Genomic DNA, 115,343 nt, shown 5'->3' with positions numbered 1-115,343 from the left:
TGATGACTAAATCTACTTCTACATCAGCACCAACTGTAACATTTGCAGACGATGTAAAACCTCCATCTTCTGTTGTTGCCGTAATAGAGGCATTACCATTACTTACTGCAGTGACCAAACCAGTGCTACTATTTACTGTTGCCACAGCTGTGTTACTACTCGACCATGTGACAGTTTTATAAGTAGCGTTACTTGGTAATATGTTCGCAGTTAATTGTACTGTTTCTCCTACCTCAATTGCACCACCTGCAGCTGTAACAGAAACACCCGTAGTTCTGATTGCATCTTTATGAATTTGGCTATTGAAGTTGTTATCTGCTCCAATGTTTGGAATTAAATTCTTAACATCCACTACATTCCCGTAAATATCAGTGGCTGTGTGTAGGCTAAAGTTTTTGAAAATTCCTTTACCTGCCATTGGGAAAGAAGGTTCTGGGAAAGCTGTTCCGTTATCTACGGCTGGACTTCCTTCTTGTAATTGGAAACCATAAATATCGCTAGCTGACTCATCTACAAAAAGTGGGTTTTGACCCGTAGTTTTGTTTTTATCAAGGTTGGTGAAACTACTTGCAATGTTACCATAAAAAAGGTTATTGCTCACCACTAAATCACTACCATTTTGGATATCAATCTTTACCTCATCAGCACCAATTGCTGCCCCATCAACTACTTTGAAGATGTTGTTATAGATAAATGTATTCTTGGCATAGATAGAAATATCTGGCTTACAAGCACTGTTATTTAATAATACCGTATTGTTATACACAAAGTTACTATCCGAACGAATAGGCGTTTTATCAGAACCAACATATCCTGATACCCAAATAGAATACCCATGGTGATCTCTGAAACCATCGTTCTTACTTACATTATAACGGAATGTACTGTTTACACAATCACCAAGAATTTCTACAAATCCACCCTCTGTATCTTCGCTATAATTATATTGATAAATGGCATTCTTACAGTAAAAATCAATATGTCCTGCAGAACCATAAGTATCTCCAAAACCTCTTGCTCTTAATTGTTTGTTGTATTGTACAATTACGTTTCTAGAATCCCAAATCCAGCAGCCTTCACCTCTACCAAAATATCTATCTGTAGAAGATTGGTGATTACCCCATCCTAAATCTATAAAAGTGTTTTTTTCTACAATAGAATTACAAACAGATGCCAAAACAACACCATCACCACCTAGCTTTTCAAAGTGGTTATTTCTTACTACAAAGTTGAGGTTTCTTTCCTCTTCATCAATAGGATTATTGTATGATGGTAAGTTAGATAAGTGACGAATACTGATAGCTGTAGACCCTAAATTATAGAAATAACAGTTTTCAATTAATACATCATCAATACCCACTTCTTTTACCGGTGATACCGTTTGATCATCTCTATCAGAATCAAAAAAGATACCTTTTGCAGAGTAATAATCTAAAGTAAAAAGACCTTGGTAATCAATCATGTTGATACCAAAAACGTCTGTAATTTTTAAGTTACGGAAAGTAAGTCCTTTACTAATACCACCCCACTTATTGGCAATTACTTTAATACCATAAGAAGTGTTGGTTCCCCAAGTGATATTCCCCATATTCTGACGATCATTCTTCACCCAAATACCATCTAATGTGATATAACTTGTGTTCGTCATTTTAATTGCTTCGATAAAATCACCAGTGGCAATGTTACCCGAACCAGAAAGAATTGGTAATTCTCCTGTACCATAGCTACCAATCTCAATTGGCTTACTTTCCGTACCTGAGCAAAGAATTACAAACTGTCCTTCAAAAGTGTCTCCTTTTCTAAAAAGAAGTTTATCTCCGGGGTTTAAAAGTCCTCCTTTACTCACTTGCTTAGCTGCTGCTGTAGCTTTCGTTAGTGTTTTCCATGGTGCATCAATACTACCAGAATTAGAATCATTACCGTCAGCACTTACATAATAAATAGTGTAATTTCCATTCAATACTACATGATCAATCAATAAATCAGAAGATGAATTTGCAGAAAGTGTAATTGTATTGGTTCCTGCTTCCAAATCGACATTCATTAAAGTAGCTTTCGCTCCACCTTCATATGCCCAGTTTGACGCCGCTAATGTAATAGTAGATACAGCATCATTATTTACTTGTAAATCGGCAGATGTAGGCGTTCCTCCATTGAAGGAAAACACCTCTAGTTTGTAAGTACCTGCTGAGGGTACGTTATCGATCGTCATTTCCATACTACCATATGGAAGTGTTTTTTTGAGTTTTACAAAAGCTCCTCCAGAGGCATTTTCATGTGATGAAGTGTTGTATTCTCCTGTCAGTGTTGCCGTTTCTCCTTCTTGCGCTTCACCTAACTCTGTAGCATAAAGTAGCTGCCCAAAATTTAATAATACGACAAGAAAAAATAAGTACGTTTTTTTCATAGCTTTTTATTAGATATAAGTAATAATTTGCGGTATTCAGTCAGTATTTCATTTCATTCGATAAGTTTAATTTATTGGAGATAACCATTAAAAAAACTTGGAATACCGTTGTTTAAAAAAGTTTATAATGAACTCATTTGATCATTATTTCTTCAATAGAACATTCTCAATTAAGGATAAAAACAATAGTTATTTGGACACAAAATTGATTTTGAAATAGCACAATTCTAGATTTTATAACACTTCGAGTATTTTTAACGTATATAATACACTATTTAAAAAGTGAGTGTTAAAAAAAACATCCAAAATCTATCTAAACAGATAGGTTTTGGATGTTTTTGTAAACGATATTTGGTCTCTTTAATCTTACTGTGCTTTGAAAGAAACCCTCATTAGTTATTGGATAAACAACTTTTTCGTTTGTTTATCTCCTTTAGCATCAGTAAGTACAACAATATATATTCCTGATTTTACACCTTGAAGACTTAATTGAACATCTTTAGAAATTGTTTTTTCTACAATGGGTTGTCCCATCAAGTTGATGATTTGTAATTTTGAAGGTGCGTCTAAAACACCCGTAGAAATGTTTACAAAAGATCTTGTAGGGTTAGGATAAACTAAAAATGACAGTTCCTCTTCTAAATCATTTTGACCTATACGAGTTCTAGCATTACTGACCTCTCTAATTTGAATATTATCCAGATAAGCACTTCCAGATGAATCTTTAGGTCTCCAAAAACCAATACGAGTATCTTCGCTGTCGGCTGAAGTTGTAAAAGTAAGAGAGTAGTCTGTTAATGAAGTATCATAAATATCTTGTGATAAATAGTTATTTCCACCCGATTTAGCGACTAAGAAATTCACTTTAACAGAAGGGTTATCTACTCTAGCAGAGAAAGAAATTTCATAGGTAGTATTGGCTTTGGTTTTGATGTATTGATTTGCTCCTCCATAACCAAGAATTTTCAACCTTGAAGAAGAATTACTGACTGTGCCAGTTCCCCAAGGGCTCCAACCAATTAATCCTTTATCAAAAGTATTATTAATGGCATAGGCTGTTTCTTTAATAATTATTTCATCAGCATATGCACTTTGTACCCCTCCATTAGGTCTCCAGAACATTACTTTGACAGAATCTGTAGTTGCTTTAGTAGTAAACATAAAATGATGAAGTGTGTATTCCGTATCATAAATAAAAACCTTGTTTAATGATTTGTTCTTTTCGTCATTTACACCAAGTATTACTTTATCATTTTCAGGATCTTCTACCATAGCAAAAGTAGAAAGAGTATATGTTGTATTTGGTTTTACTTTTAACCATTGATTCACTGCAGATGGTCCCGTTAGTTTAACGGCACTATTTTGATAATATGAAGAAGAAGAGTTACTATTCGAAGCATCCCCCCAGAAATTCCAATTCTTCAAACCATCTTCAAAGTTTCCATTTACCACCTCAACGGTCCAATCATCTCCAATTTGGATAGTAGTTTGAGCGGTAAATCCACCGTTCTCTGTAGTAACCATAATCGTAGCTGTTCCTTCTGAAAGAGCCGTAACTAGACCATTTTCATCAACGGATGCGATCGAGGGTTGAAGACTATTCCAAGAGACATTTTGATTCTGAGCATTACTAGGAGTGATCACTGATTGTAATGCAATACTTTCTGCCACTTCTAATTGAATATTTTGAGGAGTGATACTCACACTTTCTACTTGAATGATAGAAGGATCAATTTTATTATTATAATTGTTATCTGCTCCAACGTTTGGTAAGTAAGTTGTAATATCAACTTCATTTCCGTAAATGTCATGAGACGCAACTAAAGAAATATCTTTAAAGATACCTTGTCCTGCCATTGGGAAAGTAGGTTCTGGGAATATTTTACCAGCATCTACAACTACACTACCTTCGTAAATCTGATATCCTTCAATATTTTTAGCACCTGCGTTTACAAAACTGGGATTGCCACTTAGAGCAGATTGGTCTAAACTAGTAAAAGCAGTATTAATATTTCCTTTAAAAAAGTTATTGTCTACAATTAGCTCACCATTATTCTGAATATCAATCTCTACTTTTTCTCCCATAACTCCGTTACCTGTTTGTACGAAAATATTGTTATAGATATAAGTATCCTCACTAAATAAAGAAAAGTCGGGAGCATTATTAGCATCAAGATATATAGTGTTATTGTATACATAAACTTCGTCAGAAGGTATAGGAGGATTGTCTGTTCCTACATATCCGGAAGTCCAAATTGTGCTTCCGTGAGTACTACGGAAACCATCATTTACACTCACATTGTAACGGTAAGCCACATTATGATTATCGCCTAAAACTTCTACAAACCCACCTTCACTATCTTCACTGTAGTTGTATTGGTAGATAATGTTTTTATTACCAAAATCAATATGCATTCCATAAGAATCTCCAGAACCTCTTACACTGTAAGAACGGTTGTACTGACCAATTACATTTATACATTTAAATACCCACATACCACTACCTCTAGCAGCTAAACGTGGTTCAGAAGCTGTACTATATCCTGTACGATCAAAATCATTATTATCTACCAACGCATTGAACATTTTAGATAAAATCACACCGGATCCTCCCATTTTTGTAAATGTGTTATTACGGATAATAAAATCCATATTTCTATTGTAGGTATCATTTCCTATTATATCAGCACCTCTATGTACTGCCCAAACGCCTGCTTTTCCGATGTGTGTAAAATAGCAATCTTCAATAAGTACATTTTTGATAGATACTTCTATATCTGCCTCATTTTCATCAGATTCAAAACGAAGACCTGTTACGCTTAAATCATTGAATTCTTCTGGAACACCTACACCAAATATATCGGAGAATTTTAAATCTCTAAATTCTAGATTAGACGATACGCCTCCCCATTTATTGGCATAAACTCGAATACCATAACTGTTCGATTCACCGTATGAATAACGATTATTATTTTGTCTGTCATTTTTAATCCAAAGGTTAGAAACAATCATATGAGAAACATTTATCAGTTTCATTGCTTCAAAATAATCTCCTCCAGCAATAGCTCCAGAACCAGAAATAATGGGTAATTCTCCAACACCATAGCTACTAATATGAATCGGTGATGTTGCAGTACCTGAACATTTTACAAATAAGCTACCCTCAAATGTATCACCAGCTCTAAAAAGTAATTTTGAACCAGGAGATAAAAGGCCTCCGTTTGATTCTTTATCTGCAATTGCATTCGCCTTCTCAATGGTTTTCCAAGGGGAACTAATACTACCATCATTGGCGTCATCGTCTCCATCAGCACTAAAGTAGAAGATATTATAATGTTCTGTTACCGTAAATTTATCAATAGATAAATCAGAACCATCGGTAGTGATGGCAATTGTATTTGTGCCTTCAACTAAATTGACATCTATCAGACTTACTTTAGCGTAATCTTCATAAGCAAAGTTAGACGGTTGGATGGTTTCTTGTGAAGCAGCACCTCCATTTACAATTACATTTACGCTTTGCGTAATGCCATTATTAAAAGCATAGATATGTAACTTGTATAAACCTGCTTCTATTACATCTGTTACAGTAAACTCTATGGTACCTTCATTATCAGCGGTATTTTTAATCTTCACAAATGAACCGCCAGAGGCAAATTCTTTTTCAACAATGTTAGTATTACCTGTTAAGGTTTCATTTTCCGCTTCGATATCCTCACCATTAAACGTCCCACCAAAAAGGGCGGTCGTAAAGAATAGTAAGAAAGTAATCATGTTCAAGTAAATTCTTTTCATAGCATTTCTTTTTTTACAGTTAAAATACACTCTTGATAAGTAGTTTAATCGTAGCCTACTGAAAGGATCAAGAGAAGTAAAAAATATTCTTCGTTATAAAATAACCTCAGAATTGTTAGTTAACTGCTCACAATGTATAGGGTTAATCAAAAAATTATAGACACAAACGCTGAAATTAAATAACACGTTCTAATCGAATAGTAGCGTATATTTCACACTAATAGTTGTGCAAGACATTAGAAGCCAAAGGTTTTTCATGGCAATACGTATATCTAAATGTCTTTGGATAAGATTGATGCTGTATACCTTGAATGAATCTCAGAAAGAAATGCTTTTATTTAATTCAATCTCATGATGTATAAAAATATATCATCGTATTACTTAGGGTCTTTTCTCAGGAAGTTGTAATAGAGACCAAGCAAAATGCATAGGGTGTGGTTGAAGATTTGAATTTCTTACCATTTGGTAATTTATAGTATCTATTGGTTCTATATCTTTATTTCATCAACCTTATTTAAATCGATACTATGCTTAGAAAACTCTTAGGATTAGCCCCAAAATTAGAACAAGACGGATCGTATTCTCCATCTAAAATTGCTCTTAAATTTTCTGTTTCCGAAAAGACAAATTATGAGGAAATCAATTATCAAAAATATGAGGGTAGTAAAACCAAAATCCTAGTGATCTTCACTGAACAAAAAAACATGGTGATGAAAAATGGGAAATTATTTTCTACGGGAAATCATCCAGTAGAGGCGTTACTTCCTATGTTACATTTACAAAAAGCTGGGTTTGAGTTTGAAGTGGCAACACCAAAAGGTCTTCCTGTTGTTTTTGAAATGTGGGCTTATCCTGAAAAGGATCAACATGTAAATGCGATCTACAATGAGCTAAAATCGAGCTTTGAAAACCCTATCAAATTAAAAGATTTTATTGATACTTCTTTTGATGATACCGACCATTATGCAGGTGTATTCATTCCTGGCGGACACGGTGCAATGTTAGGTATTCCTGATGATGAAAACGTAGGAAAAATTCTTAGATGGGCCAATAAAAGTGATTTATTTACCATAACTCTATGCAATGGTCCTGGTTCTTTATTGGCAACTACTATTGGTGATAGAGAATTTCTTTATAAAGGATATAAAATGTGTGTATTCCCAGATTCTGTAGATAGACAAACACCTATGATAGGGTATCTACCAGGACATATGCCTCGTGGTTTAAGCGAAACACTTTCAAATTTGGGAGCAACTTTGATGAATACCAAATTTGATGATTCAGTTTGTGTCGATAGAAAATTAATTACAGGCGCAAGTCCTCTTTCTTCAAATAATTTAGGAAAATTAGCGGCAGAAACTTTATTGAAAGAGTTGAAGTAATTTCTTGATATATAGTAATGATAAAATAAAAGACACCCGAGAGAGTGTCTTTTATTTTGTCTTAGTTAAAATCTCATCAGTATCATCAAAGAGATTAGGTGCGCTGTTAGGTAAAATACTGATCCTATCGATGTTATGTTTTATATTTTTATTAGAATCAATTTAGAACTATACTTTATTTTCTTTCCCGGTTACTCAAGAAACAACACCCTTTTGTCCAAACCATTGAATGTACACCTATTAATTAATAGTATACATCCCGAGCATGAACACCATTTTTTGAGAATGAATATCATTTATTTACTCCTCAATTTGTTGTTCTTTTATTTTTGAAAAGATATACCTGATGATAACCTACTCAATTATACCTTATTAAAATTAGGATAGGAGTGAAATGATTCATCGGATGGATTTAATTAAGTAACCTAAGTTTGTGATGCCACGTCCAACAACAAAAATAGAATTAGTACAAGTAGCCTCTGAAAAATTTGATAAAATGTGGGAAGTAATTAACTCTATTCCTGCAGAGATATTAGAGCAACCCTTTGATTTTTCTTACGACGATAAAAAGAAAGAAGCCCACTGGTCACGAGATAAAAACCTAAGAGATATTATTATTCATTTATTTGAATGGCATGAATTACTTTTGAATTGGGTGAACTCTAATTCAGAAGGCGAACCAACACCTTTTCTTCCTCACCCATATAATTGGAAAACATATGGTGATCTAAATATGGAATTTTGGCGTATTCACCAGAAGACTCCTTTAGAAAATGCCAGAGAAATGCTTAAATTAAGTCATAATGCTGTGATTGAGTTATTAGAACCTTTGACAGATAAACAGTTGTTTACCAAAAAACATTTTGATTGGACGGGTAGTACCACCTTGGGTAGCTACTTTATTTCTGCCACCTCAAGTCATTATGACTGGGCTATTAAGAAACTAAAAGCACATAAAAAAAGCGTACTTATCTGTCTGAAAGAAGCATAAAATAGTCAATTGAAAAAGCTCCTTGAAGAAATTAAACAATGTCAACTTTGTGTTCCACATTTAGAATTGGGACCAAGACCTGTAGTGTCTGTAAGTGAAAATTCAAAAATTTTAATTATTGGTCAGGCACCAGGAACTAAGGTGCATAGAAGTGGGATTCCATGGGACGACCAAAGTGGTGAGAACCTCAGAAATTGGATGGGAATAGACAGTACTACATTTTATGACAACGAATTAATTGGTATTGTTCCCATGGGTTTTTGTTATCCTGGTAAAGGAAAATCTGGAGACTTACCTCCAAGAAAAGAATGTGCCCCTCAATGGCATCAATTACTATTAGATAATATGAAGCAAGTGGAGCTCACCTTGCTTATTGGACAGTATGCTCAAGAGTATTACTTAGGTAAAAAGAAGCAAAAAACTTTAACAGCTACCGTAAAGAATTTTAAGGAGTATCTACCTCAATTTATGGTATTGCCTCATCCTTCTCCAAGAAACAATATTTGGCAAGCAAAGAACCCCTGGTTTAAACAAGAGGTATTGCCTGAATTAAAGGCACTAGTACACAGCTTATTGAAAAGTTAGTATTTATAGGTATCAAATAATTATAAGAAAAGGCCATCTCATAACGAGACAGCCTTTATAAACAGTAGTTGGACAGTCAGTATTACTTTACAAATTTTTCTTCTTCTACATGAGGTAATTCGATAAATCAAATGAGTAGCTCTGATTCAAAAGGTATAATAAGTACCCAATAGTATTCTTGTCAATTGACTTCCTCAATTAACATCTATTATTAGTTTTTAAAGAACACAGAATCAAGTATAGGTAACACAATTAGAAATTTTTTAACACACAAGTAATTATTAGCTTAAATTTTACACCATAAATAAGATTTCGTGTTATTGAAAAAAGAAGCTACCCCAAATAAATGGAATAGCTTCTAAGACAGATAAACTTGAATGAATATTTTACTTGATTACTAATTTTTCTGTATGATGTTTCCCTTCATTATCTACAAGCATTAATAAATAGGTTCCTTTTTGAAGGTGTGAAATATTTATTTTTGTTTGTTGATGTATCACGAAGGTATCAATTAACCCACCAACAACAGAGAAGATCTTAACGATATATTCTCCTCCTTGTTGAGTAGTTTTAATAGTGACCTCATTCGAGGTAGGATTAGGGTAAAAATCAAATAACTTGATAGGATTTGACGAAATACTTAGTACATGATTTTCTTTTTTAGAATTATATTGATTGTCTGCACCAATATTGGGTAGAAATTGATTGATATCTACTTCATTACCATATATATCGGTGGTAGTATATAGATCTATATTTTTAAAAATTCCTTTTCCAGCCATAGGGAAAGAAGGTTCAGGAAATTTCTTCCCATTATCTATGGCAGGGCTTCCTTCTTTTAATTGGAAACCATCAATATCATCATCAGACACATCCATAAATAAAGGGTCTTTATCTATTATTGCATGATCATCAAGAACACTTAAATATCTAGATATACTTCCTGAGAAAAGATTATTACTTACATAAAGTTGACTTCCTTCTTCAATGTCAATCTCTACTGATTTAGAACCAATAGAAGCTCCATTTGTAGCTTTAAAGATATTATTATAGATAAAAGTGTTTTTAGCATAGATAGAGATGTTGGGGTTATACCCAGCTTTGTCTAATAAAATGGTATTGTTATAAACATAATTACTATCCGATCTAACAGGATCTTCATCTCCTCCAACAAACCCAGAAACCCAAATGGTATAACCATGAAAATCTCTAAATCCATCATTTTTACTCACATTATATCTAAAAGTACTATTGACGCAATCTCCTAAAATTTCACAGAAACCTCCTTCTGTATCTTCACTATAGTTATATTGAAAAATGGCATTCTTACAGAAGAAGTCAATATGTCCGCCAGCACCATAGGTATCACCAAAACCTCTAGCTCTATATTGTCTATTGTATTGTACAATAATATTTCTAGTATTCCAGATCCAACAACCTTCGCCACGCCCAAAGTAACGATCGGTAGAAGATTTATGGTCTCCCCAACCTAGATCAATAAAATCATTTTTTTCTACAATAGCATTACAAGCAGAAGCAAACACGATCCCATCTCCTCCTAATTTTTCGAATGTGTTATTGCGGATAATATAATTTCTATTACGGTCTTCTTCGTCAATAGGGTTGTTTCTGATGTTGGTAAGGTGTCTAACATTAATCCCTCTTGAACCAATATTATAGAAATAACAATTTTCTATCAATACATCATCAATACCTATTTGTTTGATAGGATTAGCTTGTAAGTTATCAGGTTCAGAATCAAAAAAGATACCATGTGCTGTATAATAATCGAGAGTGAATTTCCCTTCCCAATCAATCATATCAATCCCAAATATATCTGTGATTTTTAAGTTGATAAATTTTAATCCTTTTTGAAGTCCACTCCATTTATTAGCATATACCTTAATGCCAATTGAAGTGTTGGTATTCCAAAGAAATTCACCTTTGTTTTTTCTATCATTTTTAACCCATATGCCATCTAATGTAACATAGCTTGTATTGGTCATTTTGATGGTTTCAATGTAATCTCCACCAGGTAAATTTCCTGACCCAGAAAGGATAGGTAATTCTCCTTCGTCATAATGACTAATAATGATAGGAGCTTCTTCCGTACCAGAGCAAGCAATCAAAAATTGACCTTCAAAAGTATCTCCACTTTTAAAAAGAACTTGATCACCGGGTTGTAGTAAACCTCCATTATTACTTAGTTTAGCTATGGATGTAGCTTTTTCTAAAGACTTCCATGGAGCATCTTTTGTTCCTTCATTTTGATCATCTCCATTATTACTAAAATAGTAAATGTTTGATGCTAGTATAATATTTGAATTACAAATAATAAATATTAAAAAGATATTGAAAAATCTCTTCATTATTATAAAATTAATGCAGGTGATTCATTGAAAAAATAAAATGGTTATTTGTCGTCTAATCAAAGTAGACTTAAAAGAGTATAACCATTGCTATCTGATAAAATTTTAAGAATAAGTAGCTTCAAAAGCTATTAATTATACAAAGAGGTATACTCTTAAATGTCCTTTGTATTTATATCACTCTTAATCTTTTTACCCCATCCACTTCCATCCAAAGGAAGCACATTATTAGATCGAGCCCATTCATTCCATTTTTGAATTAATTCCTCAGAAACTTCAGGATATTGATCAAATAAATCATACTCTTCTGCTCTATCTATAGATAAATCATATAGTTTCCATTTTCCTTTGTACAAAGGTTTCTTTCCTTTTAAGGCTACTAATTTCCATTTCCCATCGATAACAGCTCTATCAGCTTCATGTTCAAAAAATAGAGGTCCTCTTTCAAAATGATTACCTTCAAAAGTAGACGCAAAGCTTACTCCTTGGAAAGGTTTTATTTCATTATTATTCACTGTATTTGGGTAACTAGCACCACTCACTTCCATTAAAGTAGGTAAAATATCTAGTACATGCCCCTGCTGATTACTTATGGTTCCTTTTTTAATTTTGGCAGGCCAGTGTACAATCAAAGGGGTAGAAATACCACCTTCGTGGTTTGAGCTTTTGTATAATCTAAAAGGTGTATTACTCACATTAGCCCATTGTCTTCTGTAGCTTTGGTTAAATGTTTTTCCGCCAATATCTGTCATTAAAGAAGCTTTTGTTAGCTGTCCTTCAGGTTCTTTATTGCCACCATTATCAGATAAAAATAGAATGATAGTATTGTCTAATTCATCTTTTTCGTCCAGGAAATCAATAATTTGACCAATGCCTTGATCCATTCTATCAATTTGTGCAGCATAAACTTCCATATACACTTCCCACATTTCTTTATCTTCTTCTGTTAGCGTGTCCCAAGCAGGTATATCAGCAGGTCTTTTACTTAAAGTCCAGTTATCTAGTAAGCCTTGTTCTTTCATTTTATCAAAACGCTGCTGACGGAAATGATCCCATCCTTTATGGAATTTTCCTTTGTATTTTTTGATATCGTCTTTTAATGCATGTAACGGTCGATGAGGAGCATAATGAGCTACATAAAAGAAATAGGGTTGATCACTTTTTTCTTTATAATGATTTTCCAACATTTCGATTGTAGAAGTATTAATGGCCTCAGTTAAATAAAAATCATCTGATGGAGCTATGATCGTATTATTCTTTGTTAGCGTATTTGGATCATAGTATCCGCCACCTCCAGCAAGAATTCCATAATATTCATCAAAACCTCTTTGTATAGGCCAATTACTATTATCTCCTTCAGGAACCATTGTTCTATCGTAAGTCAAGTGCCATTTACCTGTCATGTAATTGTTATATCCCGCAGATTTTAAAACCTGTGCTATAGTTACACTATTCTGGCTGATGGCTCCACGATAACCCGGTCTACCAAAGTCAGAAGCAGTCATCCAACCTAGATCGGCATTATGTGCATAAAGACCGGTCATTAAAGTAGCTCTTGTAGGACAACACCTACCAGCATTATAAAATTGATTGAAGGTTAAACCTCCTTTAGCCAAACGATCAATGTTAGGAGTATTGATTCCTGAGCCCATAAAGCCAAGGTCAGAGAACCCCATGTCGTCTGCCATGATTAAAATGATGTTTGGTTTTTTAGCTGTATCGTTGTTTACAGATTCTTTTTGAGTTGATTTACACGACCAAAAACTCAAAAGGAGTAGGTTAAAAAATAGTATTCTTTTCATTTCGTTGGTATGCTTTGATGTTTGATACTACAATACTATCAAAGTAATAGAAAAGATGTAGATATAAATTTGACTAAAATGAACACAAAAATGAAAATTGAAAATTTAGATAAGAATAAGTCATGACTCAATATGAATTGACGAGGAAAGTTGGTGACTCTTATTGCTTTTGGGAAGAATAAAACAGACATGTACTCAATTTCCACAATTTGTAGCGTAAATTATACATAATTATAATATTCAAAAGTTGTATTCATTACTTTAATATTTGATTGTTTTATTTGTGTAAGTAAATAGAATTTGTTCTATTGATAGGAAGCTCAAAACTTCCAATATAATGCTCAAGGATTCTATATAGTTGTATGTGGTATAACTTTTATCTGACATCAATTTGAAAAGCTTAATAGAAAAAATCAAGAGTTTAATAGTGCTTAGTGAAGAAGCAGAAGCACAAGTATATAAAATTGCTAAAACCAGAAACTTGGCTAAAGGAGATATCTTGATAAGAGAGGGGGAAAAAGTAAATAAATCCTTTTTTGTTTTAGATGGTTGTATACGCTCATTTAGTAATAATAATACAGGCAGAGAGCACACCTTACAATTTGCTATTAAAGATTGGTGGGTAAGTGATTTTACTGCTTTATATAATAACAGTATTGCCTCTCTTACAGTGGAATGTATAAAAGAAGCAAAAGTAATAGAATTCAATACTGATGACTTAAACGAGATATATCATCTATTTCCAGAATTTGAACGCTATCAAAGAAAGAATTTAGAGAGATACGCTATGAACCTCAATCATAGAATTCTTAATCAATTGCAACTGTCAGCTTCTGATAGATATGATTTGTTTTTAAAACAATATGCTGATATTGAACAATACATCTCGAATTATCATATTGCTTCTTATTTGGGTATCACTCAACAAAGTTTAAGTAGAATTCGATTAGAAAAAACTAAAAAAAAAGAGTCTGATTCATAACTTAGTTATGAGACAGACTCTTATTTAAGTCATTAAAAGCTCTTATAACCACTGAAATAATCAATGGTTATAAGAGAGTTATAAGCGTTAATTCACCAATAATTTGGCTTGTTTACGATTATCCGCTTCATCGCTTACCACGATAATATAAGTACCTTTTTTAAGTCCTGAAACAGACAATTGATGTGTGTCTTCAAATGTACCTGATACTACTTGTTGCCCCATTAAAGTATATAGAGTATAGGCCTTAATCCCTTTCATATTATTACTTTCAATAGTGACAAAATCAGTGGCAGGGTTGGGGTAAACAGCAAGGTCTAACGTTTCCATTATTTCTGCCGTATTTTTTCTTGCACCACTTGATGTTATGGTTAAGTTTACATTAGCATCATCTCCCATATTTCCCCAGCTAGCATTTCTAAATTGATAGTGGAATTTTGTATTTCCCGTGATAGTAGGAGTATGACTGAATGTGAAATTTGGTGCAGTTAAGTAGGCAACTTCCGTCCAGTTGGCATCATATACATAAATATATTGTGTTGCGGCAGATGTAGTAAAAATAAATTCCAATGGACTAGTACTACTATATGTTCCACCTTCCACTGGAGTAATTAATGCATTCACTTGATTATATACAGTGATTGTTGTAGAAGCTGAATGTCCTCCGTCTACTGAAGTTACTGTAATATTTGCAGTACCCACTCCTACAGCCGAAACCAATCCACTTGCATTGACAGTAGCTACAGCATTATTATTACTACTCCAACTTACATTTTGATTTGTGGCATTAGAAGGAGAAACACTTCCATTTAATTGTAATGTATTTCCTGCATATAATACCTCATTCTGATTGGAGATTGCAACAGAAGTAACGGCAACATTACTTGAGCCTGAACCTACTTCTTCAAAAGAAATATAAGTATTCGAACCCGTAGAAGTAGCAGGATGCATTTCTACAATTCCACTTGGACCTACTCTTAAACGAGGATTATCTCCACCTCTAGTGGTTAATCTATAATAAGAAGTACCTGCAACAGCTTCCAAAGACCATTTTGTCCAATCACCTTTAGAATTTGTGGATTGCATATCAGCAAGTGAAGATCGATCTGTACGAATACGTGGCACTGCACCACCACCAATACAATCTATATGATAAAAACCTGCCGTAGATGATGCTGTTAACTGCCATTGTACCGTTTGATCCGTAGCTGAAAGAGATGTCGTAAACGCATCTTCTCCACCATTTGCTCCAATTTTTAGATTATGCGTTGGGCTAATCATGTAATAGGTTTTAGAAGTATCAATGGTTTCATTGTTTCCACTTCCTTCAGTAATAGTAATAGAAACATTTCCTTGACCTATTTTTCCCCAATTAGCATTATTATATTCATAATGGAACGTAGCATTTCCTGTACTTGTAGGAACATAATTGAAAGAGAAATTAGGAGCAGAAAGAGAAGCAATTTCATTCCAGTTTTGATCATATACAAAGATGTATTCTGTCGCTGAATTGGTATCAAAATTGAATTGGATGCCTGTGTCTTCGTAAGTTTCACCTTCAACAGGAGTAATTAGAGCATTCTGACCTTCGTCTTTTGTCATTGAAAATACAGTGATAGAAGTAGAAGGTAAAGAATAACTAATTGTATTGCTTGTTAAACTTGAATTACTAAGCTGTGAAACAGAAGGGTTAGTATCTGATTCATTATTCCCTTTAAATTGCCAAACTTGCGCTGAACTATAACTATTAGAAGAACTGATATTTAAGTTGATGTTATTAGAAGATGTTTCTTTATTGATTAAGAAGACGTTTAAATCTCCATTGCTATTATCATAAGCAGCATACGCAACAATATCAGAATTGCCACTAGAAATTTGCACCAAATCATCTTTGATGAATTTTTCCCATAAGACAAGAGGTTTCGCAACAGCAGTAAGGTTATTTTGATTATCCATAGCATCCCATTTCAAACCTTCATAAACACCATTTTCATCAGGGTACCATCTTGTATTCCATAGACATCCATAAGCCGTTTTTGAGCTTTCTAGAATTTGCCCTATCAAATCAAAATTGATTAAACCTTTACCTGTATTATTGGCTAAATCCCATGCACTATCTGTCCAATCTGCTTGGTTAAATTCTGAAATGACAGTCGGTAACGTTAAACCTTCATCTACTTTTAAAAGATCTACATTATTCCCGTTTTTATAATTCGCATACGAAGTTCCACCACCATTAGTATAATTACTAATAGCAATGAAGTCGAGTGCATCCCCACAAAGGTTAATTAATTGTTGTGCTTCATTTGCCTTCCAACTAACACCCACTTGAATAGTAGGGTCAACCGCTTTCATGGCATTGGAATATTCAATTACTTTTGCGGCTAAAGTATTGACATTGATAGGGAACATAGCCCATTGATTTTGTTTTGAGTTATGCCACATTTCATTGCCAATTTCCCAGTATTTCACATTATATCCTTTCGTGATATTAGAATACCTTACCCATTCAGCAGCCATTGTTTTATTTAAGGTCACTGTATCCCAAATACTCAAAGCTACATTTACATGCGCTTCTGCACCCGTTTCTTGACACAGACTCATAAACTCATCAAAGTTTAAAGTAGTACGTGCACCATCCGCATAACTACCCGTCCAATAGTTTGTCGTTGGATCTGGGTTCATAGGATCTGCCGTCCAAAAAAAGTAGTTGGTTTTTTCTCCACCAGGGTAGCGAATTCGCTTACTTCCTGTTTCAGAAATTGCAGTAGCAAGTGTACGGCTTCCTGCTGCTCTATCTACGTCATGATCAACTCCAGCATTGAGGTTAATACCGTATTTGTCACTTACGTTAGTAGCAATTGTATTAGAAGTATTGACGTTGATGTTAATCTGTGCTTGAGATAAAGTAGTAAACCCAATAATTGCCAGAAGCAATAGAAGGCTTTTAAGTTTAGTAGTGGTTTTCATTTCTCTTTGTGTTAAGTAAAAAGTTAATTGTACTTAAGTACTCTATCGTAATTAGAGATAAACTTATTTTAATAGAGACTTACAAATACATAGCAATGAAGCTATAGACTGGTTGATGGCTCTATAGCTTATTTGTCATTTTGTAAAGCAACATCACAAAGGGTAAATTAATAAGCGTAAAAAAGGCATTTAATAGCATTTTTTAGGAATCTCTATCACAAAACATTCAATGGACCTATTCACAGGATGATTTTTATGTAACTACTACGCCAAAAATAAATCCTAATTTATAGGAATTAGTGTTCCGTAATTTCGTTTTGATCCTTATTACTATCTATGAATCACTTATTTAAGAGACGGGTACTTCTTTCTTTTTCATTAGCATGTATTCTTTTGGAGTAACGCCATAGAGTCCTTTAAAACTTCTTGTAAAATAAGAGTTGTGCGTAAAACCCGATAAGTACATTACATCTTTCACTCTATAAACATTAGTATCCAATAATTGAGCAGCTCTTTTTAAACGAACAGTACGAATTAAATCTGTTGCTGTTTGTCCTGTTAATCCTTTCACTTTTCTATAAAAATTACTGTGACTCATATTTAAGTCATTACTTAACATTTTTACATTAAAATCAGAATTTTCAATATTTTTTTCAATAATTTTCATAACCTGTACCAAGAATTTATCATCTTCTGATTGCACAAGAACTTCTGAAGGTTCTAAAAGAACTTCATGAACATACGATTTTTTTAATTTGTGACGCTGATTGAGTAATTGTTGAGATTTTGTAAGAAGATAATTTAGTTGAAACGGTTTTTCTATGTAATCGTCCGCACCGTATTCTGTTCCTATTAGTTTACTCTCAGAACTATTTTTTGCGGTAAGTAGCATAAATGGTATATGCGCCGTATTTACATTGTCTTTTATCTTTTTACAGAGATCAAACCCATTCATTTTAGGCATCATTACGTCAGAAATAATGATATCTGGAATTTCTTTTAAGGCTATATTGAACCCTTCTTCTCCATCTTCAGCCAATAATACACGGAATTTTGATTTAAAAGATTGAGAAAGAAATTCTCTCATGTCTATATCATCATCTATTATTAAAATAATAGGTTGACCATTGTCTTCTACTTTGTTGATTTGATCTGATTTAGAAGTGCTCTCGTCATCAGTTTTGATGACTATTTCAGACTCAACATAATTTTGTAAAGCGTCTTTACTTAGTGGTAAATAAATAGAAAATGTAGTCCCTTTTTGTATGTCCGATGCTACCTCTATAGTACCTGAATGAAGCGATAAATATTGTTTTACAATAGAAAGACCAATTCCAGACCCTTGCTGATTTGTAAAATTTTTATTTTCAACAGAATTAAATCGATCAAAAATGAGTTCTAGTTTGTCATTTGGTATTCCAACACCCGTATCTGTAAAAATCACTTTAATGAAATTATTATCTGTAGGTTGAATTTCTAGTGCTATTTTTCCATTATCAGGAGTGAATTTGAAAGCATTTGAAAGCAGGTTGTAAAATACCTTTTCTAGTTTCTCCATGTCAAACCACATTTTTTGAGATGGAATAGACGAATTGAATGTAATCTCTATTGCTCGATGAAGGGTTTCTTCTTTAAATTGCTCTACGATTCGCTTGCTGAATTTTACAATGTCATATTGTTGAATGCGTAGTTTTTCAACCCCTTTTTCAATTTTTCTAAGGTCTAGAATTTTGTTGACTTGAGATTGAAGTTTATTTGTATTTCTTTTAATAATTTTTAGTGTGTTAATTTTCAACGGGTCCTTTTCGTTGGCTAATAATTGTTCAGTAGGACCTAATATTAGCGATAGTGGTGTTTTTAAATCGTGAGTGATGTTATTATAAAACTTTGTTTTAATTTCTATAAGTTCTTCACTTTTTTCTCTTTTTAATTTTTCTAACTTAATATCATTTGTGTAATGGATTTTTTGAGTTAAAACCTTTTTAATGATAATTAAGAAAATGATAACGAGTATAAAGTAACACCCATAAGCCCAATTTGTAGCCCAAAAAGGCGGAAATACATTAATGGTTATACTTTTGCCATCTTCTGAGAATACACCATTTTCATTGGCAGCTTTCAATTTTAAAACATACTTCTTTGGTCTTAGATTTTTGTATCCAATTGTATTATCATTGTTCAGTGTCAACCATTTTTGATCATATCCCTCTAATTTATATTTATATATCGTAGGGTCTGAAACAGATAAATGCATGGTTGAAAATGAGATTTTAAAATTATTTTCTTCATACGTTAAATCTAGGGTTGTAATATCATTTAGAGGAGTTGGAATACTCTTTTCATTTACTTGTAAATCTGTTATTATGATAGGTTTTGATTGCTTATTAAAGCTTACATTTTTGGGGTTAAATTTAATAAACCCTTCTTTCCCAAAGAAAAATAGTTCATTGTTTTTATTGATATACGCATACTCTTTAAAGTTACTTATTAAGGTTTTTGTAATTGGGATTTTAAAAAGGTCTTTTGTTTTAATGTCATAATAATGTAGATTTTTACTATCGCAATACCATACCTTTTGATCTAAAACAATAAGAGAATTTATTCCCTTTGTTAATGAATCAATTAAAGTGATTTTTTCGGAATTGATATGTTTCATGTATAGTTTATCCTGAAAAACAAAATACAATCCTTCTTTATTAGTGAGTAATGCATTGACAATGTCGAATTTTGGAGTTTTACTACTTTTAGAAAACTCATTGATAGTTATAAATCGACCTTTTACAGGATCAAAAGTGGCTAAGGTAGAATAGGTTGACACCCAAAGCTTATTATTTTCATCAAATTTCAGGTCGAAAACACCATTATTTGGTAACGAATCAGGGTTTTTCGTCTCATGATTAAAGTTCATAAAAACCAATTGATCCTTTTTTCTAATCACTTTATAAAGACCTTTATCGAAAGTTCCCAACCAAATATTACCGTTACTGTCGCCAATTATTTTTGATAAATAATTTGTTTGTAAAGCGTCTTTATTTGAGGGGTTGGCAATATATTTATTAAACGTTTTTTTGTAAATGTCATAAGTATTAAGTCCTCCAGATGTAGTAATCCAGATAGTTCCTTTTTTATCAGCATAAACGTCTAGAACTTTTCTATGTAGAATGTGAGGAGGGGAGAAGAATGTATATTTTCTTTTTTGTATATCATATTTAATTAACCCCATATTACTACCAATCCAATAATCTCCTTTTATATCTTCAGTAATTGCATTAATACTTATTCCTCCAGGGAGGGGTTCAGCATTGTTTTCTAATTTATTGAAAGTAATATCATTTGAATTATTATAAATTACATTTATTCCATTCTGAGAACCTATCCATACGTTATCTTGATTATCATAACATAATGCTTGAATAGTGTTACCATTGATTGTGTTTATTTTGCCAAACTCATGAAATATGGAAGAAAATGTATTTTTATTGATATCAAATAAATTAAGTCCATAGTCAGTGCCAAGCCAAATGTGATTGTTCTTAGTAATAATAATTTTTTTAACAACGTCATTCGATAAAGATCCCTTGGAACTAACACTTGTATGCGTTGTCCAAGTTTCATTTTCTTTATTAAAAATACACAACCCTGTTTCAGTACCAATAAGTAGTAACTTTTTATGATTATGAATAACTTCTTTAATGGCTAATATTAAATTGTTTTTAGGTGTCGGAATATCATTAGGTCTTAAATCAAAATGAATAAAAGTATTGTTTTTACGATCAAATTTATTCAATTTATCTGCTGTTCCAATCCATAAATTATTATCATCATCTTCATAAATAGATCTTATTGTATTTGAACTTATTCCTTCGTCTATATTTTGATGATGAATATATTTACTAAAATCACGTGTTTGAAGATTATAAATGACAAGGCCTTTTTCAGTACCAATGAGTAGTTCTCCAAATTTAGAAAGATATAAACTCCTAATACTTTCTACGCCTGTTTTCTCAAAAAATGATGTTTTTTTTGTCTGATGATCTAAAAAAAATAACCCATCAATAGTACCAATCCATAAATTACCTTTTTTATCTTCTATGAGTTGTCTGACATTAATATCTGTATGAAGAAAAGTAACATCATGTCCATTGTATTTCAATAATCCATTATTAGTACCAATTAGTAAATACCCTTTTTTTGATTGAACAATACAATTGATATTACTACTACCATTTGTAGAATTTAATTCAAGTTGATCGATATTGATATGGTTATTTTGAGCAAATGAATATTGAAAAATAAATAATGCTATTAATAAAGTATGTATAAATTTTCTTGTTGCTCGTAAAGTTAATGATGTCATATTCGAAGTAAAAAATGTGCATTCCATTTCATGTTTTCTTATGCTGTAAATTCAGAAAAGTATAGTTAATCAAATAGCTTAAAATGAATAAAAAATAACACAAAACCGCCGCACTTCTAATGGTACTTTTAATGGAATCAGAATGCTATGGAATGGCAGTATTTAAGTACTTATTGTTACTATGTTTTAGTTCTTAATATATAGATATGAATATTCTTAAACGTATTAAAAAAAAGGTCTTGAGTATATATGAGGTGGTACTTTTTATGTTCGTTGCTTTTGTTATTGTACTGTTGATATGGATTAAAAACTATATCTAGCCCTTAGAGAGTTATAGAATACAACAATCAAAATTTAGGTTTTTATTAGTTCAGAATACAAATAGCATTAAAACAAATAAAAGGTAGCACTATATAAGAATTGCTCATATAATGCAATACTTTGTTTTGTTTGTGTAATTGTAACACTTAAACCTTAGATATCTTTGAAGCATCGATAAAAGAGATAAACATTTTTTTAAATATTTATTCTTTACACTATTTATCTGAATAAGCTATTCACTCTTTTTTACAGATTTTTTAATTATTAAAATATGAATAAAATAAGACATTACTTACTTTTTTTATTTTTACAGCTAACATTGGCTTTAGGAGCTTTTGCCCAAAGTACAATTAGTGGAGTAGTAAAAGATAATGCAGGTACACCACTTCCAGGTGTTACTGTGGCTATTGTAGGAACTACCTATGGAACAACTACAGACTTTAATGGAAAATATACATTAACGGAAGTAACTGCCGATGCAAAATTAAGAATTTCATTTATTGGAATGGTCACACAAGAAATTCTTGTAGGTAACCAAAGTACTATTGATATTCAACTTGAAACGGATTATGAAGAGTTAGAAGAAGTGGTGGTCGTTGGTTATGGTACAGTAAAAAAATCTGATGTAACGGGATCGGTTGGTTCTATTAAAAATGAAGATTTGAATACATTGCCAGTAGCACGTGCAGATCAAGCTTTACAAGGTCGTATTGCAGGGGTTGAAGTACAAAACAACGATTCTGCACCGAACGGTCATACTTCTATTCGTATTCGTGGTGCCAACTCTGTTGTGGGTGGTAATGCACCATTGATTGTTTTAGACGGTTTCCAATCAGGGATGTCATTAAATCAAATTAACCCAAATGATATTGCATCTATTGAAGTATTGAAAGATGCATCAGCAACGGCAATTTATGGATCTAAAGGGGCAAACGGTGTCATTTTAATTACAACAAAAAATGGTGCTAAAGAACAAAAGCCAACAATTAGTTATAACGGTTTTGTTCAGATTCAACAAGTGGCTAAAAAAATAGATTTAATGAATGCGGCTGATTATGCTGAAACAGTGAATGCTAATAGAACAGAATTAGGAGGAAATGAAGTATTTACTCCAGAAGAAATTCAAGGTTTTAAAACGAATGGAGGTACTGATTGGCAAGATGAAATCTATAGAAATGGTTTCACTCAAAATCATCATTTAGGAATTAGTGGTGCAAGTGAAATGCTAAATTATAATATCTCTGCTGAATTTTTAGACACAAAAGGTGTTATTGAAGGTAGTTCTTATAATCGTTATTCATTAAGGCCAAACTTAAGTTTTAAGTTAAGTGAGAAACTGAAATTAAACTTAAATTCTTATATCGCAAGAGAAGTCGATCATCCTACTACCCAAAATAGTTTTACGGATAGCCCTATTTTTGCATCTCAAGTATGGGCACCTACTAAACCTGTTTATGACGAAGAAGGGAACTATTCTTTACCAGGTGGAGGCTACGGTCCTGTTGCAACAGGTAACCCAAAAGCGTTAGCAGTTGAGCCAGTAAGAGATAATTTCACAAACAGATTATCGATTAATGGTGATCTGAATTATAAAATTATTGATGGTCTTACGCTAAATATTATGGGAGGGTATAATCAATTTGATTATGAAAATAATTACTTCAATAATTCTAAAATTTTACAAAATCCGGGGCAAGAAACAGCAGGTATTGCAGTAGGTAGAACTACTACTTTACAAAATACAAACATGTTGAATTATACAAAAAGTATAGAAAAGCATAATTTCAATGTTACTGCCGTTTTAGAGCAACAATATGAAGAACGCAATTGGTCAGAGTCAGGAGCAAGAGGTGAATTATTAAATGCTGGTGGTTACAATGGTCTTCAAATGGGGTCTGAATATTTATTGCCTACTTCAAGCAGATCTAAAAGAACTTTATTATCATATATGGGTCGTGTAAACTATAACTATGATAGTAGATATTTATTGACTGTTACAGCTAGATCTGATGGATCTTCAGTGTTTGGAGCAAACAATAAAAGAGCATTTTTCCCTTCTGTAGCTTTGGGTTGGAATGTAACCAATGAAGAATTCTTAAAAACAAGTGAGACACTTACGAATTTAAAAATTAGAGGTAGCTGGGGACAGGTAGGTAATCAAGCTATTGCACCCTATACTACATTGCCAAGGTTAAGAACAGGTGCTTCAGCTCAGTTCCCAATTAATGGTATGAACTTAAGTTCAGGTGTGGCTATATCGCCTACAGCGGCTAACCCAGATTTGAAATGGGAAACAACTACTCAAGCCAATATTGGTTTTGATGCAGAGTTTTTTGGAGGTAAAATCCAAGCTACTTTTGATTACTATAATAAGTTAACAGAAGATTTATTACAAAATGCACCACTACCTAAAACGTCTGGTAGTTCTAATGTGTTGAGAAACATTGGTAAAGTAGAAAATAAAGGTATTGAGCTTTATATTGGTGCAACGCCAGTGATGTCGGGAGGCTTTGAATGGAATACAGGTATCACTTTCAGTAGAAATAGAAATGAAGTGGTAGACTTAGGTGATGTAGAAGAAATGCCAATTGGAAACGGTGGAGGACTTCCTGGTTTCAATAACGTGATTTGGTTAGAAACAGGTCAGCCAATGGGTGTTTTCAGAGGATATGAATATTCAGGTGTTTGGACTTCAGCAGAAGCAGATGAAGCCGCTAAGGTAACATCAGGAGGTGTTGCTTTCTTCCCTGGAGCACCAAAATATGTAGATCAAAATGGAGATGGAGTAATTGATGATGAAGATATTGTAAACATCGGAAATGCACACCCTAATTTCTCTTTCGGATGGAATAACACTTTCAAGTACAAAGGATTCGACTTGACAGTTTTCATTCAAGGAGTACAAGGAAAAGATACTTGGAATTTAAGTCGTGTAAGAGCTGAAATCACAAATAATGACGGTGATGCCACAAGTACTAAAATTTTAAATAGATGGTCTGAAGATAATCAAAATACAGATGTTCCTTCTTTCCAAGGTTATAATGCTTTTTCAATGACTAATTCAAGTCGTTGGTTAGAAGACGCTTCTTACATCAGAATCAAAGCCATTAATTTAGGATATACTTTCTCAGATGAAATGGTATCTAAGTTAGGAATCGGTTCTGCAAGAGTATACTTGAACGGTACAAACCTATTCACATTTACAAACTACTCAGGATATGAGCCTGAAGCAAGTACTGGTACAGATACTTGGGGAGGTATTGACATGGCTTCTTACCCTTCTCAAAAATCTTATACTTTAGGTTTAAACGTAACATTCTAAGAAAAAACGATGAGAAATTTATATAGATATTTAAAAAATACAGCCCTAACAGCATTATCTGTTGTAGCACTCAATGCATGTGTAAGTTTAGAAGAAGAACCGATTGGTATTTTAGCACCAGATAGTTTTTATAAAACAGAAAGTGATTTCCAAGCTGGGTTAAATGGTATGTTGTCACCTATGTGGGTTTCATGGGGTGGTTATTCCTTTAACTGGGGAGTATTTCAAATTCCCGGAGCAATGGCGGATGATATTGCCACTGCACCTCATGATGCTTTTCTTCAATTTGATAGATTTAATTATGATCCTAATAATGGTCAAATTTCTAACTTATGGGGTATTCATTATGCAGTAATTAATAATGCAAATATCTTGATTTCTAATTTAGAAACTACTTCTGTTATTTCTGAAGAGAAAAAAGCACATTTACTTGGTCAGGCTAAATTTTGGAGAGCAAACTCATATTTTATTTTAACGCAGTGGTTTGGTGAGGTACCAATCATTACAACTGAAAACAGATCGAATGCTGATAAAGTAGGACAATCTCCTGTGGCAGATGTTTATGATGCTATTGTATTAGACTTACAAGATGCAGAATCAACGTTACCACCTTCTTTCCCTGAAAGAATTAGACCTACAAGTTGGGCAGCAAAATCGTTACTTTCTAAAGTCTATTTAACCATGGCAGGGTGGCCTTTAAAAGAGGCATCAGCGTATAAATTAGCAAGAGACAAAGCGAAGGAAGTAATGGATGGAAGTTCATATGCTTTAGAAGCTGACTTCAAAGACCTTTGGATTGCAGACAATGGTTTAACAAATTCTGAGTTTATCTTTTTCTTTAAAGGTGTGAACAGTGGCGGATGGCCTAACCCAGGAGCTTCATTCTATCACCATGCATCTAGACATCCAAAAGAAGCAGGTTGGGGTGATTTCTTTAGTGAAGCAACGTTTTATAATAATTTCCCTGACGGTTACAGAAAAGACGTTTCATTCACAACAAGCTGGCCTGATGGTACATCATTCCCTGCGGACGTAGCTGAACCATTTGTGGCAAAGTACAGAGATGCAGGTTCTGAAATAATTTCTTACGAAGGAACAGATTTAACGGGTGTAAATTCAGAAGGTTATGCATCATATGTTCATATGAGATTTGCTGACGTACTATTAATATTTGCGGAAGCAGATAATCAAGTGAATGGACCAACAGGTGAAGCTTATGAAGCAATCAATCAAGTGAGAAGAAGAGCTTTAAATCAAGATATTTATACGCCAGATCCAGCTGTAGATTTATCTGGACTTTCAAAAGAAGCTTTTGATAAAGCAGTCATTGACGAAAGAGCATGGGAGCTAGCCTTCGAAGAAAAAAGATGGTTTGACCTTGTTCGTAAAGAATTGATTGTTGAAGTGAAAGGTGTTGAATACCCTCACATTAATCAAAATTTTGGTCACCTTCCAAAACCTGCTTTAGAAGTAGAGCAGATTGAAGGATTAGAGCAGAATACGTATTAGTAGTATTCTTTAGAAAATATTAAAGCCACCCTTTATTTATTATAAATGATAAATAAGTGGTGGCTTTTTTTTACTCACCTCAAAACATCAACACTAGCACTCTCTTTTCTAAAAAATAACTCAAAATAATTGACACCTCCAATAATTAATTTTCTGTAAAATTACTGCTATTAATTCTATTCCCAATCATCTCAAATAACACAGATTTTGAGTAAATAGTATCATCATAATGAAGAGATGAAATAAGTGATTCTCCAATTTTTTTTACCTCTATCAAAGAAGCATTAAAATTGATTGCAATGAATAAACTTTTTAATTTTTTATTATTATTTGGTGTGTTACTAATTCCTGAGGAAACACACGCTCAAAATAAACCTTTAAGCAAGCAAATTCCCATTTTAAAAAAATACGATCAGAATCATTTATATAGAATAGGTTTACCTATTGGTGGCATCGGTACGGGTACGGTTTCTTTGGGAGGAAATGGAGCATTGAAAGACTGGGAGATCATGAATGTTCCAGCCAAAGGATACAGTACGGTAACTACTGGAAATGACGCTCCCTTTTTTGCAATTTATACAAAAGGCAAAGAGGATAAAACATCAAAAACAAAAGCGTTGTTAGGACCTATACATTTTGCAGATTATGAACATTATGAGGGACGTTCGGTAGATCATCACGGATTTCCTAGATTTAGAGAGGCTGATTTTGAAACAACTTATCCTTTTGGAATCGTCAATTTAAAAGACAAGACCATGCCGGTACAGGTGAAAATGGTGGGTTACAATCCTTTTATTCCTGCAAATGCGGATGCATCAGGTATACCAATAGCGATCTTAAAATATGAGGTGACAAATACTACCAACAAAGAATTGGAAGTGGCTGTGGCGGGTAACATCAGAAATTTTATTGGAAAGGACGGGAGTAAATTTAAGTCGGATTGGAAAGGCGATTTTATCCCGATAGGAACCGATGAAAATAAAAATGAATATAGAAAATCGGAGGTAGTACAAGGTATTTATATGTACGCTGATTCTGTGGATAAAAACGATGCCGCTTGGGGAACTTTTGCCATTACGACACCCAATGAAAACGCTGCACAAATTTCGTATAGAACGAGTTCTGTAAAGAATGATTGGTACAATAGTACGTTGAACTTCTGGGATGAATTTAGTGAAAATGGTGAACTAGTAGAGAAAGAAAAATCAGCAGATCCTGATCCAATGGCTTCTCTATCGGTCAAAAAAATGATAAAAGCAGGAGAGACAAAAACATTCACTTTTTATCTGACATGGCATTTCCCAAACCGTTATGCTTGGTCGTCTGAAAAACTGAAAAATTACTATGCGACAAAATATGCTGATGCTTGGGATGTGATCACTAAAGAGGTGAATAACTTACCAAAGTTGACCGCACAAACATTGGATTTTGTGAATACTTATACAAATAGTACGTATTCTGACCAGTTAAAAGAAGCCGCCTTGTTTAATTTAAGTACGCTACGTTCTCAAACGGTTTTTAGAATTGAAGATGGTAAAATGTTTGGTTGGGAAGGAGTGATGGACCGTAAAGGTTCTTGTTTCGGGTCATGTACCCACGTTTGGAACTATGAACAAGCAACGCCCTTTTTATTCAGTGATTTGGCTAGAGGAATGCGTGAAGTCGAGTTCAAGTATGCCATGAATGAGGAAGGACATATGGGTTTCAGAACGAAGCTACCATTAAAAGAGGGAGCGTCAGGCATTGATTTAGCTGCTGCAGATGGACAAATGGGTACAATTATGAAGTTTTATCGTGATTGGCAATTGTCTGGTGATGATGCATTTTTAGAAGAAATGTGGCCTAAAGTAAAACTTGCTTTGTCTTATGCATGGATTGAAAATGGATGGGACGGTGATCAAGATGGTGTGATGGAAGGCGTACAGCACAATACTATGGATGTGGAATATTACGGACCAAATCCACAGATGCAGATTTGGTATTTGGGAGCATTAAAAGCGGCTGAAAAGATGGCTCTTGAAGTAAAAGATAAAGCGTTTGCAAAGAAGTGTAACCAACTGTTTACTTACGGTTCTGAATGGACAGATGCTCACCTTTTCAATGGAGAATATTATGAACACAAATTGCAAGTGCCTGCTTCTAAAGATGCTATTCCTAACGGTCTTATTGGTCATAACAGAAAAAAACAATTGGACTTAGAAGATCCTTTTTACCAACTCGAATCAGGTTGTTTGGTAGATCAATTAGTAGGACAATACATGGCTCATGTAGTTGGTTTAGGGTATTTAGTAAAAGAGGAAAATGTGAAGACGTCTTTAAAAAGTATTTTGAAATACAACCAAAGAGATGGAATGTATGAACATTTTAATAATATGCGTTCTTATGCCATGGGCGATGAAAAAGCCTTGTTAATGGCAAGTTGGCCAAACGGTGGTAGACCAAGAGTACCTTTCCCATATTGGGCAGAAGTGATGACGGGTTTTGAATACACTGCAGCTGTAGGAATGCTGTACGAAGGGATGGACACAGAGGGACAGGAAGTGATTAAAAATATTCGTGATCGCTACGATGGTAAAAAAAGAAGTCCTTTTGATGAAGCCGAATGTGGACATCATTATGCTAGGGCAATGGCTTCATGGGCTGGGATTTTAGCAGAAAGTGATTTCCAATACTCAGGCGTTGAAAAATCAATTCAATTTGTAGGTAAAGAAGGGAATTATTTCTGGGCTAATGGTGAAGCTTGGGGTAATTGCATTATTGATAAAGAAGGTGAGGAATATGTTGTGAAGTTAAATGTGAAATACGGAAAACTTAATGTGAAAACTATAGAAATAGGAGATCAGAAAAAATCGTATAAATCAACTAAAGAAGTTTCCCCTTCTGAGCCTTTAGAATTCAGATTGAAGAACGTTTTATAAAATATATCCCCATTTCATCATCAGCCCACGACTTAAGTCGTGGGCTGATGATGAAACACTATTTTTTAAACAAAAACAATGATGATTGAATGAAATACTTATACTTCTTACTACCAATTTTTTTCACAATAATAGGATGTACGAAAAATACATTAGTAAAAGAAGAGCTACCTCAAAAGCCTAATATCGTATTGATTTTTACAGACGATTTAGGCTATAATGATATTGAGCCTTACGGTGCTCCCCGCATAAAAACGCCTCATTTAAATCAGATGGCAAAAGAAGGCATTAAGTTTACCAATTTTTATGCTCAACCCCTATGTGGACCTTCAAGGGCTGCACTACTTACGGGAAGTTATCCGATTAGAATTGCAGAACCGAACAATAGAAAAAACTTTCATACAAAACTACATCCAAAGGAAATTACCATTGCAGAAATACTAAATTCAGAAGGATATGTTTCGGCTTGTATTGGAAAATGGCATGCTGGAGAAGAGGAAGGACAGATGCCTTTAGAGCAGGGATTCGATTTGTTTTTTGGAACACCCAAGTATAATGGGAATACAAAATTCATTGAAGATAACCCCAAGTTTAGGGCAACACTTCTTGATAATTCAGATACAGTCATGACCATTAATACCGTGCAGGAAATGGGTTTGCTAACGGGAATGTACACCAAAGAGGCGACTAATTTTATAAAAGAGAATAAAGCAAAACCTTTCTTTTTGTATTTAGCACACAACATGCCTCATGTACCACTTGGTGCTTCCGAAAAATTTAGAGGAAAATCGGAAGATGGTTTTTATGGTGATGTGATTGAAGAGTTGGATTGGAGTGTGGGTGAGGTATTAAAAACATTACAAGAAGAGGGGCTAGAAGAAAATACATTAGTGATTTTCACTTCAGATAATGGCCCTTGGGTAGAAGCTAAAATTGGTGATCATGGTGGAAGTGCTTACCCTCTAAGAGGAAATAAAACCCAAACTTGGGAAGGCGGTGTGAGAGTGCCTTGCATTATGCAATGGAAAGGAAAGCTACAAGAAGGACAAACCAATGACGAAATGTTGACTACCCTCGATTTCTTCCCAACTTTTTCAAATTTCGCACAGGCAAAAATTCCAGATGATTTAACGATAGATGGTAAAGATTTTTCAAAAGTGATTTTTGATGGAGCAGAAAGCGATCATGAATATTACTACTACTATTCTTACACACATTTACATGGCATCAGAGATAAGGAATGGAAGTTAGTACTGCCTCGTCAGGCTAAGCCGAAATTCATGAAATGGGCCAAAAGAAAGATTGATGGAGTAGATGAAGTTCAACTTTTTCACCTCACAAAAGATAAGGAAGAAAAGAACAATGTAGCCGGGCAATACCCTGAAAAGGTGAAGGAATTAATGATAGCTATGGAAGAAGCTAGAATAGAATTGGGTGATAAAGATCGAATTGGAAAAGGGGTGAGGTTTTTTGATGATGCCCCTAAAACAGAGCGAATTGTTGACTACAATAGGTTAATGAAAAAAGTGAAAATATCAGACGTGGAATTATAATTTTTTGAATTTAAAATGATAAAAAGAACTTTAATTTTTACTCTTGCTTTTATGAGTTTATGGTCTTGTAAAACAACAAAAGAGGCAGAAGTAACTACCGATTGTTGGAAAAATGAAGTGACACAAACTTTGGCACTTTATGGCCATCGTAATTGGATTGTAGTTGCAGACGCAGCCTATCCTCAACAAAGTAATCCTGCCATTAAAACAATGACTATTAATGCTACCCAATTGGAGGCTGTTGAATTTATTAGGGATAAAATAAAAGAAGCAAAGCATGTAGATGCTACCATTTTCTTAGATAAAGAAATGAAGTTTGTAATGGCTTCAGCAGCTCCAGGGATAGATGAATATAGAAATAAACTGAAAGATTTAATATCTACTGAAAATGTCCAAAGCAAACTTCATGAAGAAATCATTTGTGAGTTGGATACTTCTGCAGAATTGTTTCATGTTTTAATTATTAAAACAGATTTAACAATACCTTATTCCTCTGTATTTTTTCAATTGGAGTGTGGTTATTGGAATGCAGCATCAGAAAAAAAATTACGTATTGATCTAAATAAAAATTAATAATGAGACACTTTTATTCGTGTGTATTTATGCTCTTATTTTGTAGTTTAAATGCACTAGCTCAACTTAAAGTAGCCCCCATTTTTGCCAACAATATGGTACTTCAACAAAAAGAAGAAAACTATATTTGGGGAGAGGCGAAGGCAAAAGAATCCATCACTTTATCGACTTCTTGGTTAGAAGAAGAAATAAAGGTAAAAGCAGATAAAAACGGACGTTGGAAAGTAGCTTTTTCAGTCCCTCAAGCAGATTTAAAATCGCATACAATAACAATTAAAGGAAAAGAAACGATCACTTTACAAAATGTACTTTTTGGAGAAGTGTGGCTGTGTTCTGGACAATCAAATATGCAAATGTCTTTAGGTGGAAATTATAACCAACCTATTAAAGGAGGAAATGAAGCTATTGCAAACAGTACCAATAAATACATCCGTCATTGTACTATAAAAAGAGAAAAATCTACTGTTGAGCAGTCTAATTGTAAAGCCAAATGGGAAGAGTCAAACCCTAATACATCACCTAATTTTACTGCGGCAGGATACTTTTTTGCACAGCAGATGTATCAAACTTTAGGTGTACCCATCGGTTTAGTAAATGCAACATGGGGAGGAACAAGAATTGAAGCCTGGATGGATAAAGAAATTTTATCAACGCAGTATCCTTCTGTGGAATTACCTGAAACGGAAGCCAAAGATTTGAGCCACAATACACCAACAATATTGTATAATACAATGATCCACCCGATTGTGGGATTGAAAATAAAAGGAGTATTATGGTATCAAGGAGAATCGAATATCAAATTAAATCCAATAGAATATTATGACATCTTTCCATCCATGATTACCCGTTGGAGAGAATTATGGCAACAAGGAGATTTCCCTTTTTACTATGTGCAAATTGCTTCATTTAATTACCCTAAAGAATTGCCTGCTTATTTAATTAGAGATGCTCAATTACAAACGTTAAAGAAAGTAGAGAATGTTGGGATGGCAACCATTACAGATGTTGGTGAAAAGTGGAATATCCACCCAATGTATAAAAAAGAAGTGGGGGAAAGGTTAGCGTATTTAGCGTTAAACAAAACGTATGGTTTTCATAATATACAATGCACTGGGCCTATCTATAAATCATATGAAGTGGTAGATAATAAGATTGTGATTGAATTTGATAATGTGCCCAGAGGACTCACCTCGTTTGGGGTTCCCATACAAGAAATGTACATCGCAGGACAGGATAGTGTTTTCGTTCCTGCACAGACTAGATTTACTAGAAACAGACAATTAGAAGTTTTTCATAAGGACATTAAAAAGCCTTTAGCTGTAAGATATTGCTGGAACAATGCCTTTGTTGGGAATCTTTTCTGTATTGGCGGAATTCCTGCATCACCTTTTAGAACGGACAATTGGAAAGAAAATAATAAGAAAAATGAAACACCTCAAAAATAATAAAACGAGAACTCTACTCTTGATTTTTTTTGCAATTGGCTTGGTCAGTATTTTCACCTCCTTTCAACAGGGTCAAGCAAAGAAGAAAAAAACACCTAATATCATATTAATTTATGCAGATGATTTGGGTATCGGATTGTTAGGTCATGAAGGTCAGAAAATTATTAAAACGCCAAATATTGATCGTTTGGCAGAAGAAGGAATGCGTTTTCAACGTGCCTATTCTAACATGTTGTGTGCCCCTGCAAGGGCATCGCTAATCACAGGTTTACACGATTGTCACGCCAATGGATTTGAAATTACGAATGCTACAGAATACATTAATGCGGATCGTGATAACTTAAAAGATATCGAAAAGAGGATCAATAATAAACTTCGTCCTATTTCAGAAAACGAGATTTTCTTAGGGAAAGTAGCTCAAAAGAACGGGTATAAAACAGCTCAGTTTGGTAAATTGGAATGGGGGTTTTCTGCTACACATGCACAAATGGAAAAGCATGGTTGGGAGTACTATTTAGGGTATTTAGATCATGTGAGAGCCCACGGCTTTTACCCTCCTTTCCTTTTCGAAAATGGTGAAATAAAAGAGTTTGAAGGTAATACACTTTTGGATTGTGGTAAATCGGGAGAGCCAGAAACACAAGAACATTTTGAGGAAAGGTGGAATATGACAGGTAAAGAAATCTATTCTCAGGATATTTTCATGAACGGAATATTGAGTTTTATTGAAGATAATAAAGACGATCCTTTCTTTATTTATTTCCCAACCCAATTGCCACACGGTCCTGTTGCTATTCCTAAAGTACATCCTGATTTTAAAGACGATAAACGATTGACGCAAATTGAAAAAGAATATGCATCTATGGTGAAATTATTGGATGATAATGTAGGTCAAATCATAAAGAAATTGAAAGATGAAGGCCTAGATGAAAATACAATCATCATTTTTACAGCTGATAACGGTCACGAAATCTATTATAGTAAAGAAGGTAGAATTCATAAGCCCTATGCTAATATGCAAACAGGACAACAGTTTGATGATTTTGAGAGAAAATATTATAGCAATTTAGGGGGTGATGTTTTTGACGGAAATGGAGGTAGAGCAGGATTAAAAAGAAGTAATTTAGAAGGCGGAATCAATGTGCCATTAATCATAAGGTGGCCTGAAAAAATAAAGAAGGGCACGGTTAGTCATCGGTTAACTGCCAACTATGATATTTTACCAACCATTGCAGAAGTCATTGGTAATCATGAAGAATATTCAATTGATGGTCTTTCATTTTATAATGCATTGATCCAAGAAGAAGAAGATGAAACTAAATCACATCAGTATGTGATTTATTCCTCCTTTCAAGGACCTGCATTAATCACAAAAGACGGATTTAAATTAAGAACTTTCTTACCTCGAAATGCATTTGAATTATATCATCTTATAGAAGATCCTTTAGAAAAAAATAATGTAGCACAAAAGTATCCTGAGAAATTTAATCAGCTTAAAAAAGAGCTATTAAAGGCTTGTGATGGTGATTTTAACAATGGACACTTTTCGCACAAAAAGCAAATTTAGTGAATCAGTCAATAGAAAAAATAGAGGATGAATAATCAAAAAAGAACCCCTGAAAATGCTGTCAATAACATTTTTAGGGGTTCTTTTTTTAAGGCAGAATCTACTAAAAAGAAATCTCTTTATTGTTCTTCACAAATTCCTTTATGAAAGCATACAGTTTCATAAACTCTTTATCATTTTTAAATAAAGGGTTACTTTGAAGTTGTTCTAATATTTTCTGAGGATTTCTTTCATTATAATCAAAACCTTCTTGAATATCATTATTCTGATTCACAAAATCAGTGGTTTTTCTTTCAAGTATTTTTGCTTGAGATTCATTTCTGATAATGTTATTTTCAAATACAGTTTTCATTGGAAATGTTTTTCCCCAATCCTGAAATTCTACCACATGATTTTCCATTTCATTTTTTTCCTTATTAGGAATGACAATGATATTATGATGGATAGAAGTATTTTTAACAGGACCTGTGATATGAAAAGTAGGAGCGAAATAGCGTTTATTATGCGCTTTATAAGGTCGGATACCATCGTTTATACTCAGATTGTATTTCACAATAGTGTTTTCCGTTCCCATATTCATCGGCTCACCTAACTTAAATCCATTGTTACAAATTAATATAAAGCCCCCCCAATTATCAAAGCTTAAATTGTATTGAAAAGTTGTATTCTTACAATTAAAATCAGAATCATAACCCTGTCCATCCCATTTTGCTCTATGGTCGCTAACACTGTTGAATTGTATTAAAGTATTGTCACTGCTCCAAGGCCAAATACCGGCAGCAGCATCACCTATAGGCATAGAATCTATTCCTTTACGGATAATATTATATTCTACCAATGCACCATCGCAACCTATAGGAACAATGCCATCGCCAGGGATATTTTCTATAAGATTACCACGAATTACGACATCTAAACTAGGATACCAGTTTGTTCTCATAATGTTTCCTTTAGAATTGATGGCATTTCTTTCACAGTGGTGCAAATAATTATTCAGAATCTGTAATCCAACAAAGCGAGTTTTTACTTCTTTCCCCATGTTCTGCCATAGAATAGCAGAACCGCCGCCTTTTTTCTTTTCAAGTAAACCATTGACATCAAATATTTCTAAGTCTTCTAGAACAATATGATGACATTCTCCAAAATCTTCAGCCCTAACCACAACACCTCTTCTCCTAGACTTGGGTTCTCCTCCTTTATTAGTGATTTTGAGGTTTCTTACTTCCCAATATTCCACATTATATAAGTAAAGAGCAGATTCTTTTAACCCCATTCCATTAATTTGAGGCTTTTCTCCCTTGCCATATCTATCAATTTTAATCACGTTCTTTTTATTGCCAGAACCTTTTGGCATTAATTGTCCATCATAAGTAGTGCCCGACGCAAACAGAAGAACATCTCCAGGTTTAAACGTTTGTTGATTGACCTTCCATATCGTCTTCCAGGCGGTATTTTTTGAATTACCATTGTTTTTATCATTTCCGGTGTTTGCATTGATGTAATAGGTCTTTGCAAAAAGCACCTGTGAAATGAATAAAAAGGCTAAAATTAAAAATCTTGTTTGTCTCATTGTTTAGTTGATTTGATTAGGAGTATTCCAAACTACTTGTTTCATTTTCACTTCGAATTCTTTGATCAGTTTTTTATACTTTTTTTCATTCGCTAAGTTGTTCCACTCTTCAGGATCTTTAGATAGATCGTAAAGAAATTTTTTGCCATCTGGAGTAATTGTAAAACGATATTTTTCAGTAACTACACCATAGCTATCTTTAGCACATGTATATGTGATGTCTTCCCAATTTTTATCTTTTCCATTTAATAAGGGCACTAAACTATTACCATGTAAAGTGATTTCTTCTTTTGGTTGGATACCGGCTAATTCCATAATTGTTGGATACAAATCGATGTTCTGTACCACGTTATCAACTTGTTTACCCTCTTTAGATTGTGGTAATTTGATAATCATTGGACTTCTCAAAGCTACATGATATCCCGTATTCTTTCTCCATTTGCCATGGTCTGTAAGGTGGTAACCATGATCCCCCCAAACAATAATGATTGTATTATCATAAAGCCCTTCATCTTTTAGTGCCTGAATTACTTTACCCATTTGAGCATCAGCATATGTAGTACTCGCCATATAGCCGCGAATTAATTTTTGAGCTGTTTTATCATCCACACCCTCATTCCATATTTCAGAACCTTTTCTACCTTGATAAGGATCTTTGGTTAAATCTCTATCAGCACCTTCAGGAACATAGGCCAACTTTCCGGCATCCTCTGGATACATATCGAAGTATTTTTTAGGAGCTACCCAAGGCATATGAGGACGAGCAAAGCCACATGAAATCATAAAAGGCTTATTTTTATCCCTATCATTTTTTATGTAATTGATAACCGCATTAGCTGTTTTTCCATCTGTTAAAATATTATCTTCTCCATCTACAGAGGCGTACATAAGTGAGCCTGGTCCGGCTCCTTTCTCGTGGTAAATATCAATCTGATCCTGACGACCACCAATCTCCACAATTCTTTTTTCAATTTCTGGTCCTCCATCGTGAAAATCACCTTTCCAAAATTTACCGGCAATATCCCAAGCATCTTTATCATTGGCAGGAACTTTACCATGATAGAGTTTTCCTCGAGTGGCCGTCCAATAACCATTTTCTCTAAGTACTCTAGGCCAAGTATCTTGAACCGCAATTTTTGCTTCAAATTGCTTTTTCCCTTTCACTAGTCTTTTATTATCAAAACGTATTCCTGTAAGTAAGGCAGCTCTAGAAGGATGACAAAGTGGATAGTTGACATATGCTCTATTGAACTGAACTGCTTGATCCGCCAATGCATCGATATTCGGAGTGATAGGTTCTGGCTCTCCATAAGCTCCAATCTGAGGTCTTAAATCATCAAAGGCGATAAATAAGATATTGGGCTTCTCTTGTGCAAAAGAGAGCAGTGAAAAATTCAGAATTAAAAATGTCAGAAGTAATAATTTCATAATTCAATGTTGGTTATGTTGATAAGTAGTCGATAATATTTTATATGTAAATTTAGAATAGAGTTTAAAAGGTAAGGAGCATATATCAGTCAATTAATTGTAAAGGATGTTGATATTCGTCGTTTTTAATAGGATTGATCGATAATTTTGACACAAATTCATCAAAGTAGGGCATTAATTAGTCATATATAATAGAAGATAGTAAATAAACGATATACACACTCATATATGAAATCCAATAATTACATTGCCTTTGAATTTGAAATGATAAAGATTTTTTGATATGAAATCAACTACCTTATTTCTTCTTAATCTTTTAATTTGTTCCCTTTGTTTAGGGCAGCAAAATGATTGGGAAAATGAAAATGTAACACAAATAAATAAAGAGGCACCACACGCAACATTATTCTTTGATGATGCAAGTGACTATGTACAATCGCTTAATGGAGAATGGGATTTTGCCTTTTATGACGATATATCAAAAGTGCCTGCCAATGATGCTCCAGATAAATGGGGTTCTATTCCTGTGCCATCAGCTTGGCAAATGCAAGGGTACGGCACACCATTATATACTAACATTACCTATCCATTTGATCTAAATCCTCCTTACATTAAAAGCCCAGAGGGTAATGCTGTAGGGTATTATCAAAAAGATTTTGAAGTAAACGAAACAGGAAAAGAGGTTTTTATTCGTTTCGAAAGTGTTTCTTCTGCTTTTTATTTATGGATAAATGGCAAACAAGTAGGTTATAGCCAAGATAGTTGGTCTCCTGCAGAATTTAATATCACTTCTTATTTAAAGAAAGGAAAAAACACTTTAAAAATGAAAGTGATACGTTGGTCAGACGGGAGTTACTTAGAAGACCAAGACGGATGGAGAATGAGTGGTATTTTTAGAGATGTTTTTCTTATTGAAAGAGCAAAGGTTCATATCAAAGATTATTATGCTGTAACATCAAATGTTTCTGATAAAAAAGCAGATCTAAACTTAGAAGTTGATATTGCACATTTTGAAACAGTGAATGAAGAGTATCAAGTAAAGTATCAACTATCTGATGGGAAAAAGAAAATTGTAGAAGGAGTACAGCCTGTGTCAAGTAATGGGAAAATCACTTTTGCAAAGACTTTAAAATCTCCAAAATTATGGTCGAATGAAAAACCTCATTTATATGAATTAACGATCTCTATTTTACAAAAAGGAGAAGTGATTGATCAAATTACCAATAAAATTGGCGTGAGAGAAATCACAATTTCAGACAAATCTGAAATCTTATTGAACGGTCATCCTTTCTTAATAAAAGGGATCAACTTAGTAGAACACGATCCTATTCATGGTAAACATGTACCGAAAAAGAGATTTGAAGAAATAGTAAAAAGGTTGAAGCAAACAAATATTAACGCCATAAGAACGGCACATTATCCCGCTACTCCATATTTGTATCAATTATGTGATCAATACGGCATCTTTATTATTGATGAGGCCAATGTAGAGTCTCATGGCTTTGGATATAAACCAGATGTAACGATTGCAAATCAACCTTCATGGCAAAAATCTCATGTAGAAAGAATGGAAGCCATGGTACATAGAGACAAAAACCATCCTTCAGTAATTATGTGGTCTTTTGGAAATGAAGCAGGCAACGGTATCAATATGGTAGCGATGCAAAAAGCAACAAAACAAATTGATACTACACGTCCAACTAATTACCACTTTGCTACAGACCCTTGGGCTCCAGATACTTTTGGAGGCGGTTTCCCTCATGTTAAGAAAAAGTGGGGGAGATATATTGATGTGCATGAATTGGAAATGGTGGGTAAGAAATTTACTGAAAGACCCTATTTAATGAATGAGTACGCACATGGTATGGGTAACTCTATGGGTAACCTAATTGAATATCAAGAAGTATATGAAAAGTATCCGTCTCTAATTGGAGGGTGTATTTGGGATTTTGTAGATCAAGGTCTTACTAAATCTATAGATGGAAAATGGGGACATCAGCTTGAAAATATTGAGGAGGCCAATCGCCAAGCTAACCAGCCCGGATCGAATTACTATTATGGTGTAGGTGGAGATTTCGGACATGATATGAGTACAGATTATAATTTCTGTATGAATGGTATTTTCATGACGGACCTATCGCCAACTCCTAAAAGCATTGAAGTAAAAAGAGTGTTTCAAAATATCCATTTCAAATTAACGGGAAAGGAAGTCGAAATTAGTAATCAATTTCTTACCACTGATTTATCCGAATTTAATTTCCAATGGCATCTATTAGAAAACGGAAAGGAAATCCAACAGGGGAATTTAAAAGTGAAACAAGCTCCGGCAACTAAAGCAGCGTATCTTCTTAAAAATATCAAAACAGATTATTCTCCTAACAATGAATACGTTTTGAAGATTTCTGCAACTACTAAAGAAAATGCTTTTTATGCGGAAAGTGGTTTTGAAGTAGCTTACGATGAGGTTGTTCTTCAGGAATATGCTTTTGCAAAAAGTGCTTTTGGTAATCAAAGTAATGTGGTTAAAACAGAATCAGATCAAGAAATTGTATTACAAGCCAGTCAAGTGAAATTAACTTTTGATAAAACAAAAGGGCAAATCGTATCATTTACAAATGAAGGGAATCAACTTATAGAAGGGCAGTTTAAATTAGCCTTTTATAGAGCAAATATTGATAACGATAAAAAAATTGCTCCTCAATGGGTAGTGGCTGGATTAGATAATATGCTTACTAAAGTACAAAGTATTGATTATACTGATGGAAAAATTGTAGTAAAGAAAATGCATAAGGCACATATGTCTAGATTTTCTTTTTATACCATAGAAACCATCGGGATTGATGATAATGGATTATTAGATTTAGCATTGGATGTAAAGCCAGTTTACAAGGGAGAAGCACCAAAATCTTTACCTAGAATAGGTTATGAAATACATGTACCAAAGTCGATGGATACAACAAAGTGGTATGGTAAAGGACCAGGATCTTCTTATAAAGATAGATTTAAAGGTATGACTTTAGGTGTGTATGCTGCATCAGTTGATGATCAGTTTATGAATTATGCCAAACCTCAAGAAAATGGGAATAAGTCTCAAGTAAGGTGGGTAAAAGTAGCTGATGCCACCTCTAAAAGTTCGATGTGTATTAAAGGGCCACAACCAATTAACTTTTCGCTAAGAAGATTTACAACTCAAGATTTATCAAATGCTTGGAGTACATGGGAGTTAAAACCAAACAACTTTAATGTATTAAACATAGATTTTGAACATGGAGGATTAGGCAATGGATCTTGTGGTAAAGATATTTTAAAGAAATATTATACCGAAGTTAAAGAGTATCATTTCGAAATTAGTATAAACAGTAATAGTATGTTAGGGATGTAGAATCCTTATTAACGAGTGATAAAACCCCTATATTTACCAAAAATATAGGGGTTTTGTGCTTTAACACAAAAATGACAATAATAACACAAATTCGTGCTCATAATTCGTGTTAGTTTTTGAAGAGTGTCCTTACAGGTGTTTCCCGATAGTGTTTTACATTTATTATAACAATTTCATGGATTTTAAATAGACATAAAATCTATGATTGATATAAATGAGACACTCTTTTTTATGTTATACACTTTGGGTATGAATATGATTAACACAAAATACACATAGAGCAATATGTTCAAATTAACATAGGAGGAGTTGACATAATCAGCAAAATAAATTGACAACCGATAATTAGGTACATCAGATTAGAATAAAAATTACCAAATGGTAAAAAATGGCACTATTTAAAGATTTATTTTACTTTGTTATTTTGTTAAAATTTAACTTTTTGGTACTTTCAAGTGTTCAAAATACATTTTTTAGGATTGTCCATTTTCTAAGGAAATGATTATTTTTTAATCTATCTGATGTTGACTTACTTATTATTTATTTACATGAAATGAAATTATACTACATACTGTTCTTCTTATTAACTATTAGTCTAAATGCATATTCCGATCAAAGAAATTTGGAATTTTCGCATGTCGATTTATCTGACGACAACATTCTATCTAAAAGAGTAAGATGCTTTTTAGAAGATGATAAGGGCTATTTATGGTTTGGTACTACCAAAGGTTTATATCGTTATGATGGATATGAATACAAAAAATATCTTTCGGAAAAGAATATTTGTGCTTTAGAATTGGATGAAGAAGGTAATATTTGGATTACATCTTTTAGAGCTCTTCTTAAATATAATTATGCACAAGATACTTTTGAGAATATCGATTTGCCTATAGAAAACTTCACGGCATTTAATATCAAAAAGTTAAAATCTGGCGAAATGTTCTTCGCTTCGAATCTAGGTTTTTGCCTCATTAACCCGAAAACTGAAGAGATTAAAAATTATCAAAAAATCCCAGGGTTAGAGAACGGCTTAAGCAGTAATATCATTAGAACTGTTTATGAAGACACTGAAGGGAATTTATGGATTGGAACACACGACCAACTGAACTTTTTTGATAGAAAAAATGAACGCTTTTCTAAATATAGAATTCAAAAGGAAAATGAATTACATAAAAAGAACAACCTAATTTTAGACATCATTCCTTATGATAAAAATGACGATCAATTTTTAATAATTGGCACCGAAACGGGTTTAGCTTTTTTTGATAGAAGATTAAAGACGTTTAAAAAATATACCTACTCTAAAAATGAACATAGCCTTACCAACAATGTAGTGAAGTCTATTTGTAGAGTTAGTGACGATGAAATTTGGATTGGTACTGGGAATGGTTTAAACATTTTTGATGTGAAAACTCAAAAGTTTGAAAGATTTTATGCTAGTTATCAAAACCATTTTTCTATTTCTGATGATCTGATTTTTAAAATCTATAAAGATAAAAATGGTATTGTTTGGTTAGGTACAAACAATGGAATTGATAAGATTGAAATTAAAAATGACACTTTTTTGACAAATCGTCTACCTCATTCAGAAGCATTTTTAAAAATGGGTACAACCGTTAAAAGTTTTGCTTTTGCAGAAAATGGAGATATTTGGTTGGGAACTATAAAAAAGGGTCTTATCAAGTATGATAAAAAACTAGATAAATACATTAATTTTCAGGTACCTCAGATCTTACATAGTGATGTCAAAGATATTCTTATCGACCGTAATCAGAACATTTGGGTGGCAACTCCTGGAGGTTTAAATTTTATTGATCATAAAACAGGTAAAATCTATGCTTATGTTGCTGATATAGGGAAGGAAGATGCGTTACAGACGGATTATCTATTTTCGATATCTGAAAGTAAAGACGGCGATATTTGGTTGGGTGGTATGAAGGGACTTTATAAAATAAATCAATTGGGAAACCACCAACTGGCTTTTAAAAATTTCACACATGACCCCACCAATAAAAATTCTATATCAGGTAATTTTATTGTAGATGTTATCTTTAACAATAATAATTCGCCTTGGGTATTAACCGGCAATGGTGCAGATATTTTTAATACCAATACAGGTTCTATCACACATATTCAAAAACCTGAAGGGAAAAAAAATCACTATTTAAATCAGGTACTTTTTAATGAGGATGGCTCTATCTTTATCCTAATAGGAAAAAACCTTTACAACTATAATGTTTCTACAAAAGAGTATGATTTGATCTTAACATCTGCTACCCCAATCAAAAGTTGTGTAAGAAAAAATAATGATTTATGGTATACTACTCATTCTAAATTAATTAAATATAATTTAGGCGATCAATCAGAGGTGATTTACTCTTCTCGATTAACAGGCTTGAATTCATATAATCAATATGCAGTTGGAGTGCAAAATGATAGAATTTATTTAGGTGGAGAAAATGGTTTTGTCAATTTTAATTACGGAGAGGTAAACATAGAGGCTAAACCTTCAAATGTTCTCCTTACAGGTATTAAAATTTTGAATACAAAGATTTATCAAAATCAAACATATAATGAAAGAGTGATGTTTGATAAGCCTTTTGATGAGCTGAAAAAATTAACACTATCACACGAAGAAAACAGTTTTACATTTAATTTTTCGACCTTAGATTTTAGAAAAGACGATAACTTATTCTATAAAGTAAAATTAGAAGGGTTAGAAGATGATTGGCAAGTAATTGCGGGCAATAGAAATGAAATTTCTTATGTGAAAGTAAAGCCTGGAAATTATACATTTATGATTCAAGTAACAGATAGTTTTGGCAACTATTCTGATAATATCACAAAGATTAATGTTGAAGTCAACCCTCCACTTTGGGCTACATGGTGGGCGAAATTGTTTTATTTTATTTTCCTTTGTGGTCTTTTCTATCTTGCACATAAGTTGACAGTTTCTAATATCAATTTTCAAAACAAATTTGAGCTAGAAAAAGTAAAAAGAGAACAAAGTGATGAGGTACACTCTATGAAAATGAAGTTCTTTACCAATGTATCTCATGAACTTAGAACACCACTGACATTAATTTCGTCTCCTTTAGAAGAATTAAAAGCATTGGAAGACGATAGACAGAAATTAAACTTATTGAATATCATCACTAGAAATACAGATCGTTTAAGTCGTCTAGTAAATCAAGTACTTGACTTAAGAAAAATAGATCAAGGTGGTGAGAAATTATCTTTAAGTAGTAATGATATTGTGAAATTATCACGCAGTATTATGCATGACTTCATGGATGCGGCACTTCAACGTAGTATTAATTTAAACTTCTACACCGATCAAAAAGAGTCGTTGATACTTTTTGATTTTGAAAAGATGGAGAAGGTGATCTATAACCTTGTCACAAATGCTTTGAAATATACTCCTGATAATGGAGAAATTAAATTAAAGTTAGATCAAGTTAAAGTCAAAAATCCGCTACAAGATGGTCAAATAGCAACTTATCAAAGAATAACAATCATAGATTCAGGGTTGGGTATTTCGAAAGAAAACCAAGATCAGATTTTTGAGCGTTTTGTGAACGTTAAAATGAATAATTTTATTGGTCAGCAAGGTACTGGTATCGGTTTATCTTTAGTGAATGATTATGTAAAAATGCATTCTGGATGGATTGATTTAAAAAGTGAAGAAGGAAAAGGATCTGAGTTTACGGTTTATCTTCCTTTAATCCATCAAGAAGAAGATACACCAACAGAAGAAATAATCGAAGATGTAGAAACTTCAATGAGTGTAGAGGAAGAAATGACTTCTATTGAGGAAGAATCTGACAATACACAACCAAAATTATTAATTATAGAAGATGATCGAGACATGCAAGAATTCTTAGTGCATTGTTTTGAATCAAAATATCAAGTAGTTACTGCAAACAACGGTAAAGAGGGTTGGGACAAAGCGAAAAAGCAAATGCCGGATTTAATTATTTCTGACTGGATGATGCCCGAAATGAATGGTATCGAGCTTTGTAACAAACTAAAAAGTAATATTCTTACCAATCATATTCCTGTTATTATTCTTACTGCCAAAGGAGGAATGGAAAATAAAATGGAAGGGATTGAAAAAGGAGCAGATGATTATATTTCAAAACCTTTTAATGTAGAATACCTACGTGTAAGAGTGCAGAACATAATTCATCAAAGAACTAAGCTCAACGAAAGAATAAAAAGAGAATTTGGAGTAGAAAATGAAGAAAATACAATGCCTTCATTCGAAGAAAAATTCTTAAATGAGGTGATGCAAGAAATCGAAAAGAACATTGATAATTCAGAATTTAACGTAAAATCGTTAGGTGAGTGTATAGGTATGGGGCAAACTAACCTTTACAGAAAGATAAAATCTATGACTGGAATGACAGTGAATGAATTTATCAGAACCGTTCGTCTGAAAAAGGCGGGGCAATTATTAAAAAATGGAGAATACAATGTTTCTGATGTAATGTACATGGTAGGCTTTACACACCGCTCTTATTTTTCTAAGAGTTTTAAAGAAATGTATGGCATGTCACCAAAAGAATACACTAAAGACGCTAAGTCTGCAGTAGTATAACATGAAAGAGAGGTATTCTTATCTTTAGATAGGAATAGCCTCTCTTATTTTTTTAGCTATGAATTGATATTTTTTCGACAATCATAGCACAGATTAATTTCTGTTAATTAAACACGAAAACGCTTCTATTTAACTTCTTCTAACTAGCTAAATTAGAGTTATAGTAATTGATAAAAGTCTCACATTAAAACTATTTAATAGAGAGCCATCAATAACTATAGTTTAATATGTAAAACCTTCAAATGAATCTCATATGAAGAAAACTCTAATAAAAAATAGCATAAAAGAGAAGGTCATCTGGAGCAGCCTTGTAGTAGGGGTCTTTCTCTTTATTATTCTATGTTTTGATTATCTATTGTGAATAATATCAAAAAATGCTACTCGAACAGTGTTAGAAAATTAATTTAAAAAGACATGTGATGAACATAAATCTGACAAAAATTAGTGTTTAATATACATTTAAATTATATGTCCTTTTTAAATAAAATACTGACAGCTGAAAATATTATTGAATGTTAAAATTGTAGTCATAAAGTAAGGAATTTTAATACGGGCCCTTAAGAGATCTTACTGATAAACAGATTATATATTTTTTAATAAAAACTACATGACATAATATTTACTCTTTAATCTGACACGAAATTTTTTTTACAATAAAGTAAACAAAGCAGCTTGCTAATAAATAGTCAATCTGCTTAAGTATGAAATAATTTGAATTAATGAGAATTATGAATAAACAAAAACTTAACTTCTGGATAATGATCCTGATGTCTTTTGTATTCACAATGAGTTGTGAAAGGACATCATTTATGGAAAGTACTGGTTTACCTTCCAATATTACGGTAAGAAATTTATCTTACCCTAGTATAGTTAATGCTAGAGCTTATAGTGCAATCACTACCTCTATTCCTACTATGGATTCTGATGGTGTTCCATGTGGTTTTACTATTGTAAGTGTAAGAAGTGAAGCGGATGGCGAATTGCCGCCAGAATATTTGGATGCTGTAGGGGTATCAAGTGCCTTTATGGATACTATTAGAGTTGCCGTTGAAATCACTGAAATTGGTGAAAAAGAGAAAGTAGACAAAGACGGAAATCCTGTTCTAGATGATGACGGAAACCCTGTAATTGTTACATTATATGATACTACTTTCCATGATACTCCACTAATGAACCCTAATGAAGCAGGTAAAATTACTATCGCAGATGGTAATATGTTTGGTGAAGGAGATTATCATTTCACTTTAGCAGTTACACCAATTACAGATAGTGATGAAAATACTCAGGTATTTAGAGATGCTTTTCATTTAAATGTAATGCCTCTTTTACCTATTGGTATTACGTACGAGCCAGTGCAACAAAACTTAGTTATTGGAACAGACGATAAGACAGTTACTCCAACTTTAAGATTCCCTAAAGATGTACCTAGTTATGATGTTAGATTTGAATTAACATCGGATACAGATAAAGTGATAATTAATGGAGAAACAGGTGAGATTTCTTTAAATCCTGAATTTACAATTACTAAAAACGTAGCTTTTACTCCATCTATTAAAGTCATCAGTAATGTTACCGAAGAAGAAGTAGATTTCGAAGGAAAAGAAGATATGTTGACTATAGTTATTTCATCTGAGAGACTGATCTTAAATGCAGGACCTCTTTTACCTCCTGCATTAATTTACATGCCATATGCACAAAACTTAGTTGCTGGTGGAGGAATGAAAACTACAGATGCAGACGTTTCTTCAGGTAATCCAAGTGTTACATTCTCTTTAGAAACGGAAGGTGATAAATTAGTAATTGATGAGCAAACAGGTGAGATTTCTATCAACCCTGCATATACATTAGATGTAGATCAATTAGACTTATATCCTGTTGTTAAAGTAACAAGTTTAGTGAGTTATGAGGAAAGATTATTTGAAAATAAAATAAGAGTAGTTCTTTCGAAAACAGCGGTTACATTACCAAAAACTGTATTTAATTTCTTCTATCCATCAATGGTAAACAAAGACGGATTTACAATTAATGCACCTGTAAGAGGGGGTGTTGGTGATGGCTTATTCTGGAAAACTAAAAAGAAACCAACACACGATTTTGCTGATGCCGAAAGACCAGCAGGTGTTGCTAAAGGACACTCTACTGTGATGCATAATCTAGTTTATGAACCAACAAGAAGTCCGTTGCAAGATTCTTGGATGGTAATGGATGCTCAAAACTTGACACAATATGATTCTCCAGGATATGATACAAAAGCCATCTTCTGGTATAAAAATGACTTAGTGTTGTATTTACCTGACGGAAGTGCTCCAGCTGATATTGAAATTTACATCACTTCAGATTACACTGGTGATGTAACAACTACAGAATGGACACAAGTAAATGATAAGATCAAATTTACTATTGAAGGTACTGGAACTGAATATACTGGAACACCTTATCCTGGTAATAATTTAGGAGAAGATCCTGAAGGTAAAAAAGATCCTTCTATTGGAGCTTATGAAAAGTGGTTAAGATGTGAATTAGATTTAGCTGATTATACTGCTGAAACTAAATTTACATTGGCTTTCAGATACAAATCTTACTATGAAGAAGAATTTGTTGAAGGAGTAGAATGGGGTATGTGTAGTGGACGATTTGTCTTCACTGACGTGAACTATAGAGCAGAAGAAAAATAATCTTCTAGTGACAACTTGTAACTGATATTATAATAATTGATCTAATCATTATTAAGTAGACTACAATAAAAATGGTGAGGGACCTTCCCTCGCCAGGTGGTCAGTTACTTTTTTAAACTTCAAAAAAGAATCAAATGAAAAACTATATATTTAGTCTATTCATCCTACTATTGTTACCTGTATGTGTTAGTGCACAAACAATAATCAGTGGTACAGTGAAAGACGTAGATGGAAATACTTTACCTGGTGTAAATATTAGAATTGTTGGTACTAATACAGGTACAATAACAGATTTTGATGGTAAGTATAAACTTCCCAATCTTGTAAAAGATGACCAAATTGAGTTCTCTTTTATTGGAATGGAAACTCAAATTATTAAGGTAACAACACAAAGTACTTTAGATGTTACTTTAGTGAATGAATTGAATCAGCTGGATGAAGTAATGGTCATCGGTTATGGTACAACTAAGAAGAAAGATTTAACAGGTTCTGTAGCTTCGGTAAATGCAGAAGAGTTATCTCAAACGGCAACAGCTAATTATGATGAAGCCTTAATGGGTCGTGTAGCTGGTGTGCAAGTTACTTCGGCAGAAGGTACTCCTGGTTCCCCAATGAATATTGTGATTCGTGGTGGTAACTCAATTACAGGTTCTAACCAACCGTTATATGTAGTAGACGGTATTCCATTAACGGATTTTGACCCTGCTACTATTAACACAGAAGACATCAAAGAATTTAACGTTCTTAAAGATGCATCTTCAACAGCTATTTATGGTTCAAGAGGTGCAAATGGTGTAATTGTAATTACTACAAAAAATGGATCTAACAATGGTACTACTAAAGTAACGTTGAATGCTTCATATGGTATGCAAGAGCCATTGGATTACATTAGAACACTGAATCCATATGAGTATGTTAGATATAGAGAAAATCAATTATGGTCTCGTAACGACTGGAAAAGAACTCCTGCTGGAGAGAAACAATTCAAAAATTTCTACGATTCTTGGATTGATAAAGAGTTATATAACAATGAAAATGGTCATGATTGGCAAGATTCTATTTACAGAAATGCACCAATTCAAAAATATAGCTTATCTGTAAGTGGAGGTAATGACATGACGAATGTTTACTATTCTGGTAATTATACAGATCAACAAGGTACATTAATTACAACAGGGTTTAAAAAGATCAATAATAACTTAAGATTTGAGCACAAAGCGTCTAAAAAGGCAACGTTTACAGTAGGTTTATTACATTCTTATAATGAAAGAGTGGGGCCTACTCTTAGAGAGAACCAATGGTCAAGTATAGCAAGAGATGCCGTTCGATTTAGACCTGCAGATCCAATTAACGACGAATTTGATGTTGCAGGTGGTTATGACCCAACAGACTCAGATTACCTAACAATGTATCCTCCTAAAGAGAACTTAGAGAATACACAGTCGGATTGGAAGCAAAATGTATTTAGAGGTAATGCAGCTTTTATCTATAAATTCCATAAAAATTTAACTTTAAGATTAAGCGGAAATTACCAAGGTACATTAGCTAAAGGAACGTTGTTCTATGGTGAAAATACAAGAGCAGGACAAAATTCAGCAGAAGGTATTCAAGGTACAATTAACCAAGCTGCATCAAACAACCTTGCCTCTTCTAATACATTAACTTATAAAAAGAGGTTCAAAAACCATGATATCTCTGTAATGGGTGGTGTAGAAGGATCGTATTATGATTACTCTAATAACTCATTCAAGAATGGTAACTTCCCAGTAGACGATTTTGGAACTGATAATATGGGTATTGCAACTACAGCAACTATTGCAACTTCAGGTTGGACTGGTAATACAATGTTATCTTACTTTGGTAGATTTACTTACTCTTTCAAAGACAAGTATTTATTAACTACTAACTTCCGTGCAGATGGTTCTTCTAAATTCCAAGACGGTAGTAAATGGGGTTTCTTCCCATCTTTAGCAGCTGCTTGGAGAATGAGCGACGAACCATTTATTAAAGACTTGAATGTATTCTCTAATTTGAAATTTAGAGGTGGTTGGGGTGTAACTGGTAACAACAGAATTGGAGACTTTGCCGCTTTCAACACGATTGCAGTTTCGAAATGGACAGGTTATAACTGGGGTAGTAACATGTCATATATTCCAGGTTCGCTACATTCAAATCTTGCAGTACCAGATTTAAGATGGGAGACTACAAATCAAATCAACTTTGGTTTAGACTTTGGCTTCTTTAATAACAGAGTTGAGGCAGTAGTAGATGTTTACCAAAAGAATACTACAGATTTATTACTTAATGCTTCTATGGCTACTAGTACAGGTTTCCAAAGAGTAATGCAAAATGTAGGAGAGGTACAAAACAGAGGTTTAGAATTTGCAGTGAATACAGTAAACATTCACAAGGGATCTTTCAAGTGGTCAACAAACTTCAACATTTCATTTAACCAAAACGAGGTTGTGAAATTGAATCAGGGTGAAGAACAAATTTATTCAAGAGCTAGATTCCAAGAAGATAATTACATTACACGTGTAGGTCAATCTGTAGGTATGATGTATGGTTTACAGTACGATGGTTTATATCAACATGCTGATTTCAACTGGGATAACGCTTCACAAACTTATGTATTAAAAGATGGTGTTGTAAGTAATGGAAACGCGGAAATTGCTCCAGGTGGTGTAAAATTCGTTGATCAAAATGGTGATGGTGTTATTAACGAAGAAGATCGTGTGATTATCGGTAACCCTATTCCTAAACACTTCGGTGGTATTACTAACTCATTATCATACAAAGGTTTTAATTTGAACTTTATGTTCCAATGGGCTTACGGTTTTGATGTGATGAATGGTAATAAAGTAGAAATGAACAGACCTTGGGCGCAACAAGCCTTCAATACAATGCCTGGTGTTGCAGATATGTGGACTCCTTTCAATACAAGTACTGATGTGAATACAACTACTTATGCAGGGGTATTAGGAGCACCAAGAGTTGGTAATCAAATTGATGATAGAGTTATTGAAGACGGGTCATTCATTAGATTAAAAACATTGACTTTAAGCTATAGCCTTCCTAAGAAGATCCTTAATAAAATGAAGATCAAAGGAATGACATTCGCTGTAACAGGTCAAAACTTATATACATGGACTAACTATTCTGGTGTAGATCCTGAAGTTGGTATTGCAGGTAATGGTTTAACACCAAACTTAGATTACTCAGCATACCCTCCATCAAGAACATACATGGGTAGTGTTAATCTTACATTCTAGTAAGTAGATGAATAAGATCAAACTTTAATTTAGATTTAAGATGAATAAAAAACATATTATAAAATTAGTAGCAGTTATCTTATTAGGGATGACGACTGCTTGTCAGAATTTTTTAGATGTTGAACCGAGAAATCAGTGGACAACAGATACCTATTACAATACTGAAAAGAAAGCTGATTTAGCTGTAGCTGGTATGCTCTCAGTATTTATGGGAGGCAACTTATATGGAGAAAACTTATCTATGTCCATGCAATATGGTACGGATGAAGGATACTACTCTAGAGGTTGGGATGATAACTGGCCTGTATCTACTTATACGTATGTATCCAACTCTATACATGTTGAAAAAACGTGGTCTGCATTGTATCAAGTAATACATAATGCTAATTTATTGATAGAGAACTTAGATAAAACATCTTTTGATGCAGAAACTTACAATTTCTACATTGCAGAAGCACGTTTCTTAAGAGCTTTAGCCTATCAAAATTTGGCTACTTGGTGGAATGAAGTTCCTCTAAGAGTAAAACCAACTTCAGTTCAATCTGATAATGTGTTAGCACCATCTTCTCAAGAAGATGTTTACAAATTAATTGAAGAGGATTATAAGTTTGCAGCAATGCATTTACCTCATGCAAAAGACGCGAGCTATGTTCATGGTCGTCCTAATAAGATGGCAGCAGAAGGGTTATTATCAAGAGCTTATTTGAAAATGGCTACTTATCCGATGAAGCAAACACAGTACTTTGATAGTGCTATGGTACACTTGGATAACATCATCTATAAAGATGGTTGGCATCAACTAAGAACTTCAGCAGATGACTCTTTAGGTTATAGACAGTTATTCTTAAATTACATTGGCGGTACTTACGATTTACAAGAATCATTATTCGAAATCACATATTCAAATAATATCGATATTGGTATGCCAGGTATGTCTTCGATAGGTAATAGAAATGGTTTATCGTTCGATTATAAAGCAGTGGGTCATCCATCTACGAACCATAGATCGGTACAAGTATCTCCAGTATTTGCAAGATTATATGAGGGAGAAGATAAGAGAAGACAATGGAATATCCCTGGTATTATGTATACAGGTGCTCAAAAAGTAGCTCGTGTTCCTACATTATTTGCACCTCAATATACACCAGGTAAATTTAGAAGATGGGAACCAGCTAATTGGGATGATGTAGATCAAAACAATCCTGTAGAAGAGTATGTTCTTTTAACCAATGAAACAATTGTAGAAAGAAACTTATCTCCTATCAACTTCCCTATCATGAGATTCTCTGATGTATTATTAATGTACGCAGAAGCAGCAAATGAAGTAAATGGAGGTCCAACAGCATCTGCTATTCAGTGTTTAAACCAAGTAAGACAAAGAGCAGGCTTGGAAGTTATTGAACTTTCAAATCCAGAAAAAATAGCCTCTAAAGATGCATTTTTTGCTGAGCTAATGGATGAAAGATTCAGAGAGTTAGCATTTGAAGGTATTAGAAAACACGATTTAATTCGTTGGGAAAAAATGGAAGAACGTCTTCAGTTCTTAAAAGAGACAATGGAGGCGCACCCTGATTATGATCCAAACTATTGGACAACCCCAGGTATCTCTAGACCCATTAATAACTTCAATCCTGCGAAGCACTATGAGTTACCATATCCTCTTCAAGAGTTGAATGTAAATACAGCTTTAAGACAAAAAGATAATTGGTAATACATAATATTATTAACATTAGGGGAAGCTATTTATAGTTTCCCCTTTTGTACTTTTTTTGACTACTTAATTGATGCATAAATGAAAAAGATACTCCTTTTATTATTAATGTTTTCTGCAACATCATTCGCACAAAATAAAGAAGAGAAAACCAATTTTCTTTTCATTGCTATTGATGATATGAATGACTGGACTGGTTTTTTAGGAGGTCATCCTCAAGCAATAACTCCTAATTTAGATCGCTTAGCAGAAAAAGGAACTAATTTTAGTAATGCACATTGTTCTGCTCCAGGGTGTTCTCCAAGTAGAAATGCATTACTTTATGGTGTAGAGCCTTTCAATTCGGGTTTATATCCATTTTATGATGAGGGTATTCACGAACAGTTAATGAAGGAGTATGTTAGTCTTCCGAGACTATTAAAGGAGAATGGCTACATTACTTATGGAGCAGGAAAAATTCATCATGGTTCTAAAAATGATGAAAGAGAATGGACCAATTACTTAGAAACAAAAAAACACAAGAAAATTTTTGCTGAGGGCGAAGGTTATCAGTTGGGTAAAAAATCAAAAATGTCATTTAGACCAACTATACAACCAGAAGAAGATAATACTGATTATGAAGTGGCTTCTTATGGAGTTGATTTTTTAAAAGATAAGCACAACGAGCCTTTCTTTTTGGCCATCGGAATTGTTAAACCACACTTGCCATTTGATGCTCCGAAAAGATTTTTTGATGCCTTACCAGATGAAATTACTCCTCCAGAAATTCTAGAAAACGATTTAAATGATATACCTGCAGTAGGTAAAAGTTTAAGAAAAGCCGGAGAGGATAAACGTTTTAGAGCAGCCAACAAATGGTCGGATGTAAGGAAAGCTTATCTAGCCTGTATTTCTTGGGCAGATTATAATATTGGTAGAGTACTAGATGCTTTAGAAAAAAGCGAATATGCTGATAATACAGTGGTTATTATTTGGTCAGATCATGGATATCATATGGGTGAGAAAATGGCTTTTAAAAAGTTTACACTTTGGGAAAGAGCTACTAGAGTTCCATTTATTATCTATGATCCCAAGGGTAAAAATAACGGTACTATTGAAGAAGCTGTTTCCCTTATTAATATATACAAGACTATTGCCGATAAAGCTAAAATCGAAACACCTAAATATGTAGACGGTACTAGCTTATTACCTTTAGTGATGGAAAAAAATACAATACTAAATCAACCCGCAATCACTTCATGGGGTCAAGGTAATTATGCCGTTAGGGACAATCAATACAGGTACATCAGATATTTTGATGGAACGGAGGAACTTTACATGCTGACAGAAGATAAAAATGAATGGAAAAATCTTGCGAAAGATGAAAATTTCAAACCTGAAATAAATAGATTATCTAAATACCTTCCGAAAACCGAAAAAACAATGATTAAAGAATATGTTAATCCTTGGAGTGTGGAAGGAGAATTTAGAAAAGTATACAGAAATAATAAAGTGAAATAAAATGAAAATTAAATTAAATAAAACTTTTCAATTTCTCTTCTTCCTAATTTTAGTAACATCAAATAGTATTTGGGCAACTAATATCTACATTGATGCTCATGGAGGAAACGATACGAATGATGGTGAATCAAAATCAGCACCAATAAAAACATTAGCAAAACTTAGTAACATTCAACTAAAAGCAAATGATAAAGTCTTCTTTGCCAATGGTGGAGAATACAAAGGAACAATTAACCTTAAGGGCCTTGTAGGAAAGAAAGGGAAACCCATCTTGTTGACTAATTATGTGTCTAAGACAAGTCCGTCAGATAAATTACCTCATATTAATGGGAAAGGACATGATAATGCTATTCTGATAGAAAACGCTAAATTCATCCAAATAAGTAACCTTAAAATTTCTGCCAATGGTGGAAGTTTCACCAAAAAAAAGCAAAATGGAATGCGTTGTGGGGTTCTAATAAATATAACTGAAGAAGGAAGTTATGGCTTCATCACTTTATCTAACCTTAGAGTGGAAGATGTTTATTTGATGAAAGAAGGTTATAAAAGAGGGGACAGAGAAGTATTTACACCCAATGGTACTCAAGGGTACGGATGGGGTATTCGTATTCTTGCACGTAAAAAAGGGGCTCTTTTAGAAAAAGTAGTGATTGATAATTGTGAAGTGACCAATGTTTCTCATACTGGAATAAAAATTACGGGAACGAATAAAAATATAAAAGACCTTAAGCTAACCAATAACATAGTTTTTAAAACTGGCGGACCTGGCATGCAAATGAGTAATGTTGAAGATGGTTTGGTTGCTAAAAACAGTGTGAACTATTCTGGAAACAATGATGACTCAAGAAAGTGGGGTAGAGGTAGTGGACTTTGGACTTGGGGTTGTAATAAGGTTTTGATTGAACATAATGAGTTTAGAAATGCCCATGGTCCAGCTGATTCAGCAGGTTGTCATATAGACTTTAATTGTTCTAATGTAATTGTACAATACAATATTAGTGAGAATAACGCAGGTGGCTTTTGCGAGATCTTAGGTAACAATTTTAATTGTGCTTATCGTTATAATGTGAGTATTAATGATGGTCACCGTGTGAAAAAGAAAGGTGTAGCCTCACAGGAAGGAAAGATATTCTGGTTAAGTGGTTTTAACGGAAAAGGTAAAGAAAGAAAAGGTCCTTTCAATAGTTATTTCTACAATAATACCATTTATGTAAAAGACGGACAGATGGCTAAAGTTGCTATTGATAGAGCTGCAAAAGGGGCATTAATAGCTAACAATATATTTTATATTGAGGGAGAAAGTAAACAAGTTTTGGGAGATCAATATAAACCAGAAGTAGAAGGAGAGTTATTGATAGAAAATATTGTATTCAAAAATAATCTTTTTCTAAAGGCCAGTAATTGGCCTTTAGAAGCATCTATCCAAGACGAACAGCCTATTATAGGTGACCCTAAGTTTGTGAACAAAAATGGTAGAAATTTACTAGATTTTGCACCAACAAATAAAGACTTGGTTAAGGGTAAAGGAATTCAAATTATTGAGATTCCAAAAGATAAAAAAGGTTTATATATAGGGGTAGAGGTAAAAGAAGATATCTTAGGAAACCCTATTAATGGCAAACCAGATCTAGGAGCTATTCAGTATAATGAACAGTACTCTCAAACACAGAAATAAACCAATAATTCTTATCACTTTTACCAATTGATGAGAATTTGAAACACCTCTAATGCCCCAAATTGTGGGTGTTAGAGGTGTTTTTTTTGAAAGTAACATAAAATTGTATCAAAAGAGCACAAATTCATCAATCTTGATATCACTAAGGATTTGACGAAAATAAACCTCATAGAGAATCTTCTTTTATATAAATTGCTTTTATATTTTTTAGCTTCGTTATTTTATTTTGAAGCGACTATAATAACGACAAACATCAAAATCATAAATGAAATGAAAAAATTAATTTATATAGGTTTACCATTAATTGCATTGGTGATTTTTGCCTATAAAAGTATTGATAAAAAGAAACCTAATAAGAAGCCGAATGTAATCGTAGTTTTAGTAGATGACTTGGGTTATAAAGATGTTGGCTTTAATGGAAGTGAAGAAATTCCTACTCCCAATATTGATAGAATTGCCAATGAAGGAGTAAAGTTTACGAACGGATATGTGACCTATGCTGTATGTGGACCTTCAAGAGCCGGTTTAATTACAGGTCGTTACCAAGATCGTTTTGGTTCTGGAAGAAACCCATTATGGGCACCTAATGATATTGATCAAGGGTTAAGCTTAGAGGAAGAAACAATTGCTGATGTTCTAGGTCGTGAAGGGTACAAAAGTATTGCTTTAGGTAAATGGCATTTAGGTGCTCACGAAGCATTAAGACCATTAAAAAGAGGATTTGATGAGTTCTATGGTTTTTTAACCGGAGGACATAGATATTTTCCTGAAGAATGGACTTTATCTGATATTTCTCAGATCACGAAACATAACGAAGCTTATAGAACTAAACTGTTACGTAACAACACTAGAGTAGAGGAGAAAGAATACCTAACAGATGCTCTTTCTAGAGAAGCAGTAAGGTTTGTTGATGAAAATTCTGAAGAGCCTTTCTTTATGTATTTAGCTTATAATGCACCTCACGCACCATTACAAGCAACACCTAAATATTTAGAAAGGTTTGAACATATGGAGGAAGGAAAAAGAAAAACATATTGTGCTATGGTATCTGCTGTAGATGATGGAGTAGGTCTATTGTTAGAAAAATTAGACGAAAAGAAAATTGCAGATAATACTATTGTAATTTTTCTTTCTGATAATGGTGGATCACCTAAAATTAAAGCAGATAATGCTCCATTAAGAGGTCATAAAGGTTCAATTTATGAAGGTGGTGTACGTGTTCCTTTTGCAATGCGTTGGCCAAATCAAATTAAAAAAGGAATGGTGTACGATCAGCCAGTAATTTCATTAGATATTATGGCAACAGCAGTAGACTACGCAAATGCATCTCCTAAAAAAACTTTAGATGGTGTGAATATCGTTCCTTTTATCAAAGGAGATAAATCAGGTACTCCTCACGAATCATTAAGATGGAGACATTATGATAAGAAATCTTATACGGTTAGAATGGGAGATATGAAATATCTACACCTATACAATAAAAAATCAGAGAAATACCATAAAGAGTTCTACAACGTATCAGAAGATATTGGAGAAAAAAATAACCTAAAATTATCTTCAAAAGAAGAAGAGAAGCTTCAGAACGAATATAATAAATGGGTGGAGCAAATGGTGAAACCAAAGTACTTAGGTTTATTACAAGATAAAAAATATTCTAAATTGCATCCAGATCGCTTTAATGTAAAACCATACTAATAACAAATTTGAAATGAATAAATTAAAACAACTAGGTACTTCTATTCTCCTTCTAGCAGGACTTGCTAGTTATGGACAAACTGTTGAAAATTGGGAAAACCCATCTGTTATAAGAGTAAATACAGAACCGACACATAGTACTTTTACACATTACAAAAATGTCAACTTTTCTAAGTCGTCACAAGACTTAGATAATTATAAATACCTAAATGGTTCTTGGAAGTTCAATTGGGCAGAAAAACCTTCTGATCGTCCAAAAGATTTTTATAAATCAGATTTTGATGCGAATGCTTGGGATACGATAGAAGTCCCTTCTGATTGGCAAAGAAAAGGGTACGGTAAAGCAATTTATACCAATATCATTTACCCTCATCCAATGAATGCTCCTTACATTCCTCATGAATACAATCCTGTAGGAAGTTATAAAAGGTCATTTGACGTGGGAGAAGCCTGGATGAGTCAGGATGTTTTTCTACATTTTGCAGGAGTTAATTCAGCCTTTTATGTTTGGATTAATGGCGAACAAGTAGGCTACGCACAAGGTTCTAAAACAGGTATAGAGTTCGATATTACTTCTTTCATAAAGCAAGGAGAAAATGATCTTTCTGTAGAAGTTTACCGTTGGTGTGATGGCTCTTATCTCGAAGATCAAGATTTCTGGAGATTGAGTGGTATTGAAAGAGATGTATTTGTATATGCTACGAGCAAATCTAGAATTAGTGATATTAAAATTACTTCTGGTTTAGAAAAGTCACAGTATAAAGATGGTTTACTATCTTATACAGTGGATACGAAAGGAATCTCTAAAAAGAATAAAAAGAAACTACAATTAGATGTAGTACTAAAAGATGCTCAAGGTGGAATGGTTTATACTAAATCAACTCCTTTAGCTAAATTAGAAGGGAACACAGTAGAGGTTAAAAACCATGCTATAGAAAATGTACTTACATGGTCAGCCGAAACACCTCATTTGTATCAATTAGAGGTGGCTCTAAAAGACAAAAATGGAAATGTTGTTGATGCAACTTATCAAAAGATAGGTTTTAAAACTACTGAAGTTAAAAATGGTCAATTCCTAGTAAATGGTCAGCCAGTATTATTAAAAGGGGTGAACCGTCATGAGCACGACCCAGTAAACGGACATGTAGTTTCAAAAGAAATGATGCTGCAAGATGTTATTGATTTGAAAAAATACAATATCAATGCAGTTAGAACATCTCACTACCCTAACGATCCTTATTTCTATGAGCTTTGCGATCAATATGGTATTTATGTTTGTGATGAAGCCAATATTGAGTCTCATGGTTACGGTTATAAAGCGGATGAAACATTAGCCAATAATCCTTTATACAAAGAACAACATTTGGATAGGGTACAACGAATGGTGAAGAGAGATTTTAACCATGCTTGTGTAGTTTATTGGTCTTTAGGTAATGAAGCTGGAAATGGTTCAAACTTTAAAGTCGCTTACGATTGGGTACATAGTTATGATGCTTCAAAACCAGTTCATTATGAGCGTTCAGGATATAAAAAGAGTGAGCCTGTAACTTCTGACATTATATCTTGGATGTACATGAGTATGGAGCAGGTAACCAAGAAGTTATTGAATAAAAATGAGGGGTTGCCAGCTGAAGAACAGCTTCCATTTATCTGGTGTGAGTATAGTCATGCTATGGGTAATTCTAATGGTAACTTTAAAGAATACTGGGATTGGGTAAGAGCCAATAGATCTGTTCAAGGAGGATTTATTTGGGATTGGCAAGACCAAGGTTTAGAAGAGAAAACAGCGGACGGCGAGATTTATTATGCTTACGGTGGTGATTATGCTCCAGATACAATTCATACAGATAACAACTTCTGTGCGAACGGTATTATTGGTTCTGATAGAAAGCCTCACCCAGGTGTTGTTGAAATCAAACATGTCTATCAAAATCAACATTTTGAAATGATTAGTCCGACTAAATTCAGTCTTTATAATGAGAATTTCTTCAAGGATTTATCAAATACAACGGTAAGATGCGAATTACTTGAAAATGGTAAAGTTGTTGTGACTAAATCTTTAGATCAATTGAATGTTTTACCTCAAGAGACAAAAGAATTTGATGTCAAATTAAGTTATGAAATGAATCCTTCTAAAGAGTATTTTATCAATTTCTATTTGATTGATAATGGTTATGAACAATTGTTAGAAAAAGGACATATCCTGTCTTCGAATCAGTTTTTGATTCAAACTACTCAAGAACAAGTAGTCACTGAGATCAAAAAACAAGGGGTAAAACTTACTGAAGTAGAAGAGGTGATTACAATCACAGGTGATAACTTTAAAGTTATTTTTGACCAAAATGAAATAGGATTAGCTTCTTATATCGTGAATGGAGAGGAATACTTAAAAGAGCGTCCGAAGTTAAACTTTTGGAGAGCAATGACAGATAATGATTTTGGTGCTTGGCATGCCGATAATGAAAAAGATCAATATTATTTTGAATGGCGAGACCAAGCTTCTAAAGCTAAAGTTACTGGACGAAATGTTGATCAAAAAGACGGTGTTTATACGGTTACTTATGAGATGGAATTAGCAGCACTGAAAGCTAAAAATGTAATTACATACACTATTCAACCTAATGGTGCCATTGATGTGAATAGTGAGTTTGTTGCAGAACAGCCAAAGCAATTAAAATTCATGCCTCGTTATGGAATCACTTTAGCCATTGATAAAAAATATCATACGGTGAATTATTACGGTAGAGGACCAGAGGAAAACTACATCGATAGAAACAATGGATCTTTCGTAGGTCTTTATACTACTGATGTTGCAGATATGTACGTGCCTTACATCCGTCCTCAAGAAAACGGACATAGAACTGATGTTCGAAATGTAAAATGGTTGGATAAACAAGGGAAAGGTCTAGAAGTAACAGCTTCTACTACTTTAGAATTTAATGCTTTATTTAATCCTATTTCAGATTTTGATCCAGGAAATGAAAAAGCACAACGACATACTTCTGATGTACAACCTAAAGACCTTGTTTATATCTGTATTGATGATCAACAAGCGGGTATAGGAGGAGAGAATTCTTGGTCGAAAAGAGGTTTGGCTAAGAAGCAGTATCAATTAGATCCTTCTAACTGTAAGTTATCATTTAGTATTAATACGGTTCAAGGACCAAAAGTGAATTAATAATAGATATGAGATACAATCAGATATTAGCATTTCTTCTTTTAATTACCGGTCATAGTGTAATGGCACAAGACAAGCCCAATGTGGTTTGGATTATGTTAGAAGACGTGAGTTTAGATATGGAGTGTTATGGTATGAAAGGAGTTCAAACACCTCAAATGAATGCCTTAGCCCAAGAAGGTACACTCTATTATAATTGTTTTGGAACAGCCTCTATTTGTTCTACCAATAGATCGGCCATGATTTTGGGAACTCATCAGAGGAAAACCAATACCATGCACCATAGGTCGAACAGAAATATTGAGTTAAAAGCTCCTTTTGTACCTTTCACTTACTTAATGAAAAAAGAAGGATATACATCTGTTCTTGGTCATTCTAAAGTGAAACAAAAAGGAAAGAAAACCGATTTCAATTTCAAATACCAAGCGGTGGGAGATTGGGAAAAAGAAAGTGGTGTTTTTGATAAAGTATTGAATGCAACCCCTGAAGATCAACCTTTTGTTCAGCAAATTACTTTGAATGTAACACATAGAGGAGATTGGTGGGATAAAGTGAGCGAAAATTCTAAACACCCTGTGCACCCAGACAGTATTGACCTACCAGAATATTACGCAGATCATCCTAAAATTAGGACAGATTGGGCGAAATATTTAGATATGATGGAAGCTGCTGATAAAGAGGTGGGTATCATAGTTCAAGAATTAAAGAACAAAGGAATGTACGACAATACAGCCATCATTATTATTGGTGATAATGGTAGATGTAATGTTAGAGGAAAAGGGTACTTGTTTGATCCTGCATTAAGAATACCTTTAATCGTAAAATGGCCAAAGAATTTTAACCATTCGGGTGATCCTTATGACATCATTAGTAGTCCTGATATTACAGCTACTATCTTGGATTTAGGTGGCGTAGATATCCCAGAACATATGACGGGAAGATCTTTTATCGATCCTAATTTTGATAGAAAAGAAGTATTCTCATATCGTGGTTTGTGGGATGAAATTATGGAGTCTTCTTATGCTATCTCTACAGAAAAGTACAGATACATTAGGAATGATTTTCCTGAAGTACCTTATGATGCAAAACAAGCTTATTTGGAATTTTACAGACCTGCTGTACATGTAATGAGAGGAATGCATGAGGAGGGTAAACTTTCCCCTTTCCAAGCTTCTTTTTATGAGGCAAAACCTGTAGAAGAGTTATACGATTTGGAAAATGATCCAGAGGAGAAAGTGAACCTTGCTCAAAACAAGAAATATAAAAAAGTATTAGCAGATATGAGAAACAGATGTGCTGATTACAAATTAAAAACAACTCCAGTTGATAATTATTTCGAGCAAGATATTCCTGTATCAGTGGCTGTTTTACAGTATTTAAAAGACAATCATCCTGAAGAATACGAACGTATGAAAGGAGGAGATGAAATTGGTTTTTATAAGTTTGTGAAAGAGTATAAAAAGTTGCAAGAACAGACTCAGAAATAATTTCCTAATCTTATCTAAATAGTTGAAAAGGCTGTCTTATTTATTATGAGACAGCCTTTCTTTTTCTATCTATTATTGACTTTTGATGTACTCACCCTTATCTATTCCACTAACTATAAACCTTATGGGTTCCTATTCAATAGGGTTCAGTTATACTTTAATGATGAATGAATACATAATCTCTTGCGCATTTATCTATAGAGACAAGACAAATAGGAGGTAGAATGGAAGTGGATACCAATGTGATAGATGTTATAAAGCAGTATGAGTGAGATAGAAAACACCAACACCCATATTGTATAAAGTAGTAGTCTCTATAGACCACAAAAGGTTGCTGGATAACTAAATCCGGCAACCTTTTGTGTATTTTATAGTGTAGGTACGTTTGTAAAAAAGTCTCCACTTCTAAATATATTCTTGACAAACCCTCATTAGAAAATGAGTGTTTGAGTTGAGTGCTGATTACTTCAAGATCAAGTTAGAAGTTTTAGCAAATTCTCCTCTTTTTGCAACAAACTCATCCATTAGTTGTTGAACTAATTCAGGTTGTTGTTCTGCAATATTGTTGGTTTGGAAAGGATCTTCTTTAAGGTTGAATAGTTGTACATTTTTAGTATTACCTAATTCGATGTTCACTTGCTTATTCACTTTTGGTCCTTTATAAGAAGGAATAAGAACAAAATCACCTTTTCTATATGATGTACGAGTAGTTGCTTCTAAAATAAGATCTTCTCTACCGTCTTTACTAGAACCTAGAAGAGCAGCAATAACATTTTCAGAATCAGCTGATTTTTCTTCACTACCAACTAATGATGCTAAAGAAGCAAACAAGTCCATTTGACAAACCAAAGCATTTGATTTACCACCTTTAATTGTTCCTTTCCAGTAAGTAATAAATGGAACATGAGTACCAGCATCATATAAAGAATACTTACCACCACGAAGTCCACCTGTTGGAGAGTGATCGCCTAATAATTCTACAGCTTCGTCATAGTAACCGTCATTTAAAACAGGACCGTTATCAGAAGAGAAAATGATCATAGTGTTTTCTTCAATACCAGCTTCTTGAATTGTTTTGATCAATTCACCAACACACCAATCCGCTTCTAAAATAACATCTCCACGAGGTCCCATTCCTGATTTACCTTTAAAACGAGGGTGTGGAGTTCTTGGAACGTGAGGTTGTTGCATAGTGTAAGTAAGGAAGAATGGTTTATCTTCTTTAGCTTTCTCACCAATGTACATTTTTACTTTATCTAAAAAGTGATCTGCCATGTCAACATCGCTCCATAGTGCAGATTTACCACCTTTCATATATCCAATTCTTGGAATACCGTTAATGACTGCTTGATTGTGACCGTGATGCCATTTCATTGTCAATAATTCAGGGTTATCCTTTGCATTAGGTTCTCCTTCAAATTTGTTTTTATAATCGATTTCGATAGGATCATTTTTATCAAGACCAACTACATCTCCATCTTCAATATACACAGTAGGAACTCTATCTTGAGTAGCTGCCATGATATAAGAGTAGTCAAAACCAACTTCATTAGGACCTGGAGTAATATGTTCATTCCAGTTCTTGTCTGATGTTCCTAATCCTAAATGCCATTTACCAATAATAGCTGTATTGTACCCCGCTTTACTTAACATTTTAGGTACAGTCGGTTGTTTAGTATCAATAATTAAAGGAGCAGTTCCAGGTAAGATTTTTAAATTGTTTCTCCAAGGGTACATACCTGTAAATGCGGCAAACCTAGAAGGAGTACAAGTTGCTGAAGAAGCGTATCCGTTAGAAAAGTTCATACCATTATTGGCAAGAAAATCTATGTTAGGAGTATTGATAGCTTTTGCGCCATTGGCACTAATATCACCATATCCTAAATCGTCAAGATAAACGAAGATAATATTAGGTTTACGCACTTCAGAAGTTTCGTCGTTAACAGCTTGCTTTGAACACCCTACAAGGCATGCTGCTGCTAATAATAATAAACAGTATAGTTTCATTTCAGAAATAATTTAAAAAATATAATAATATAAATTTAGCAGATTACTCCCCGAGAGAAGGGAGTTTATTCGTCAAAATATTATAAAGGCTAAAATACGGTCATTATTGGAGAATTTATGTTACTTTTTGAAAAAAAAGTAAATAATCAGAAGAAACATTAAGAATATAGTAAGATAAATACCAAAAGTAACACTCAATTTACGCTAACAAGCATCAACCAAACCACTCATTAATATTTATTCTGTTACCTTTGTGGTTCAATTCTAAAAGGAATACCATCATAAATGGTTTTACTTTTAATAAACCATTTTATATGACATTCAAAGAACTGAGGTTAAATCCATCCATTTTAAAGGCATTAAACGAGGAAAATTATGAAAAGCCGACACCTATTCAGGCTAAGGCTATACCGTTGGTATTAAAGCGTGAAGATGTTTTAGGTTGTGCACAAACGGGTACAGGTAAAACGGCAGCATTTGCTATTCCAATTATTCATTTGATGTCGGAGGAGAAGAAAAGTAGGGATCAAAAAATAAAAGCTCTTATTATAACTCCTACTAGGGAATTAGCCATTCAGATTGATGAGAATATCAAGAAATATGGTAAGCATACTGATCTAAGAAATACTGTAATCTTTGGTGGGGTTAATCAAGATAAACAAGTAAAGGCAATAAGAAGAGGAGTCGACATATTGGTGGCCACTCCTGGTCGTTTGCTAGATTTAATTGGGCAGGGTTTTATTTCTTTAGCTCATATTAAATACTTTGTACTTGATGAGGCAGATAGAATGTTGGACATGGGTTTTATCCATGATATTAAAAAGGTATTAAAATTACTTCCTAAACAACGTCAATCATTATTCTTCTCAGCTACAATGCCTAAAAATATTGTAGACTTATCGAAACAAATTCTTCGTCAGCCAAAAAGTGTGACAGTTACTCCAGTATCTTCTACTGCAGAAACTATCAAACAATTTGTGTATTACACTAATAAGAAAGAAAAAATTGATTTATTACATTTCTTATTGAATGAACATAACATTGAACAAGTTTTGGTGTTTACTCGTACCAAATTTGGGGCTGATGGAATTGTAAAAAAACTGATTAAAAAGAATGTAAAGTGTGCTGCGATTCATGGTAATAAATCACAGAATCAACGTCAGAAAGCACTTTCGGCATTTAAAGAAGGGAGTATTCAAGTTTTAGTAGCTACTGATATTGCTGCTAGAGGTATTGATATAGATAAACTACAATATGTGATCAATTATGATATTCCGAATGAGTCGGAAACATATGTGCATAGAATTGGTCGTTGTGGTCGTGCTGGCGAAAAAGGGATATCAATTTCTCTTAGTGAGGCAGAAGACAATAAATACATCAAAGACGTAGAAAAACTGACTAAGCAAGAAATTGAGGTAGTCAAAGAACATCCTTATCCGCAAACGGATAAACCGATGAATGCTACTCAGAAAAAAGCTGTAGAGAAAGAAAAACAAAAGCGTAAGCAAGAGTTTTTTGCAAACAAAAGAAAGAAGGAAGCCGCAAGAGGAAATGCTTCTAAAGATGGCAAATCTAAAAGTGGAGGAGATAAGAAAAAGAAACCTTTTAATAAAAGAAGGAAATCGAGTTCTGCTGCAGGAGGCGAAGGAGGTAGAAAAGGACCTTCTAAAAGAAGATAGTTAAACAAGGTTGTTTTATTAAAATATGAAGCAACCTTTTTTTATGTAAAGTGCCTTCTAGTACTTTCAGTTGTCTGATTCTCCTTGTTTTTTATGAGCACTCAGGTAAATACACTATTTTTTAGTTAAATTGGTGTAACTAATCACATGCACCATAAAATATACAATGAAACTATCAGAATTTCTTCAACAACTAACTCAAGATAAATTACTCTATTTTGCATTACCAGTATTCATGATTGCAATCATCATCGAATACCAGGTGGCAAAAGAGAAATATAAAAGGAAAGATACTCAAGTTTCTTTATTAATGATGGTGTTTGCCGCCATAGTAGAATTCCTTCCTAAAGTAGCAGCATTTATCTTCTTTTTTTATTTAAATGATATTAGTCCATTGAAAGACATTGTACAAAGGCGATGGTGGGCTTGGTTGCTGTTATTTTTCTTAGATGATTTTTCATATTACTGGTTCCATCGCTTAAACCATGAAGTACGATTATTTTGGGCAGGGCATGTCACACATCATTCCTCAGAATTCATGAATTTTGGTACCGCTTTAAGGCAGGGAGTGGGAGAACGAGTACATAAATTCTTTTTTTGGCTTTGGCTACCTCTTATCGGTTTTGATCCATTAATGATTTTTACAATGATGGGTATAAGCCTGATTTATCAGTTTTGGGTGCATACAGAATTGGTCGATAAATGCCCTAAAATTATTGAGTTTTTGTTCAATACGCCTTCTCATCATAGAGTACATCACGCTTCTAATATTCGATACCTAGACTGTAATCATGCTGGTATGTTAATTATTTGGGACAGGATTTTCGGCACTTTCTCAGAAGAACTTAAAGGTATTGACACACCCGTTTACGGTTTAACAGAAAATATAAATACCTATCACCCCATAAAAGTGATAACCCACGAATATCAAGCCTTATGGAAGGATATTAAGCGGGCTCAAAATTTTTCTGATAAAGTAAAATACCTCTTTAAATCTCCGGGTTGGAGTCATGACGGAGAAGATAAACGAGCGAAGACGCTGAGGAAGAACCTACATCAAGACATAGAGAATCCTATAGTGCTATAATTCTTCTATTTGATGGAGTATCGTTGGCCTATTCGTCGATCTTATTCAACATGAACAACCACTATTTATCTAACATTCCTCTAAAGAATGTTTGATAATCTGTATCTGTATTGGTTAGGTTTAATTTCTTTCTCAAACGCACTCTTGCAACTTCTATCGACTTTGTACTTTGATTTGTAATACTCGAAATATCTTTTGTAGATAAATTAAGATATAAATAAGCACAAAGCTTTTTCTCGTTGGGTGATAGGTTAGGATAGTGCTCGTTGAGTTTATCGTAAAACTCTTGGTTAACTTGTTCAAAACGGATTTCTAATTCTTTCCAAACATCCGATTGATTATCACTTTGTAGATTGAAAACAATAGACCTCAAAGACTTTTTTGTAGGAGTATCGACATTATCGTATAATTTCAATAAATCTTCTGATACCGAATTTATCAATTCATATTTCTGCATCAGGTGCATTATATTGGTAGTTAATTCTCGATCTCTAAAAGAAATATCGTTTTGTAATTTTTCATTTTGAAGACGGATTTTCTCCTGATTACTCTTTGTTAATTCAATATCAGATCTCATCTGTTTTACCAATATTTTTTCATGTTTTAGCTTTAACTTTAGAAAACGCAAGAATAGTATTCCTAATATTAAGGCCAATAGTAGCAAAACACTTAATACAATAATTGTAGCTTGTTGTAGCTCCTTCTCATTTTGTAGTTCTATACCTTCTTGTTGAAGTTGTGACTCTTTCTGAAATTGTTTTAGGTTATTTTCAAAACCTTCCTTTAAAATATGATCAGAGTGATTTTTAAATTCTATTAAATAGGAAATAGCTGTTTTAAAATCACCTTTTTCTTCATATAAAATATAGAGGTTATGATATGTATACTGTAATAAAATCGGCGAGTTTAAATCATCTGCTATGGCTAAAGCCTCCATATAAAAAGGTAATGCTTCATTAAGTCGATGTTCTAAACGATAAATATTTCCCAGAATATTAAGAGAGGTGACAATCCCTTCTTGATCATTAATCTCTTTTTTTATTTTTAAAGCTTCCTCTATAGAATATCGAGCATCTTTTAAACGCCCTAATTTGATGTATTGATTTCCGATATTGTGTAATGTCTTACCTCTTACTTTATTGAAAGTGGAATCCTTACAATATTTAAGGCAGGTATAAAAAGATTGAATAGCCTTTTCAGGGCTTTCCATATTGTCATATAAGCTTCCTAGGTTAAGATAAACCGTTGGCAAATAGGTAGCACCCATGGCATCGTTTTCCTTTAAATCTTTGATTATTTCTTGATATAACTTCTCCGATTTAGAAAACTTTTCTTCTTTCTGATATAAGATCGATAGATTAATTTTAGTTTTAGTTAATCTATTGTCAGCATTGTTATCTGTAAATATTTTCTTAGCCGTCTGATAGGCATCCTTAGCATTTATAAGAAAACCCTTTGTTAAATAGACATTCCCTAATAGGTGTTGAAACTCGCCATAAAGTAGAGGATGATCTTCTTTTTCACACAATACAATACCCTCATTAATGTAGTCTAATGCAACATCTAGATCGTGATTAACATACTCTTCGGCTAGTTTCTTTAATATTATTACACGCTTATCAGGATCGACACTTAAAGAAAGTTCTTTATGAAGTTGATCTATATTTTGTGCAAAAATATGATTTGAAATTAAAAGGAGAATAATGGAAGCTAGTAATGATTTCAAATTAGTTTTAGTTAATTAAATAATTGAGATAGTAGTGACACAAAACTACATAATTAATCAAAATTTATTGGAGCTTTAGAACTTAAATTGTGATAAAAATCAGAGTAAATTATCTTTTATTATTCATCTAACTTTTCGTTAGCATCAAATAAATAAAAGAAAGTAATCATTTATTTACCCTGAATAGAAATAAATGATATATAATAATGAGTATTGTTAGGTGTTGAAAATCAATTACATAAAAAATGTTGTAGTGGTAATGTAGTGATTGTTTATTGAGTTTTGTTGTGTTATAGAAAGGTATTTGTTGGTGTGCCATTAAGAACAAATCAATTTATAAACGACTAATCTTGTGGTGTTAGAAATATAGACCTATTCAAATATGATCTATGTCTTCAAAGAAAAATCCGGTTGCCTCAGATAAAGAGGAACTTTTACGGCTTATTGAAGAACGGAAAAAGGAAATCGACGCCTTAAAAAAACTTTCAAAGAGACTTTCTTCATTAACCAATTCATTTATTAAACTTAACTCAAAGTAATGAGAAAACTTTCACTGTTCATTCTACTTCTAGTTGGCGTATTTTTTAGCACGCTAGCTCAGAACAGAGTCACCAGTTACAATTCCCAAGGAGAAGCACAAGGAGTTATCCGTGTGAAATTCGTGGAGAATGTAACAGATCAGCTACAACTTGCGTCCCCAACTCTAAGGAGTAATGCCCAAGTGGGTATTGCTTCCTTTGACGCAGTTGCTCAACAATTTCAAGGACATGATCTAAGAAGATTATTTCCAGAAAACTCGAAGTTTGAGCACAAACTTAAAAAACACGGTCTACACTTATGGTATGAGATGACTTACGATTCTCAAACAGATGTACAAAACATTGTTAGAGCTTTAAGTAATGTAGCCGAAGTACAAATCTCTGAACCTATCTTAGAAAAAAGAATCATAGGTGGAGAAGGAAATGCTACCGTATTATCTAAATCAGATATTGCGAAAATTCAGTCGACTCAATCGACAATGAATGATCCTTTGTTATCAAATCAGTGGCATTATTTTAATGAAGGTGATGGAGAAACGATTCGTCAAGATGCTTCTATTCAACTAGACAAAGCATGGGAAGAAGTAACGGGTGATCCTAACGTAATTATCTCTATTCATGATGCCGGTGTAGATATTCTTCATGAAGACCTTATCAATAACCTTTGGGTAAATGAAGGGGAATTAAACGGTACTGACGGAGTAGATAATGATGGTAATGGTTATGCTAATGATATTCATGGTTATAACTTTGCTAACAATACTTCTGTCATCGATGCGATGACTCACGGTACTCACGTGGCAGGTACTGTTGCAGCAACCAATAACAATGGTATTGGTGTAGCAGGTGTTGCCGGAGGTTCTGGAAATGACGACGGTGTACGTTTAATGGTATGTCAAATTCTTAGTGATAATGGCGGAGGAAATATAGAAAACTCTTATATCTACGCAGCAAACAACGGTGCAGTAATTTCTCAAAACTCTTGGGGATACCTTAACCCTGGTTACTATGAGCAATCGGTATTAGATGCCATTGATTATTTTATTGAAGAAGCAGGAGATTACGAAGGAGCTCCAATGAAAGGTGGTGTGGTTATCTTTGCCTCAGGTAATGATCATACATCAGAACCTTACTACCCGGCAAACTATGAGCCGGTAATTGCAGTAGGTTCAACAAACGCCAACAGAACTAAAGCAGATTACTCTAACTATGGTGAATGGGTAGATATCTCAGCACCAGGTGGACAAACATCTTCTGGTTTAAGTTATGGCGTTTTATCTACTTTACCTGAAAACGAATACGGTTACCTTCAAGGTACTTCTATGGCTTGTCCACACGTATCTGGTATTGCAGGTTTAGTAACAAGTAAATTAGGAGGTCCTGAATTCTCAAAAGATATTCTTAAAGCACATATTATTAATGCAGGTATCGGTTTAAATGATACGGAACCTCAATATGGTGATTTATTAGGTAGAGGCTTAATTGATGCGTCTATCGCTATTAAAGAAAATGAAGGTATTGCACCAGAAATAGTTACTGATATTCAAGTAACTGCATCATCAAATGATTTCATCGAATTGTCTTGGACTGTGACTGCAGACGAAGACGATGATAAAGCAAGTAAGTTTATTTTGTATTTATCAGAAGGTGATTTTGATGAATCTACAGCAACTACTTATGTTACTTTTTCTCAAGCTGATGCGGGGTCGTTAATGACTTATAGAATCGATGGTTTATCATCGGAAACAGACTTTACATTAGGTATTAAAGCATTTGACCATTGGGGGAATGCTTCTGCAATGTCTGAGGCTATCGCAGTTTCTACCAACCAAGGTCCTTCTTTGACTTATCCTACAACAGATTATACTTGGCAGAATGTAATTGATGTTACTGGAGACATTAATGAGACTCAAGTGCTTGAGGCAGAGTTTGAAATCGGAAATGCAAACGATGCGTTCTTAGAATGGGGGTTAGAACTTCGTCAGAGTAATTATTTTATTAGATCTTATTCTACTGTTGGTACTGGTTTTAATACAGCTGCAAAAAAATCGACGATCAATTTAAATAGAATTACACCTACTGATGTAGTGAGAAATGAAGATCGTGAGCCACTTAGAGAGTTTAGAAATGAATATTTGAGTTATACAGATGCATTCTATGCAGAATATGTAGTGGGTGATAACGATGTAAGTGTATCAAACACAATCGCTGCAGCATTTGTTGTAGAAGATCCCCACGGTTTTAACCTTTCTGAAGTAGATGTCTTTTTAAATGATATTACAGTTGGTAAAGCTGTGTATGAGGTATACCAAGGTAATTTGTTAAGCGAAGCCAAATTGGTATTCTCTAAAGAAATTGAAAATACATTAAAAGGCAACCATAAGGTAAGAATGGATGATCAAGAAACCTATTTCTTCCCAGAAGGTGAAGTTCTTTGGTTGATTGTAAAAGTACCTGCGGGTAATTTATATCCAATTGGTATCAGTGCTAGCAATAGTCATAAAGATGCTATGACCTACCAATGGATGTCTTTCGATGATGGAAAATCATTTATGCCAATTGAAGTTGCTTTAGGACAATCTGGCTACTCATTTACTCAAGGTGCATTAACTGATAAAGAGTATCAAGGTGATTTTATTACATTAACTCCTTATGAAGGTAGTATTAATGGTGAAGGCACTCAAACTGTAAAGTTCACCGCTGATATCAGTGAAGTGAAAAATGGTTATGTGAAATCTAATATTTTGATCAAATCGAATGATCCTAATGCAAAAGACGCTAAGATTACTACGGAAGTAAACGTCAAAGGTCATTTGCCTGATTTATCTGTTCCTGGTATTGCCAATTTTGGATCTGTTCAGGTAGGTAGAGAGAAAGAGTTGATCATAAAAATGGAAAACTATGGTTATGGAGCACTCAAAAGTACTATCAAATATGAAGGGTTAGACGGCACTGATTTTGAAATTATTGATAAACCATCTTCTGTACTTCCAAGAACATCTGAAGATTTAGTTGTTAAATTTGCTCCAACAGCAAATGGAAATACGAATGTTGTTTTGACGATAACAGATGGAAATGGTCAGGAACGTAAAGTCAATTTATTTGGTAATGGTGAAGCGCCATCAGAAATAAATATTACACCAGAAAGTCAAACACATTTAATGGCACTTGGTGAGGAATTACCTAGTAGTGTAATCATTGAAAACACAGGTGATTATCCATTAGAATTTAATATTCCTAAGTACTCTAAAAATAGTATTACAGGACATGAGTTTGGTTATTCTTGGAAAGTAAGAACTGATGATTTCCGTTGGGAAGAATTAGAAGGACAAGACGGTACAGTAGAAGTTACACACCACTTTGTGGATAATGGATTCTTGGACTTTGTGACTGTGCCATTAACGTTTAAGTTTCCGTTCTATAACGAATTGGTAGATACTTTATACATGTCTCATGTAGGTATGGTTGCTTTAGATGAGAAAGACCCAGTAAACGGTTCTTGGGGTAAATTCTTAGGTTCTAGCTATACATCAAACGGATATTTTGCTCCTTGGTATGATTACTTTAATCTAACTCCAAATACTAAATTGATGTATAAAGTATTTGATGATCATGTGGTTTTCGAATACAAAAATGTGTACTCTAAAACAGAGTTAGGAGAATCTGGAGATCCATTAACGTTCCAATTGGCTATTTTCCATACAGGTCATGCAGAAATGAGATACTTAGATGTAAGTTACTCTAATGCAATTTCTAAATTCCCTATGTTGGGTATGGAAAGCCCTGATAAAAAAGATGGTATATACTTCTTTGATATTTATGGTCAACCTGAGCCAATATTTAGCCAACAATGGCAAAATGTTTGGATTGATATCACTTACCCTGGTCCTGAAATTATTGCGAACTTATCACAGACAAGTGGTGTAGTTGGTGTTGGAGAATCAGTAGAAGTAACTTTTGATGTCAAAACAGACGCATTAGTAGAGGGTGTTAATATTCAAAATATTGCTGTCGAGAATAATGATCCTTTTAACTCTACAGCACACTTTACTGTAAATGTTGATATTACAGATGGTGGCGATGCTATTGTGAAAACTTCAGACAAAGTGATTGATTTTGGTACTTTATATCAAGGTGCTGAAGCATATAGAATGATCAACTTTATTAATGAAGGTAACAAGAATATTGATTTTGTGTCTGCTACTTTTGAAGTAGGTACACAGTTAATGATCGATAAGCAAACATTTACTTTACCAGCAAGATTAGGTACTATTGTTCAGTTAGATCTTACTACTTCAGTTTTAGGAGAGTTAAGAGATAAATTAATCTTTACAGATGAATTGAATAATGAGCATGTATTTGAGATCAAAGGTAAAGTAGTAAAAGCACCTGCAATTGCATTAGAATATACTCAAGATTACTTCCAAGTATTATCTGGAGAACAAGATGAAATGCAAGTAAAGGTTTCTAACGTTGACGGAGATACTACTTTAAGAATGCTAGTTAATGCTAATGCTTGGTTGTATCAAAAAGAAGAGGATATAGCTGCAGCTTCTCATGAATTACCAGACTTTGAGTACTTCTATAAGGATAATGATAAATTCCTTCAAGGTATTGCAGATCCAAATCATCCATCATTTAACTGGATTGATATTGTTTCTAAAGACGGTGAGAAACTGGAATTCGATGAATCGATCATGGCAGGTGAAATTACTTTCAAAAAGCCGGTGACATTCTACGGAAAGCAGTATGAGAAAGCATATATGGGCTATCCTGGAGTGATCACTTTCACTAGGCCAAACGATTTCTTAGTGCCAATTATCAATGATTTCATTCCTAAAGCAGACCATTTTAATAACTTTATTGCAGTAATGTGGGGTCTTACAGGATGGGATTACTTTGATGAAAATCCAAATAAAGGTATTTACTTCTATGAGGATGATCAAAAAGCGGTATTTACATACCATAGATGGACACATTCATTTGGTGAAGGTCAGCAAAGTATGATCGACGCACAGGTGATTCTTTTCCACGATGGTCGTATTAAAATGCAATACAAAGTAAGCAACCCTGAAGGAACAAACTTCTGGAGTAATGCTGTTGTTATTGGATTGGAAGATGAAATGGGTGAAAGAGGTGTACTTTCTAGTTACGGTAAAAAGTTGATCAAAAACAACTTGGTACTAGAGTACATTCCTGCAGAAGTAATTAATGTTGAAGCAGGTGAAGAGAAAGTATTGGATTTTGTAGTGGATGCTTATAATATGATGGGCGGAACATACAAAACAGATCTAACTTTCAACAACCATACTCCAGGAAAAGAAGATATTTCTATTCCTGTAACATTAGAAGTAGTAGGTACTCCAGATTTAGTTTGGGAGCCAGAAGTATTGGACTTAGGAGATGTTTTATATACTCCTAACATGTGGATTCAACCAGAATTTACGATCAAAAATACAGGTACAGGAACTGTTGTAATAGACAAAGATGCCTTCTCAGGACATGATGGTTTATTCTTCGAGTTTTTCATCCAACTAGTAAATGCTGAATCAGGTAGTTTAGAAGGACCAGAGCAATGGCATAATCTAGATAATATTTATAAGTGGAAAGAAATCTGTAACGGACCTCCAGATCCATGGGGTGGATGTTTTGGTGATATTGAAGTGGTAGAAGGTGAATACAATTATGTATTACCAACTCTAACTCCTCAATCAGAATACAAATCTCGAGTAACAATTATGCCTGAAAGTGATGGGGCATACGAAAAAACGATTACATATACTCTGAATGATGTACCTCGTGAGCTAGTAATTAAAGCGAACTTCTTCTTACCTCCTGTATTCGAAACAGATGTGGCTGATACTTTATCAGTTATGGCTATGACGGACATGCATGAAGAGTCAAAAACATTCATGATCTCTAATGAAAACGGTAATAATACGTTGGATTATCAATTTGATATTCAATACAATTACCAAGGAGAGAATGCAGTAGGAAATATGAGTAAGGTAGCGGCTAATACTGCTATTGTATTCCCAGAAATTGCTTCTTTTGCATCTGTTGGAAATACAATTGATCATAATGACTTTGCTTCTGCTGTTTATTATGGTGATAAGAACGATACAAAAGCCACTTCAATGGGTTATGGTGGAGGTCAATCTCTGACAATGGTCACTAGATTTGACACACCAAAAGAAGGAATCGATTTATCTCATGTTGCTACATGGTATGTTCCTTCTGGAGCAAAAAATGCTGATATTATTGTAGAAGTACTTTCTGGAACCAAAGAGAACTTAATCTCTATCCACAAAGAAACATTTACAACAGTCACAGATGCTAGTGATCAAGCAGGTGAATTCCAACTATTTGAGTTGTCAGATGCCATCACTTTCTTCCCAGGTGAGAATATCTTTATCGCATTTACTTACGATAAGTTCTCTTCATACCCTCAAGGATTAAAGTCGCTTGATAACCCTATTCCTAATGCCTTCTTTATACCAACAAACTCTGGTTTGAGCGATATTTCAGAAGACGCAAGATTCGAGAAATTTGCCATTATGATGAGAGGTTTTGGTAAAAATGAAGTAGCAGGAAATTGGTTCACTTTAGATCACTCTGAAGGGCAATTAGAGATGGGAGAAACAGCTACTGTAACAGCCTCTTTTAACTCTAATTACAATAGAGGTAGAAACGAACTTTTAGCTAAAGTAAATATAAATACAAACGATCCTAACGTATCTGAAGAGAACTCTAGTTTCTTTGCGAGCATGTACATTAACCATGCACCGGCTCCAACGGAAACTCCAGTAATGGTTCAGCTGCTTGAAGGAGATACGACAACGGTAACCTATACTTTCGAAGACAAAGAGAACCATACGTTCACTTTATCGGTAGAAGACTTAAATGATCTTGGTGAAACTGTGATAGATGATAAAACGGTAAGCATTAAGCTTACACCAAGCTATGATCATGCAGGTTTACATATGGTAAATATCGTTGCGGAAGACGAACATGGTATGACTTCAAAAACAACTATTGAAGTAGACATTACTAACGTGAACCGTGCTCCTGAGGCTGAGCCATTCGATACGTTACGTTTGGCTGTCGGAGAAGTACATTACATCGATGAATTAGATGTATTTACTGACCCTGACGGTGATGAACTAACATTTGGTATTGCCAACAATAACGATGGTCTTGTGATCACTGGTCATGCAAATGGTGAGTTTATTATCTCAGCACTTGCAGAAGGTACGACCGAAGTAGCTATTATCGCTACTGATCCTGAAGACGCATCGTCAATCATTACTATTCCTGTAATTATTGCAGGCGATAATGATGATGTGACTAACATTGTGGATGGTCAAATTGGACAACAATTTAATCTAAGCAATTATCCTAACCCCGTACAAAGCAAAACTATTTTTAGTTTCGATATGCCTTTATCAGGTAATGTTGAATTGGTGATTTTCAGTACAGAAGGTAGAAAAGTAGATCATCTATTATTAGGTGGGCTTTCTGTTGGGAATCAGCAAGTAGAATACAATACAGATCGATTACAATCGGGTGTATATATCTACACTTTAATTGTGAACGGTCAAGCAAAAGCATTTAGCAGATTGATTAAGTAAAGTCATTAAAGCTACTGATTTTGTTAAATAGAATTGGATATTTTACCACTACTCGGATTTTCTGGGTAGTGGTTTTTTTATATCAGTGATTATCGTTTTATCCATCAATAGAAGATATGCACTTAAAATTAGATCAAAGTTCAGGAATAAAAATCATCCTGAATGATGACTATTCAGCAATATCGCTTAGACATAAAAAAATCGACTTATGTTATTCTATCTCTAAACATAAGTCGATTTCTAGATAGGTTAGGCTACGAATAAGCTCTTACCTCAAAGAGTTTGGCATTCTTAGCACCATAAGTTTCATGAAGTTGAATTCTAACAGCTGTAGTTTCTACAGAAGTAAAATCGAATTGGATCAATCGGGTTTTATTATTTGAAATAGTACCCACTTTTTGCCATTTACCTTTCACTCTTACCTCAACATCTAATGCTTTCATTAATTCAGGAGGTATTTGTGTGGTATAAATTTTATCTTCTAAACTATCTCTTCTAAGCATGATATTTTTCTTGACATTTGTATCACACTTTATTTCAATTTTTGATAAATCAACCTTTTCTGACCATTCTAACTGTATTTGTGCAGGTAGAGTATCAGATTGCCAATGATGTTCAATTTCTTTATAATCCCTCGACCAACCATCGTTTAATAATTGAGGATTACCTGATGTAGTTGATGACGCAATTATTTTAGATGCCTTTTGAACAAGGTCCTGTGCATCTTTGGCTGGTCGATTAGGAATAAAAACATCATCTCTAAGTAGTTGTTCTTGAAGTTCATTATTGAACTTTTCTCCCAATTTTCTTGGGTTGACTTTTTTCTTTACACACAGGGCAGCAGCAGTACCAACAGCTTGTCCTTCTAAGGCACAAGTGGCCATTATTCTTGAAGAAGAAAGGGCAATATGTGTTTGAGAGATGTTTCTACCTGCAAAAGAAAGGTTTGGAACATTAATAGAGTATAAACTCCTATAGGGAATTTGATACACCTCTTCAAAATCGTCGTGGAAATAACTTGGAGGTTCTTTTAAATTAAGCATTCCGCCAGGGTTGTGTTCGTCCAACGACCAACCACCATAAGCTACAGCATCTTTAAAATCAACGTTATTTAAGAGATCGGGCTCGCTAAGGATATGATCTCCAATAAATCTTCTCGATTCTCTTTTTCCTGGTAAAGAAGAAACCCAATCGAGTGCATAATTTTCTGTTTCAGGAAATTTACCAGAATTTTTGAGGTAATCCCATACGCCATAGGCATACCCCATCAAAGCATGTTTGTTGTCTTCAAACTCACCAATTATATCATCATCACTACCAAGTTCAACCCACCAAAAACCTAACTCAAAAGGCTTTAAATTACGTCCTTTGTGGGCACCTTCTGCATCATACTTTTTGGTAAAATGAGGTGCTTCAAAAGGCATTGGTTTACCCATATCTTTTGAGCCTAAAAGAATTGTAGATCCCATTTGCCATCCATCCGCTTCTTTGGGTGCAAATTTTTCATTAAACTCTGAAGAAGCTTCTCTACCTGTTCTGTAAAATGCTCCTGCTGTTGCCCCTAAAAGCCCATCTCCAGAACAATCAATAAATTGTTTTGCTTTAAAAGTAAATTCCGTCTCTGTTGTTAATTGCCAACAATAGGCGGCATCAATTTCGTCTCCTTTCATAATGGCACGAAGACAAGAGGTATTTAGGTAAAGATCTATATTTTTTTCCTTGGTGATGAAATCATATAAAATATGATCCCAAACAGGATAAGAGTCTTGAGGGTTATTGAAACGGTTGTGTAAAAGCATCTCTTCAATAATACCAGTTTCTCTTTCTGGCTTACCATTTTTTAAATGATTTACACCATTGAGGTGTACTCTAATTTCGCTGGAAGAATTTCCACCCAATACAGGTCGATCTTGTACTAAAGCGACTTTTGCACCGTTTCTACCTGCACTTACTGCAGCACACATTCCTGCGGCACCACCACCTATAACAACAACATCATATTCTAAAGTTTTTTTTCGATCAGGTCGAGGCTGCTTCCCCGTTCCCATTTTGTTCCATTGGTCCTTTGGGAGAAAATTTTTCTTGGAATCGTTTTTTAGCAGTTTGCTATCATTTTTTTCTTCGGCAGAAGTAGAGCCAAAAAGGGGAACGATACTAGCTCCCATCATACCTTTAAGGGTATTTTTAAAAAAAATCCTTCTTTTCATAAATCAAATAATAATTTGTTAGTTCTTCATTTCGTTATTTCAAATTCCTAAGTAGATAGATAAAGTTCAAGGTGTTAGCTGTCTATTTTTCGATTGTTCAGTTTATGTTCAGTAAAAAAGGATGTAAAAGGCTATCAAATGATGGTCTTGTCTATTTTTATTCTCTAATATTTTAATCTTGATAAAGTCGATAACATGGACCAACACAGATTTTATCCTCAAAAATCTAAAGAGTGGGTAGTCCTTTCAACTTTTTGGAAGAATTTACAATAGATGACAAATAGTAGTTTAGATCATTTATAATTAACCACTTAGCATATATTAAAACCACTTTCTCTTTTTATTTTTCAAAATCTTACCGTGCTTTGTATTACCAATTTAAATTAACTAATGAGCTATAGTCCGTAGCTCATCATTTTTCATTACTTCCAATCGCTCTATGAGAACATCAATTACTCAGGCCAAAAATAGCTTTTTGGCCATCTATAAGGGCATACAGAAGGAAGTATGGATCTTATCTTTAGTATCCCTTATCAACAGGATAGGGGCAATGGTTATTCCTTTTTTATCTATTTATTTATCAGAAAGTAAAGGGTTTACCCTTACGGAAATCGGATGGGTCATGTCGGCATTTGGCATGGGTTCCATTATCGGTACGTGGCTCGGCGGAAAGACCACCGATCGTTTTGGATATTATCCAGTAATTATCTTTAGTTTATTGACTTCGGGTATCGGATTAATTTTACTAAAGGAATTGGATGGATTTTTCGAAATCGCCATAGGCTTTTTCTTGGTAACTTTAGTGGCTGACATGTTGCGTCCTCCCATTTTTGTGGCCGTACATAAATACAGTACAGAAGAGAACAGAACCAAGTCGATTACATTGGTTCGTCTTGCCATCAATCTTGGCTTTGCTTTCGGACCTGCTGTCGGAGGTTTGCTTATAGCTACTCTTGGTTATCAGTCATTATTCTGGGTAGATGGTTTAAGTTGTATTTTTGCAATGATTGTATTTGCTTTGACGCTTACTATGCCGAAGATTGTAAAAGAAGTGGCCAAAAAAACGAAAGCAGAGAGGAAGAGTATGTCGCCGTATCATGATAAGTCTTTCTTAATTTTCGTGTTATCACTCACCTTATTTGGGCTAATTTTCATTCAATATTTCAGCACTGTCCCTTTGTTTTATAAAGAGGTACACGAGCTGAATGAAGCGACTATTGGTTTAATTATCTCTAGTAATGGTTTTGTAATTTGTATTTTGGAAATGCCACTGATGCATTGGATCGAAAAACAGAAGAAGTATTCGAAAATAAAAATCATGTATTTTTCCATTTTCTTAGTACTTCTTAGCTATATATTTTTGATAGTTGGAATGAACATCGTTCTTCTATTCATCGGTATGATGTTGTTAACCATAGGAGAAATGCTGATGTTCCCATTATCAAATACAGAAGCCATGAAAAGGTCTTCAGGGAAAAACCAAGGGGATTATATGGCTTTGTATGCAATGAGTTTTTCTGTAGCCCATTTAGTCGGTCATAACTTAGGTATGCAGACCATCAATTTCTTTGGATATAATCTCACTTGGTCTGGGATGATTATAGGCTTGATTGTTTGTTACTTCTTGCTGAAAGGGTATCAAATAGCGATAGAAAAAGAGAAAGAATCTACTGTTTTGAAAACAATTAATTAGTTATCTTGTAGTAGATATAAGTACTCATAATAAAGAATTAATAATGATTTATTTTTGGCTTAGTACTTAATTAAACCCAAAATAAACACTATGAAAAAAGCTATATGGAACGGTGTAGTTTTAGCAGAAAGCGATAAAACCATCGAAATCGAAGGGAATCAGTATTTCCCACCTTCTTCTATCCACAAAGAATTATTCACCCATTCTAAATACGAAACCTCCTGCCCTTGGAAAGGAACAGCTTCTTATTATGATATTGAGGTAAATGGTCTTGTAAATGAGGAGGCCGCTTGGTATTACAAAACACCAAAAGATGCAGTGAAAGAGATAAAAGAATATGTAGCCTTTTGGAAAGGAGTAAAAGTAGAATAAATAGCAGAGGTTGTTTTGTATAAATCGAAACAACCTCTTTTTTTTAGTAAAGAAGGACTTTAAGCAAAATGTTTGATCAGGGAATTATAAATTCACTTACTAATAAATCCATAATATGTTTTTTTTATAATATCTAAGTTGGATTCATTTTTTATTTATTGTAAACATTATTACATTCGAGCATATTTTATTGACTTTAAAGCAGACTAGAATTATTCAAACAAATTTTATGTGATGTTGGAATTGTTTTTTATTTCGTATATATGCCAATACGTAATAATTAACTCTCTGAAACACAGCTGATATTTATCGAAAAATAATTCTTATCTATTCTTTTTAAAACAAACTATTTTTATGTTCAAGCCTTTATTAACAACATTAATATTATTGATTTTTTCTGTTATAATGTTTAGTTGTAACAAAGAAGAAGAAGAATACAATTACCTTATCAAAACATTAGAACCTATTACTAACCCTGATGGTTCTATTCAACTTCGTGGAAAATTAATGGTTGATGGTTCTAAACGTCAGGTAGGGTTTGAAATACACAATTTAACTAATATTGGTAATACAATAAACATTACATCAAAATTAGATGAAAGTGGTACATTCAATACTAATTTTATAGACTTCAATGATCTTGGTGAGAAGTTTGTTTTTAGGGCTTATTATATCGATAAATTTGGTAATAAAGGCTTGGGTCAAGCAAAAGAATTTACTTCTATCATAGATATGAAAGTAATCATTAATGAAAGCTCTATTCCAGATAGTATTTTCATTGCTGATACCATTAATATAACAGGAAAAAACCTGCAAAAAAATGCTATTAAAGTTACTTATGGGTATGAAACTAAAGATTATAATTTTTATACTTATACAATATCAAGGTCTTTTGATACATTAAAGATACACTATCCTGCAATTCACACTAATATTGGTGAGTTTTTAGTATTCAGAATTCAATCACATCAAGATATTCTTTTTGAAAAGAAGATTAAACTTAAGTACCCAACTTTTATTAAATACAATGAGAAAGGGGGGTACAGTGGAAAAGATTTCACAATATGTGGCAATAATTTTATAAATGACCTTGAAAATACTTATTTTCTAAATAATAGAAAAAGAGAATATGCCAAAAAGATAACAAGTGATTCTATTCGTTTTACACTACCATATGATTTTTATGAACTGAACGATTCTATGACTATCTATAATGGTAATTATACTTTTAAAACACCACCACTTAAACAATTGCCACCTGAAATAAGTATTGAAAGAGTTGATATTGAATCAGAGTTATACACAGTTAAAGTCAATTTTGAAAATATTAGAAGATCTGATTTTGAGGGTTATTTTAATGAATATAAAGCGGTAAGAGTCAGAGAAACAGATAATAGTGTTACATATAAACTCCCTTTGATTTCATTTCCATCCACAAAAGTAAATTTTAATATTCGGAGAATATATTCTAATAAGGAACTTCTATTAGAACAAGAGGTAGATATTTCTACACCTTTTAATATAAGTAGTACAGAGGAGGTTCCATTTAGGGGGGAACATCAGGTGTGTAATTATTTAGGGGAAGCTTACTTGGCGGTGAGAAGAGATGAAAATCTTTATTTGTATATGTACAATGATAGTGACAAAGAATGGGTGGAAGTGTCAGAATATCCTTATTCTATAAGTAGCCAGTTTACTAGTTATACACGCTTTATGGTTGACTCAATATTGTATATCTACTTAGGAGATGGAAATATAATTAGTTATAATTTTTCAACGAATTCTTGGTCTCAAGTAGCAAAAGTTGATTTGAATCCGATCAATATGCAGCCATTATTTTTTGTCTATAACGAAAACCTATATGTAGGAGCCAACAACAAAATATTGAAATTTGATCTTATAAATAAACAATGGAAAGATGATACATCTAATTTAGATTTCCTTCCGATTAATAATACAAGATTGAATAAAGTATTTTTAAAAGGAGATAAAATATATCAATATAGAAAAAGCGATCAAAACAAATATGTTCTTCTAGTCTCTGATTTTCTTGAAAAGAAAACGATAGAAATTCCTCTTGAAAATAATTATTCTTCTATTCACACTATACCATTTATTTATCAAGATAGAATTTACATAGCTATACGGTCATTTAATTTGGTGGAAGAAATACTTTATTTTGATTTAACCACTGAGAAGTTTTATACTGATTTTTCTATTTGGAGGCAATTATACCCATTCAATCAATTGTTTTTTAAAAATAATGAAGGACTTCATCTATACATAGGAAAAAGATCGGATCGTACTGCTTACACTATATTAAAAAAATAAAACATGACTAATTCAAAACAACTGATCATCTTAATCTGTTTAAATTTACTTTTTGGTTGTAATTTATTCGAAACAGAGAAAAACCTTTCTGTTGAAACAATGGGTTATATTGTAAGTGAAAATGGTACAATTGAATTTACAGGAGTACTCCCTGAAGGTACTGAAGTAGATATCAACGATACAGGTTTTTTTCTAAATTATACGAATTCCAATGGGGCAACCCATTTACAACAAAATACTTCCCATAGGATTGAAGACAACAAGTTTATTTTAGAGATCAAAGATAATTGGGATATGTTTACTAATATTAGTTTCAAAGCATATGCTATTATAAATGGAACATCGGTACAAGGAAAAAATAAATACTTTACACTTTCTCAACTTCCTAAGTTTTCTATTGATTTAAATACTTTACCAGATAGTGTTTTCACTTTTGACACCTTAAGGATTAAAGGGATAAATTTTTTAAAAAATTCTATCAAAGCCTCTGCAAGATATGGAGAAGATGAGCGTTTTTTGCCAGTAGATAAATGTATTGTGGATAGTACTAATCAAATCGGGATAAAATTAGAAAACCCAGATTATTTTTATGATAATATGGTTGTATACCTGAAAATATTTGATGATCGCCATGAAGTATTAATTCAAGAGCCTATTCCAGTTAGAGTTCCCACCTTCACAAAATATTCTTCTGAAACTGTTTATTATGGAGATACTGTGATTATTCATGGATATAATTTCCATAAAGATTTAAAACTTAATATAGGCCAAATTCTTGATATGAACGATCAAGAAATTACTGTAAAGATTGGAGAAGATGTTGAGTTTCCCTTGAATTTTAAAATAGACTTTCCTTTTTACCATAAACTATCTTTACCATTACTTAGAGCCCATCTTCCACAAATAAATAAAATTGAAGTAGTAGATGGGAATGAATTAAAATTAAAATTTTCAGGTAAGTATCTTAACTCTACAAGTTATTCATTTCTCTTTAATGGTGAAAGTGGAGAAATTATTGAAAAGAGCGAAAATGAGGCAATTGTAAAAATGCCTAATATAGAATTTCCAAATTTTGAAGCTGAAGTAGTCTTATCTAATGGATTGGATAATCAAGTATTGGAAGAGCATTTCCAAATACCAGCATTCTTTACCTTATTGGATAAAACAAAACCAACTCTAAAAAATGATAGTCATCGTTTAAATGTAAATGGTGATAGTTATTTTATTTTTCATGGTTATGGAGTTACTATAACGAAGTTTGATAATGAAAGAAATCAATTTAATAAGGTAAGTTCAAATGAGTCCATCACAAGCAGTTACTTTAACAAACCTCTTAATGCCTGCTATCAAAATAATAAGATATATATTTATTCTGGAGATGAAGAAAACAATATATATTGTTACAATATTGTCTCCGACAAATGGGAAACTCTTACATCAATCCGATTAGGAGATCATTTTATTAATACTTCTATTTTTGCTACTGATAAAGCTCTTTATCTTGGGTATGGTACATCCAATACAATAGAAAATAATGGTTTGTATAAATATGATTTAGAAACACAACAATGGTCTAATATTGGTTTACAGCATACCCAAGATTTCCATATTTTAAAGTCATATACCTATAATGGAAGTGCTTATATTTTTGGATATGAGGAAGTAGACGGAAACACAAATGCTTTGGTCAAAAAGATTGACCTTACTACACATCAGGTAAGATGGATTAAATCAGAAATACATTTTGAGGCTCAACAAGCCGATTACAACATTTCAAGGGTAGATGAAGAACATTTTGCGTTTTTATTCATGTCTAACAATGGAACTGAAGAGGCTAATTATTATTTCAATTTGTTTGATTTTAAAACGGAATCTTTCGAATTAATCACAACACAAAAAGCAATTATTGATAGGTCAAGTTGGTATAATAAAGGAATGATGTTTACTAACCATCAAAGAATTTATTTTTATGATATAGGGTACGAAAATTACCTTTTTGCTTCCACAAATATTCTAAATTTGAATTAGGATAATAGAAATAGGTGTGTATTATTAATGCCAAGATGAATTCTATGGATAATTAATTCATAAAAGCATCTATTGTAATTGTAACTATTTAGTTCCAATCATTAATTAATGTGATAAGTATATTATAATATATCTTATGTACTTTAATTTAGTTATTAAACTAAATGTAATCTTCCTATTTTTGCCGTTCAAAACGAATCATAGTAACCAACAATTAGACTTAACATCGATAAGGCAATATGAACTTTAATACGACAAGATTTTTATCAAATAAATTTTTGATTAAACTAACTCGCCCTTTTTTATTGGTATCCGCATTTATTTTGCTGTGTAGTCATGATCTATACATTAAAATGGAAACTTATTTTTTACAACCCAATCAAGAAGCGACTTTAAGTTTATACAACGGTACTTTTGAATTGAGTGAAAATACAATCGCAAGAGACCGTTTATTAGATGCATCAGTAGTGGCTCATCAAAAAAGAACTTCAATTTCTGATGAACAATGGAGCGATCAGGACAGTACAATTACTCAATTCCATTTTAAAACTGGTGATACCGGAACGTATGTAGTTGGTGTATCGACAAAAGCAAGAACCTTACAACAAACCGCCTCTTCTTTTAATGGCTATCTTAAACATGATGGGGTTATTGATATGCTTAGAGAAAGAGAAGACAATAATGAATTGGAAGATGATGTGGTCGAAAGCTATCAGAAACATGTAAAAGCTATTTATCAAGTAGGTGATTCTAAAACGGAAGATTGGAAAACGGTTTTAGGGTACCCAATAGAATTTGTGCCATTAGAAAATCCTTATAAAAAATACAGTGGAGAGTCTTTAGATGTTCAGTTATTGATGGATGGGAAACCATTGCCTAATCAGTTATTATATGCGGATTATATTAGTGCTACTCACCATCACCACCATGGAGATCATTCTCATGATGCAGCAGATCATTCTCATACCAATGGACAAAGGTTTCGTACCGATGCCAAAGGTATTGTTACTCTCCTTTTACCGGAGGATGGCATTTATTACCTCCGTACGATTCATATGGAAAAGATGGATGGAAATAAAGAGTTTACACATCAATCAAAATGGTCTACGTTAACTTTTGAAGTAACGCATAAGCACGGGGAACACACTCATACTCATGATCATCATCATGAAGAAGAAATACCTACAGGGATCTTTGTATTCGGTAGTATTTTAGTGATTGGTATATTATTTATGTATTTCAGAAAAAAGGACTAACAATGAATAGGTATCAAAAGAGAGCATTATCATTATTATTTTTGATGATTCCAATGATAGCATTTGCACATGATGTGACAAGTGCTGATCAAGAACTATTAAAAAGCGGAAGTCTATTGGCTTACATTCAGGTGGGAGCCACCCATATGCTTACGGGGTACGATCACTTATTATTTTTAGCAGGAGTAGTATTTTATCTTAGCAGTTTTAAAGATATTATAAAGTTTATAACTGCTTTTACGATTGGGCATTGCATTACTTTAATTGGGGCAACCTATGCAGGTATCACTGCCAACGAGCATTTAGTAGATGCTGTTATTGCTTTAAGTATTTTATATAAAGGATTTGAAAATTTAGGTGGCTTTGAAAAGTTGAAAGTTAAATCGCCTAATTTATTGATAATGGTTGTTGTCTTCGGATTGATTCATGGGTTTGGGTTGTCTACTAGACTACAATCCTTCGAAAACGGAACCGAAGCACTTTTAAGTAAGATATTATGCTTTAATGTAGGGGTAGAAGTAGGTCAAATTTTAGCTTTGATTCCTATAGTAGCAATCATTAGTTGGTCTAGAAAAAGCAAGCAATTTCCAGCCTTTTATAAAGCCGTTAACTGGTATTTGATTTTGGCAGGGTTGTTTTTATTTGGCTATCAGATGATGGGGTATTATTCTTAACAGTTTCACTTGACGGAAGAACAACTTATCATTTTGGAAAATTCGAAGCTTATAAGTTAACATTGAAAGGTTTTTATCTAAAGTAGATATGGAATGAAAAGGTTTTTACGAAGAACACTTTTATTAATAATTGGTCTCTTATTTTGTATTGTATCAAGTTTACACACAAGGGTACTACTTCTTGGAGTGATTGTCTTGCTACTTCAAAATGAGGATTTTGTTAGTAACTATCTAAAAATCAAAAAAAGATGGGTACTCCTATCTACTTTAGTGCTTTATATTTTAATTTTCCCCAAGCGATCTTTTGATAAAGAAGCGGAATATCAAAGTGTATATTTTAATTCGACGGGTAATACGGTAAGTATGCCTTGGCTTCCTTATCTATCTTCTATTATCTCTGAGGAAGATGGACAATCTGTGGCTGTTTTTATGATGCATGTCTTACCAGAAGATATCATCAGAATATTAGTACAAAAAGGGTTGGGGCTTCCTTTTGGTTCAGCACTTAGAGATATGGTCACCTATAGTAATCATGAAAGTTTATGGAATAATTACTTATTTCATAATGGTGCTCCTACGTCTATGTTGCCCTCTAATTTATATTTTCAGATGATGCAAGATAAAGGTCAATACAAAGACCTATCGCATTATTTTGTTCATTTACCCAAGAATAAAAATTTAGAAGACTGTGAAGTAACAGTCTTTTGTCATGGTTTTTTAGGTAATTGGTTATTGTATCCTAAAATCTATGATGAATATTCTAATCATATTGTTATTTGTGTGGAAACAAAAGGGATGAGTGGGATTTTTACATCTTCTGATATGAAACATATCTATTCTAAGGTTTTACCTCATGCTTATAAAAGGATAGGAATTTCTCCAAAGAAGCCTCATTTAGTGGGTTTATCCAATGGATGTTCTGCTATTAATACAGCAATAACCACTTTGCCAACTCAATTTAAATCCTATACTGCATTATCTGGCGGACTTTTTTCAAAGCCAAGATATGGCCAAAAAGTAAAAGTGATTTATGGAGCAACAGATCAATCAGGTGGAGTGTCAAAATATATCCCCCAAAATAAATACAAATTACATGTCATCAAGGGTGATAATCATGTTTTGTATATCAGTAATCCTGATACCGTATTTTCAATTTTAAAGCAATTTGATACTTCATTGTAACTCCCTTCTATTTTTTGAGGAGGATTAAATTCAAAGCCATTTTATTAGTGCATATAGGTTGCATACTAAAAAGATACATTTGAAAAATAATGTATCATTAAACCCCTATTGCATGAAATTAGGTAGTAGTATTTGCCAAGAAATATTTGATTTTGTGTGATATAATATTGTAGATGTGAAATGGAAAGCAATTTGTGATACATAAATATATTTGCATATCTTTCACAACTTCAATAAATTAGCCAAATCAAAGCAAAAGACTGTTCTCAAAAAGCTAACTTTTTCCTTGCTAACGAATCATTTTTTAAAAACTATGACAACCAAAATACTAACTACTTCTGAGGGGAAGCTACACACCTTAGAATTACGTAAACTTATGAATGGACTTTTTAGTTTTATTCAAAAAAGATTAGAATCTCAAGAATATGATCAAGGTTTTCAGCTTGATTCTTTTTTAGATGATAGTTACGAAACTCATTTCCAAAAACTGGCAAAGCAGTATCGTTTTAGTAAAGACGACCTTACATTTTTGTTATTTGCTTATGCTTGGGAGTACCATCATTTGACCTTCTCTTCTTTCTTTAAGTATGTGGATAAATTGGATGTATTGGTCCAATATCAAGGTGTTTTTGAAGAAAATAATACAAGGTTTATCCCAACTTTAAAGACTTTTTTAGAGCTGTTTTATCCTCAAAATAAAGAAGAGATGTTGATGTATTTTATGTCATCACATCACCCTTTATTTCGATATGGAATATTGGCATATCAGAATAAAGAAGATAAGCTAACAGCTGTTGTACATCAAATAGTTCGTGTTTCAGAACAATATGCACATCATTTAAATGGAGGCGATCCACCCAGATTGGATCAAGGAGAACGCTTTCCTGCACAATTAATGACACCCAAAATGTTATTAAAACATATCGTTTTACCTCAAAAAACACGAACCGAATTAGAAGCGCTACAACAATGGTTAAGGGTGAGGAAAAAATGGAATGAATTGCCCATCATAGTTCGAAAAAAAATCAATAAAAGTCAGCTTTATGTATTTACGGGTGCTCCGGGAACGGGTAAATCATTAACGGCATCAGCCATAGGCTTAGAATATAAAATGCCTACATATAGACTTGATTTATCTCGAGTAATCTCTAAGTACGTAGGAGAATTTGAGAAAGAAATGGAGAAAATATTTTCTCGTTTACACGGTCAAGAAGCTATTTTATTTATTGATGAAGCGGATGCCATTTTTTCTAAGAGAGATGAGAAGTTGAAAGAGGCGAAAGACAAATATGCCAATCAAGAAATGGCCTATTTATTACAACGTGTAGAACAATTTGATGGAGTAGTGATATTGGCAACCAACGTAACAGATATCAGAAAAATATTTGATAAGGCAATGTTGAGAAGGATAAATAGTGAGATCGAATTTACCTTTCCAAAAGCCAAAGAACGCTATTTATTATGGAAAAACGCTACTGTTACACCCTACAATTTACCTGCGAATGTATTGGATAATTTAGCCAATAATTATCAGGTGAATGGGGCGAATATTAGTGCAGTAATGTCGAAGGTACTTATTGATTGTATTGATAATGGAACAACTGAGATTAAAGAAGAAACTATTTTAGAATACTTAAGGAAAGAGTATTTAAAAAGAGACTCCATGTTTAAAGCATGCCGAGATGATGCCCCTCCATCCATATTAATGGAACAACGTTTAGGGAGATCGGCAGTACATACAGGTTCAAGAATGTAAAGAATAAGGCATGCTACTAGAACAAATAAAGAAGAAAAAATCAGGATCGGTTTCAAAGGAAAAACCATTTGAAATGACACCTGAAAAAAGAGCACAGTTGATTGCACTAGAAAAAAACTATGAGGCCTCTTTAGTAGATTTTAATTACGAAAGAGTAACACCCGATGCAGATGCAGGAAAGTATTTTTTTGATGAATCGACAGGGTACATACAATATAAGGTTGTTCCTGGGCAAGGTTTTTACAGAATTTATCTCAATAATTATCTTGATGTTGACCAACTGATACAAAGTAACCCAACTTGGGAAGGAGTAGTCCAACATCAAAATCAGTCTTTGATAAAGACTACAGAAGGTACAAAACATTTGATGGCCAATGAAGTGATTAATTTAGGCAGGGTAGAAGACTTTAAAGTGTTTCCTGTTTGGGCTTTACATCATATGGCAACACCTGAAGATGGAATCAAAATTGGGGAGGCCTTTGTACTTTCGAGAAGTCAAAAATTACAAATACCAAAAGCAAGGACCCTACAAAAAGAAAATGAAGTCACTTTATTTTCACCTCAAAATTATTTTCTACTTGGTCTAACAACTCATGATATTATAGAAGCAGAAGGAGCTGGTTTTCCGCTTACTCAAAATTTACTTCAAGTATTGTTCTGTCAGAACGAAGATCCTTTTAATTTAAATCAACTAATACATTTACTCAACGAAGACGAACAATATAGCTTTTTATATCATACAACTGTAAGTAAAAACCCCAAGTATCAATCTCATTTTAACTATCTACTGCAGCATATTGATGTGAGCATTTTGAATAGTTGGTCGAGCACTGCTAGAAAGATTTTTATCAATATTTTATCACTGAAAGGTATTGATAAAAAAAAGGGGAAGGTTGCTTTTGTTCAGCAAGAAATTGATTTATTCAATGAGACTGATCCATTTGAAAAAATGGAAGAAGTGATTCGCCAAGTGATGGTAGGTTTTCCAAAGATAACAGACAACAAAAAGGAAAATGAAGTGGTGAGTGAAGTGGAGGCAAAGCTGACTTTTATGTATGGCCACATCAAATTTGATTTATATTTTGAAGTGGGAGTAGGTTTTGCTTTATCCGCAGAGATAGGAGACGATAGGTCTTTTGATGTAAGCTTTATGTATACTTTAATGGTAGAAGGTGGAGTTGATGTTGCGCTTTGGAATGGAGGCTCTTTTAATACAAGTGTAGGGTATATGCTTAGTAACAGCAATAAAAATTCTTTTGACTCTATTCAACATTTTACGGTGTATTTACTTCACTGTTTTGCACAGCATCCTGAGTTAGATGATATAGAGAGTTTGCATAATTATTTATCAGAACCTCAACATCAGGATGAGCTGAGAAAGAAGCATATTAAATACGATATTTTAACTCACAATTTTAATTTTAAGATAGGCGGAAAGACACCGAATGATAAATCAATAGAATTTATATTAGCGTTTAAAAAAGGGCACAAAACCAATAGGGTACAAGAGTATAGAAATGGAAAATTGTATGATAAATCACAAGATTTCATTAACAAAGAAGAATCAAATTTTGAACTATCAACATCCTTTAAAATAGACAATTTGGTGGTCACCTTTTCATACATAAAAATAGTAAATTCCGACAATAAAGATGATAACGGAAAGTATTTACAACTAAGGGTAGATTTAAACTCTAATGAGATTGCACTTACCAGATTGACCTTATTACAACTAGGAACGGCAATGAATTACTTAGAGAGAAATAATATTTCTAAAGATAATAATTATTCAGATCCTATCGAATGGATGAAGAAGGACGGTATAAAATTATTAATTCACCTTTCTACTTTTTTTAAATCATCGAAGGCGACTCCTTCAATGATGGGATCTCAAAAAGTATTAATGGATAATTATAATAAATTAAATGCACTAAATAAGGTAAAGGGTAAATTACTCTTAACCTTTGGAGCTGAAGCCAAGTTTCATATTGGTGATCATGGTACCTATTTAGAAAACCTCAGTATACTAGGTACATACAAAGACAGCTTATCTTTAGCACTTGATAGAGATACGGCACTACTAAGGCAGGGTCATTATGGTAAAACAGAATTTAGCGTCAGTAGGACAACAAAAACGGATATTTATATTGGCAAAAAAAACCTATTGTATTTAAGTAAAATCTACAATGGTTTAACCTATGAAAATGATCCTGTTGAGGAAAGGGAATTGAGATTTATGAAAATGAAGGAGGCTCAGGATGCTTTTAATGCAAATAGAGTAGATGATTCAATAGCCATTAAAAAAGATTATTGGGAAGGTTATGATAAAAGAAGAACCCAAGCTCCAAAAGAAGAATTGGAAAGGTTTTATGCTAAATACTCTTCAGACCTTAAAGAGTTAGGAATATCATTTATTGAAATGTTGATAGATACTTATCATCAAGGTGAAGAGTTAAAGGATAGTGGTAAAATTCCTCATGACCAAGAAGTAACTTGGGGTATGGTTAATATAAACTTTATGAATGGTATTGATCTATCGTTTTTGATGCGATATGTGGATGGTACAGGTCCTATGTTTTTAAATGGAAATTCTGTAGGGAAACATACTAATATGGGCAGTTTTATCATAAATAATTTCACAGACAAAACAATAGGTGCTAAGAAATTTAGATCACCAACTGAATTAATTGTAAACTTCCTCTTTCCAATTTTTTATAAACTCAGAGAACAATATAATTTTAATATTTTCCACTATGAAAAAAATATTTTTTAAACTATTACCTGTTTTGTTTATTTCAATAGCTTGCTCAAATCACGATAATACAATTAAAAATTTGGATATTGAAGTAAGAGAAAAACTTGAAAATTTATATTTGAATTACATAAAATTATCAGGATATGAACTTAATGAATTAGATCATTTAATTAAAGTAGAAGACAATAAAGTAATAAGACTATATTTTCCTTTATTTTATAATGGTGAAATCCATTATGACTCAACCAGTATTCAAGAAATTAGTTCATTTACTAATTTACAAGAGTTAAATTTATTTGGTTTAAAGTATTATCCTAATGGGATAGAAAATATTAAAACTTTAAAATATTTAAGAGTAAATCTCAAAAAATTCAACAATTTTCCATTTGAAAAATTTAAGGACAAAAGACTTGAAACGTTACAGGTTGATAGTTTACAAGACTCAAAATTAATAGAATCTATCTATGATTTAATTTCATTAAAAGAGTTGATAATAAGAACATCTGAAATTAAAAAGTTGTCTATTAAAATAAGTAATTTTAAAAATGTAGAAGAGCTTTTTATTGAAGGAAAAATAAACACTTTACCTGAAGAGATAAAAAGTTGTTCAAAGCTTAAAACATTAAAAATATGTTCAGATTCTCTCACAAGCCTTCCCGATGCATTTCAAAATTTTACAGAACTAAAAATGTTGTATATCTATTCAAAATCAAAAATAGATTTACCCATTTCTTTATCAAATTGTAAAAATGTTATTTTATTCAAATTGAGTGGTATAATAAATGAATATCCGGAATGCATTAATGGGATGGATAGTCTAGGTAATCTAGAAATTGATTGTGGTGAGAATGGTGGGTTTGATAGTTTATCAGATGGGATGAACAATCTCACTCGACTCCATACTCTAAGAATAGAAAACCCAAAACTTAAATACCTACCAAAATCTTTGAGTCAAACCAAATTGGAGTTCTTAGAAATTCGAGGAGCAAAATTGAAGAATTATAAGTTTCCGATTGAATACAATCAATTACCGTTAAAACATATTGAATTATTTGCCAGTAAGGTTGGAGAATTTCCACCGTTTCTCTACGATCTAACAACAATAGAAGAAATAAAAATTATTGGAGGTTATTTTGATTCGATGAGGAATCCTCAACCACAAAAAAATTGGAATAATTTAAAGTCTTTAACTATATCTGGTACCGAATTAAGTGCACTACCAGATTCTTTAGGTTATTGTAGAAAACTACAAACAGTAGATATACAGCATAATAGACTAACAACAGTTCCTCGTAGCTTCGCCAATTTAGGAGAACGTCTTTGTTTTTATTGGTTTGGTAACCCATGGAAAACTCTACCTAAAGAGATGGACTGGAATTGCCGAGATTTAAACCCTTGTTCGGTGGGATATTCTAATTTGCCTCCTGCCAAGAGGAGGTGAAATGAGAAGGGTGAATAACTTAATTAATAATGAAAGTGATTAATATTTTTCACTATGAAAAGTAAACTACTATATTTTTTATTAACTGTTTTATTAAGTTGTAATTTAAATACAAAGGAGGAAACAGTTTTAGATTTATCTGAGGAAGATCAAGAACAATTAAAAGTATTGTTCAATAATCATTTAAATTATTTTTCAATTGATTTTGCTTCATTAAAGAATGAAGTTGAGGTATTAAATGGGGAGTTAGTACGATTAAAATTATTTGACTTCAAAGTAGATTATGAGATGTATCCAAGGGAGTCGGTAGAAAAGATTTCAAATTTTAAACACTTAAAAGAATTAATTTTATTTGGTTGTGATTATTATCCCAAAAATATGGACAACTTATCAAAGTTAGAAACTCTACATTTAAACCTAGATCGAATACACAATTTTCCCTTTGAACAATTGAACTCAAACACTTTACAAATGCTATATATTGAAGGAGATAGCATAAAAAGTGTACCTAATGCAATCTATAATTTTACGTCATTAAAAGAGCTTGAGATATTAACAAATGATGTTCCCTCAGTATCTAATGAAATAGGTAATCTTAAAGATTTAGAAAATTTAGTTATATCTGTAAAAATGAACACTTTACCAAAAGAGATAAAAGGTTGTTCAAAGCTGAAAACATTAAAGATCTATTCAGATTCTCTCACAAGTCTTCCTAATTCTTTTCAAAACTATACGGAATTAGAGATATTATATATCTATTCAAAGTCAAAAATAGATTTACCCATTTCTTTATCAAATTGTAAAAATGTTATTTTATTTGAATTGAGTGGTATAATAAACGAATATCCAGAATGCATTAATGGGATGGATAGCCTAGGCTATCTAGAAATTGATTGTGGGGAGAATGGTGGGTTTGATAGTTTATCAGATGGAATGAGCAACCTCACTCGACTCCATACTCTAAGAATAGAAAACCCAAAACTTAAATACCTACCCAAATCTTTGAGTCAAACCAATTTGGAGTATTTATATATTCATGAGGCTAATTTTAGAGATTATCAGTTTCCAATCGAATACAATCAATTACCCTTAAAGTATATAAAATTATATGACACAAAAATTAAAGAATTTCCAGAGTTTATTTATGATCTCACTACTTTGGAAGAATTAAACATAAAAGGTGGTTATTTTGATTCAATGAGGAACCCCCAGCCACAAAAAAATTGGAATAATCTAAAGTCCTTTACAGTAACAGATACAGATTTAAAATCATTACCAGATTCTTTAGGTTATTGTAGAAACCTACAAACAGTAGATATACAGTATAATAGACTAACAACAGTTCCTCGTAGCTTCGCCAATTTAGGAGAGCGTCTTTGTTTTTATTGGTTTGGTAACCCATGGAAAACACTACCTAAGGAGATGGACTGGAATTGCCGAGATTTAAACCCTTGTTCGGTGGGATATTCTAATTTGCCTCCTGCGAAGAGGAGGTGAGTAAAAACCTCATTCAATTAGATAATTTCTTTTTTATGAATTAAGAAGGTATTCGTAGTAGAATTTCAATTATACAACTTTAGTTCTTAATTTGGTTGGGAAAGAAAGATAATTTAAGAATACATATGAAATCAAAAAAAGAGCAATTAGAAGAGTTAGAAAAGGAGTACGAGAAACATCTAAAATCCTTGGATAATGAGACTTTACCTTCCTTAAAAAAGCAACAGAAATTTGTGAAAATAGCAAAGGAGTTGGAAGAGAAGATAAAGATCTTGAAAGGGTAAAAATATTGTATTACATAAAAAGCCCATGACTTTTGTCATGGGTTATAGAAATACCAAAACACTAACAGAAAAAATGCACAACACAACTCAAAAATTAAGTATACTCGACCAACTAATGTTATTAGCTATAGATGACAATAAAGGTACTTTTGTATCAGATTATTCTATTTTCGGCTATTGTCTTGCAGGAGCAGCATTATATGATCTGACTTTAAAAGGAAAAATCGTCATTGAAAATGAGAGAGTGAAAGTAATCAACAGGGAAAAGGTAAATGATCTTGCATTAGATAAATGTCTTGAGATGATTGACCAATCAAAAAAAGAAAGAAAGGTAAAAACTTGGATAGATAAATTAGGACAACGTGAAAAGAGTTTAAGAAAGCATAGCTTAAACAAATTGATAGGTTTAAATATCCTCGAAGAAAAAGAAGATAAGATCTTATGGATTTTTAGTAATAATAAATATCCCACTAAAAATGAAATTCCAGAAAATGTAATCCGAAAGAGATTAATGGATATCATACAAGAAGAGCAATCCCCTGATAATAATGATATAATGCTGATTAGTTTGGTGAATGCATGTAGTCTTAATAAAGAGGTTTACGGTAAAAAAGTAGCCAAAGAAAAGAAGAAAGAAATTAAGGCTATCATTAAAAATTACCAATTTGCCGATGAGACAAGTACATTGATAAAAGAAATTCATGAATCTATTATAGCGGCTTTAACAATAATCATGATCGTTCCTGTGATTGCAGCTACTTAAAACCAATGATAATTAATAAGGATTCTTTTCTTGGAGATTCAAGTAATTAGAAATAATGTATAACTTATACCATTAATGATAAAAATGGTTTAAAAAAAGTAGTTTCCTTAAAGGAACTACTTTTGTTATTTCTAAACTATAATAAAAATAACAGCTTGCAATATAGAACCAATAACACTATGAACACTTTGTTATACTATCACTCTCAATTACAAATTGTTGTTTTGCATAATTCAGTAATAAGGAATGCAGAAAAGCTGCAACTATTTTAAAATATCAATGAATATAAACGATAAAACTTTTTTACTACAATTTAAAAAATAGTAGATCTAATAGATAAAGAATAAAAGTCATTTTGACATATATTAATTAGGGTGAAAGCACTTTGAATTGTATAATAATAGATACTTTATTCTTTTTATTCACTATTCAATCATGCTTCAATTACATAATAACAACAAATTCAAGTTTGAGCAAAGAACAATACATGTACATGGACTTGGTACTGCATTAAGTTTTGGAATGCTGATACCATTACATGCAAGAGGAGTAGCTGTACATGCATATTTAACATCAAGAGGTTATAAATATGGACAATCTGCAGAAGAAATCTATAATGTATTGCCATTTTATTTTAAAACAGTAGGGGATACGAAACTATTAGCTTTATTAGCGACTAAAGATGTTTCTCATAAAATATCTCAGTATAATGATCCATCATTAGCAAATGAAACAAATAATTTATTTTGGGAAGATAGTGGTATTAATAGAAGTAGAGGAGCAGAGAATACTACAGATTTTGATCATTTTAAATCATGGTTGGATCATATTTTTGATACGATTGCAGGACATGATACTAATATTGTATATGATGTTTTAGGTGGATTCCATTTAACTAACTTTCAATTTTATGGAGGTTTAGGTGTTTTTTACGGTATAACGGTAGCTTTTCGTTCCTATCAAAATAAAGTTTCGTTAAAAGAAGGAGTACAAACAGTTTCTAAAGCCGTTGCAATTGGTTTTGCTAATAAATTGATTATTTCCACTTTTGGGTTTAAAGCTTGGTTAGGTTTTTATGCATTGAAATATTTAAAAAAAGGAATTGTATATAGTTTTGATTCTGTAATTCAAAAATGGAAAGAAGAAGGTAAATCTCCAGAAAGAATTGCTGCATTAGAAAGAAGAGTCTCTTATTTAAGAGACTTAAACAAAAACTTGAGGAAAACATTAAACAATCTTGCTCTATCTCAGTATCAAAATTTACCCAAAGTATTGAAAGACGCCTTCTCATATATAGAAGAATTTGTTTATGCAGGTAAAGTAAAACTTAGAAGTTATTTTATAAATACTCAAAACTTTATTTTAAGTATTTACGATAAATTTATTTCGTTTATAAAATCAACAACTGTTTATACACAGGTGATTAGTCCCTTGAGATATAGAATTACTAACTATATACTTAAACCTATAATGGATAATATTATACAACCTTTTGTAGAAAAAGTAATTTTAAAAAAGAAAACAGCACACCAACCCCAAAAAAAGAATACCATATTTAATAACCTATTGGCATTCTTTAAAAAATACATAGTGGAACCAGTTAAGAAATATGTTGTAAAGCCAATTAAAAATCTATTTACAAAGATTTTAAATAAAATTAGAGAAATATTTAAGCCAATACATCAATGGATGCAGAAGTCCAAATTAGTTAGGAGTTGTGGAAATATGTATGCAGCATTTACAGAGAAATTAGCTGAAATACTTACATATGACTATAGTAATAAAAATATAAATTTATCTAAAAAAGAAGTTGTGACAAGAATCCAAAATAAGTTAAGTAAAAGTTTAATGAGTAATTATCAGTTTACATTAACTTAAAAAGCATGATCATTATGTAATTAGCTTAATGATTTAAGAACTTTCTTTCATTAAAGATGTAACAACTCTAACTATACAAGAGCTTTTGAAAACTAAGTAAAGTTATAAACTATACACTTCTTTCTTTTTTAATCAATTATTGAAGAGAGAAGTGTATAATGTTACATTCTTAATAACAATAAAGATTTTAATCAAAATTTTAATTACTACGTTATATTTATTGTTTAATCTCAAACTAATTAAATTGCTATTGCATAATGAAAAACTATACTACAATATTTTTATTGCTTTTTGCTGCCTTTATATCTTCTTGTACAATGAATGATGAGAACGAATTCTCACATTTTGAATCCTCATATTTCAGACACGAGGTGGTTGTTGAAGATACTTTATACTTTTTTGGTGCAGCTGCACATACAGATTACAAGATTGGTAAAAACGGGGTAATTCATTTTAATTCAGGGACACTAGATTTTTGTAATTTTAAAATTGAAGCTGGAGGTAAATTAGATTTCCATGGAGATACTAATATTCATAATACCTCAATAATTGCTGATGGAGAAGAGTATTTTTGTATCTCTGTTCCGAATATTAATGTTTCAATAAATGGAATAAAGATAAACACATCTGAAACTGGTTGTTTTGATGATAAAGATCTACCCGTAGAACTTATTTCTCTAACTTCAGAAAAAAAGGAAGAAAATATTCTTATTAAATGGTCTACAGCTTCTGAAGAAAATAGTGCTTATTTTGGAGTGGAAAGATCATATGATCAAAAAAATTGGGAAGAAATTTCTCAAGTAAAAGCTGCCGGTAATTCTCAAGTACGTGTAGATTATAGCTTTCTTGATGATGAAATTGGACAAGTAAATCAAGTGGTATATCACCGTTTAAGACAAGTGGATTTTGATGGACAGTTTACTTATTATGGTCCTGTTGCTGTAAAAATGGGTGAACAGAATGATGCTCAAGTAACCATGTATCCAAACCCAGTTGTTTATGCTGAACCTCTCAATATTGTGTCTAATTTTTCTGATATGACGGTGAAAATTTATGATAATACAGGGAGGGTGTTTCTAGATCGTTCATATAACAATAACTATGCATCTATTCCAATGGACTATGGAAAAGGAATGTTGATGATCGAAGTGACATCGGGTAGCCAGAAAATAGTGGAAAAGGTTATTGTAAAGTAATATATTTTGTAATGTTGATGAAAAGGTAGACTCTTTACTAAAGGGTCTACTTTTTTGTTTATCAATACATCTTAATTTGTAAGAAGAAATGATTATTTTGCAACACATTAAATTAGAAATGTGATGAAAAAAAGAAATAATCTGATGCTAAAGGATGCCAGTACAGGGATTCGTACCAATAAATTTTTATTAGATACTTACAGGGATTTGATGCGAAATAATAAAAAAAGTATCGCAGAAAATCATGAATTATTATTTATAAGTACTATTCTACAGTTCAAGTCAGAGGAATTTGAAAAAGGATTTGAAGATACTAAATTAATGAAAACCACAAGGTTAGTCTTGGCTTTAGTCATGAATGGTCATGGTTGGAATTATGAAGATGCTTTTGAATATGCCGTATCTGATGCAGGAATAAAGATGATTGAAATTTGTGATCAATTATCAGAAAATATTGGGACTAAATTTTATGATAACATTCATACTGTAGTTTCTTCGGTGAAACCAGAGGAATAATAATATCAATATATATCGTTAAAAAACAGCCTCTTACTAGATGAAAGGCTGTTTTTTTATACCCTAAAAACAGTATTGAGACGCATTATATGGTTAAAGCAAGTTAAATAAGTATTTAATTGCAACGCATTAAATATAAATAGCGTTACTTCAATTGTGGTTACTCTACTATGATTGAAACTTAACTTTCTTACCCAATCATGAATAGCCACTAGTTAAAAAGTAACATTAAAATTAAAACCAAATGAAAAATCAAATTAGTACCACTGCTATTTACTGTGTTTTTGTAATGATCATGATTTCATTCTTTGCATCACTAAGTTCATGTTCAAACGAACAAAATGAAGACCCTGAACCACAACCTGATCCAATTACTTCAGGGTATAAATTCACTCATGTAATTGTTGATATGAAAAGTTCAGAAGAAGAGATTGATCCTGTCAAAGATGAGGTGAGTTTTTATATCTGTAAGGATGTAGATACTTATGAAAAGCAAAAAGTAATTATAACAGACGTGGGAATTCTTTCTCAGTTAAAGGAAGAAGGAGAAGTATTAGTCAAGTTAGATGAGGCTATTGTTATTCCGGCTGACCAACCATTTTACTGTTTTGGAGAGTATTTAGGAGCAGGTGAAGGAGTATTAAGTCCTATAGGAGATTTTAAAATTGATATCCCTGAAGATTTGGTAAAAGAGATACCTAAAGACAAAATTGTTGATGCTCCAGGTCCAATTGGAGTTACTGGTTTTAATCGTCATAAATAAAGAATTATCTAACTCTAAATAATATGAATCACTATAATTTAAGGTATCCACTTTTACCCTTTCTTCTTTGTTTTTCATTGATAACACATGCAGGTATTCCTCCTGTTTATCATCAAATTGAACTAAATGATAATAGCTCCTTTTATACCATAGAAGCACAAGGGGATTATTATGAAGTGGGTCTTGCTCATGGCAAGAAGTTCAAGAAGGAAATAAGATATATGCTGAACCGATTTAAATTTGAATTGGTCGAGCCAATGATGCAATCAGTTGGTTTGGAGGCGAATTACAAAGCTTATAGAGAATATTGTTTGTATAAAACATCCTTTCTGAAACATATCAAACAATATACTCCAGGCTTATATGATGAAGTTTTTGGAATTTCAGAAGGTGCACAACTATCTTTTGATGACCTGATGGTGTACAATATTTCTTTCGATGAATTATTTGCCATTTTGGAAGAAATGAGTGGTAAAAACCCTTCTTTGGTAGATGGGAATCGTTTAAATGGACACTGTTCGGCTGGAGCAATATGGAACAACGGAAAGTCATCAGTATGTTATTCTTTGGATTGGGCAAAAATGTTTGAAGGATCCCAAGCATTAATGAAATACAATGTGGATGGCAATATTCTATTGTTAACGGGTTATGTTGGTACAGTAGGTATACAAGGGGTTAATTTACAAAACGGTTTTTCGGTAAATGCCCATTCCAAATTTGACCTTAGGGCTGATATTCATAAAGGTTTACCTTCTTTATTTTTTGCAAGAGAATTGATGGAAAGTAGCAACAAAAAAGAAGCTGTTTCAAAGTTAAATCAATTACCTATTGCTGTAGGTATTGGATATGTCATCACGGATTATCAAGGGGCAGAGGCTTATGAACTGAGTGCTAATCAAAAGATGAAAATTGAAACCTTAAACAATAGGTTAGCCATTTCGAATGATCTACGTGCCAATGCAGATATGAAAATATCAGTAAAAAAGTATTTTAATATTGATGAAGTCGATTTACATCATTTATCTGCTGATTACTGGAAACATAATCAAGACTCTGAACTAAGGTTTACCATGATTCATAATTACTTGAAGAAGGTGAATGTGAATACAGTCAATTGGATTGATGTCTTTAGTAAATATCCAATAGCTAAAGAGGTGTCCATAGATATGCCGGTAACCAATTGCTGGATCATTGTCAACTTCGATAAAGAGTTTATGGATATTCAAACTTCACCTTCTCACCCAGGAGGACTACCGTTAGAGAGTTTCAGAATTAAATATAATTAGGTGTAAACTTTTAAAACAAAAAAACACCCCACATAAGTAGGGTGTTTTTACCTTGATAAAAACTTGAAAGTGAATTTTAGTAGTTAGTTATCATTTTATATTGGATAACTGAGAGTACACAAAAGTGAGACAAACACTTTTGTGTACTTTCTTTATTGTACAATAATTCGTTTTACAACCATTTCGTTTCCAGTCTGGATTTTGATGATATACATACCATTCGATAACCCTAGTGTGTTCACTTTTAGCTGATGAACACCACTTGTAAGTGCTTTATGTATTGGAGAAAGAACTTGTTGTCCGTTCATATCAAAAGCTTGCATTTGAACTGTAGTAGGTGATTTTAGTTGAATATCTAAGGTAAATCCATCTGTGACTTGAGTAGGATATAAGTTCATTAGATTTTCTTCTATCTGTCCTAATCCACCTATCTGACGACTACTCGAACCTTCTGGATTTGTATTGTACCATTGTCCATCTTTGTACCAACCCTCACCACTTCTATTCAGGTCAGGTGTTTGTCCGCCGCTACCATTATGGAATAATAAATTCGAAGAAGTGGCTCCATCAATAGTATAGGTATACCATCCGTTACCTTCGCTTGTCATTGCTTCACCAGGCCAATTACTAGCAGCACCGTTAGAAGCACCCCAATAATGAATGCGTGTACTATTTCCCCAAGAAGATTTGTAATGGATCACTAAACCATTGCCTGGTTCGGGAGTAACAGGAGCAGTATCAGACCATTGACCGTCTTTAAACCAACCATCTTTATCTCTTGTCATATCTTCCGTTTTGTTTCCATTTCCATCATGAAATAATAGATTGGTAGAAGTAACCTCTTTAGGGAATTCATATACATACCATCCGTTTTCGGTAGACATAGTTGCCCCTGGCCAAGCAGTACTTGATACACTACCAATAGGAAGAGCTCCCCAATGATGAATCAGATTATATCCTTGAACATATACTTTAAATCCACCTTCAGGAGTTGGAGAAGGAGTCACTGTAAACGAAGCAGATCCCGTAGCTGAAGTATTACCAGCATTATCAACGGCATAATAAGTTACAGTGGCATCTTCTGTTAATGTTAATGATACAGAGTTATTAGCAGAAATGTTTCCTCCTCCATTTATAGAATAGAATACTGTAGGAGCAGCATCTCTATTATCAGTAGCAGAAATACTTACTTGTACTTCATCTTGATACTCTCCTCCATCAGGCGAAATAGAAACGCTTGGTGCTTCTGTGTCTGGTGTTGGAGGTTGAGGTTCAGAAATCCATCCGTTATCGTACCAAACATCACCACAAATATTTTCTTCATCACCGGTAATCTTAGTGCCATTTTCTAATAAAATTAGATTGGTGCAAGATCCATTAATTGTATACTCGTAAAATCCTTCATATGTTGATGATGCTTGCATTGTTTCACCAGGCCAAGTAGTGGTCTGATCACCATCTACAACACCCCAGAAATAAATACTCGCATTACCCGCATTGGATGGCTTAAAGTAAACAGTCATGCTTGCGGCCTCATTGAAAGTGTATCTTCCTTCTACTACATCAGAAGAACCGTTTTGATCAATTGCCACCGCTTTTACCACAACTGTTTCTCCAGCCTGCCCACACACATCAAACACATCAGTATATTTTGTAGAACTACTTGTTGGAACATCTCCATTTGTAGTATAATAGATATCACCACTTGTTGTTGTTAATGCTACATTAGCACATCCACCAGGGAAATTACCACTAGGAGTATTTAGTGTTAGGGTAGGTAATGTTACTACATTGCCTCTATCCCAAATAGCATAACCAGGACCTGAAACTTTAATGTTCCATCCTGCACCAGGTGACCAATTACCACCACCAATTTTCATGGCTACTTTATCATCAATAATCGCAGCGTAGTAGTTGTTATCATTTGTTCCTTCAACTTGCACATAACTTGTATTAGTAATACCATTTGCCTTACGGATAGCAATCATCTCTTTTAGAGCATCACTGATACCGTAATTGAAGTAATGAGAATAAAAAACTACAGGAACACCTGGGTGAGTTAAGATATAAGCATACCCTTGTAACAACTGAGAATTATCTGATGGGTTGTTAGGGAATGAATTATTACCATACTCAGAACGTACAGGTTCTGTATCATGATTATCTAAAAATGTAACGGCCTGACTACCTCTTGTTCCTAATAAACTTGGTAGACCGTTTAAATAATTATAGTTTCCATTTACAGCATCATGTAAAGTATATTTCAAAGGAAAATCAAAAGCTGAAGAAGTGTTTTGAGCACCATCTAACCAACCTACAATTTCGTTGTAAGGTTTCCATTGTTCACCAATCGAAATGTAAGGACTTGTATGATTGTTGTATTCAGCAAAGTAATAAGCGTTGAAACCATGTACAAAGTCATATCTCCATCCGTCAAACCCTACATCATTTTTTAACCAAGTCATCCATTTTTTAATTTCATCACGAACGGTTAAAGAATTATGATTAAGGTCTCTTGCTGCTTCATATTGTGTTCCAGAATCGTTGTCTCCACATGCAGCACCTATTTCAGTACTGTATTCACTCCAATTGACTTCATCATCAGAACAAATAGAAGAACAGCCACCTAAAGAAGGCTCTGTAAAATCGGCCCACCCAGTAGAACCGACTCTATGGTTAATCACAATATCAGCAATTGCTTGAATATTATTATTTCCAAGGTTTTGAACTAATGTTCTTAGTTCTGCTTCAGTACCATAATTCGAATTAAGGTCGTACCATTTTCTTGGTAGATAACCTGCTCTGTCGCCAGCATCTGATGGAGGCGGTAACCAAATGGCATCAAATCCTGCATCAGAAATTTCACCCACTTTAGAGTTAAGATTTTGCCACCAATCTTTTTTAGTTGCATCCGCAGCTTCCCAATGGAAACCTTGAAGAAGAACATCGCTTCTATTTCCTTGTTGTGCAAATACATTTAAAGAGGACATTAGTAGAAGAACGCCCATTAAGAGGACGGAATGAAGTTGTAAATTTTTTTTCATTTCAATGTAAAAAAGTGAATAAATAATTAGTAGTCTAATCAGGTAATTTCTATTTGAAGGACTTTACCCGAGCTGGTTTTACAATGTTACAAGATTATGAAGTGTTAAACGTACCATTAAGTAAGAAATGAGTACATCAGACTTATTGAAACGTGCCTTTTTATGAATTGGCACGTTTAATTTATTGATATACAGCTACTTGAGATTGAATGTGTTCTATTTATTGATTTATGTTAATGATTAATCGAAGACCATTATTTTAATGCATTATTTTACTTTTTAAATATTATTTATGCTGTGAAGAGTTCAGTATTTGTTGTATATTGTTATATCTTTGTTCGTAAAATTCTTTATTATTAACCTAAGACTTAATAGATGAAATACATCTTATCTGCTATTTTCTTTAGCTTGTTATTATCGTGTGCGAATAATTCTGATAATATTCCAGGTTTCGTACCTATTGATTTATCAACGTATACCAAAATTGTCTCTTCAGATGAAACGATGAGAGGTACTTTTGTAGATGAAAAAATTTTAGTAACCTCTAATAGTGTACTGACCATTGCTGGGGGTACTTTTTTGAGATGTTTAATTGAAGTAGATGAAGGAAGTAGTATATCTTTTACGAATACTACTGACATGAGGGATATGCAAATTATTCTTCATGGAGAAGATCAACTTTGTGTGGCTACACAAGGAATTTCAGTAATTATCAATGATAATACTTTTACTAACATAGCGACAGGATGTTATGATGATGATGACCTTCCGGTAGAATTAATTTATTTTACTTCAAAATTGGTATCTGAAGATATACTACTAGAATGGGCTACAGCCACAGAAACTAATTCTGACATTTATGAAATTCAAAGATCTTACGATCAAAAAAGTTGGGATATCCTAGACACTGTTCAAGCTGCAGGAAATTCAGATGTAAAATTAGAATACGATTACACGGACAGTGATTATAAAAATATAAATGGAGTAGTTTATCATAGATTAAATCAAATTGATTTAGATGGTAACAATAACTATTTCGGTCCTGTTGCAGTTAAGCACGGAGACCATGCAGAAGATGAAGTAATTATGTATCCTAATCCAGTCAATTTTGGTGATGATTTAAATATTACGACTACTTTTGAAAGCATGAATATTAAAATTTATGACTCTATTGGAAGGATCCATTATGAAAGATCTCATTCATCCAATTTCGCAACAATTCCAATGTATTTTGGTACAGGGCTATTAATTGTTGAAATCAAATCGGGATCTAGTACTATTACTGAAAAAGTGATTGTTGAGTAATAAACATTAATTCTTCTTCTTCTCCTCATCCCTAACCATACTATTAAGATTATGGTTAGGGATGAGGAGTTTTTTTATGTCTTAAATAGGGTAATGGAGGATTACTTTCCCTTTTACTTAAGAAAATATGCTAAAACTAATTTTTAAGATAAAAACTAAAAAATGAGAAATCTACCACTATTAATCCTATGTGTTATTTTTTTACAATCATGTGTATCTAATGAAGAGCATTTAGGTGACTTTGTTCCAATTATTAATCTGGAAAGTGATTATATTATTATTAAATATGATTCTGTTCACCCTGGAAATTTTGCCAATACGAGAATTAAAATAATCAATAACAGCAAGCTTACTTTCAAAGGAGGTGATATGGACAGAGTTGAATTTGATATTGAAGCAGGAAGTAGTTTATCATTAACTCATAATCCAGTTCGACTACATAATGTAAAGATCAACCTTAATAATGCTAAAGGACTTTGCACAGAAAGTAATAATGCAAGAGTGATTATTAATGATAAAACATACGATAATGTAAAAAGGGGTTGCTATGGAGTTGAAGATCTACCAGTAACTATTATCTCATTTAAATCAATAAAAAAAGGAAAAAATATTGAATTAAAATGGTCAACAGCAACAGAGGAAAATAATGAGTTATTTGAGATAGAAAGGTCATTAGATATGATGAATTGGGAAACTGTTGCACAAATTAAAGGAGCCGGTAATTCTAATACCAAAGTAAATTATCAATTTTTAGATGAAGATGTACCTTCTGTTTCAGGGGTGGTGTATCATAGATTAAAACAGATTGATTTTGATCAAAAGTGGGAATATATAGGGCCAGTTGGGGTTAAAATGGGAAGTGCTTCTGAAGAAAATGTAGTGGTTTATCCTAACCCTATTTCATTTGGAGAAAATTTAAAAGTGGTCAGTACATATCATCATATGAATGTGAAAATTTTTGATTCTAGCGGACGAACTTATTTTGATGAAACTATTTTATCTAATCTAGCACAAATACCTATGAACTATGGAAAAGGTGTTTTATTTGTTGAGGTGAAGAATGGTACGACATCATCAACTCATAAAATTCTTGTTTTATAAGAAAGATTTAAACTTGATGATTTCAATGCTATCATTAGCCCTAGTTTTTGTACTAGGGTTATCGTTTTATATAGACTTCCTATATTTCTTAGGAGATATTCCGACATCTTTTTTAAATGATTTCGAAAAGTGATTAGGATTGGCGTAACCTAAAGCATAAGCAATATCAGTTAAAGAATATTGAGGGTCTGCCAACATCTTTTTTGCATGGATAATTCTATAATGTTGAACAAATTGATGGGGAGGAAAGCCAAAAGCAGAACGAAAATGATTCCTTAATTTTTGAGGACTTACTCCAAAATGTTCACAAACTTCCTCAATACTTATCTTTTTATCAATTTGTTCAATAAGATAATCTCGGATTCTCAACATAAGCTGAGTGTCTACGGATAAAGTTTTAGCTTGACTCCCTTTCCAACGATTTTCTAATTGCATAAAAAATAGGGTGAATAATTGTATCCCATAACCTAAACTTAAACCGATTCTACCCAATTCATTATTCTGTACCTGAAATATTTTTTCTATTAGTTCTTCCATTTCAGCCGTTAATAACTCATAGAAGAAGATAGGTTTGTTTTGGGTCATTGCCTCCACAAACTCAGGGAATCTATTGCGTGTGATTTTGTTTACTTCATTAAGACGAATTCTGATATTGATAAGGTGAAATTTTTGTTCTTTTGGAACCAATGTTTTGAGTTGGTAATTATTAAAAAATAACATTGCACCAGAAGACTTTTTATTGGTGACTTTAATTTGATCATTTTCTTGATCATGTTGTATTAATTCTTTCGAAAATCGAAGAATTAATATTTTATCATCGGCCTCTTCTTCTTCTAATATAACATCAAAATCAAGCTTTGAACTAGTCACACCCAATTCAAAATGTTGTAAATCATCGTATATTTCAGAATATAAATAATAGTCCCCATCTTCATAATGTAACTTTTTACCTTCTATCTTCTTATTCTCAAGCTTACTTGTAATTTGTTCTAGGGTATTTAACGAGGTTGATTTACCTTTTACTTTTATTATGATAGGAGAATTCATGAAATGTGTTTTTTGACCAAAAATAGGTTATTTGTAACCAAAAATACGCAAAAAAAACGATGATATTGCATTATCAAATTACAAATAGAACAAAATACATTAAGTTATGCCAATTGCTATCATCGCACAATCGATAATTTCTGCTATTTCTATTCCTACTGAGGCAGACAATATTAACATCCACCTTAATAATGGAGAAGTGGTGTCAATAACTAAATCAGAGTGGAAAAAAGGAAAAAAAGAATCTGACGAAAATACCATTATCTATTATAGAAAAAAGGAAAGATTTGAAATATTAAAAACTGATATAGCTTACGTTCGATATGAATCTTTAGAAACTTACGATAAAACAGCAGATTTTATGGAAGAATATGCTAAGATTCAAGATTTAGATGATGATGTACTAAAATATTACAATACAAAAAGACATAAAAAATCGAGGACCTCACAAACTTTTGCAGTAGGTGCAGGTACTATCGGAGTTTTAGTAAATCCTTGGTTCCTATTAGTTACGCCTTTGCCTTGGTCACAAGCAGTAGGTACCATGAAAAGTGTTGATTACGAATACTGTGTTAGAGGGAAAGAATGGAAAGAACTAAAGAAAGAAAGAAAAGCATACGTGAAAGCCCTAAAAGAAAAGGCTAAAGCGGAACAAAATGTAGAAAATAGTTAATGCAGATAATTGGCGGTTCTCCTCACCGTCGTTAAATTATTTATTTTGAAAGTACACTTACATTTGTGAGTGTGCTTTTTTTTGTTAATAAAATATTAGTTGGTAGTGAAATATAAAGCAATCATTTAATTTTGAATAGAATATAAAATCAATTACTTATCAATCAAACCTAACATCAACAGGGATTATAAACCTAATCAATACTAATAAATCCCCTTTTTTTTGATGTAAATCGAATCGAAAGATTCTTATTTTATGATGAAAATTAACCAAAAAGTAGTGTGTCTTTTTGGCTTACTTATTTTTATTTTTTCCTGTACAAAAACAGAATGGCTTAACAGTCGTGAGGGTTCTGTATCATTATCAATTGCTCAGGAAAATGTGAGTAGTCAAAGACATGTATCAAATTTCTCTATCAACAACTTTACAATTCAAATTCTCGACGATCAAAATGAAATAATACGTTCTTTTGATAGGTATGAAGAGATGGATGAAAAGATTTATTTAACTGTAGGGTCCTATAAAGTGAGGGCATTTTCCTCTCAAATGAAAGAAGCAGCTTTTGAAGCCCCAACCTATGAGGGAGAAAATTCATTTTCTGTTAATGATTTAAGTAATACAAAAGTAAAAGTAATCTGTGGCTTGTCTAATGTTAAAGTCTCTACTTTATTTACCGATGCATTTACAGAAGTTTTTCCTCATGCTTATGCTGTTATTCAAAATTCTAGTGGATCACTTGAATTTAATAATGAGGAAACAAGAAGTGGTTTTTTTACGGCAGACAAAATAACGGTAACAGTCTACAATAAAAATGAGGAAGGACAAGATAAGGTCTTGTTTACGTACCAAGTAGATGAAGTGCTGCCTAAAGATCACTTTATTTTCAGATTCAATACTCAAGAAGGAGAATCTTCTATTGATATTGAAGTTGATGAATCAACAGAATATAAAGAAATCCAATTTACAATACCGCAGGATTGGTTAGAGATAGACCATCCAGAGATGGATTCTGATGTTGATTTACAACAACCCATTCAGATAATAGAAGGGAATACCGCTCCTTTATTATTGTCTTTTGATGTACCCGCAGGTCTTATTCAGCTAATCATGAAAATTGAAGATCCTGATATGATTAAAAAAGGATGGCCCGAAACAATCAACTTTTGTGATTTATCATCAGAAGATAAAGAATTCCTTCAGGAGAAAGGAATTCTTTATTCTGATATGATCTTGGGAAGTACATCAGCAAGTATAGATTTAACTGATGGATTGAAATATTTTTCTGCGGATAAAAATCAAATTAAAGAATATCAAATCTCCTTTTTGATAGAAGATTATTTCCATCCTCAAGTAGAAAGGTTTATACATTTGGAGGTAGCCCCTGCAGTTTTGCATACGGAAATCAATGAAGAAGAAATTTGGTCTTATTCAGGGACCATACATGTACAAGTTGAAAAAGGAAACCCTGATTTTGTGGCTTTATGGTATAAAGAAAAAGCAGGGGATGTCTGGTTAAAAAATACCACTCCGAACGTGATTAATGATAATGATCTTACCTATCAGGTTACTGGTTTGAAAGATGATGTGGCTTATGAGTTTAAGGCAGTTCAAAACTTAAACGAATCATCAGCAATAGCGGTGAATACAGAGGCTGCTTTGCCTATTCCAAATAGTGATTTTGAAGATTGGGCTTTAGAAAAAGTAGCAAGTTCAGGATTCTTTGCTAAAGAAGTGATCAAACATCACCCTTGGGAAGCAACAACTGGATCGCCTTGGGCTACAGTGAATGAAAAAACGACAGAACATAGAGGAAGTTTTACACAATCTTATAATTCATTATCCTCCACTTTAAGGGATGGTTCGAGTAAGTCGGGCAATTATGCTGCAAAATTATACACGGTAGGTTACGGATATGGCAATACTAATGCAGGAGGTTCAAGTGTTGTGAAGAAAAGAGCTGCGGCTGAATTATTCTTAGGGACTTATAATTATATAGCTTCCTCTGAAGCTGAAACTAGAACTTACGGAATTCCATTCGGGTCTAGACCTGTTACTTTTAATGGTTTTTATAAATATCAACCTTATCAATCGGATCAATTTATTATTGAAATCTCTGTAGAAAATAGGGATGGAGGTAATGTAACGATTCTTGATCATCAAGAATTTATAAATGGTGATAATACCGGTACTTACACTCCATTTAGTTTATCATTGGAGTATACGCATCCGTTGAAAGCCACACACTTAACGATCAATATTAAATCTACCACAAAATCAAAAGATGAATTAGAAACAGAACCTAGAGACAACAAACATCTAGGTAGTGAACTGTGGGTAGATCAACTTACTTTAGAATATAAATAGAGCAACAATGAATATTAAAAATACTTACAAATACTTTATCGGGTACTTTTTATTGGCATTCTTATTTTCATGTTCAATGCTTCACCCGGAGGATAAAAATGTAGCTTATAAAATGGGAGAAGTTGTTCTTAAGATAGAGGGCGATGATTCCCTTTATCCAGTGACTTATGCAAGAACAAATTCTTCAATGGATTTAAGTGATTTTTGTGTTGAAGTACGAAATGAAAATGGGGTATTAGTCAAATATTTTGAAAAGTATACCGATATGCCAAGTCGTCTTGATCTTAAGGTGGGGACATATACCATTATGGCCATCTCAAATCTGAAACAAGAAAATGCGGCTTTCGAAGCGCCTTATTATGAAGGTGTAAAAACATTCGAAGTAGTTTCTGGTGAAACAATTGATGTGGATGTTATTTGTACTTTATCTAACATGAAAGTAAGTGTTTCTTATGACGCTGCTTTTGATAATTATTTTGAGGATTATCATGTGGTAATTTCAAACGGAATGACATCAGGTAGCTTAGATTTTCTTAAGTCTGAATCACGACCAGGTTATTTTAAAGTCAATCCATTGTCACTAGAAATGTTTGTGAAAACTTTAGACGGACAGGAGTTTTCCAAGACTTTTAAAATTGAAGATGTTGCAGCAAGAGATTATCATAAAATTGTATTTTCTCCACAAATAGGAGATGGTAGTATTTCAATAGAAATTGATGATTCTACTAATGATAAAGAAATCGATATTGAAATTCCTAACGAAGATTTAGATCCTGATGCAATTGTAAGCATTATTGGTGATGGGTTTGATATTGATCAGCCTTTAGAAATATCAAGTGGAAATGAACCAGATGTAGTTTTAAATATTGAAGCTGGAAATGGCATCGATTATTTAATTATTGAAATAGAATCTGATGTATTGACGCCAGAAGAATTAGAAAGTGTTGGTCTTGTTGCCAAATTTGATATTGCTAATGTAGATCCTGAATCAGAATTAGGACAAAGTCTAAAAGCATTAGGTTTTATTGGAGACACACCTATTAAAAATCAAAAAGCAATAGATTTCGACCTTACTCAGTTTATGCCATTATTGACCATGTTGGGTACAGACGAAATTCATAAATTCCATGTGACTTTAATAGATAATTATGGTAAAGAAGAAGTGAAAACGTTAACTATAAATGTAATTCCATAATGAAGATAGGAAAGATAACACAAGCCTTATGGCTATGGCTTACCGTCTTTATAATGTGGGGATGCACTAAAAAAGACGAAACCAACTTTATTTCGGGAACACTCTCTCTAGAGGTGAGCAGAAACGGTGTGATCGAAGAATTAAACTCTTCTGCACGAAAAAGTGTGGATGATTATTCTATAACCATTTTTAATTTAAAAGGAGATATTGTTCACCATTTTGATAGATTCAGCGATATGCCAGAATCATTGTCATTAAGAGAAGCACAGTATTCTATAAAAGTAGCTTCTGAACAAGAAATTGCCGCATCTTTTGATCAACCTATTTATGTAGGAGAAACTACATTTTCAATCAAAGGAAATCAACATCAGACTATTCATGTAGTGTGTTCTCAAGCAAATGTAAAGGTAACCATTGGCTATACAGATTTTATTAAGCAAGGTTTTAAAGATTTCTCGGTAGATGTAGCCACAGAAGAAGGAAGCTTACATTTTGCAAAAGAGGAAGCTAGGGCAGGGTATTTTGGTATTACTCAAGATTCTACATTACATTTTACAATTCATGTAGTTAACCATAAAGGGAATGAGTTTTCTAGAAGTATGCTGATAGAAAATATTCAACCAAGAGAACACTATCATGTTGTCTTTGATTTGGATGGTGTAGGTGGTTCATCAAGTATAAATATTACCGTAGATGAAACAACCAATAATAAAGAGTGGCATTTTGAAATGCCAGTGAACCCTACTCATATTCCTGTAATTACGAGTGAACAATTTGATTTTGATAATCCTCCTAACATTGAATGCGGTGAAGGTATGGAGTTGACTTTAAAAGTGGATGCTTCTGTAGAATTGTCATCAATTATATGGGAATCGGAGAGTTCATTCTTTACAGATCAAGGTTTGCCAAAATCATTTGATGTATTACATCCAACTGAAGAGCAATTACAGATATTAACAATATTAGGCGTTGTTGTTTCCAACCATGGTAATGAGATCCTTGTCAATCTATCTGATCTTACTAAAAAATTACCCCTAATCAACTCA

The 115,343-nt window shown here is 33.1% G+C and carries 61 protein-coding genes (2 of these 61 only partly in view); 48 read left to right on the top strand and 13 right to left on the bottom strand.

Annotated features, from left to right (window positions below; translation table 11 throughout):
- A protein-coding gene (locus NH26_RS24100) for an Ig-like domain-containing protein (RefSeq protein WP_052431706.1) crosses the window boundary here: on the bottom strand, window positions 1-2,407 show its 5' portion. It extends 1,328 nt beyond the left edge of the window; 2,407 of the gene's 3,735 nt are visible here — the first part of the coding sequence; the start codon lies at window positions 2,405-2,407; its stop codon lies beyond the left edge, outside the window.
- 396 nt (window positions 2,408-2,803) lie between these two features.
- Window positions 2,804-6,202, bottom strand: coding sequence for a carbohydrate binding domain-containing protein (locus tag NH26_RS24095; protein ID WP_044217251.1), 3,399 nt, complete (start codon window positions 6,200-6,202; stop codon window positions 2,804-2,806).
- A 527-nt stretch (window positions 6,203-6,729) separates the two neighbouring features.
- Here NH26_RS24095 and hchA point away from each other — a divergent pair.
- The 3 genes from hchA to NH26_RS24080 all read left to right on the top strand — a co-directional run bounded on the left by hchA (window position 6,730) and on the right by NH26_RS24080 (window position 9,160).
- Window positions 6,730-7,584, top strand: a complete 855-nt coding sequence (gene hchA, locus NH26_RS24090) for a glyoxalase III HchA (protein ID WP_044217249.1) — start codon at window positions 6,730-6,732, stop codon at window positions 7,582-7,584.
- Between the two features lie 436 nt (window positions 7,585-8,020).
- Entirely contained in the window at window positions 8,021-8,575 is a 555-nt protein-coding gene (locus tag NH26_RS24085; RefSeq protein ID WP_044217246.1) for a ClbS/DfsB family four-helix bundle protein, read from the top strand.
- A 9-nt stretch (window positions 8,576-8,584) separates the two neighbouring features.
- Window positions 8,585-9,160 carry a uracil-DNA glycosylase family protein gene (locus tag NH26_RS24080; RefSeq protein WP_044217244.1) on the top strand — a complete coding sequence of 192 codons (576 nt, stop codon included), beginning with the start codon at window positions 8,585-8,587 and terminating at the stop codon, window positions 9,158-9,160.
- Window positions 9,161-9,546: 386 nt separating this feature from the next.
- Here NH26_RS24080 and NH26_RS24075 read toward each other — a convergent pair whose 3' ends face one another.
- Both NH26_RS24075 and NH26_RS24070 read right to left on the bottom strand, forming a co-directional pair.
- Window positions 9,547-11,529 carry a T9SS type A sorting domain-containing protein gene (locus tag NH26_RS24075; RefSeq protein ID WP_044217242.1) on the bottom strand — a complete coding sequence of 661 codons (1,983 nt, stop codon included), beginning with the start codon at window positions 11,527-11,529 and terminating at the stop codon, window positions 9,547-9,549.
- A gap of 155 nt (window positions 11,530-11,684) precedes the next feature.
- Complete coding sequence (locus NH26_RS24070) at window positions 11,685-13,331, bottom strand: arylsulfatase (RefSeq protein ID WP_052431705.1); 1,647 nt, start codon at window positions 13,329-13,331, stop codon at window positions 11,685-11,687.
- A gap of 391 nt (window positions 13,332-13,722) precedes the next feature.
- Here NH26_RS24070 and NH26_RS24065 point away from each other — a divergent pair, with 391 nt between their 5' ends.
- A complete protein-coding gene (locus NH26_RS24065; RefSeq protein ID WP_071397286.1) occupies window positions 13,723-14,313 on the top strand; it encodes a Crp/Fnr family transcriptional regulator in 591 nt (196 codons plus the stop codon).
- An 87-nt stretch (window positions 14,314-14,400) separates the two neighbouring features.
- Here NH26_RS24065 and NH26_RS24060 read toward each other — a convergent pair whose 3' ends face one another.
- Both NH26_RS24060 and NH26_RS24055 read right to left on the bottom strand, forming a co-directional pair.
- Complete coding sequence (locus NH26_RS24060) at window positions 14,401-17,283, bottom strand: Ig-like domain-containing protein (RefSeq protein ID WP_044217240.1); 2,883 nt, start codon at window positions 17,281-17,283, stop codon at window positions 14,401-14,403.
- Between the two features lie 349 nt (window positions 17,284-17,632).
- Complete coding sequence (locus tag NH26_RS24055; protein ID WP_084812368.1) at window positions 17,633-21,667, bottom strand: hybrid sensor histidine kinase/response regulator transcription factor; 4,035 nt, start codon at window positions 21,665-21,667, stop codon at window positions 17,633-17,635.
- 565 nt (window positions 21,668-22,232) lie between these two features.
- Here NH26_RS24055 and NH26_RS24050 point away from each other — a divergent pair.
- The 7 genes from NH26_RS24050 to NH26_RS24020 all read left to right on the top strand — a co-directional run bounded on the left by NH26_RS24050 (window position 22,233) and on the right by NH26_RS24020 (window position 34,848).
- Complete coding sequence (locus tag NH26_RS24050; protein ID WP_044217236.1) at window positions 22,233-25,283, top strand: SusC/RagA family TonB-linked outer membrane protein; 3,051 nt, start codon at window positions 22,233-22,235, stop codon at window positions 25,281-25,283.
- Between the two features lie 9 nt (window positions 25,284-25,292).
- Window positions 25,293-26,792 (top strand): RagB/SusD family nutrient uptake outer membrane protein, encoded by a 1,500-nt coding sequence (locus NH26_RS24045; protein ID WP_044217235.1) that lies wholly within the window; start codon window positions 25,293-25,295, stop codon window positions 26,790-26,792.
- Between the two features lie 299 nt (window positions 26,793-27,091).
- A complete protein-coding gene (locus tag NH26_RS24040) occupies window positions 27,092-29,710 on the top strand; it encodes a GH116 family glycosyl-hydrolase (protein WP_084812367.1) in 2,619 nt (872 codons plus the stop codon).
- A gap of 89 nt (window positions 29,711-29,799) precedes the next feature.
- On the top strand, window positions 29,800-31,263 hold the full coding sequence (locus NH26_RS24035; protein ID WP_052431703.1) for a sulfatase family protein: 1,464 nt from the start codon (window positions 29,800-29,802) through the stop codon (window positions 31,261-31,263).
- Between the two features lie 15 nt (window positions 31,264-31,278).
- A complete protein-coding gene (locus NH26_RS24030) occupies window positions 31,279-31,836 on the top strand; it encodes an RbsD/FucU domain-containing protein (RefSeq protein WP_052431702.1) in 558 nt (185 codons plus the stop codon).
- A 29-nt stretch (window positions 31,837-31,865) separates the two neighbouring features.
- Window positions 31,866-33,281: a sialate O-acetylesterase gene (locus NH26_RS24025; protein WP_052431701.1), complete on the top strand. Its 1,416-nt coding sequence runs from the start codon at window positions 31,866-31,868 to the stop codon at window positions 33,279-33,281.
- Window positions 33,262-34,848, top strand: coding sequence for an arylsulfatase (locus NH26_RS24020; protein ID WP_044217231.1), 1,587 nt, complete (start codon window positions 33,262-33,264; stop codon window positions 34,846-34,848). The genes NH26_RS24025 and NH26_RS24020 overlap by 20 nt, the downstream gene beginning before the upstream one ends.
- 103 nt (window positions 34,849-34,951) lie before the next feature.
- Here the strand turns inward: NH26_RS24020 and NH26_RS24015 are convergent, their stop codons facing one another.
- Together NH26_RS24015 and NH26_RS24010 are read right to left on the bottom strand one after the other, a co-directional pair.
- A complete protein-coding gene (locus NH26_RS24015) occupies window positions 34,952-36,418 on the bottom strand; it encodes a right-handed parallel beta-helix repeat-containing protein (protein ID WP_052431700.1) in 1,467 nt (488 codons plus the stop codon).
- A gap of 3 nt (window positions 36,419-36,421) precedes the next feature.
- Window positions 36,422-37,846, bottom strand: a complete 1,425-nt coding sequence (locus NH26_RS24010) for a sulfatase (protein WP_044217229.1) — start codon at window positions 37,844-37,846, stop codon at window positions 36,422-36,424.
- 283 nt (window positions 37,847-38,129) lie between these two features.
- Here NH26_RS24010 and NH26_RS24005 point away from each other — a divergent pair, with 283 nt between their 5' ends.
- The 10 genes from NH26_RS24005 to NH26_RS23960 all read left to right on the top strand — a co-directional run bounded on the left by NH26_RS24005 (window position 38,130) and on the right by NH26_RS23960 (window position 63,021).
- The gene (locus tag NH26_RS24005; protein ID WP_044217227.1) at window positions 38,130-41,228 is read left to right on the top strand and encodes a glycoside hydrolase family 2 TIM barrel-domain containing protein; all 3,099 of its coding nucleotides are present in this window, start codon (window positions 38,130-38,132) and stop codon (window positions 41,226-41,228) included.
- Window positions 41,229-41,781: 553 nt separating this feature from the next.
- The gene (locus tag NH26_RS24000) at window positions 41,782-45,828 is read left to right on the top strand and encodes a hybrid sensor histidine kinase/response regulator transcription factor (protein ID WP_044217225.1); all 4,047 of its coding nucleotides are present in this window, start codon (window positions 41,782-41,784) and stop codon (window positions 45,826-45,828) included.
- A 728-nt stretch (window positions 45,829-46,556) separates the two neighbouring features.
- Window positions 46,557-48,503 (top strand): hypothetical protein, encoded by a 1,947-nt coding sequence (locus tag NH26_RS23995; protein WP_139263287.1) that lies wholly within the window; start codon window positions 46,557-46,559, stop codon window positions 48,501-48,503.
- A gap of 134 nt (window positions 48,504-48,637) precedes the next feature.
- Entirely contained in the window at window positions 48,638-51,775 is a 3,138-nt protein-coding gene (locus NH26_RS23990; protein ID WP_044217221.1) for a SusC/RagA family TonB-linked outer membrane protein, read from the top strand.
- 40 nt (window positions 51,776-51,815) lie between these two features.
- Window positions 51,816-53,486 carry a RagB/SusD family nutrient uptake outer membrane protein gene (locus tag NH26_RS23985; protein ID WP_044217219.1) on the top strand — a complete coding sequence of 557 codons (1,671 nt, stop codon included), beginning with the start codon at window positions 51,816-51,818 and terminating at the stop codon, window positions 53,484-53,486.
- Window positions 53,487-53,567: 81 nt separating this feature from the next.
- Entirely contained in the window at window positions 53,568-54,986 is a 1,419-nt protein-coding gene (locus NH26_RS23980) for a sulfatase (RefSeq protein ID WP_044217217.1), read from the top strand.
- 1 nt (window position 54,987) lies between these two features.
- On the top strand, window positions 54,988-56,661 hold the full coding sequence (locus NH26_RS23975) for a right-handed parallel beta-helix repeat-containing protein (protein ID WP_044217215.1): 1,674 nt from the start codon (window positions 54,988-54,990) through the stop codon (window positions 56,659-56,661).
- Window positions 56,662-56,931: 270 nt separating this feature from the next.
- Entirely contained in the window at window positions 56,932-58,356 is a 1,425-nt protein-coding gene (locus tag NH26_RS23970) for a sulfatase-like hydrolase/transferase (protein WP_044217213.1), read from the top strand.
- Window positions 58,357-58,369: 13 nt separating this feature from the next.
- A complete protein-coding gene (locus NH26_RS23965; RefSeq protein ID WP_052431699.1) occupies window positions 58,370-61,534 on the top strand; it encodes a glycoside hydrolase family 2 TIM barrel-domain containing protein in 3,165 nt (1,054 codons plus the stop codon).
- 8 nt (window positions 61,535-61,542) lie between these two features.
- Complete coding sequence (locus tag NH26_RS23960) at window positions 61,543-63,021, top strand: sulfatase family protein (protein WP_044217212.1); 1,479 nt, start codon at window positions 61,543-61,545, stop codon at window positions 63,019-63,021.
- A gap of 462 nt (window positions 63,022-63,483) precedes the next feature.
- Here the strand turns inward: NH26_RS23960 and NH26_RS23955 are convergent, their stop codons facing one another.
- Window positions 63,484-65,028, bottom strand: a complete 1,545-nt coding sequence (locus NH26_RS23955; RefSeq protein WP_044217210.1) for a sulfatase family protein — start codon at window positions 65,026-65,028, stop codon at window positions 63,484-63,486.
- 314 nt (window positions 65,029-65,342) lie between these two features.
- Between NH26_RS23955 and NH26_RS23950 the strand changes: the two genes are divergently transcribed.
- Together NH26_RS23950 and NH26_RS23945 are read left to right on the top strand one after the other, a co-directional pair.
- Window positions 65,343-66,707, top strand: coding sequence for a DEAD/DEAH box helicase (locus NH26_RS23950; protein WP_071397285.1), 1,365 nt, complete (start codon window positions 65,343-65,345; stop codon window positions 66,705-66,707).
- Window positions 66,708-66,873: 166 nt separating this feature from the next.
- Window positions 66,874-67,794 (top strand): sterol desaturase family protein, encoded by a 921-nt coding sequence (locus tag NH26_RS23945; RefSeq protein ID WP_044217208.1) that lies wholly within the window; start codon window positions 66,874-66,876, stop codon window positions 67,792-67,794.
- 61 nt (window positions 67,795-67,855) lie between these two features.
- On the opposite strand, the gene NH26_RS23940 is transcribed toward NH26_RS23945, so the two are convergent.
- Window positions 67,856-69,520, bottom strand: a complete 1,665-nt coding sequence (locus NH26_RS23940; protein WP_044217206.1) for a tetratricopeptide repeat protein — start codon at window positions 69,518-69,520, stop codon at window positions 67,856-67,858.
- 538 nt (window positions 69,521-70,058) lie between these two features.
- Between NH26_RS23940 and NH26_RS23935 the strand changes: the two genes are divergently transcribed.
- Window positions 70,059-77,690, top strand: a complete 7,632-nt coding sequence (locus NH26_RS23935) for a S8 family serine peptidase (protein ID WP_044217205.1) — start codon at window positions 70,059-70,061, stop codon at window positions 77,688-77,690.
- A 254-nt stretch (window positions 77,691-77,944) separates the two neighbouring features.
- On the opposite strand, the gene NH26_RS23930 is transcribed toward NH26_RS23935, so the two are convergent.
- A complete protein-coding gene (locus NH26_RS23930; protein WP_044217203.1) occupies window positions 77,945-79,897 on the bottom strand; it encodes an FAD-dependent oxidoreductase in 1,953 nt (650 codons plus the stop codon).
- 475 nt (window positions 79,898-80,372) lie between these two features.
- Between NH26_RS23930 and NH26_RS23925 the strand changes: the two genes are divergently transcribed.
- From NH26_RS23925 to NH26_RS23845, 18 genes are all read left to right on the top strand, one after another.
- Window positions 80,373-81,590: an MDR family MFS transporter gene (locus NH26_RS23925; RefSeq protein WP_199880295.1), complete on the top strand. Its 1,218-nt coding sequence runs from the start codon at window positions 80,373-80,375 to the stop codon at window positions 81,588-81,590.
- A gap of 90 nt (window positions 81,591-81,680) precedes the next feature.
- Window positions 81,681-81,962 carry a DUF427 domain-containing protein gene (locus NH26_RS23920; protein WP_044217199.1) on the top strand — a complete coding sequence of 94 codons (282 nt, stop codon included), beginning with the start codon at window positions 81,681-81,683 and terminating at the stop codon, window positions 81,960-81,962.
- 405 nt (window positions 81,963-82,367) lie between these two features.
- Entirely contained in the window at window positions 82,368-84,293 is a 1,926-nt protein-coding gene (locus NH26_RS23915; RefSeq protein WP_139263285.1) for a hypothetical protein, read from the top strand.
- A gap of 3 nt (window positions 84,294-84,296) precedes the next feature.
- Window positions 84,297-86,321: a Kelch repeat-containing protein gene (locus NH26_RS23910; protein ID WP_044217195.1), complete on the top strand. Its 2,025-nt coding sequence runs from the start codon at window positions 84,297-84,299 to the stop codon at window positions 86,319-86,321.
- A gap of 278 nt (window positions 86,322-86,599) precedes the next feature.
- Window positions 86,600-87,577: a DUF4198 domain-containing protein gene (locus NH26_RS23905; RefSeq protein ID WP_317040999.1), complete on the top strand. Its 978-nt coding sequence runs from the start codon at window positions 86,600-86,602 to the stop codon at window positions 87,575-87,577.
- 2 nt (window positions 87,578-87,579) lie between these two features.
- Entirely contained in the window at window positions 87,580-88,251 is a 672-nt protein-coding gene (locus NH26_RS23900; protein ID WP_044217189.1) for a HupE/UreJ family protein, read from the top strand.
- Window positions 88,252-88,344: 93 nt separating this feature from the next.
- Window positions 88,345-89,433 carry an alpha/beta hydrolase gene (locus tag NH26_RS23895; RefSeq protein WP_044217187.1) on the top strand — a complete coding sequence of 363 codons (1,089 nt, stop codon included), beginning with the start codon at window positions 88,345-88,347 and terminating at the stop codon, window positions 89,431-89,433.
- 313 nt (window positions 89,434-89,746) lie between these two features.
- On the top strand, window positions 89,747-91,189 hold the full coding sequence (locus tag NH26_RS23890; protein WP_044217184.1) for an ATP-binding protein: 1,443 nt from the start codon (window positions 89,747-89,749) through the stop codon (window positions 91,187-91,189).
- Window positions 91,190-91,199: 10 nt separating this feature from the next.
- Window positions 91,200-93,962: a hypothetical protein gene (locus tag NH26_RS23885; RefSeq protein ID WP_139263283.1), complete on the top strand. Its 2,763-nt coding sequence runs from the start codon at window positions 91,200-91,202 to the stop codon at window positions 93,960-93,962.
- Window positions 93,943-95,385: a leucine-rich repeat domain-containing protein gene (locus tag NH26_RS23880; RefSeq protein WP_044217180.1), complete on the top strand. Its 1,443-nt coding sequence runs from the start codon at window positions 93,943-93,945 to the stop codon at window positions 95,383-95,385. The genes NH26_RS23885 and NH26_RS23880 overlap by 20 nt, the downstream gene beginning before the upstream one ends.
- A 54-nt stretch (window positions 95,386-95,439) precedes the next feature.
- Window positions 95,440-96,882 carry a leucine-rich repeat domain-containing protein gene (locus NH26_RS23875; protein WP_044217178.1) on the top strand — a complete coding sequence of 481 codons (1,443 nt, stop codon included), beginning with the start codon at window positions 95,440-95,442 and terminating at the stop codon, window positions 96,880-96,882.
- A gap of 125 nt (window positions 96,883-97,007) precedes the next feature.
- A complete protein-coding gene (locus NH26_RS25565; RefSeq protein WP_158022030.1) occupies window positions 97,008-97,166 on the top strand; it encodes a hypothetical protein in 159 nt (52 codons plus the stop codon).
- Window positions 97,167-97,191: 25 nt separating this feature from the next.
- Window positions 97,192-97,929, top strand: coding sequence for a GOLPH3/VPS74 family protein (locus NH26_RS23870; RefSeq protein WP_084812365.1), 738 nt, complete (start codon window positions 97,192-97,194; stop codon window positions 97,927-97,929).
- 435 nt (window positions 97,930-98,364) lie between these two features.
- Window positions 98,365-99,807 (top strand): hypothetical protein, encoded by a 1,443-nt coding sequence (locus NH26_RS23865; RefSeq protein WP_044217172.1) that lies wholly within the window; start codon window positions 98,365-98,367, stop codon window positions 99,805-99,807.
- Between the two features lie 257 nt (window positions 99,808-100,064).
- The gene (locus NH26_RS23860; RefSeq protein WP_044217170.1) at window positions 100,065-101,003 is read left to right on the top strand and encodes a T9SS type A sorting domain-containing protein; all 939 of its coding nucleotides are present in this window, start codon (window positions 100,065-100,067) and stop codon (window positions 101,001-101,003) included.
- A gap of 123 nt (window positions 101,004-101,126) precedes the next feature.
- The gene (locus NH26_RS23855; RefSeq protein ID WP_044217168.1) at window positions 101,127-101,519 is read left to right on the top strand and encodes a hypothetical protein; all 393 of its coding nucleotides are present in this window, start codon (window positions 101,127-101,129) and stop codon (window positions 101,517-101,519) included.
- 244 nt (window positions 101,520-101,763) lie between these two features.
- The gene (locus NH26_RS23850) at window positions 101,764-102,282 is read left to right on the top strand and encodes a hypothetical protein (protein WP_044217166.1); all 519 of its coding nucleotides are present in this window, start codon (window positions 101,764-101,766) and stop codon (window positions 102,280-102,282) included.
- Window positions 102,283-102,305: 23 nt separating this feature from the next.
- On the top strand, window positions 102,306-103,568 hold the full coding sequence (locus NH26_RS23845; RefSeq protein WP_084812364.1) for a C45 family autoproteolytic acyltransferase/hydolase: 1,263 nt from the start codon (window positions 102,306-102,308) through the stop codon (window positions 103,566-103,568).
- Between the two features lie 152 nt (window positions 103,569-103,720).
- Here the strand turns inward: NH26_RS23845 and NH26_RS23840 are convergent, their stop codons facing one another.
- Window positions 103,721-106,612, bottom strand: coding sequence for a starch-binding protein (locus NH26_RS23840; RefSeq protein ID WP_084812363.1), 2,892 nt, complete (start codon window positions 106,610-106,612; stop codon window positions 103,721-103,723).
- A 375-nt stretch (window positions 106,613-106,987) separates the two neighbouring features.
- Here NH26_RS23840 and NH26_RS23835 point away from each other — a divergent pair, with 375 nt between their 5' ends.
- Both NH26_RS23835 and NH26_RS23830 read left to right on the top strand, forming a co-directional pair.
- Window positions 106,988-107,917, top strand: coding sequence for a T9SS type A sorting domain-containing protein (locus NH26_RS23835; RefSeq protein WP_044217162.1), 930 nt, complete (start codon window positions 106,988-106,990; stop codon window positions 107,915-107,917).
- Window positions 107,918-108,079: 162 nt separating this feature from the next.
- Window positions 108,080-109,018, top strand: a complete 939-nt coding sequence (locus NH26_RS23830; RefSeq protein WP_052431696.1) for a T9SS type A sorting domain-containing protein — start codon at window positions 108,080-108,082, stop codon at window positions 109,016-109,018.
- Between the two features lie 66 nt (window positions 109,019-109,084).
- Here the strand turns inward: NH26_RS23830 and NH26_RS23825 are convergent, their stop codons facing one another.
- Window positions 109,085-110,065 carry a helix-turn-helix domain-containing protein gene (locus NH26_RS23825; RefSeq protein ID WP_044217160.1) on the bottom strand — a complete coding sequence of 327 codons (981 nt, stop codon included), beginning with the start codon at window positions 110,063-110,065 and terminating at the stop codon, window positions 109,085-109,087.
- Window positions 110,066-110,171: 106 nt separating this feature from the next.
- Here NH26_RS23825 and NH26_RS23820 point away from each other — a divergent pair, with 106 nt between their 5' ends.
- From NH26_RS23820 to NH26_RS23805, 4 genes are all read left to right on the top strand, one after another.
- Window positions 110,172-110,738, top strand: coding sequence for a hypothetical protein (locus tag NH26_RS23820; RefSeq protein ID WP_044217158.1), 567 nt, complete (start codon window positions 110,172-110,174; stop codon window positions 110,736-110,738).
- 255 nt (window positions 110,739-110,993) lie between these two features.
- Window positions 110,994-113,102 (top strand): DUF4493 domain-containing protein, encoded by a 2,109-nt coding sequence (locus NH26_RS23815; RefSeq protein ID WP_044217156.1) that lies wholly within the window; start codon window positions 110,994-110,996, stop codon window positions 113,100-113,102.
- 7 nt (window positions 113,103-113,109) lie between these two features.
- Entirely contained in the window at window positions 113,110-114,297 is a 1,188-nt protein-coding gene (locus NH26_RS23810; RefSeq protein WP_084812362.1) for a DUF4493 domain-containing protein, read from the top strand.
- On the top strand, window positions 114,297-115,343 hold the beginning of the coding sequence (locus NH26_RS23805) for a DUF4493 domain-containing protein (RefSeq protein ID WP_084812361.1). 1,068 nt of this gene lie beyond the right edge of the window; only the first 1,047 of its 2,115 coding nucleotides appear in the window; its start codon is at window positions 114,297-114,299; the stop codon falls past the right edge of the window. Before NH26_RS23810 ends, NH26_RS23805 begins: the two co-directional genes overlap by 1 nt.

The organism is Flammeovirga pacifica, from assembly GCF_000807855.2.
GTDB classification, from domain to species: Bacteria; Bacteroidota; Bacteroidia; order Cytophagales; family Flammeovirgaceae; genus Flammeovirga; species Flammeovirga pacifica.
This window is presented reverse-complemented; position numbering and strand designations above follow the sequence as displayed.

Coding starts and splice junctions, on each gene's coding strand:
- hchA (WP_044217249.1), top strand. CDS start 6,730: ATGCTTAGAAAACTCTTAGGATTAGCCCCAAAATTAGAACAAGACGGA.
- NH26_RS23825 (WP_044217160.1), bottom strand. CDS start 110,065: ATGAATTCTCCTATCATAATAAAAGTAAAAGGTAAATCAACCTCGTTA.
- NH26_RS23820 (WP_044217158.1), top strand. CDS start 110,172: ATGCCAATTGCTATCATCGCACAATCGATAATTTCTGCTATTTCTATT.
- NH26_RS23875 (WP_044217178.1), top strand. CDS start 95,440: ATGAAAAGTAAACTACTATATTTTTTATTAACTGTTTTATTAAGTTGT.
- NH26_RS23845 (WP_084812364.1), top strand. CDS start 102,306: ATGAATCACTATAATTTAAGGTATCCACTTTTACCCTTTCTTCTTTGT.
- NH26_RS24075 (WP_044217242.1), bottom strand. CDS start 11,529: ATGAAGAGATTTTTCAATATCTTTTTAATATTTATTATTTGTAATTCA.
- NH26_RS23885 (WP_139263283.1), top strand. CDS start 91,200: ATGCTACTAGAACAAATAAAGAAGAAAAAATCAGGATCGGTTTCAAAG.
- NH26_RS23960 (WP_044217212.1), top strand. CDS start 61,543: ATGAGATACAATCAGATATTAGCATTTCTTCTTTTAATTACCGGTCAT.
- NH26_RS23935 (WP_044217205.1), top strand. CDS start 70,059: ATGAGAAAACTTTCACTGTTCATTCTACTTCTAGTTGGCGTATTTTTT.
- NH26_RS23970 (WP_044217213.1), top strand. CDS start 56,932: ATGAAAAAATTAATTTATATAGGTTTACCATTAATTGCATTGGTGATT.
- NH26_RS24060 (WP_044217240.1), bottom strand. CDS start 17,283: ATGAAAACCACTACTAAACTTAAAAGCCTTCTATTGCTTCTGGCAATT.
- NH26_RS23835 (WP_044217162.1), top strand. CDS start 106,988: ATGAAATACATCTTATCTGCTATTTTCTTTAGCTTGTTATTATCGTGT.
- NH26_RS23870 (WP_084812365.1), top strand. CDS start 97,192: ATGACTTTTGTCATGGGTTATAGAAATACCAAAACACTAACAGAAAAA.
- NH26_RS24015 (WP_052431700.1), bottom strand. CDS start 36,418: ATGAGACAAACAAGATTTTTAATTTTAGCCTTTTTATTCATTTCACAG.
- NH26_RS23815 (WP_044217156.1), top strand. CDS start 110,994: ATGATGAAAATTAACCAAAAAGTAGTGTGTCTTTTTGGCTTACTTATT.
- NH26_RS23810 (WP_084812362.1), top strand. CDS start 113,110: ATGAATATTAAAAATACTTACAAATACTTTATCGGGTACTTTTTATTG.
- NH26_RS23910 (WP_044217195.1), top strand. CDS start 84,297: ATGACTAATTCAAAACAACTGATCATCTTAATCTGTTTAAATTTACTT.
- NH26_RS23850 (WP_044217166.1), top strand. CDS start 101,764: ATGAAAAATCAAATTAGTACCACTGCTATTTACTGTGTTTTTGTAATG.
- NH26_RS23990 (WP_044217221.1), top strand. CDS start 48,638: ATGAAAAACTATATATTTAGTCTATTCATCCTACTATTGTTACCTGTA.
- NH26_RS24005 (WP_044217227.1), top strand. CDS start 38,130: ATGAAATCAACTACCTTATTTCTTCTTAATCTTTTAATTTGTTCCCTT.
- NH26_RS24045 (WP_044217235.1), top strand. CDS start 25,293: ATGAGAAATTTATATAGATATTTAAAAAATACAGCCCTAACAGCATTA.
- NH26_RS23955 (WP_044217210.1), bottom strand. CDS start 65,028: ATGAAACTATACTGTTTATTATTATTAGCAGCAGCATGCCTTGTAGGG.
- NH26_RS24055 (WP_084812368.1), bottom strand. CDS start 21,667: ATGGAATGCACATTTTTTACTTCGAATATGACATCATTAACTTTACGA.
- NH26_RS24020 (WP_044217231.1), top strand. CDS start 33,262: ATGAAACACCTCAAAAATAATAAAACGAGAACTCTACTCTTGATTTTT.
- NH26_RS24030 (WP_052431702.1), top strand. CDS start 31,279: ATGATAAAAAGAACTTTAATTTTTACTCTTGCTTTTATGAGTTTATGG.
- NH26_RS24025 (WP_052431701.1), top strand. CDS start 31,866: ATGCTCTTATTTTGTAGTTTAAATGCACTAGCTCAACTTAAAGTAGCC.
- NH26_RS23890 (WP_044217184.1), top strand. CDS start 89,747: ATGACAACCAAAATACTAACTACTTCTGAGGGGAAGCTACACACCTTA.
- NH26_RS24095 (WP_044217251.1), bottom strand. CDS start 6,202: ATGAAAAGAATTTACTTGAACATGATTACTTTCTTACTATTCTTTACG.
- NH26_RS23865 (WP_044217172.1), top strand. CDS start 98,365: ATGCTTCAATTACATAATAACAACAAATTCAAGTTTGAGCAAAGAACA.
- NH26_RS23860 (WP_044217170.1), top strand. CDS start 100,065: ATGAAAAACTATACTACAATATTTTTATTGCTTTTTGCTGCCTTTATA.
- NH26_RS23880 (WP_044217180.1), top strand. CDS start 93,943: ATGAAAAAAATATTTTTTAAACTATTACCTGTTTTGTTTATTTCAATA.
- NH26_RS23985 (WP_044217219.1), top strand. CDS start 51,816: ATGAATAAAAAACATATTATAAAATTAGTAGCAGTTATCTTATTAGGG.
- NH26_RS23995 (WP_139263287.1), top strand. CDS start 46,557: ATGAATAAACAAAAACTTAACTTCTGGATAATGATCCTGATGTCTTTT.
- NH26_RS23830 (WP_052431696.1), top strand. CDS start 108,080: ATGAGAAATCTACCACTATTAATCCTATGTGTTATTTTTTTACAATCA.
- NH26_RS25565 (WP_158022030.1), top strand. CDS start 97,008: ATGAAATCAAAAAAAGAGCAATTAGAAGAGTTAGAAAAGGAGTACGAG.
- NH26_RS23930 (WP_044217203.1), bottom strand. CDS start 79,897: ATGAAAAGAAGGATTTTTTTTAAAAATACCCTTAAAGGTATGATGGGA.
- NH26_RS23900 (WP_044217189.1), top strand. CDS start 87,580: ATGAATAGGTATCAAAAGAGAGCATTATCATTATTATTTTTGATGATT.
- NH26_RS23980 (WP_044217217.1), top strand. CDS start 53,568: ATGAAAAAGATACTCCTTTTATTATTAATGTTTTCTGCAACATCATTC.
- NH26_RS24035 (WP_052431703.1), top strand. CDS start 29,800: ATGAAATACTTATACTTCTTACTACCAATTTTTTTCACAATAATAGGA.
- NH26_RS23895 (WP_044217187.1), top strand. CDS start 88,345: ATGAAAAGGTTTTTACGAAGAACACTTTTATTAATAATTGGTCTCTTA.
- NH26_RS23965 (WP_052431699.1), top strand. CDS start 58,370: ATGAATAAATTAAAACAACTAGGTACTTCTATTCTCCTTCTAGCAGGA.
- NH26_RS24040 (WP_084812367.1), top strand. CDS start 27,092: ATGAATAAACTTTTTAATTTTTTATTATTATTTGGTGTGTTACTAATT.
- NH26_RS24085 (WP_044217246.1), top strand. CDS start 8,021: ATGCCACGTCCAACAACAAAAATAGAATTAGTACAAGTAGCCTCTGAA.
- NH26_RS23950 (WP_071397285.1), top strand. CDS start 65,343: ATGACATTCAAAGAACTGAGGTTAAATCCATCCATTTTAAAGGCATTA.
- NH26_RS23915 (WP_139263285.1), top strand. CDS start 82,368: ATGTTTAGTTGTAACAAAGAAGAAGAAGAATACAATTACCTTATCAAA.
- NH26_RS23920 (WP_044217199.1), top strand. CDS start 81,681: ATGAAAAAAGCTATATGGAACGGTGTAGTTTTAGCAGAAAGCGATAAA.
- NH26_RS23975 (WP_044217215.1), top strand. CDS start 54,988: ATGAAAATTAAATTAAATAAAACTTTTCAATTTCTCTTCTTCCTAATT.
- NH26_RS24000 (WP_044217225.1), top strand. CDS start 41,782: ATGAAATTATACTACATACTGTTCTTCTTATTAACTATTAGTCTAAAT.
- NH26_RS24050 (WP_044217236.1), top strand. CDS start 22,233: ATGAATAAAATAAGACATTACTTACTTTTTTTATTTTTACAGCTAACA.
- NH26_RS23855 (WP_044217168.1), top strand. CDS start 101,127: ATGAAAAAAAGAAATAATCTGATGCTAAAGGATGCCAGTACAGGGATT.
- NH26_RS23945 (WP_044217208.1), top strand. CDS start 66,874: ATGAAACTATCAGAATTTCTTCAACAACTAACTCAAGATAAATTACTC.
- NH26_RS24010 (WP_044217229.1), bottom strand. CDS start 37,846: ATGAAATTATTACTTCTGACATTTTTAATTCTGAATTTTTCACTGCTC.
- NH26_RS23840 (WP_084812363.1), bottom strand. CDS start 106,612: ATGAAAAAAAATTTACAACTTCATTCCGTCCTCTTAATGGGCGTTCTT.
- NH26_RS24070 (WP_052431705.1), bottom strand. CDS start 13,331: ATGAAAAGAATACTATTTTTTAACCTACTCCTTTTGAGTTTTTGGTCG.